The 115343-nt window shown below is 70.9% G+C and carries 100 protein-coding genes and 3 pseudogenes (1 of these 103 only partly in view); 59 read left to right on the top strand and 44 right to left on the bottom strand.

Translation table 11 applies throughout. The features are described from left to right. The 8 genes from AQI94_RS03725 to AQI94_RS03690 all read left to right on the top strand — a co-directional run. Positions 1-939, top strand: the 3' portion of a protein-coding gene (locus AQI94_RS03725) for a mandelate racemase/muconate lactonizing enzyme family protein (RefSeq protein WP_031056076.1). Its footprint begins 219 nt before the window's first position; 939 of the gene's 1158 nt are visible here — the last part of the coding sequence; the start codon falls outside the window, past its left edge; it ends in the stop codon at positions 937-939. Next, on the top strand, positions 936-1940 hold the full coding sequence (locus tag AQI94_RS03720; protein ID WP_031056081.1) for a zinc-dependent alcohol dehydrogenase: 1005 nt from the start codon (positions 936-938) through the stop codon (positions 1938-1940). The genes AQI94_RS03725 and AQI94_RS03720 overlap by 4 nt, the downstream gene beginning before the upstream one ends. Before the next feature lie 108 nt (positions 1941-2048). Beyond that, positions 2049-3020 (top strand): hypothetical protein, encoded by a 972-nt coding sequence (locus AQI94_RS03715; protein ID WP_031056084.1) that lies wholly within the window; start codon positions 2049-2051, stop codon positions 3018-3020. A 143-nt stretch (positions 3021-3163) separates the two neighbouring features. Then, complete coding sequence (gene chvE / locus AQI94_RS03710) at positions 3164-4270, top strand: multiple monosaccharide ABC transporter substrate-binding protein (protein ID WP_031056086.1); 1107 nt, start codon at positions 3164-3166, stop codon at positions 4268-4270. Between the two features lie 48 nt (positions 4271-4318). Then, the gene (gene mmsA / locus AQI94_RS03705; protein WP_031056089.1) at positions 4319-5869 is read left to right on the top strand and encodes a multiple monosaccharide ABC transporter ATP-binding protein; all 1551 of its coding nucleotides are present in this window, start codon (positions 4319-4321) and stop codon (positions 5867-5869) included. Continuing rightward, complete coding sequence (mmsB, locus tag AQI94_RS03700) at positions 5866-7110, top strand: multiple monosaccharide ABC transporter permease (RefSeq protein WP_031056092.1); 1245 nt, start codon at positions 5866-5868, stop codon at positions 7108-7110. The genes mmsA and mmsB overlap by 4 nt, the downstream gene beginning before the upstream one ends. Positions 7111-7170: 60 nt before the next feature. Beyond that, the gene (locus AQI94_RS03695; protein ID WP_031056096.1) at positions 7171-8229 is read left to right on the top strand and encodes an aldose epimerase family protein; all 1059 of its coding nucleotides are present in this window, start codon (positions 7171-7173) and stop codon (positions 8227-8229) included. A gap of 175 nt (positions 8230-8404) precedes the next feature. Beyond that, a complete protein-coding gene (locus AQI94_RS03690; RefSeq protein ID WP_062229581.1) occupies positions 8405-10117 on the top strand; it encodes a pyridoxal phosphate-dependent aminotransferase in 1713 nt (570 codons plus the stop codon). A gap of 16 nt (positions 10118-10133) precedes the next feature. Here the strand turns inward: AQI94_RS03690 and AQI94_RS03685 are convergent, their stop codons facing one another. The 9 genes from AQI94_RS03685 to AQI94_RS03650 form a co-directional block, all read right to left on the bottom strand. Further along, positions 10134-11090: an arabinan endo-1,5-alpha-L-arabinosidase gene (locus AQI94_RS03685; protein WP_031048827.1), complete on the bottom strand. Its 957-nt coding sequence runs from the start codon at positions 11088-11090 to the stop codon at positions 10134-10136. A 221-nt stretch (positions 11091-11311) separates the two neighbouring features. Further along, entirely contained in the window at positions 11312-11842 is a 531-nt protein-coding gene (locus tag AQI94_RS03680) for an SUKH-4 family immunity protein (RefSeq protein ID WP_031048825.1), read from the bottom strand. A 27-nt stretch (positions 11843-11869) separates the two neighbouring features. Next, entirely contained in the window at positions 11870-12424 is a 555-nt protein-coding gene (locus tag AQI94_RS03675) for a hypothetical protein (RefSeq protein WP_225890149.1), read from the bottom strand. Beyond that, positions 12417-13226, bottom strand: coding sequence for a hypothetical protein (locus AQI94_RS03670; protein WP_031048821.1), 810 nt, complete (start codon positions 13224-13226; stop codon positions 12417-12419). Before AQI94_RS03670 ends, AQI94_RS03675 begins: the two co-directional genes overlap by 8 nt. Further along, positions 13223-13918, bottom strand: a complete 696-nt coding sequence (locus AQI94_RS03665) for a WXG100-like domain-containing protein (RefSeq protein WP_031048819.1) — start codon at positions 13916-13918, stop codon at positions 13223-13225. The genes AQI94_RS03670 and AQI94_RS03665 overlap by 4 nt, the downstream gene beginning before the upstream one ends. Before the next feature lie 311 nt (positions 13919-14229). Further along, positions 14230-14691 carry a hypothetical protein gene (locus AQI94_RS03660; RefSeq protein WP_225890148.1) on the bottom strand — a complete coding sequence of 154 codons (462 nt, stop codon included), beginning with the start codon at positions 14689-14691 and terminating at the stop codon, positions 14230-14232. A gap of 81 nt (positions 14692-14772) precedes the next feature. Further along, positions 14773-15117 carry a DUF1330 domain-containing protein gene (locus tag AQI94_RS03655; RefSeq protein WP_031048813.1) on the bottom strand — a complete coding sequence of 115 codons (345 nt, stop codon included), beginning with the start codon at positions 15115-15117 and terminating at the stop codon, positions 14773-14775. Positions 15118-15203: 86 nt separating this feature from the next. Further along, positions 15204-15584, bottom strand: a complete 381-nt coding sequence (locus AQI94_RS42480; RefSeq protein WP_199814344.1) for a hypothetical protein — start codon at positions 15582-15584, stop codon at positions 15204-15206. Positions 15585-16123: 539 nt separating this feature from the next. Further along, on the bottom strand, positions 16124-16429 hold the full coding sequence (locus tag AQI94_RS03650) for a hypothetical protein (RefSeq protein ID WP_020116160.1): 306 nt from the start codon (positions 16427-16429) through the stop codon (positions 16124-16126). Positions 16430-16575: 146 nt separating this feature from the next. On the opposite strand from AQI94_RS03650, the gene AQI94_RS03645 reads away from it, so the two are divergent. Beyond that, positions 16576-17379 (top strand): intradiol ring-cleavage dioxygenase, encoded by an 804-nt coding sequence (locus tag AQI94_RS03645; RefSeq protein ID WP_225890147.1) that lies wholly within the window; start codon positions 16576-16578, stop codon positions 17377-17379. Positions 17380-17437: 58 nt separating this feature from the next. Here AQI94_RS03645 and AQI94_RS03640 read toward each other — a convergent pair whose 3' ends face one another. The 7 genes from AQI94_RS03640 to AQI94_RS03610 all read right to left on the bottom strand — a co-directional run bounded on the left by AQI94_RS03640 (position 17438) and on the right by AQI94_RS03610 (position 22985). Then, on the bottom strand, positions 17438-18088 hold the full coding sequence (locus AQI94_RS03640) for a DUF4360 domain-containing protein (protein ID WP_031048807.1): 651 nt from the start codon (positions 18086-18088) through the stop codon (positions 17438-17440). A 166-nt stretch (positions 18089-18254) separates the two neighbouring features. Continuing rightward, entirely contained in the window at positions 18255-18830 is a 576-nt protein-coding gene (locus AQI94_RS03635; protein ID WP_031048805.1) for a hypothetical protein, read from the bottom strand. Further along, entirely contained in the window at positions 18827-20221 is a 1395-nt protein-coding gene (locus tag AQI94_RS03630; RefSeq protein WP_031048804.1) for a hypothetical protein, read from the bottom strand. Before AQI94_RS03630 ends, AQI94_RS03635 begins: the two co-directional genes overlap by 4 nt. Further along, a complete protein-coding gene (locus AQI94_RS03625; RefSeq protein WP_031048803.1) occupies positions 20218-21027 on the bottom strand; it encodes an ABC transporter ATP-binding protein in 810 nt (269 codons plus the stop codon). Before AQI94_RS03625 ends, AQI94_RS03630 begins: the two co-directional genes overlap by 4 nt. Positions 21028-21059: 32 nt before the next feature. Continuing rightward, positions 21060-21878, bottom strand: coding sequence for a zf-HC2 domain-containing protein (locus AQI94_RS03620; protein ID WP_031048802.1), 819 nt, complete (start codon positions 21876-21878; stop codon positions 21060-21062). Then, positions 21875-22435, bottom strand: a complete 561-nt coding sequence (locus AQI94_RS03615) for an RNA polymerase sigma factor (RefSeq protein WP_079062530.1) — start codon at positions 22433-22435, stop codon at positions 21875-21877. The genes AQI94_RS03620 and AQI94_RS03615 overlap by 4 nt, the downstream gene beginning before the upstream one ends. Positions 22436-22526: 91 nt before the next feature. Then, positions 22527-22985 (bottom strand): RrF2 family transcriptional regulator, encoded by a 459-nt coding sequence (locus tag AQI94_RS03610; RefSeq protein ID WP_031061958.1) that lies wholly within the window; start codon positions 22983-22985, stop codon positions 22527-22529. 110 nt (positions 22986-23095) lie between these two features. On the opposite strand from AQI94_RS03610, the gene AQI94_RS03605 reads away from it, so the two are divergent. Next, positions 23096-26083, top strand: coding sequence for a glycoside hydrolase family 35 protein (locus AQI94_RS03605; RefSeq protein WP_062229579.1), 2988 nt, complete (start codon positions 23096-23098; stop codon positions 26081-26083). A 51-nt stretch (positions 26084-26134) separates the two neighbouring features. Next, positions 26135-27919, top strand: coding sequence for an endo alpha-1,4 polygalactosaminidase (locus tag AQI94_RS42475; RefSeq protein ID WP_062229578.1), 1785 nt, complete (start codon positions 26135-26137; stop codon positions 27917-27919). Between the two features lie 21 nt (positions 27920-27940). Here AQI94_RS42475 and arfA read toward each other — a convergent pair whose 3' ends face one another. From arfA to AQI94_RS03575, 5 genes are read right to left on the bottom strand one after another with little or no spacing between them, the layout of a single operon-like run. Next, positions 27941-29455, bottom strand: a complete 1515-nt coding sequence (gene arfA / locus AQI94_RS03595) for an arabinosylfuranosidase ArfA (protein ID WP_031044649.1) — start codon at positions 29453-29455, stop codon at positions 27941-27943. A gap of 21 nt (positions 29456-29476) precedes the next feature. Next, a complete protein-coding gene (locus AQI94_RS03590; RefSeq protein ID WP_031044653.1) occupies positions 29477-30442 on the bottom strand; it encodes an arabinan endo-1,5-alpha-L-arabinosidase in 966 nt (321 codons plus the stop codon). Positions 30443-30500: 58 nt separating this feature from the next. Beyond that, a complete protein-coding gene (locus AQI94_RS03585) occupies positions 30501-31361 on the bottom strand; it encodes a carbohydrate ABC transporter permease (RefSeq protein WP_031044658.1) in 861 nt (286 codons plus the stop codon). Continuing rightward, positions 31358-32308: a carbohydrate ABC transporter permease gene (locus tag AQI94_RS03580; RefSeq protein WP_031044660.1), complete on the bottom strand. Its 951-nt coding sequence runs from the start codon at positions 32306-32308 to the stop codon at positions 31358-31360. The genes AQI94_RS03585 and AQI94_RS03580 overlap by 4 nt, the downstream gene beginning before the upstream one ends. Continuing rightward, positions 32305-33654 carry an extracellular solute-binding protein gene (locus AQI94_RS03575; protein ID WP_031044663.1) on the bottom strand — a complete coding sequence of 450 codons (1350 nt, stop codon included), beginning with the start codon at positions 33652-33654 and terminating at the stop codon, positions 32305-32307. Before AQI94_RS03575 ends, AQI94_RS03580 begins: the two co-directional genes overlap by 4 nt. Before the next feature lie 179 nt (positions 33655-33833). Here AQI94_RS03575 and AQI94_RS03570 point away from each other — a divergent pair, with 179 nt between their 5' ends. Genes AQI94_RS03570 through AQI94_RS03560 form a run of 3 tightly spaced genes read left to right on the top strand, consistent with a single transcriptional unit; the run spans position 33834 to position 37052 of the window. Then, positions 33834-34427: a hypothetical protein gene (locus AQI94_RS03570; RefSeq protein ID WP_031044664.1), complete on the top strand. Its 594-nt coding sequence runs from the start codon at positions 33834-33836 to the stop codon at positions 34425-34427. Further along, positions 34424-35656, top strand: coding sequence for an MAB_1171c family putative transporter (locus AQI94_RS03565; RefSeq protein WP_051832176.1), 1233 nt, complete (start codon positions 34424-34426; stop codon positions 35654-35656). Before AQI94_RS03570 ends, AQI94_RS03565 begins: the two co-directional genes overlap by 4 nt. Then, a complete protein-coding gene (locus AQI94_RS03560; protein WP_031044669.1) occupies positions 35649-37052 on the top strand; it encodes an NAD(P)/FAD-dependent oxidoreductase in 1404 nt (467 codons plus the stop codon). Before AQI94_RS03565 ends, AQI94_RS03560 begins: the two co-directional genes overlap by 8 nt. Here AQI94_RS03560 and AQI94_RS03555 read toward each other — a convergent pair whose 3' ends face one another. The 4 genes from AQI94_RS03555 to AQI94_RS44965 form a co-directional block, all read right to left on the bottom strand. After that, entirely contained in the window at positions 37053-37901 is an 849-nt protein-coding gene (locus tag AQI94_RS03555; protein ID WP_031044672.1) for an SMP-30/gluconolactonase/LRE family protein, read from the bottom strand. It abuts the gene before it with no gap. Beyond that, positions 37898-38671 (bottom strand): IclR family transcriptional regulator, encoded by a 774-nt coding sequence (locus tag AQI94_RS03550; RefSeq protein WP_031044675.1) that lies wholly within the window; start codon positions 38669-38671, stop codon positions 37898-37900. The genes AQI94_RS03555 and AQI94_RS03550 overlap by 4 nt, the downstream gene beginning before the upstream one ends. A 155-nt stretch (positions 38672-38826) precedes the next feature. Then, entirely contained in the window at positions 38827-40050 is a 1224-nt protein-coding gene (locus tag AQI94_RS03545; protein ID WP_031044678.1) for a PucR family transcriptional regulator, read from the bottom strand. 3 nt (positions 40051-40053) lie between these two features. Next, positions 40054-40206: a hypothetical protein gene (locus AQI94_RS44965; protein WP_020116177.1), complete on the bottom strand. Its 153-nt coding sequence runs from the start codon at positions 40204-40206 to the stop codon at positions 40054-40056. A 204-nt stretch (positions 40207-40410) separates the two neighbouring features. Between AQI94_RS44965 and AQI94_RS03540 the strand changes: the two genes are divergently transcribed. From AQI94_RS03540 to AQI94_RS03490, 11 genes are all read left to right on the top strand, one after another. Continuing rightward, complete coding sequence (locus tag AQI94_RS03540; protein WP_031044681.1) at positions 40411-41400, top strand: DUF3068 domain-containing protein; 990 nt, start codon at positions 40411-40413, stop codon at positions 41398-41400. Positions 41401-41593: 193 nt separating this feature from the next. Further along, entirely contained in the window at positions 41594-42775 is a 1182-nt protein-coding gene (locus tag AQI94_RS03535) for a glycosyltransferase family 4 protein (protein WP_031044684.1), read from the top strand. Then, complete coding sequence (locus tag AQI94_RS03530) at positions 42772-43512, top strand: class I SAM-dependent methyltransferase (RefSeq protein WP_031044689.1); 741 nt, start codon at positions 42772-42774, stop codon at positions 43510-43512. The genes AQI94_RS03535 and AQI94_RS03530 overlap by 4 nt, the downstream gene beginning before the upstream one ends. Further along, on the top strand, positions 43509-47660 hold the full coding sequence (locus AQI94_RS03525; RefSeq protein WP_062229577.1) for a DUF3367 domain-containing protein: 4152 nt from the start codon (positions 43509-43511) through the stop codon (positions 47658-47660). The genes AQI94_RS03530 and AQI94_RS03525 overlap by 4 nt, the downstream gene beginning before the upstream one ends. Beyond that, on the top strand, positions 47657-49021 hold the full coding sequence (locus tag AQI94_RS03520) for a condensation protein (RefSeq protein WP_031053086.1): 1365 nt from the start codon (positions 47657-47659) through the stop codon (positions 49019-49021). Before AQI94_RS03525 ends, AQI94_RS03520 begins: the two co-directional genes overlap by 4 nt. Then, complete coding sequence (locus AQI94_RS03515; RefSeq protein WP_031053089.1) at positions 49018-49755, top strand: class I SAM-dependent methyltransferase; 738 nt, start codon at positions 49018-49020, stop codon at positions 49753-49755. Before AQI94_RS03520 ends, AQI94_RS03515 begins: the two co-directional genes overlap by 4 nt. A 21-nt stretch (positions 49756-49776) precedes the next feature. Next, a complete protein-coding gene (locus tag AQI94_RS03510) occupies positions 49777-50682 on the top strand; it encodes a hypothetical protein (protein ID WP_031053092.1) in 906 nt (301 codons plus the stop codon). Then, a complete protein-coding gene (locus AQI94_RS03505; RefSeq protein WP_031053096.1) occupies positions 50679-50918 on the top strand; it encodes a Trm112 family protein in 240 nt (79 codons plus the stop codon). The genes AQI94_RS03510 and AQI94_RS03505 overlap by 4 nt, the downstream gene beginning before the upstream one ends. Then, entirely contained in the window at positions 50915-51763 is an 849-nt protein-coding gene (locus tag AQI94_RS03500; RefSeq protein WP_062229576.1) for an FkbM family methyltransferase, read from the top strand. Before AQI94_RS03505 ends, AQI94_RS03500 begins: the two co-directional genes overlap by 4 nt. Before the next feature lie 72 nt (positions 51764-51835). Then, positions 51836-52432 carry a hypothetical protein gene (locus AQI94_RS03495; protein ID WP_031051413.1) on the top strand — a complete coding sequence of 199 codons (597 nt, stop codon included), beginning with the start codon at positions 51836-51838 and terminating at the stop codon, positions 52430-52432. Between the two features lie 154 nt (positions 52433-52586). After that, positions 52587-53459, top strand: a complete 873-nt coding sequence (locus AQI94_RS03490; RefSeq protein ID WP_031051416.1) for an ATP-grasp domain-containing protein — start codon at positions 52587-52589, stop codon at positions 53457-53459. A gap of 30 nt (positions 53460-53489) precedes the next feature. Here the strand turns inward: AQI94_RS03490 and AQI94_RS03485 are convergent, their stop codons facing one another. Then, positions 53490-54197 carry a FadR/GntR family transcriptional regulator gene (locus tag AQI94_RS03485; protein ID WP_031051418.1) on the bottom strand — a complete coding sequence of 236 codons (708 nt, stop codon included), beginning with the start codon at positions 54195-54197 and terminating at the stop codon, positions 53490-53492. Between the two features lie 210 nt (positions 54198-54407). Between AQI94_RS03485 and AQI94_RS03480 the strand changes: the two genes are divergently transcribed. From AQI94_RS03480 to AQI94_RS03465, 4 genes are all read left to right on the top strand, one after another. Beyond that, positions 54408-55778, top strand: a complete 1371-nt coding sequence (locus tag AQI94_RS03480) for an SLC13 family permease (RefSeq protein ID WP_031051420.1) — start codon at positions 54408-54410, stop codon at positions 55776-55778. A 36-nt stretch (positions 55779-55814) separates the two neighbouring features. Continuing rightward, positions 55815-57266 carry an acyl-CoA synthetase gene (locus tag AQI94_RS03475; protein WP_031051422.1) on the top strand — a complete coding sequence of 484 codons (1452 nt, stop codon included), beginning with the start codon at positions 55815-55817 and terminating at the stop codon, positions 57264-57266. Next, positions 57259-58632: a carboxyl transferase domain-containing protein gene (locus tag AQI94_RS03470; RefSeq protein WP_062229575.1), complete on the top strand. Its 1374-nt coding sequence runs from the start codon at positions 57259-57261 to the stop codon at positions 58630-58632. The genes AQI94_RS03475 and AQI94_RS03470 overlap by 8 nt, the downstream gene beginning before the upstream one ends. Positions 58633-58848: 216 nt before the next feature. Further along, positions 58849-59886 (top strand): rod shape-determining protein, encoded by a 1038-nt coding sequence (locus AQI94_RS03465; protein ID WP_031045692.1) that lies wholly within the window; start codon positions 58849-58851, stop codon positions 59884-59886. 20 nt (positions 59887-59906) lie between these two features. On the opposite strand, the gene AQI94_RS03460 is transcribed toward AQI94_RS03465, so the two are convergent. Further along, positions 59907-60536, bottom strand: coding sequence for a ScbR family autoregulator-binding transcription factor (locus AQI94_RS03460; protein ID WP_031045689.1), 630 nt, complete (start codon positions 60534-60536; stop codon positions 59907-59909). Between the two features lie 554 nt (positions 60537-61090). On the opposite strand from AQI94_RS03460, the gene AQI94_RS45460 reads away from it, so the two are divergent. Together AQI94_RS45460 and AQI94_RS03450 are read left to right on the top strand one after the other, a co-directional pair. Beyond that, positions 61091-61642, top strand: a complete 552-nt coding sequence (locus AQI94_RS45460; protein WP_225890146.1) for a hypothetical protein — start codon at positions 61091-61093, stop codon at positions 61640-61642. 151 nt (positions 61643-61793) lie between these two features. Beyond that, positions 61794-62294 carry a hypothetical protein gene (locus tag AQI94_RS03450; protein ID WP_031045687.1) on the top strand — a complete coding sequence of 167 codons (501 nt, stop codon included), beginning with the start codon at positions 61794-61796 and terminating at the stop codon, positions 62292-62294. A 21-nt stretch (positions 62295-62315) separates the two neighbouring features. Here AQI94_RS03450 and AQI94_RS03445 read toward each other — a convergent pair whose 3' ends face one another. Then, positions 62316-63230: a DUF4231 domain-containing protein gene (locus tag AQI94_RS03445; RefSeq protein WP_051832217.1), complete on the bottom strand. Its 915-nt coding sequence runs from the start codon at positions 63228-63230 to the stop codon at positions 62316-62318. Positions 63231-63434: 204 nt separating this feature from the next. On the opposite strand from AQI94_RS03445, the gene AQI94_RS44525 reads away from it, so the two are divergent. From AQI94_RS44525 to fxsT, 5 genes are all read left to right on the top strand, one after another. Next, the gene (locus tag AQI94_RS44525) at positions 63435-63587 is read left to right on the top strand and encodes a hypothetical protein (protein ID WP_158806257.1); all 153 of its coding nucleotides are present in this window, start codon (positions 63435-63437) and stop codon (positions 63585-63587) included. A 156-nt stretch (positions 63588-63743) separates the two neighbouring features. Further along, positions 63744-65933: a radical SAM/SPASM protein FxsBH, inactivated beta-hydroxylase extension form gene (gene fxsBH / locus AQI94_RS03440; protein ID WP_225890145.1), complete on the top strand. Its 2190-nt coding sequence runs from the start codon at positions 63744-63746 to the stop codon at positions 65931-65933. A 134-nt stretch (positions 65934-66067) separates the two neighbouring features. Beyond that, complete coding sequence (locus AQI94_RS03435) at positions 66068-66781, top strand: AAC(3) family N-acetyltransferase (protein WP_078902741.1); 714 nt, start codon at positions 66068-66070, stop codon at positions 66779-66781. Positions 66782-66867: 86 nt separating this feature from the next. Then, entirely contained in the window at positions 66868-68199 is a 1332-nt protein-coding gene (locus tag AQI94_RS03430) for a TIR-like protein FxsC (protein WP_225890144.1), read from the top strand. After that, on the top strand, positions 68196-72116 hold the full coding sequence (gene fxsT / locus AQI94_RS03425; RefSeq protein ID WP_031045676.1) for an FxSxx-COOH system tetratricopeptide repeat protein: 3921 nt from the start codon (positions 68196-68198) through the stop codon (positions 72114-72116). The genes AQI94_RS03430 and fxsT overlap by 4 nt, the downstream gene beginning before the upstream one ends. Positions 72117-72629: 513 nt before the next feature. Here the strand turns inward: fxsT and AQI94_RS03420 are convergent. Both AQI94_RS03420 and AQI94_RS03415 read right to left on the bottom strand, forming a co-directional pair. Further along, positions 72630-73508 (bottom strand): alpha/beta fold hydrolase, encoded by an 879-nt coding sequence (locus AQI94_RS03420; protein WP_031045673.1) that lies wholly within the window; start codon positions 73506-73508, stop codon positions 72630-72632. Positions 73509-73691: 183 nt separating this feature from the next. After that, entirely contained in the window at positions 73692-74630 is a 939-nt protein-coding gene (locus AQI94_RS03415; protein WP_031045669.1) for an anti-sigma factor RsbA family regulatory protein, read from the bottom strand. Between the two features lie 340 nt (positions 74631-74970). Here AQI94_RS03415 and AQI94_RS03410 point away from each other — a divergent pair, with 340 nt between their 5' ends. Continuing rightward, positions 74971-75642, top strand: coding sequence for an ANTAR domain-containing protein (locus AQI94_RS03410; RefSeq protein WP_031045666.1), 672 nt, complete (start codon positions 74971-74973; stop codon positions 75640-75642). Positions 75643-76102: 460 nt separating this feature from the next. After that, a complete protein-coding gene (locus AQI94_RS03405; protein ID WP_079062529.1) occupies positions 76103-76618 on the top strand; it encodes a hypothetical protein in 516 nt (171 codons plus the stop codon). 76 nt (positions 76619-76694) lie between these two features. On the opposite strand, the gene AQI94_RS03400 is transcribed toward AQI94_RS03405, so the two are convergent. The 3 genes from AQI94_RS03400 to AQI94_RS03390 all read right to left on the bottom strand — a co-directional run bounded on the left by AQI94_RS03400 (position 76695) and on the right by AQI94_RS03390 (position 79145). Continuing rightward, the gene (locus tag AQI94_RS03400; protein ID WP_062229574.1) at positions 76695-77390 is read right to left on the bottom strand and encodes a SecDF P1 head subdomain-containing protein; all 696 of its coding nucleotides are present in this window, start codon (positions 77388-77390) and stop codon (positions 76695-76697) included. Then, positions 77387-77908, bottom strand: coding sequence for a SigE family RNA polymerase sigma factor (locus tag AQI94_RS03395; protein WP_031047805.1), 522 nt, complete (start codon positions 77906-77908; stop codon positions 77387-77389). The genes AQI94_RS03400 and AQI94_RS03395 overlap by 4 nt, the downstream gene beginning before the upstream one ends. 130 nt (positions 77909-78038) lie before the next feature. Continuing rightward, positions 78039-79145, bottom strand: coding sequence for a fatty acid desaturase family protein (locus tag AQI94_RS03390; protein WP_051832352.1), 1107 nt, complete (start codon positions 79143-79145; stop codon positions 78039-78041). 410 nt (positions 79146-79555) lie between these two features. Between AQI94_RS03390 and AQI94_RS03385 the strand changes: the two genes are divergently transcribed. Continuing rightward, entirely contained in the window at positions 79556-79837 is a 282-nt protein-coding gene (locus tag AQI94_RS03385) for a hypothetical protein (protein ID WP_031047798.1), read from the top strand. 139 nt (positions 79838-79976) lie between these two features. Here the strand turns inward: AQI94_RS03385 and AQI94_RS03380 are convergent, their stop codons facing one another. Further along, positions 79977-80291 carry a hypothetical protein gene (locus tag AQI94_RS03380; protein ID WP_051832348.1) on the bottom strand — a complete coding sequence of 105 codons (315 nt, stop codon included), beginning with the start codon at positions 80289-80291 and terminating at the stop codon, positions 79977-79979. A 3-nt stretch (positions 80292-80294) separates the two neighbouring features. Between AQI94_RS03380 and AQI94_RS42470 the strand changes: the two are divergent. From AQI94_RS42470 to AQI94_RS03365, 3 genes and pseudogenes are all read left to right on the top strand, one after another. Continuing rightward, positions 80295-80654, top strand: a pseudogene (locus AQI94_RS42470) (MFS transporter); the annotation flags it as partial. A 272-nt stretch (positions 80655-80926) separates the two neighbouring features. Then, entirely contained in the window at positions 80927-81142 is a 216-nt protein-coding gene (locus AQI94_RS03370) for a type II toxin-antitoxin system VapB family antitoxin (RefSeq protein ID WP_031047790.1), read from the top strand. After that, a complete protein-coding gene (locus tag AQI94_RS03365; protein WP_031047772.1) occupies positions 81139-81552 on the top strand; it encodes a PIN domain nuclease in 414 nt (137 codons plus the stop codon). The genes AQI94_RS03370 and AQI94_RS03365 overlap by 4 nt, the downstream gene beginning before the upstream one ends. A 359-nt stretch (positions 81553-81911) precedes the next feature. Here AQI94_RS03365 and AQI94_RS03360 read toward each other — a convergent pair whose 3' ends face one another. Together AQI94_RS03360 and AQI94_RS03355 are read right to left on the bottom strand one after the other, a co-directional pair. Next, a complete protein-coding gene (locus tag AQI94_RS03360; RefSeq protein ID WP_037942782.1) occupies positions 81912-82934 on the bottom strand; it encodes an alcohol dehydrogenase catalytic domain-containing protein in 1023 nt (340 codons plus the stop codon). A 58-nt stretch (positions 82935-82992) separates the two neighbouring features. Then, complete coding sequence (locus AQI94_RS03355; RefSeq protein ID WP_031047767.1) at positions 82993-84429, bottom strand: carboxylesterase family protein; 1437 nt, start codon at positions 84427-84429, stop codon at positions 82993-82995. Positions 84430-84975: 546 nt separating this feature from the next. Between AQI94_RS03355 and AQI94_RS03350 the strand changes: the two genes are divergently transcribed. From AQI94_RS03350 to AQI94_RS42465, 4 genes and pseudogenes are all read left to right on the top strand, one after another. Then, positions 84976-85881 (top strand): NADP-dependent oxidoreductase, encoded by a 906-nt coding sequence (locus AQI94_RS03350; protein WP_031047760.1) that lies wholly within the window; start codon positions 84976-84978, stop codon positions 85879-85881. Positions 85882-85954: 73 nt separating this feature from the next. Beyond that, on the top strand, positions 85955-87016 hold the full coding sequence (locus AQI94_RS03345; protein ID WP_031047758.1) for an alkene reductase: 1062 nt from the start codon (positions 85955-85957) through the stop codon (positions 87014-87016). Positions 87017-87027: 11 nt separating this feature from the next. Then, the gene (locus AQI94_RS03340; RefSeq protein ID WP_031047756.1) at positions 87028-87507 is read left to right on the top strand and encodes a MarR family winged helix-turn-helix transcriptional regulator; all 480 of its coding nucleotides are present in this window, start codon (positions 87028-87030) and stop codon (positions 87505-87507) included. Positions 87508-87729: 222 nt separating this feature from the next. Continuing rightward, positions 87730-88134 (top strand): annotated as a pseudogene (locus AQI94_RS42465) (NAD(P)H-binding protein); the annotation flags it as partial. Between the two features lie 93 nt (positions 88135-88227). On the opposite strand, the pseudogene AQI94_RS03330 reads toward AQI94_RS42465, so the two are convergent. From AQI94_RS03330 to AQI94_RS03310, 5 genes and pseudogenes are all read right to left on the bottom strand, one after another. Continuing rightward, positions 88228-88936: pseudogene (locus tag AQI94_RS03330) on the bottom strand (aldo/keto reductase); the annotation flags it as partial. Positions 88937-89058: 122 nt separating this feature from the next. Next, positions 89059-90774 (bottom strand): chloramphenicol-biosynthetic FADH2-dependent halogenase CmlS, encoded by a 1716-nt coding sequence (gene cmlS / locus AQI94_RS03325; RefSeq protein ID WP_031047754.1) that lies wholly within the window; start codon positions 90772-90774, stop codon positions 89059-89061. Positions 90775-90895: 121 nt separating this feature from the next. Next, entirely contained in the window at positions 90896-92341 is a 1446-nt protein-coding gene (locus tag AQI94_RS03320; RefSeq protein ID WP_062229572.1) for an ANL family adenylate-forming protein, read from the bottom strand. Further along, on the bottom strand, positions 92342-93031 hold the full coding sequence (locus tag AQI94_RS03315) for an SDR family NAD(P)-dependent oxidoreductase (protein WP_225890143.1): 690 nt from the start codon (positions 93029-93031) through the stop codon (positions 92342-92344). 26 nt (positions 93032-93057) lie between these two features. Beyond that, positions 93058-93363 (bottom strand): hypothetical protein, encoded by a 306-nt coding sequence (locus AQI94_RS03310; RefSeq protein ID WP_031036638.1) that lies wholly within the window; start codon positions 93361-93363, stop codon positions 93058-93060. 269 nt (positions 93364-93632) lie between these two features. Here AQI94_RS03310 and AQI94_RS03305 point away from each other — a divergent pair, with 269 nt between their 5' ends. From AQI94_RS03305 to AQI94_RS03270, 8 genes are all read left to right on the top strand, one after another. Continuing rightward, positions 93633-94652, top strand: coding sequence for an AurF N-oxygenase family protein (locus AQI94_RS03305; RefSeq protein ID WP_031036636.1), 1020 nt, complete (start codon positions 93633-93635; stop codon positions 94650-94652). Next, positions 94649-95836 carry a hypothetical protein gene (locus AQI94_RS03300; RefSeq protein ID WP_031036633.1) on the top strand — a complete coding sequence of 396 codons (1188 nt, stop codon included), beginning with the start codon at positions 94649-94651 and terminating at the stop codon, positions 95834-95836. Before AQI94_RS03305 ends, AQI94_RS03300 begins: the two co-directional genes overlap by 4 nt. After that, the gene (locus AQI94_RS03295) at positions 95829-98699 is read left to right on the top strand and encodes an AMP-binding protein (RefSeq protein WP_225890142.1); all 2871 of its coding nucleotides are present in this window, start codon (positions 95829-95831) and stop codon (positions 98697-98699) included. Before AQI94_RS03300 ends, AQI94_RS03295 begins: the two co-directional genes overlap by 8 nt. Before the next feature lie 22 nt (positions 98700-98721). Then, a complete protein-coding gene (locus AQI94_RS03290) occupies positions 98722-100317 on the top strand; it encodes an MBL fold metallo-hydrolase (protein WP_031036627.1) in 1596 nt (531 codons plus the stop codon). 92 nt (positions 100318-100409) lie between these two features. After that, entirely contained in the window at positions 100410-102470 is a 2061-nt protein-coding gene (pabB, locus tag AQI94_RS03285; protein WP_031036625.1) for an aminodeoxychorismate synthase component I, read from the top strand. Further along, positions 102467-103411, top strand: coding sequence for a 4-amino-4-deoxyprephenate dehydrogenase CmlC (cmlC, locus tag AQI94_RS03280; protein WP_031036622.1), 945 nt, complete (start codon positions 102467-102469; stop codon positions 103409-103411). Before pabB ends, cmlC begins: the two co-directional genes overlap by 4 nt. Beyond that, positions 103408-103719, top strand: a complete 312-nt coding sequence (cmlD, locus tag AQI94_RS03275) for a chorismate mutase family protein (protein WP_031036619.1) — start codon at positions 103408-103410, stop codon at positions 103717-103719. The genes cmlC and cmlD overlap by 4 nt, the downstream gene beginning before the upstream one ends. 80 nt (positions 103720-103799) lie before the next feature. Continuing rightward, the gene (locus tag AQI94_RS03270) at positions 103800-104978 is read left to right on the top strand and encodes a 3-deoxy-7-phosphoheptulonate synthase (protein ID WP_037940955.1); all 1179 of its coding nucleotides are present in this window, start codon (positions 103800-103802) and stop codon (positions 104976-104978) included. 85 nt (positions 104979-105063) lie between these two features. Here the strand turns inward: AQI94_RS03270 and AQI94_RS03265 are convergent, their stop codons facing one another. Continuing rightward, positions 105064-106275 (bottom strand): Cmx/CmrA family chloramphenicol efflux MFS transporter, encoded by a 1212-nt coding sequence (locus tag AQI94_RS03265; protein ID WP_037940953.1) that lies wholly within the window; start codon positions 106273-106275, stop codon positions 105064-105066. Positions 106276-106649: 374 nt separating this feature from the next. Between AQI94_RS03265 and AQI94_RS03260 the strand changes: the two genes are divergently transcribed. After that, complete coding sequence (locus AQI94_RS03260; protein WP_031036610.1) at positions 106650-107969, top strand: cation:proton antiporter; 1320 nt, start codon at positions 106650-106652, stop codon at positions 107967-107969. Beyond that, positions 107966-108706: a 4'-phosphopantetheinyl transferase family protein gene (locus AQI94_RS03255; protein WP_051831878.1), complete on the top strand. Its 741-nt coding sequence runs from the start codon at positions 107966-107968 to the stop codon at positions 108704-108706. The genes AQI94_RS03260 and AQI94_RS03255 overlap by 4 nt, the downstream gene beginning before the upstream one ends. On the opposite strand, the gene AQI94_RS03250 is transcribed toward AQI94_RS03255, so the two are convergent. After that, positions 108703-109692 carry a ParB N-terminal domain-containing protein gene (locus AQI94_RS03250; RefSeq protein ID WP_031036604.1) on the bottom strand — a complete coding sequence of 330 codons (990 nt, stop codon included), beginning with the start codon at positions 109690-109692 and terminating at the stop codon, positions 108703-108705. The two genes, AQI94_RS03255 and AQI94_RS03250, sit on opposite strands and share 4 nt — an antisense overlap. Before the next feature lie 549 nt (positions 109693-110241). On the opposite strand from AQI94_RS03250, the gene AQI94_RS03245 reads away from it, so the two are divergent. Genes AQI94_RS03245 through AQI94_RS03235 form a run of 3 tightly spaced genes read left to right on the top strand, consistent with a single transcriptional unit; the run spans position 110242 to position 112516 of the window. Beyond that, a complete protein-coding gene (locus AQI94_RS03245) occupies positions 110242-110739 on the top strand; it encodes a transcriptional regulator (RefSeq protein WP_051831877.1) in 498 nt (165 codons plus the stop codon). Then, on the top strand, positions 110736-111299 hold the full coding sequence (locus AQI94_RS03240) for a hypothetical protein (RefSeq protein ID WP_225890141.1): 564 nt from the start codon (positions 110736-110738) through the stop codon (positions 111297-111299). The genes AQI94_RS03245 and AQI94_RS03240 overlap by 4 nt, the downstream gene beginning before the upstream one ends. Next, complete coding sequence (locus AQI94_RS03235; RefSeq protein WP_031036594.1) at positions 111293-112516, top strand: MAB_1171c family putative transporter; 1224 nt, start codon at positions 111293-111295, stop codon at positions 112514-112516. Before AQI94_RS03240 ends, AQI94_RS03235 begins: the two co-directional genes overlap by 7 nt. Positions 112517-113655: 1139 nt before the next feature. On the opposite strand, the gene AQI94_RS03230 is transcribed toward AQI94_RS03235, so the two are convergent. Next, positions 113656-115227, bottom strand: coding sequence for an amidohydrolase (locus AQI94_RS03230; protein ID WP_031036590.1), 1572 nt, complete (start codon positions 115225-115227; stop codon positions 113656-113658). Between the last annotated feature and the right edge of the window lie 116 nt (positions 115228-115343).

Raw genomic sequence — 115343 nt, 5'->3', positions numbered from 1 at the left:
GGCGACTACGGCCGGGCCGGCGAGATCGTCATGTCCGGTATCGCCGTCATCGAGATGGCCTGCTGGGACATCAAGGGCAAGGCCCTCGGCGTCCCCGTCTGGCAGCTGCTCGGCGGCAAGGTCACCGACAAGGTCAAGGCGTACGCCAACGGCTGGTACACCACCGAGCGCACACCCGAGGCGTACCACAAGGCCGCTCAGGGGGTCATGGAGCGCGGGTACAAGGCGCTGAAGATCGACCCCTTCGGCACCGGCCACTTCGAGCTGGACCACGAGCAGAGCCTGTACGCCGTCTCGCTCATCGAGGCCGTCCGCGACGCCATCGGCCCGGACGCCGAGCTGATGCTGGAGATGCACGGCCGCTTCTCCCCCGCCACCGCCGTGCGGCTCGCGAAGGACCTCGCGCCCTTCAAGCCCGCGTGGCTGGAGGAGCCCTGCCCGCCGGAGAACCTGAAGGCGCTGGAGAAGGTCGCCGCCAAGGTCGACATCCCGGTCGCCACCGGTGAGCGCATCCACGACCGGATCGAGTTCCGCGAGCTCTTCGAGAGCCAGGCCGTGGACATCATCCAGCCCGACGTCGGCCACATCGGCGGCATCTGGGAGACCCGCAAGCTGGCCGCGACCGCCGAGACGCACTACGTGCTGGTGGCCCCGCACAACGTGGGCGGCCCGGTGCTGACCGCCGCCTCGCTGCAGGTCGGCTTCACGTCCCCGAACTTCAAGATCCTGGAGCACTTCAACGACTTCGCGGACGCGGAGATCAAGAAGGTCGTCAAGGGGGCGCCCGAGGTCGTGGACGGCTACTTCCACCTCTCCGACGCGCCGGGTCTCGGTGTCGAGCTGGACGTGGACGCGGCGGCCGAGTTCCCGCAGCAGCAGGCTCGTTTCGATCTGTGGGCCGAGGGCTGGGAGCAGCGCAAGCCCAAGGGCACCAAGTGAGCACGCAGGTCGTCATCGAGGGGCCCGGCGAGCACCGTCTCGACGCGCACGCCCCTCGTGAGCCCGCGGCCGGCGAGGCGCTGGTGCGCGTGCACGCCGTCGGCATCTGCGGCAGCGACCGCGAGGTGTACCAGGGCAACCGGCCCGAGGGGTACGTCCGTTACCCGCTCACGCCGGGCCACGAGTGGTCCGGGACGGTGGAGGCGGTCGGGGCCGGGGTGCCCACGACGCTCGTCGGCCGCAAGGTCGTCGGCGAGGGCTTCCGCAACTGCCAGGTCTGCGACCGCTGCCACGCGGGCGAGACGACGCTGTGCACCTCCGGGTACGAGGAGACGGGGTTCACCCAGCCGGGCGCGATGGCCGGCACGCTCACGCTGCCCGCGCGCCTTCTCCATGCCCTGCCGGACGACGCGGACCTGACCGCCGCGGCCCTGCTGGAGCCGGCCGCCTGCATCGCGGCCGCCGCGATCAAGGCGAACGCCCTGCCCGGCGAGCGGGTGGCCGTGGTGGGGACCGGGACGCTCGGGATGTTCGCCGTTCAGTTCCTGAAGGCGAACTCCCCCGCCGAGCTGCTCGTGGTGGGGACCCGCCCCGACCGGGCGGAGCTTTCGAAAGCTTTCGGTGCCACGGACTTCCGCACCAGGTCCCAGGAGCTCCCCGACGACTTCGACGTCGTCATCGAGACCGCCGGGTCCGCGTCCGCCGCGACCACCGCCGCCTCCCTGCTCCGGCGCGGCGGGCGACTGGTCCTGACGGGCATCCCGGCGCCGGGCGCCGAGGGCCTGGACCCGACGGACCTGGTCGTACGGCAGCTGGAGGTGCACACCGTGTTCGGGGCACCGCCGGACGCCTGGGCGCACACCGTGCGGGTCTTCGGGGCCGGGTTGCTCGACCCGCTGCCGCTGGTCACGCACGAGCTGCCGCTCGACCGGTTCCCGGAGGCGATCGAGCTGGTCGGGTCCGGTGATCCGAAGGTGGGCAAGGTACTGCTCCGCCCCTAGACGTACGCCGGTACGGGGGGACCTGACCACTCCGTACCGGCGTACCCCAAGCCCCGCACGACTTAGGCCGCGAACCTTGTCCGAAATACCGAACCCGAAGGACACCTTGTGACGACCGACGCTTCCGCCACGGCGGCCCGACGGCCCGGAGAGCAGGCGCTCAACGCGCTCGGCCTGGGTGCGCCCGCCCTCGACCCCTCCGACGCATCCCCGCACACCTTCCCCGGCGGCGGCAAGTGGCGCACCGAGATCCCCTCGTGCGAGGGCCCCGAAGCGCTGGCCGTCGTCCTGAAGGAAGCCTCACGGCTCGATGTGCCGATCCACCGGATCAGCCAGGGCAGCGGTGTGTGGATGCTGACCGACGCCGAGATCACCGAGATGGTCGACGCGACGAACGAACGCGACATCGAGCTCTGCCTGTTCACCGGCCCGCGCGGCACCTGGGACATCGGCGGCTCCGTCCGCAGCGACTCGCGCGGCGGGGGCCTGAGAGCCCGCGGCCACGACGCGGTCGCCGGTTGTGTCGAAGACGCCGTCCGGGCAACGGAGTTGGGTGTCCAGTGCCTGCTCGTCGCCGACGAGGGCGTGCTGTGGACGCTGCACCGGGCGCGCGCCGCGGGCATCATCCCGGCCGACACCACCCTGAAGCTGAGCGCGCTCGTGGGTCCGGTCAACCCGGCCGCGTTCGCGGTCTACGAGAACCTGGGCGCCGACTCCCTCAACGTGCCCAGCGATCTGACGCTCGATCACCTCACCGAGATCCGGCGGGTGTCGGCCGCTCCGATGGACATGTACATCGAGGCGCCCGACGATCTCGGCGGTTATGTGCGGATGTACGAGGTCGCCGAGCTGATCCGGCGCGGCGCACCGCTCTACCTGAAGTTCGGCCTCTCCAAGGCCCCGGGGATCTACCCGTACGGGCACCACCTGCGCGACCTCACCCTGAACACGGCCCGGGAACGGGTACGGCGGGGACGGCTCGCCCTGGACCTGCTCGCACGGCACGGAGCGGACGGCGACATGGCGCCGCTCGGTTCGCGACTGCCCGGGGCGCTGAAGCGTTTCGAAACACCCTCATAACGTTTCGGACCGAGTCCCTTCACAAAAGCAGACGCAGCCACACACAATCCCACACGCCCCTTCCTCGGTCAGAGCCCGCACCTCACTGCCAGAGCGTCCCGCACCGCCCGACCGAACCCGTCCCGACATCAAGGATGATGATCATGCGCACTCGCCGAGCCGCACTCACCGCCATAGCCGGCGCCGCCTCCCTCGCCCTGACCCTCTCGGCCTGCGGCCAGGACAGCAAGGGCGGCAGCGAGGAGTCCACCGGCAGCGCCAAGGGAGGCACCATCGGCATCGCGATGCCGACCAAGTCCTCCGAGCGCTGGATCGCCGACGGCAACAACGTCGTCAAGAACCTCAAGGCCAAGGGCTACAAGACCAAGCTGGTCTACGGTGAGGACGACCCCGACCAGCAGGTCTCGCAGATCGAGAACCTGATCACCCAGGGCGTCAAGGGCCTGATCGTCGCAGCCATCGACAACAAGTCGCTGAACAACGTGCTCCAGCAGGCCAAGGACGCCAAGATCCCGGTCATCGCCTACGACCGTCTGATCCTCGGCACGCCGAACGTCGACTACTACGCGTCGTTCGACAACACCAAGGTCGGTGAGCTGCAGGCCAGCTACATCGTCGACAAGCTGGGTCTGAAGAGCGGCAAGGGCCCCTTCAACATCGAGCTGTTCGCCGGCTCCAACGACGACAACAACACCAAGTACTTCTTCAACGGCGCGATGAGCGTGCTCCAGCCGTACATCGACAGCAAGAAGCTCGTCGTCAAGTCCAAGCAGACCAAGATCACCCAGGTCACCACGCTGCGCTGGGACGGTGCCACCGCGCAGAAGCGCATGGAGGACATCCTCACCTCGACGTACGGCAGCGGCAAGGTCGACGCGGTCCTGTCGCCGTACGACGGCATCTCCATCGGCATCCTCGCCGCGCTGAAGTCGGACGGCTACGGGTCCGCCAGCAAGCCGCTGCCGGTCATCACCGGCCAGGACGCCGAACTCGCCTCGGTGAAGTCGATCATCGCGGGCCAGCAGACGCAGACCGTCTACAAGGACACCCGCAAGCTCGCCGAGGTCGCCGCGAACATGGTGGACAGCGTCCTGAACGGCAAGAAGCCCGAGGTCAACGACACCAAGACGTACGACAACGGCTCCAAGGTCGTCCCCGCCTACCTGCTCCAGCCGGTGAGCGTCGACAAGAGCAACTACACCAAGGAACTGGTCGACACGGGCTACTACAAGGCGAGCGAGCTCAACTAGTCGAGCCACCTCCCTGTCGGCCCATCCCCCTGATTGAAAGGCACGACCATGGCGGGACCCGTCCTGGAAATGCGCTCGATCGTCAAGACCTTTCCCGGCGTCAAAGCGCTGTCGGACGTCACACTGACCGTCCGTCAGGGCGAGGTCCATGCCATCTGCGGTGAGAACGGCGCCGGGAAGTCCACCTTGATGAAGGTGCTCTCCGGCGTCCATCCGCACGGCACGTACGAGGGCGACATCCTCTTCGAGGGAGAGATCGTCTCCTTCAAGGACATCCGCGCGAGCGAGCAGCACGGCATCGTGATCATCCATCAGGAACTGGCCCTGGTGCCGTTCCTGTCGATCGCGGAGAACATCTTCCTCGGCAACGAACACGCCTCCGGCGGGTTCATCAACTGGAACGAGACGCTGAAGCACGCCACCGAGCTGCTGCGCCGGGTGGGCCTGAGCGACCACCCCGAGACCCGGATCACCGACATCGGTGTGGGCAAGCAGCAGCTGGTGGAGATCGCCAAGGCGCTCTCGAAGAAGGTGAAGCTGCTCATCCTCGACGAGCCGACCGCGGCTCTGAACGACGAGGACAGCGGCAAACTCCTGGATCTCATCCTGGAGTTGAAGAAGCAGGGCATCACCTCGATCATCATCTCCCACAAGCTCAACGAGATCCGCCGGGTCGCCGACTCGGTGACGATCCTCCGCGACGGGAAGTCGATCGAGACCCTGGACGTGAAGGCCCCGGAGACCACCGAGGACCGGATCATCTCGGGCATGGTCGGCCGCGACCTCGACCACCGTTTCCCCGACCGCACGCCGTACGAGGGCGAGACGGACGCGGCTCCGGCGCTGGAGATCCGCAACTGGACCGTGCACCACCCGATCGACCAGACGCGCAAGGTGGTCGACGACGTGTCGATCCATGTGCGGCGCGGGGAGATCGTCGGCATCGCGGGCCTGATGGGCGCGGGCCGCACCGAGCTCGCGATGAGCGTGTTCGGGCGCACCTACGGCCGGCACGCGGGCGGCCAGGTCTTCAAGGACGGCAAGGAGATCCGTACGAAGTCCGTCGCGGAGGCGGTCGAGCACGGCATCGCGTACGTCACCGAGGACCGCAAGCACTACGGCCTCAACCTCATCGACAACATCAACCGCAACATCTCGCTGACCGCCCTGAACAAGGTCGCCAAGCGCGGTGTGGTCGACGAGCACGAGGAGCGCAAGGTCGCCGAGCGCTTCCGCAAGTCGATGAACATCAAGGCGCCGACCGTCTTCGAGACGGTCGGCAGGCTGTCCGGCGGCAACCAGCAGAAGGTCGTCCTCAGCAAGTGGATCTTCGCGGGTCCCGAGGTGCTGATCCTGGACGAGCCCACGCGCGGCATCGACGTGGGCGCCAAGTACGAGATCTACACGGTCATCGACCAGCTGGCCGCCGAGGGCAAGGCGGTCGTCTTCATCTCCTCCGAGCTGCCGGAGCTGCTCGGTATGTGCGACCGCATCTACACCATGGCCGCCGGACGGCTCACGGGTGAGGTTCCGCGGGCCGAGGCCACGCAGGAAGTGCTGATGCGCCAGATGACGAAGGACAAAGAGGTAACGCGATGAGCACCGATGTGACGAAGGTTCCGGCCGCGGTGCCGCCCGGCAAGGGCGGGGGGTCGTCCTCCGACGAGGGCCTGCTCCAGCTGATGGTCGGCGGACTGCGCCGCAACATGCGGCAGTACGGCATGCTGATCGCGCTCGGCCTGATCGTCGCGCTGTTCGCGGTCTGGACCGACGGGGACCTGCTGCTGCCGCGCAACGTCTCCAACCTGGTGCTCCAGAACAGCTACATCCTGATCCTCGCGATCGGCATGATGCTGGTGATCATCGCGGGGCACATCGACCTGTCGGTGGGCTCGCTGACCGCGTTCGTGGGCGCCTTCGCGGCCGTGCTGACCGTGCAGCACGACGTGGCCTGGCCCGTCGCGCTGGTGCTGACCCTGGTGGTGGGCGCGGTCGCGGGCTCGGTCCAGGGCTATCTGATCGCGTATCTCGGCATACCGTCGTTCATCGTCACCCTGGCGGGCATGCTGCTCTTCCGCGGTCTGACGGAGATCCTCCTGGAGGGCCAGACCCTCGGCCCGTTCCCGGACGGTCTGCAGAAGCTCGGCAACGGCTTCCTGCCCGAGGTCGGCCCGGACACCAACTACCACAACCTCACCCTGCTGCTGGGCTTCGCGCTGCTGGCCTTCGTGGTCTACCAGGAGGTCCGCGACCGCAAGCGCCAGCAGGAGTTCGCGCTGGACGTGCTGCCCAGGAACGCCTTCCTGCTCAAGCTCGTCGCGATCGCCGCCGCGATCCTCGCGGTCACGATGCTGCTCGCCAGCTACCAGGGCGCGCCCATCATCCTGCTCGTCCTCGGTGTGCTGGTCGTCGGCTACGGCTACGTCATGCGCAACGCGGTCTTCGGCCGGCACATCTACGCGATCGGCGGCAACCTGCCGGCCGCGAAGCTGTCCGGCGTCAAGGACAAGAAGGTCACCTTCCTCGTCTTCCTGAACATGGGCGTGCTCGCGGCCCTGGCGGGTCTGGTGGTCGCGGCCCGTCTGAACGCGGCCTCCCCGAAGGCGGGCCTGAACTTCGAACTCGAGGCGATCGCCTCGTCGTTCATCGGTGGCGCGTCCATGAGCGGCGGCGTCGGAACCGTCCTCGGCGCGATCATCGGTGGTCTCGTCCTCGGTGTGCTGAACAACGGCATGAACCTCCTCAGCGTCGGCACCGACTGGCAACAGGTCATCAAGGGCCTCGCCCTGCTGGCCGCGGTCGGGTTCGACGTGTGGAACAAGCGCAAGTCCGGTTCGTAAGTCGTCTCGGGCCCCGCCGGTACCACCGGCGGGGCCCGTCTGCTGCACAGGAGCCGGGAAATGGAACAGAACACAGGCGAGGTCTTCGGCACCCTCGCCGACGGCACCGAGGTCCACATCTGGTCGCTGGCCAACGGCGGCACGAGGATGAAGGTCCTGTCCTGGGGCGGCGTCGTGCAGTCCCTGGAGATCCCGGACCGGCACGGCCACCACGCCAACGTCTCGGCGGGCTTCGACACCATCGAGGACTACGTCGCCAGGACCCCGTACTTCGGCGCGCTGATCGGGCGGTACGGCAACCGCATCGCCGAGGGCCGGTTCACCCTGGACGGCAAGAGCCACCAGCTCTCCGTCAACGACGGGGTCAACAGCCTGCACGGCGGCACCCAGGGCTTCGACAAGCGGGTGTGGGACGTCGAGCCGTTCACCGAGGGCCCGGACGTCGGCCTGCACCTGTACCGCACGTCCGTCGACGGCGAGATGGGCTACCCGGGCACCCTCAAGGTGAAGGTGACGTACACCCTCACCCGGGACGGCGACTGGCGGATCGACTACCAGGCCACCACCGACAAGGCCACCGTGGTCAACCTGACCAACCACGTGTACTGGAACCTCGGCGGCGAGGGCACCGGCACCATCGAGGACCACGAGCTGCGCATCGCCGCCTCCCGCTACACGCCCACCGACCCGGGTCTGATCCCCACCGGTGAGCTGGCGGAGGTCGCGGGCACCCCCTTCGACTTCCGCGAGGGCAAGCGGGTCGGCCGGGACATCCGGGCCGGCCACGAGCAGCAGGTCCACGCCAAGGGCTACGACCACAACTGGGTCCTCGACAAGGGCATCACCGCCGAGCCCGAGCACGTGGCGACCCTGCGCGACCCGTCCTCGGGCCGCACCCTGAAGATCTCCACCGTCGAGCCGGGTCTGCAGTTCTACTCGGGCAACTTCCTCGACGGCACCCTCACCGGCACCGGCGGCCACACCTACCGCCAGGGCGACGCCCTGTGCCTGGAGACACAGCACTTCCCGGACTCGCCGAACCACCCGTCGTTCCCCTCGACGGTGCTGCGTCCGGGCCAGACACACCGGTCGACGACGATCCACTCGTTCGGCGCCTGACCTGGTCAGATGCCGAATTCGGGGTCGGGGTTCCCGAACTCACACTTCTTTCACACCCGTTGAACAGCGCCACGCAGGCATCCGTATGTAAGGGCGGCCCGTGCTCCCCCGCGCGGGCCACCCAATGACGACGGACCCGGTCGTCCCCGCCGGGTCCGCCCCATACGGAGGTTCGATGGCCGACAACGTCACCTCGTTGTTCCGCAGCACGGCTGCGCACAGCCCGTCCATGGCGGCGCTGGCGCGCGAGGGCGGCGACGGGACGGGGCCGGTGGACTTCTGTATCCCCTGCAATCCCTACTTTCCCACTCCGGCGATGATGGACACCATGGCCGCGCGGCTGAAGGACATCATCACCTACTACCCCAGCAGCGCCGACACGATCACCGCCGAGCTGTGCAACCTGCTCCAACTGCCGCCGCAGGCCGTGGCGATGGGCAACGGCTCGACCGAGCTGATCACCTGGATCGACCACCTGCTGGTCCGCGAGTCCCTCGCCGTCCCCGTCCCCACCTTCGGCCGCTGGACCGACCAGCCGATGGAGACCGGCAAGCGGGTCGACATGTTCCCGCTCCAGGAGTCCAGCGGGTTCGCCCTGGACCTCGCGCAGTACGCCGAGTTCATACGCACCCGGGGCACGCGGGTCGCGGTCATCTGCAACCCGAACAACCCTGACGGCGGCTTCCTCCACAAGCACGCGCTCGTGCAGTTCATGGACGCCATGGCCGACCTGGACCTCATCGTCATCGACGAGTCGTTCCTGGAGTTCGCCGACGCCGAGCAGGAGCCCTCGGTGGTCCAGGAGGCGATGGTCCGGCCGAACGTCATCGTCCTGCGCAGCCTCGGCAAGAACTTCGGCCTGCACGGCATCCGCTTCGGCTACATGGTCGCCAACCCCTCCCTCGCGGGCCGGGTCCGCTCGATGCTGCCGAAGTGGAACCTCAACGCCTTCGCCGAGTACGTGGTGTTCATGCTCAAGGAGCACGGCGCCGAGTACGCGCAGAGCCTGCACCAGGTCCGCCGGGACCGCCTCGACATGGCGAGCCAGCTCGCCGCGCTGCCCGGCCTGACCGTCTACCCCTCGCAGGGGAACTTCCTCTTCGTGCGCCTGCCCGTCGGCGCCGAGGGCACCGTGGTCCGGGACCGGATGCTCACCGAGCACCGCATCCTCGTCCGCGAGTGCGGCAACAAGATCGGCTCGTCAAGCCGCTTCCTGCGGCTCGTGGTGCGCCCCCAGGTGGATGTGCGTCGCCTGGTGTCCGGCCTGGAACAGGTGCTCTACGGGACCAGGAGGGGAGCCGCCGTGCCCGAGCTCGCTCAAGGGACCAGCTACAGCTCGGGTACGGCGGCAGTGGACCGCCTCGTCGGCCAGACCAACGGGGCGGGCATGCAGGATCTCGCGGCGATGGCCGTCGGCGGTGGGGGGATGGGCCCGGGTGTCGGCATGCCGATGCCGGTCGCCCAGCCGGTGGCGGTGGCCGCGGCGGCGCCGATGGGCGCGGTCGGTTCGATGGGCGGCGTGGGCTCCATGGGCGGCGTCGGTTCCATGGCGGCGGCTGCCTCGATGGGGGCCGCTGCCTCGATGGAGGCAGCCGGTTCCATGGGAGCGGGGATGCCGATGCCGGCCCAGATGCCGGCTCCGGCCCCGATGCAGGCGCCCGCCCCGATGCCGGCCCCTGTGCCCGTGCCCGCCGCCCCGCCGGCTCCGGCACCCTTCGGGCCGACTCCGCCCGGAGTGCCGGCCCGTGGTGGCCTCACCGCGGCGCAGGTGCGCGGGATGACCGCACCGGCGCCGGGGGCCCCGCAGGAGCTGTCCCAGGCGCCCGCCACCGGCTGGCCCAACGCTCAGAGCTGGCCGAACGCGGCGGGGATGGGCCAGGCCGGCTGAGCGGCGTCGGCGGCGTCTAGTAGGCGACGGGCCACCCGCTGCTCCAGTTCAGCAGGTTGATGCCGAGCTTGGGTGTGCCGTTGTCGTTGCCGTCGTAGTAGTGGTAGACGATCAGGTCGCCGTCGGAGTCGTTCATGATCGACTGTCCGCCGGGGCCGATGTACCGGCCGTGCGACTCAAGGACCGGCGTGCCGCCGTTGTTCGTCATCGAGACGCCGTTCTTGTCGACGTACGGCCCGGTGATGCTGGTGGCGCGGCCCACCTTGACCTTGTAGGTCGAACTGGTGCCGGCGCAGCAGGTGTCGTAGGACGCGAAGAGGTAGTAGTAACCGTTCCGCTTCACGATGTACGGCGCCTCGACGGCCTTGGTCCCGGTGGGGCGGGAGGCGATCGAGTAGCGGGTGGTGTTGGTGGAGAGCTGCTTGCCGGTGGACGGGTTGAGCTGGATCATCTTCAGGCCGGTCCACCAACTGCCGAAGGACAGCCACCACTTGCCGTCGCCGTCGACGAACAGGTTCGGGTCGATGGCGTTGTAGTCGCTGGCGGTGGTGGAGGTGTACACGGTGCCCTGGTCGCTCCAGGAGCCGGGCAGCCCGGTGCCCGAAGTCGCCAGGCCTATCGCCGACTTGTTGGAGCCGAAGGTCGAGACGGCGTAGTACATCAGGTACTTGCCGCCCTGGTAGGAGATGTCGGGCGCCCAGGCCTCGGTGGCGTACGAGGACCACCAGCCCGGCTTGGCGGAGAAGGCGTCGCCGCCGGCCGTGAACGCGATCCGGTCGGTGGAGGTGCGGTAGCCGAGGCCGCCGCCGGTGCCGTACAGCAGGTAACGGCCCGCCGAGGTACGGATCATCGTCGGGTCGTGGATGGTGGTGGCCCCGGTGACGGTCCCGGGGTTGGGGTACGCGGAGGCCGTGCCCGGGATCAGGGCGAGCAGGAAGGCCACGGGGACGGCCAGAAGTGAGGTGCGGCGCACGGTGACGCTCCTTTGACGGATGCCAGTGGGGGGATGTTCGATATGCCGATCACCGATCAGAGCTTCGGACGGGACCGTAGAATCGAACCCCTTGCGCGTCAATGCTCCGCGCACGCCTCAGTGGTGGTCAGTGGCCTGACGATGCGGATGTTCCTGGGACGGGGTTCCGCCACCCATGCCCATGCCCATGCCGCCGTCCGGGGCGTCGACGCGTGCCCGGCTCAGCCGACCTGCTCGAAGACCATCGACCACCAGCTGTCCGGCTGGGCGAAGGCGTAGGGGTCGCGGGCCTTGAGGTACTCGACGAGCTTGTCGGTGTACGGGGCGCGGTCCTGGGGTGCGGCCTGCTCCAGGTGCCTGGCACGCAGGGCGAAGCGGTACAGGAACTCGACGAGGTCGGCGAGGGTGCGGTTGACGATCTCGGCGCGCGGCTCCGCGTCGAAGGACATGAGGATGACGTAGCCGCGGTCCATGTCCAGGCAGTACCGCATCACCGGGTCGTCGGTGGGGCCGCCCAGGACGAGGATGTGGGTCTCCTCCCCGCCGGCGGCCACCGGCACCACGGTGAAGGGGTCGGGTCCCTCCTCGGCGGTGTCGAGGATGAACAGCACGTCGACGAAGACGGGCACACCGACCTCGCACAGCACCTCGGCGTCGGCCTCGGACAGTCCGCGCTCCTCGGCGACGGCACGGTCCAGCGTGACCACGCGGTCCGCGCCGAACAGCTCCGTCATCTCGTCATGGGTGGCCATGCGTCCTCTGCTTCCCTTCGTCCTGCCTCAGCCGGTCAGACCGGCTCGGCGCAGCAGCTTCAGCCAATCGTCGTACTCCAGCAACTCGTCGTCGATCAGAGCGAGCCGGGCGTACTCGTCGGGAGCGACCAACCGCTCCAGGAAGAACGCCCCCAGCCCGGGCGCGAGCTGCTCGAAGCGCTCCGCGTCGGGCCAGTCCGGGCCTTCTTCAACGGCTCCGAGAAGGTCGCCGCTCGCGCGGTCGACGAAGACAGGGGCCTCCTGGATCATCCCGACACAGTAGAGCTTCTCGGGGGACAGCGGCAGCGGGGAGTCGACCACCGGCTCGCAGTAGAACTGGTGCTCCTCGGCTTCCGCCAGGCTGAAGAGCTGCACGGACGGCCCGCAGCCCACGCCGTTCAGCACCCGGCAGAAGTCCAGGAACGCCCGCGGCACCCCTTCGGCCTCCGCGGCGGCGGCCGTCTCCTCGTCGATCGTCCCACCGAGCGTGAACCCGAGCAGGTCCGGGCTCTCCAACAGTGCCAACCGCAGGGCGTCCACCGTCGCGATCAGACGGGACGGCGCATGGCTCGCGCTAGTCATCTGGCCACCATTTGATGTCGATGTTGATCGGATTGCCGTCCGGTAGATCCTTGATCTGCGGGCGTATCTGGTTCCACCCGATGTCCTGGTTCGTGACCCGGTCAAGCATCCGCAGGTTACGCCACGCGTCCGGACCACCGGTCTGCAGCTCGTGGACGTGGTCGGGCGACATGTTACGGGCGGCCTCCGCGGCCTCCCTGGCAAAGTCGGGGTCGTCCTTGTTGTTCCTGAGGATCAGGGCGGTCAGCGCGCCCTTGTAGTCAGCTGTGATCTTCGAGTCACGGTAGTCCTTGGTCCTGCCCTTGAACTTGAAGAGCTTTCCGTCCTCCCCCAACCGCTGAAGGGCCCGTGCCTTCCGCTCGAAGGCCTGCTTGGGCATGCCGGGCTTCCACTCCAGCGTGACGGTGTGCGGGTCCTTCGTCGTGTCCGGCCGGTCCTTGCCGATCCCGCCCCCGTCACGGACCGCGTCCTGGTCGCGGGAGCGCTTGACGATGCTCTGGAGCATCGTCTCGATGTTCTTGTCGTTGCGCGCGTGGTTGTCGCCCATGGCCCGCACGCCCTTGGACACGTCCTGGAGGTGCTTGTGGAGCTGGTCCTCGGCCTCCTCGATGGCTCTGAGGATCTTCTCGGCCCCGGTCTCGACGGCCGCCGCGAGGGCGCCCTTGCCCCGGGTCCGGTTCAGTCCCGCGCGGCTGCGGCGCAGATGGGGGCGGGCGCCGGACTCGTGCTCGTCGGCCTGGGAGGTGATCCGGTCGGCGAGCCGGTCGTGGAGGTCCTTGTCGCTGCGGACGGTGTCGCTCACGCGGCGCCTCCCTTGCCGGTGAGGGTCCCGGTGGTCCCCGTCGCGGCGTCCAGCCCCTCGGAGAAGCCCTCGCTGCCGGCGTGCAGGGTCTTGCCGGGGCTGTAACCGTCCTGCAGTCCCACGGCGTTGGCGCCGAGCTGGAGAACGAGGTCGGTGGCCATGTTGCCGAGCGCGGAGTAGACCGGGCCCATGGCCACGGACATGAGCTCCTCCATGAGGAGCTGCTCGGCCTCCTTCAGCAGCCGCCGCACGATGAGACGGGTGGCCTGGGTGGCACCGAGCGCGCCGACCTCGGAGAGCCCGAGCGTGAACGGCGCGGCGGCCTGGGCGGCGATGATCTCGGCGGCGAGGATGCCGAGTTGGACGATGGCGGCGACCTTGGCTCCGGCCACGGCGATCGCGGCACCGTCCAGGGCCGTCGCCCCGAGGTCGGCGGCCTGACCGAGCCGTTCCAGGTGTACGTCGCTGACCTTGCCCCAGTGCTGCTGGAAAGCCGCGGTCGCGATGCCCTCGTTGCCCTCCAGGAACTCCTGGACGACGCTCGTCGTGGCGTCCTTGCCCTCCCGCATCTGCGAGGCGAAGGAACGCAGGCCGTCGGCCATGTCCCGGTAGTCGTCCTCGTCGACGTTGGGCCACTCGACGCCGATGAGATCCAGCACCCAGGCCGCCTCGTCGGGCAGCACGACCCCCATGCTCGTTCCCCCTTTGTCTTGGCAGGACCATTTCAGGTCACGCGTACGACGGCCGAACTTTACTACGGGGGGCGGGAATTACTGGAGGGGCGGGAGAGGACGGGGTGCGGCGGGCTGGGGTTCGGCGGCTGAATTCAGTGGTGGGGGGGAGGAGTCGAGCCGTAGTACTCGGGGCCGGTTGTTCGGCTGGCGCTGAACTCGGAGGCCAGGTCGGGCATGGCCCGTTCCCCCGGCCATCGCTGAACCCAACTCACCGGTCCGGAACCGCCCTTCGCCGGGAGGAACCGAACGGCCCTGGGCGGAGCGGGTGTTCAGCCGCGGCCGAAGGGCCCTGCCGGGCGGGAGCCGCCCAGTCCGGGCGCGCCGGGGTTCCGCCAGGGCCCAGAGGGCTGCTGAGGAGCCTGACGGGGCGTCGCCTCGGGCTGTGCCGTGCCCTGTCCTTGGCCCTGGTCGCCGCTCTCGTCCCCGGCGCTCCGCGCCTCCTGCCATGCGCCGAAGCGCTCACCCGCCTCACGGGCCTCGGCGTCGGTACGCCGCTCCCCCGCCCGGCGGACGCTGTCGGCGCCGGAGAACAGGGCGGCGGTGTACTCCGGGTCGGTGAAGGCCTGTTCGGCGGTGAGGTCACCGCGCAGCACCCCGGTCGCCATCTCCCGCAGCTTCGGATCGGGCCCGGTGCTCAGGGTGCGCAGCGCGCGGAGCAGGCTGCGGGCGCGCTCCTCGTCCTTGGCTACGCCCAGCAACTCCGCCTGGTCCACTTCCCGTCCGTCCGGCACGCGAGCCTCCCCCTTCCGTATGCCTCGGCCCAGTATCCAACAGCCCCGTGGGGCACGGGAGTCGGGGAGCGCGAGGGATCCTCACGGCGTGAGCGTGTCCCGCATCGCCTTCGCGGTGACCGCGGGGTCGTAGCCCCGGGGAACGCCCTCGACCAGGATGATGTCGCCCTGGATGTGCCGCGAGCGCAGCGGCGCGATCTCCTGGTAGGCGGCGGAGTCCCACCAAGCCCGCGCCTCGGCGATCCCGGGAAACCCGATCACCACGACGTGCCCGGGCCAGCCGCCCTCCTTCACCTCGTGCTGCGCGCCGTGCACGAGGAAGCTCCCGCCGTACGGCTCGAAGGTGGCGGTGATGCGCTCGATGTACTCGGCGATCTCCGGATGCGGCGCGGCGTCCCGCAGGTGGGCGATGGCGTAGGCGGTCATGTCGTCCTCCCGGTCGGTAGGGCTCCGTACGCGGATGAGCCTCGCACGCACGCCGGACCGGGGTCGATTACCCGAGGGGTAAGCGGTCAGCGGCACCGAGCGGGGTCTTCGGGGGCCTCCGGGTCCGAACGCCCCAGCAGTTCGGCCAGAGGCGTCCCGCTGCGCGCCGCCGCGGCCCGGCGCGCCCGTAGCTGAGCGCGGGTACGAGGGCGGAACTTGGGCTCCCTGCCACAGCCGCAGGGCTCACGCCCCTCGTAGCGCAGACCTGCGGCGAGCACGGCCGCCACCACGCTCCATGCCTTCACGTCCCGCCGCCGGGGTGCCGCGAAGTCCCGCCCGGCGCAGCTCATCGGCGTGGCGCAGCGGGGGCACCGATGCCCGCCGGGGCCGGGATGCCGCTTGAACGCGACACGGCAGGGCACGCACGCGTAGTGCAGCTTGTATGCCTTGTCGGCGTAGTGGCACATGAGCCGAAGGTACCGGTCGGCACGACGGCCCCCGAACCGCTTTCCGCGAGACGCGGCCCCCGCCGCACGGCAAGCAGCGACACGGACTCCTCGCGCGAGGCCATCCAGACGTCACACCACCCCCCACATACAACCGACCCCGGACAGCACGCGGCCCGCAGCCCCGCCGCACCCGCAGGCTCGACGCCGACCACGAGGCCCGCACCACCACATCAGCCGGGGGCTACCGCCGAACCGGTTCCAGCGCCACGCCACCCTCCACGCAGCCGGTGCCCGGCCCCCGGACAGCGCATGGCCCCGCAGCCCCGCCGCACCCGCAGGCTCGACGCCGACCGCAGGGCCCGCACCACCGCGTCAGCGAGAGACGGCCGCCGAACCGCTTCCCGCGAGACGCGGCCCTCACCGCACGGCAAGCAGCAACGCGAACCCTTCGCGCGAGACCGTCCACACGTCACACAGCCGCCCCCGGACAGCACGCGACCCCGCAGCCCCGCCGCACCCGCAGGTTCGACGCCGACCGCAGGGCCCGCACCACCGCGTCAGCCGGAGGCGACCGCCGGGCCGAAGTCCGCCTCCAGCCGCTCTCTCCACCCCGCCTCCGCCAGCCCCGCCCCCACCAGCACGTCCCGCCAGTCCTCCTTGGCCAGCTGGACGGCGTCGAGGAGCCGGTCCACCCGGCCCTGTCCGCACAGCAGCGTCGCGGCGGCGATCCGTTCCTTGTCCTCCTGGTCGCCCCGGTCGGTCAGGTGGTTGACCAGCTCGGTGAGGAGATCGCCCACCACCTCGCCCTCCCGGCCGGGGAAGTCCTCCGCGATGCGCCGTTCGACCCGCACGGTAAGCCCCATTTACCCTCCTTGTCGGCATACGCCCCGATACCGTACCGCGCCCACCGCCGACGACACCGCAACCTGTCTCGCACGGAACTTGACGACCCCTCACTTTGCCGAACTGACAGCCCATCAACAGAAACTCCTTCTACGGTGTCGTGTTCATGACAGACACCCCCATGAACGACACCCCCATGACCGAGGCCCCCGCGAGAGACGCCCTCGCCCGCCGCACCGTCCTGGTCGCCACGGGCGCCACCGCCGCCACCCTCGCCGTGGGCGCGGCCGTGTCCGGCACCCCCGCCTCGCGGACGGCCGACACCGCCGACACCGTCCCCGTGGCCGCCGCGGCGGTCTGCACCCTCACCCGGGAGATGACCGAAGGCCCCTACTACCTCGACGGCCAGTACGTCCGCTCCGACATCACCGAGGGCAAGACCGGCTTCCCGCTCGAACTCGCCCTCACCGTCGTCGACGACGACACCTGCGCCACCATCAGCAACGCCCTCGTGGAGATCTGGCACTGCGACGCGCTCGGCGAGTACTCCGGCTACGTCGGCAACAACGGCCACAACGAGCCCGACAGCGGCACCTTCCTGCGCGGCGGCGTCCTCACCGGCACCGGCGGCGTCGCCCGCATCACCACGGTCTACCCGGGCTGGTACCGGGGCCGCTGCGTGCACATCCACGTGAAGGTGCACGTCGGCGTCACCCTCACCTCGGACGGCTCCTTCACCGGCGGCACCGAACTCCACACCGGCCAGCTCTTCTTCGACGAGACGATCACCGCCAAGGTCGGCGCGCGCTCGCCGTACTCGGCCAACACGGTCACCCGCACCACCCTCGCCCAGGACGGGATCTACGACGACGGCGGCGCCGCGTCCGGTCTGCTGACCCTGACCGCCCTCGGCAGCAGCCCCTCGGCCGGCTACTCCGGCACCCTGACCCTCGGCGTCGAGAGGAGCTGAACCCGGCACCCGAACCGCCCGCCGCCCTCAGGGCGGCGGGCGGGACCTGCCCGGAACCTCACTTGCCGGGGCACTCCTTCCACGCCATGTGGTAGACGGTGCTGATGTCGCCGTCGGTCGAGTCCATCGTCATGAAGCTGACCTTGGACGGCGAGGAGGTGCCCACGTTCACGCGGACCTCCGTGTTGATGTTGAAGTTGCGCTGGACCCCGCAGGGCGCCCAGACCAGCTGGGCCCAGTCGGTGGTGTCGGTCGCCTGCCAGTTGTCGTTGTAGGCGCCGGGGAAGGTGTGGGTCTTGGCGGCCGTCTGCGGGGAGCCCTGGAAGTAGTACGAGGCCCGCTGGACGCCGCTCGCGCCGGCCTGGAGCGAGGCGAAGCCCCGGTAGTCCGCGCTGGCGATGGCGTACGTGAAGCCCGACGGGACGTGGACGAGCAGGTTGAGCTGGCAGTTCTTGCGGAACGCCGTGGGGTCGGAGTTGCCGCCGACCTGGGCGAGGTAGTCGCTGTAGGTGACCGTGAACGCGGTGTTGTCCTCGGAGACCGCGACGGCCGCCGTGCCCGCGGGACAGCCCGAGCCGTTCACCGTGGCGACCTTGATGACGATCTTGTCCGGGGGCGGGTCCTCGAACCCGCCGGACGGGTTGTGCGCGGGCATCGCCGCGGCGACGAGGGCGGCGACGGCGCCGCCCAGGAACAGTCCACTTGCCATGGGGGGTCTCTCCTCTGCGCTGTTGTTGAAGCGTGGAGAACCTGTGTGGTTTCTGTGAAGCACCGCGGCGATCGAATCGTAGGGAGCACCCTGTGACCCCGCCAGAGCGAACTCCAGCCATTTCAGGGATGGCTGAACTCACGTGTGAACAAAGCCAGTTGGGCGGCTACCGCCTCGGGCCGGCGACGGTGTACGCGGTGAGGCCGACGATCGTGAGGACCAGGGCTGTCCAGGTGCCCGCTGCCGTGCCGGGAGGCAGCAGCATCCACATCACCACGTGCATCGGCACACTCGTCGGGGGCGGGGCGAAGAACACCAACGAGAGCCAGGCGAACGGCAGCGTCCATGCGTACTGGCCGCCCGAGAGCGCCGCGCCGAGAGCGACCAGGCCCATCAGGCCCGCGCTGTCCCGCACGACGAACGCGGTGGTGGCCATGGACACACCCATGGTCTGCACTGCCAGCAGCGCGGCGGCGACGACCGCGCCGGCGAGCAGCACGTGCGCCGCTCTGCGGGGCATCCAGCGGATCGCGGCCGTCCGGTCCAGCGCGAGGTCCTGCCCGCCGAGCCCGACCGAGACGGCCGTCGCCCCCGTGGCGAGGACGAGCACGGGCAGCCGCGGATCACCGGGCCCCGCGTCCTGGTCCCGGGCGAGCGCCCACACCGTCACCGCGCCGATCAGCACCGCGGCGAGCGCCGCGGGCACCTGACGCGAACGCGCGTACAACGTCAGCCATCTCACCGGGCCGCACCGCCGGACAGGGCGTCGAACGGGTCGCCCTCGCAGGAGAGCGCGGCGGCCCGCATCGCCCTGATCCGGGAGAGCTGCCCGGCCCGTGGCAGCGCCTTGAGTTCCCGCCACACCGGGCGGGTCTCGGCCTCGATCTCGCCGCGCATACGTCCCGACGCGGCGCCGAGCGGCTTGAGGTCCCCGAGGACCCAGCCCAGCGCGACGGTCTGCGCGTATTCGTCTCCCCCGAAGCCGCTCCAGCCGACGGGGGTGCACCCCGGCACCATGCCCTTGGCGATCAGGGCCCAGGTCAGCTCCTCGCCCTTGGCGGTGGCGATGATGTCGTCGTCGAAGTCGAAGAGCACGGTCCCGCGTGACCACCGCGGCGTGGAGCCCTCCGGCAGTACGGCGGTGTTCTCCCGGACCGAGTCCGGTGCCTGATCACCGAGGGCACCGCGCAGCCGGCGCAGCGCCTCCTTGCCGGGGCCCGCGAGGTCCGCGAGCCGGGCCTGCTGCGTCCTCGTCACGCACACCGGGCCGTCGCACACCAGCTCCGCGGCGGCCTTGTCGACGACGTACATCCGGCGCGCGTCGGCCGGCAGGACGAGCAGGGCGATCACCGCACCCGCCAGGACGGGCGTCAGGGCGATCAGCCGGGCGCGCGGGGTCGCGGCGACGAGCAGGGCGAGGCCGGTCGCGGCCATACCGAGCAGCCAGATCGTCTGCCCGACGTGCACGGGGGCGGACAGCGTGACGAACGCCTCGCGCACATCGTCCAGCGTCGGTGACAGCAGCGAGATCCGGTTCGGCTCGCTGCTCGTCAGCCCGTCCGCCGTGCTGGTGTCCGTCCGGCCCAGGGACATGTGCATCAGGGCGGTGAACACGAAGGCGGCCATGGCAAGCGCCGGCGGGGTGAGCGGCGACGGCAGGGCCCGCGCGGCTCCCATGCCCAGCACCGCCCCCGCCACCAGGAAGAGCACCCCCACCAGCGAGACGGGCAGCCACCCGAGGTGCGTGTACCCGGTGTGGGCGAGCACCTGGACCCCGCCCACGAGGACGAGCGACGCGAAGGCGCAGGCCAGCGTGATCGCCGTCGCGCCCGCGAGCGTGGCCGCGCGGTGCCGGGCGGGCCGGGGGGTGCTCGTCAGCAGCTCGGACATCGTCGAGCGGTGGTCGCGCAGTCCCTGCAGCGCCCCGAGCCCGATGACGAGCGGCCAGAGGTAGAAGAGCAGGGAGCGGGTCCTCATGGCCAGCGGCGTCCACTGGGCCGTCCACGCCGTGGTGCCGTTCCACCAGTCGCCGTGGAGCAGGTACAGGAACATCAGCGACGGCACCAGGACCACGACGCCGGCCCACCGGGCGACCGAACGCCTCAACTCGATGCGCAGTACGCGGCCGTTCACCAAGTCCCCCTCGTCTGCTCGGGGTTGAGCAGCAGGGCCGAGTAGCCGCGCTCCAGTGGGCTGTCACCCTCGTGTTCCGGACCGCCCACCGAGGCCAGCTCGTCCGGGGGCCCCTTGAAGACCAGCCGCCCCTCGGCGAAGAGCAGCACGTCGGCGCAGGCGGCGGCGACGTCCTCCACCAGGTGGGTCGAGACGAGCACGCAGGTGTCCGTGCCCAACTCCTGCAGCAGTTCACGGAAGCGCATCCGCTGCGCCGGGTCGAGGCCGACCGTGGGCTCGTCGAGGAGCAGGATCGTCGGGTCGTTGACGATGGCCTGGGCGATGCCGACCCGCCGCACCATGCCGCCCGACAGGGCCTTCATCCTCTCGTCGGCGCGGTCCGCCAGCCCCACCCGCTCCACGGCACGCTGCACCGCCGCGGGGATGCTCGCCTTGGGCACCTCCTTCAGCCACGCCATGTACTCGACGAACTCGCGCACCGTGAAGCGCTTGTAGTAGCCGAACTCCTGCGGCAGATAGCCGATCCGGCGGCGCACCGCCCGGTGCTCGCCCATGCCGCCCACGGACTCGCCGAACAGTTCCAGGCTGCCCTCGGTGGGGCGCAGCACGGTGGCCAGCGTCCTGATGAGGGTGGTCTTGCCCGCCCCGTTGGGGCCGAGGAGTCCATGGACGCCGATGCCCAGCGAGAGGTCGAGACCGTCGACGGCCATCCGTTTCCTGCCGACCCTGACCTTCAGCCCGGTGGCCCGGATCTCCCAGGCGTGGGCCGTCGGTGCGATGTCGGCCGTGCTCACGGCAGACGTCATGGAGTGTTCCTCTCCTGTGTTCTTCCCGTGGGTCATCGATGAGCTCCCAGCAGGGTGTACGCGCCTCTGCGGGCGGTCACGACAGCGAGACCGAGTGCGAGGATCAGCCCCCACGCGGGCAGCCCGTCCGTCTGCAGGGCGAAGGTCGTACGGCTGGTGACCACGGTGGGCGCCACGACCACAGCGGCCCACACGGCGGCCAGCACGAAGGCGGCGCGGGTCACACCGATCACGCCGCCGAGCGCCAGGGTCGTCGCGGTGAAGGCCAGACAGGGCAGCAGCCACTGCACCACCATCACTCCCGTCGCCCAGCCGCCCACCAGCAGCGCGGGGACCACCACACCGAGCACCGACGCGGTGCGCCGCAGCACCAGGTGGAGCCCGCTCCTGGGCACCGAGGCCGTCAGTTCGTAGGCCGGGTCCAGGCCGCGCGACCAGGACGCCGCGACGCCGAGCACCGGCAGGACCGGCGCGAGCAGCAGCACCAGCGACACCTCGCCGGAGCCGGCGTAGACGCGGTCGAGCAGCAGGGTCAGCAGCGTGACGCCCACGGCCATGGCCAGCCACGGCACCATCGTGGGGGTCATCCATCTCGACAGCCGCGCCGACCAGCGCCGCCGGCGCGGCATCGTGGCGGTGACCGCGAGGCGGGGTTCGAGCCCCGACCACACGGTGTCGACGAGCCGCGCCACCTCGGGCGCCCCGGCGTCGACCGCGGCGGACAGCCCGTCACGGCACACCCGGCACGTCTCCAGATGCGCCTCCACGGCCCACACCTCGTCGGCGGAGAGGTCCGCGCCACCGCGTACGTATCCCTCGATGATTCGCTTCGACGCGTGTTCGGCACTCATGCCAGCGACCTCCGCATCTCGATACGGGCCCGGCGGGCACGGGTCTTGACCGTGCCCTCGGGCAGCCCGAGCAGGACCGCGGTCTCCCGGACGGACAGCCCGTCGAGCACCATGGCCTGCAGTACCTGTCTCAGCTCCGGTGCGAGGCGCCGCAGCGCGTCCCCGACGTCACCGCCGACGGTCTCGGCGAGCGCCAACTCCTCGGCGGCGGGCGCCCGGTCGGGCGGGGCGGCGGCCGGCGGCGGCTCCGCGTGGTGAGCCCTGCGCCGGAACGCGTCGACCAGACGGCGTGCCGCGATCGTCCACAGCCACCCGGTGGCCGTCCCCCCGACAGCGGTCCCGGCGAACGCGCCCGCCGCTCGCCACACCGCCAGGTAGGTCTCCTGCATGACCTCCGCGACGATCTGCTCGTCCCCGCACCGGCGGCGCAGCCTCACCACCATCCACGGCGACGTACGCCGGTACAGCTCCTCGAACGCGGCACGGTCGCCTTTGGCCACCAGCCGGACGAGACGCTCCTCGTCCAGCTCGTGCAGCGCTGCTCTGACTGATCTCACACCTGCTAGACGCCCGGCCCCGGCGACAGGTTTTCCCCTCGCCGTGATCCACGTCACACCGACAGGCGGAGCCCCCGGAGGGTTCTCTACCTCAGGGGTTCTCCCACGCGGCCGGCTCGGCCGCGAGCCGCTGTACCGGTTCGGGGAGTGCGTCGCCCGCGATGTCGGCGATGGTGACGCCCTCCAGGATCTTGCGGACGTTGGCCCGCAGGGCGATCCACAGCGGCAGCAAGGGCTGTGCGGAACCCGTGTACTCCAGTCCGGTGGGCCGCTCGCCGCGCACCGACACGATCGGCCCGTCGACCGCGCGGATGACGTCCGCGACCGTGATGGCCGAGGCCTCCCGCGCGAGGCGGTAACCGCCGCCCCCGCCACGCCTGCTGTCGACGATCCCACCGCGCCGCAGATCGCCGAGAATCCCCTCCAGGAACTTGTGCGGAATGTCCTGGACCGCGGCGATGGCCTCGGCCTTCACCGGCTCCGTGTCCTGCCGCACGGCAAGCTCCAGCACCGCCCGTACCGCGTAGTCCGCCCGCGCAGAGATCCTCATACGACAATTGTGCGGCGTTCGGCCGGGGACAATGGCCACGCCACAATAGGCACACCACCCACACCCACGGACGGACTGGCGCTAGCGCGGCACGACCAGGAGGCGCTCCCTTGGAGCTGAGCAGACGTACATTCAGCGCCCTCGCCGGCACCACGGCGCTCGGCTTCGCGCTGAGCGGCAGTGGTGGGGAGACCACCCGGGCCTACGCCTCCCACAGCGTGCCCACCGGGCCGGCGCCCGGCGCCCCCGCCGCCGACCGGGCGCGCCACAAGGTCGGCTACGACAAGCACTCGCTGTTGGTCGACGGCCGGCGACTGGTGCTGTGGTCCGGCGAGATGCACCCGTTCCGGCTGCCCAGCCCGTCGCTGTGGCGGGACATCCTGCAGAAGATGCGCGCCCACGGCTTCAACGCGGTGAGCGTGTACGTGGCCTGGAACTACCACTCCCCCGGCCCCGGCCAGTACGACTTCACCGGCGTCCGCGACCTCGACCTGTTCCTGCGCACGGCCACCGAGACCGGCCTGTACGTGATCCTGCGCCCGGGCCCCTACATCAACGCCGAGGTCGACGGCGGCGGCTTCCCGGGCTGGCTGGCGGCGACCGCGGGCCGGGCCCGCACCTCCGACCCGGCCTATCTGTCGTACGTCGACGAGTGGCTGACCGAGGTGAACGCGATCGCCGGCCGGCACCTGTTCACCAAGGGGCGGGGCACGGTCCTGCTCTACCAGATCGAGAACGAGTACGACGCCTTCGTCGACGAGCCCCTGGGCCGCGACTACATGTCCCACCTGTACAAGAAGGTGCGCGCGGACGGGATCGACGTCCCGCTGTTCCACAACGACAAGGGCAGGAACGGCTACTGGACCCCGGGGTCCTTCAACACCGGCGGCGAGGAGCGCGGTTGGCTCTACGGCTTCGACGCGTACCCGCTGCCCTCCGAAGTGCCGCCCGACTGGGGGGACTTCGGGGAGGGCGGGCTGAAGGGCGGGGCCACGGCGAGTCCCGGCACACCCGGTTTCGTCCCGGAGTTCGGCGGGGGCTGGTTCGACTCCTGGGGCGGGGCCACCTTCGACGGCAAGGGGTACGCCGAGGCGCGGCGGACCCGGGACGCGGCCTACGAGCGGCGCTTCCAGCTCACCAACCTCGCCAACGGCATCACCGTGCACAACGTCTACATGACCTTCGGCGGCACCTCGTGGGGCTGGCTGCCCGCGCCGCAGGTCTACACGTCGTACGACTACGGGGCGGCGATCGACGAGGCGCGCAGGCAGACGCCGAAGCTCGCCCCGGCGCACCAGCTCGGCCATCTCCTCAGGACCGTCCCGGACTTCGCCAAGCTGGACCGGGCCGACGCGGTGCGGGCCGCGGACGAGCGGCTGAACGTGTACCACCTGACCAACCCGGACACCGGCTCCCATGTGTACGTCGTGCGCAACGACACCGACGCGCCGGTCACGACGTCGATCCCGGACGCCGGGATCGACGTGGCGTTCACCGTCGCCGCCCATGACGCCCGACTGCTCACCGCGGGCCTCCAGCTGGGCGGTCGCACGCTCAAGTACGCCACCGCGCAGCCCATGATGTGCCAGAAGGTCGGCCGGATGGACGTGGCCGTGTTCACGGCCCCGCACGGCGAGATGGCCCAGGTCCTCCTTGAGTGCCCGGAAGAGCCCCTGGTCACCCGGGGCGACGCGGAACCCGCGTGGAACTACGACCTCGGCGTCCTCAGGGTCACCGTGCCGATGGGCGTCGGCGGCCCGGCCCGGGTGCGGATCGAGGCCGGCGGCAGCGACACCCCGCTGCTGCTGATCTTCACCGACGACCCCGGCTCGCTGCGGCTGTTCCCGGTGGACACCCCGACCGGACCGGTCCTCGTGTACGGGCCCTCGCTGGTGCGTGAGGTCACCCTGGACGGCGCCACCGCCCATCTCACCGGCGACACCGTCGAGGGCACGGGCATGGAGGTGTGGGGGCCGCGCGGCATGGCCCGGATCACCTGGAACGGACGCCCATTGCGCACCTCGGTCACCCCCATGGGCAGCCTGCGCGCCGACATGCCGCCCACGCCCGGACAGCTCCCGATCCCCGCCGTGGCCGAGGTGCGACTGCCCGCGCTGAGCGGCTGGCGGCGCCGTACCGAGAACTTCGAGTCCCTCCCCGACTACGACGACTCCGGCTGGACCACCGCCGACCGCACGAGCTCGTACAGCGTCACCCCGGTCCCGAAGGGGCAGCCGGTCCTGTTCGCCGACGACTACGGCTTCCACTACGGCGACGTCTGGTACCGGGGTCGCCTGACGGACGCGGACGAGCTGGAGTCGGTGTCCCTGTCCTACAGCACGGGCACCCAGGGGCTGCTGATGGCGTGGCTGGACGGCGAGCCGCTGGGCACGCACCGGATGCCGGTGCCGGACAGGAGCACCGCGCGCAAGGGCAGTTGGACGGCGACGGCCGCCTTCGACGTGCCGCCGCCCGCCGGACAGGCACCGCGCGTCCTGTCCGTCCTGGTCCGGCGGATGGCGCACGACATGGACGGCCGCTCCAACGACTCCCACAAGACGGCCCGGGGGTTGACGGCGGCCACCTTCAAGGGCGGTTCCCCGAAGGCGAGTTGGCGCATCCAGGGCGAGACGGCGTCCGACCCGGTGCGCGGACCGCTCAACAACGGCGGACTGTACGGGGAGCGCAAGGGCTGGCATCTGCCGGGATTCACCGAAGAGCACTGGGAGGACACGGAGTTGCCGCGCGCCGACCGGCGCCAGGGGGTCACCTGGTACCGCACGACGTTCCGGCTCGCCGTGGACGCCGGCATCGACGCCTCCGTCGGCCTCGCCCTCGACGACGACCCGAAGCGCGCCTACCGCGTGCAGATCTTCCTCAACGGCTGGAACATGGGCCAGTACGTCAACGACGTGGGCCCGCAGCACCATTTCGTCCTCCCCAACGGCATCCTGCGCACCCGCGGCACCAACACCCTGGCGCTGGCGGTGCTGTCCGACGGGACGACGGAGTCCGGCCCCGGGGACGTACGGCTGAGACTGCTCGGGACATCGGCCGGAGGTCTGCCGGTCACGCCGGTGGACTCCCCCGGCCGCTAGCCTGATGTCCTTGAACTTTCGACCACCCGTACACGGAAAGGGTGACCCGCGATGCCGCTGAGCCCCGGCGATCCGGAGTCCATCGGCGGCTACACGCTGGTCGACCGGCTGGGCAGCGGCGGCATGGGGGTCGTCTACCTCGGCCGCTCGGACTCCGGGCGGCAGGTCGCGGTCAAGCTCGTGCACCCCGCGTACGCGCTGGACGAGGAGTTCCGCACCCGTTTCCGGCAGGAGGTCGCGGCGGCCCGCCGGGTCAGCGGGGCGTTCACGGCCCCGGTGGTGGACGCGGACCCGGACGCCCCGCAGCCGTGGATGGCGACCCTGTACGTCCCGGGCCGCACCCTCGCGGACGTCGTGGCCCGGGACGGCCCGCTGAGCGGAACCGCGCTGCGGGTGCTCGCACTGGGCCTCGTCGAGGCGCTGCGGGACATCCACCGGGTCGGCATGGTGCACCGGGACCTCAAGCCGAGCAACGTCCTGATGGCCGAGGACGGCCCCCGGGTCATCGACTTCGGCATCTCGTACGCCGTCGACAACGAGGCGCTCACCATGACGGGCCGGCTGATCGGCACGCCGCCCTTCATGTCCCCGGAGCAGTTCGCCGCGCCGCGCGAGGTCACCGGGGCCTCGGACGTCTTCTCGCTCGGGTCCCTGCTGGTCTACGCGGCCACCGGCAGCCGCCCGTTCGACGGCAGCAGCCCGTATTTGACGGGCTATCAGGTGATGTACGAGCCGCCGGCCCTGGACGGGGTCGCACCACCACTGCGAGGCATCGCCGAACGCTGCCTGGACAAGGACCCGGCGGCCCGGCCGGAACTGGGTGAACTGCGCGAGCTGCTGCGGGCGTTGCCGGAGTCCGACGCCCCGGCCGCGGCCCCGGCGGCCGTACCGGACCCGCCGGGCCCCGCCGGCTCCGCGGCGACCCACCACCAGGTAGCCCGAGCGGGCGGCGAGGGCGGGCGCGCGGGCCGCGCGTCCCGGCGGCGCGTCCTCGTGGCTCTCGGCGCGGCCCTGGCCGTCGCCGGGCTGGGCATCGCGGCGGTGCGGGCCGGGTCGGCCATGGAGAGCGCGTCACCGTCACCGGGCGAGCAGGCCTCCGCCTCGCCCGCGCCGGCCGCCCCCGCGTCCGTGACCCTTCCGCCCGAGCACGTGCCCTGGGACTACCAGATCGGCGGCGCCTACCCGCCCGCTGCCGGTGTCCGCGTGGTGAGCCGCAGCCACGAGGACGCGCCCGTGCCGGGGCTCTACAACATCTGCCACATCAACGCCTTCCAGGCGGAGTCGGACGAGGAGAGCGACTGGGACGCCGACCTGCTGCTGCGCGACACCGGCGGGAAGGTCGTCCACGACACGGACTGGGACGAGGCCGTCCTGGACATCCGTACGGCCGCCAGGCGCGAGCGCGTCGCCGCCCGGCTGGACACCTGGATCGACGGCTGCGCGGCCAAGGGCTACCAGGCCCTGGAGCCCGACAACTACGACTCCTTCACCCGCTTCCCGTCGTACCTCAAGGCCGCCCAGGCCGAGGCCTTGATGAAGCTGGTGGTGGCGCACGCCCACGCGAAGGGGCTGGCGGTCGCGCAGAAGAACACCGCGGAGCTCGTCCCCGACCGCGCCTCGATCGGCCTGGACTTCGCCATCGCCGAGGAGTGCGCGGAGTACGACGAGTGCGGCACCTTCGCCGACGCCTTCGACGACCACGTCCTGGTGGTCGAGTACACGAAGAGAGGTCTCGCCACCGCGTGCGCCGGCTGGAGCAGGACGCTCAGCGTGGTGCGCCGGGACGAGGAGGTCGTGCCCGAGGGCGCCGACGGGTTCGTGCGCGAAACCTGCTGACGCCCTCGGGGACCGGCCGGTTCAGCCCAGCCGGATCATGTTCCAGGACAGCGGCTCCAGTACGGCGGTGAGGGTGCCGTCCGTCAGCGCGGTGCCCTCGGCCGCGTGCGGGGCGACCCGCTCGGGGGCGTCCAGGGTGTTGCGGGCGTCCGGGTCGGCGTCGGCGAGGACGCTGTGCTCGACGACGCTCGTCAGGTCCAGCCCGCTCAGGGCGACTTCGAGCGGCAGGGACTCGGTCCGGCTGCGGTTGACGGCGAAGACGGTGACCGAGCCGTCCTCGGCGCGCACGGCGGTGGCGTGCAGGAGGTCCGTCTCGCCGAACTTCTTCGTGTCGTACGTCGGCGAGTCGACCCGTACGTCCAGGACCTCGCCGCGGCCGTACTTCGAGGCCTGGGCGAACGGGAAGAACGTCGTCTGGCGCCAGGCCGGGCCGCCCGGCTCGGTCATGATCGGGGCGATCACGTTGACCAGCTGGGCGAGACAGGCGACGGTGACGCGGTCGGCGTGCCGCAGCAGGGCGATGAGGAGGGAGCCGAAGACGACCGCGTCCAGGACGCTGTAGTTGTCCTCCAGGAGGCGGGGGGCCTCGGCCCAGTCCCGCGCGCCGGAGTTCTCGATCTCGTGCCACTCCGAGATGTACCAGACGTTCCACTCGTCGAAGGAGAGGTTGATCTTCTTCTTGGACTTGAGCCTGGCGCCGATGTGGTCGGCGGTGGCGACCACGTTCTCGATGAAGGACTCCATGTCGACGGCCGAGGCCAGGAAGGAGTCGATGTCGCCGTTCTCGGGCTGGTAGTAGGCGTGCAGGGAGATGTGGTCGACGAGGTCGTACGTCTCGGCGAGGACCGTTGCCTCCCACTCGGCGAACGTGGGCATGGCCTGGCTGGAGGAGCCGCAGGCGACGAGTTCGACGCCGGGGTCGATCTGGCGCATCGCGCGGGCCGTCTCGGCGGCGATCCGGCCGTACTCCGTCGCCGTCTTGTGGCCGGTCTGCCAGGGGCCGTCCATCTCGTTGCCGAGACACCAGAGCTTGATGCCGAAGGGGTCCTTGTCGCCGTGGGCGACGCGGAGGTCGGAGAGGGCGGTGCCGGCCGGGTGGTTGGCGTACTCCTGGAGTTCGAGGGCCTCGGCGACCCCGCGGGTGCCGAGGTTGAGGGCCATCATCGGCTCGGCCTGGGGGCCGACCTTCTTCAGGAAGGCGATGTACTCGGAGAGGCCGAAGCGGTTGGTCTCGGTGGAGCGCCAGGCGAGGTCGAGGCGGCGGGGGCGGTCCTCCACCGGGCCGACGCTGTCCTCCCACTTGTAGCCCGAGACGAAGTTGCCGCCGGGGTAGCGGAGGGCGGTGACGCCGAGTTCGCGGACGAGGTCCAGGACGTCGGTGCGGATTCCGTCCTCGTCCGCGGAGGGGTGACCGGGCTCGAAGATGCCGGTGTAGACGCAGCGGCCGAGGTGCTCGACGAAGGAGCCGAACAGGCGGGGGTTCACTTCGCCGATCTTGAAGGCGGGGTCGAGGGTGAAGCGGGCGGTGGTGCTCATGGGGACCTTTCAGGAACGGAGTTACTTGACAACGGGCCAGTCGTGCACCCACCCGAGCCTGTTCAGGCCCAGCTTCGGTGTGCCGTTGTCCTCTGCGTCGTAGTAGTGGTAGGCCAGCCAGTCCTGGCCGCGGGTCCGGAAGACCGACTCGCCTCCCGTGCCGAGGTACCTCCCGTGTCCTGCCAGCAACAGGTCGCCGCCGCCCTCCAGCAGCGAGGTGCCCTTGCTGTCGGTGTACGGGCCGGTGATCGCCGTTGATCTGCCCACCCTGATCTTGTACGTGGAGTTCACCCCCGCACAACAGGCGTCGTACGACGCGAAGAGGTAGTAGTAGCGGCCGTGCCGCACCACGGACGGGCCCTCGACCGCGTACGGGGCGTCGGGGCGGGTGGCCAGGTGGTGGACGCCGGCGCCGGGGAGGGCCTTCCCGGTGACCGGGCTGAGTTCGACCATGCGGATGCCGGTCCAGTACGAGCCGAACGACATCCACAGCCTGCCGTCCGCCCGGACGATCGCCGGGTCGATGGCGTTCCAGGAGTCGGTGGTCCCGGAGGTGAAGACCTTGCCCTGGTCGGTCCAGGTCCCGGGCAGGCCGGACGGGGAGGTGGCCACGCCGATCGCGGAGTGGTTGGTGCCCCAGGACGACACGGCGTAGTACAGCCAGTACCGGCCGGCCCGGTAGGAGATGTCCGGCGCCCAGGGATCACCGGTGTCGTTGTACTCGAACCACCACGCGGGCGGCTCGGCGAAGGCGTTGCCCGCGTCGGACCAGTGCCTCAGGTCCTTCGAGAGACGGGCACCGATCACACCGCCGGTCGAGTAGGCCGCGTATCCGCCGGACTTGAGGGCGATGACGGCCGGGTCATGGATGATCTGCTGGCCGCTGATCGCAAGCGGGTCGGGATACCCGGTGTCCGCCTGAGCCGTGACCGGCAGCAGGGCGATGAGGGCAGCGGCCGCAACGACGACCACTCTGAGGCGCTTCACGGACGACTCCCTACGTGCCGTCGGTCACCGGTGAGGTCTGTGCTGTGCCACGAGGCGGTCACTGCCCCGCCAGACCCGTGTGGGCCACCCCCGCCACGATCTGGCGTTGGAAGAAGACGAACACGATGATCAGGGGGAGGCCTGCCATGAGGCCGCCGGCCATGAGTTGGGCCCACTGGATGCCGTAGGAGTTCATGACGGTCGCGATGCCGTTCGGCATGGTCATCAGGTCGGGGTTGTTGGTCACCATGTAGGGCCACAGGAAGTTGTTCCAGGAGGCGATGAAGGTGAAGATGCCGACCGCCGCCAGGGAGGGCCGGGCCAGCGGGACCACGATCGTGAAGAAGACCCGCCAGCGGCCCGCGCCGTCGATGAACGCGGCCTCCTCCAACTCGCGCGGGACGCCCTGGAAGAACTTGTAGAGGATGTAGACCATCGCGGCCGGCGCGCACTGGGGCAGGATCATGCCCCAGTACGTGTCGACCATCCCCATCTGCTGGACCGTGGTGAAGAGCGGGACGCCGAGGACGGCCGGGGAGATCATCAGGCCCGACATCACGATGCCCATCAGGACGCCCTTGCCGCGGAACTCGGTGCGGGCGAAGCCGTATCCGGCGAGGGCGCTGACCGTCAGCACGACGGAGGTGACGCAGACCGACACCACCAGGGAGTTGATGAACCAGTTGGTGATGTTGCCGGTCTCCCAGAGCGCCTTCCACGCCTGGGCCGTCCAGACCTTGGGCAGCCAGTGCGGCGGGATCTCGGCCGCCTCCGCCTCGGACTTGAGGGAGGTGAACAGCGCGGCCGCGATCGGCGCCACGAAGACGGCGGAGACGGCGACGCCGAGGAGGGTGAGGATGATCTGGCTGGGTGTCCAGGGCTTGCGGGTGCTCTTGCGGACCTGCACGGCGGTGGTCATCGGCCGCTCTCCTCACGGTTGCGCAGCAGCCACATCCGCGCCAGGGCGACGACTGCGATGATCACGAAGAAGATGATGGACATCGCGGAGGCGTAGCCCACGCGGTAGCTGGTGAAGCCCTGTTCGAGCGTGTACTGCACGAAGGAGCGGGTGCTGACCTCCGGCCCCGGCCCGAAGTCCATCATCACGACGGCCTGGTCGAAGAGCTGGAGCGAGGCGAGGATCTGGAGCGCGATCACCAGACCGGTGATGTTGCGCAGCATCGGCAGCGTGATGTGGACCATGCGGTGCCAGGCGTTCGCCCCGTCCAGCTTCGCGGCCTCGTAGAGGTGGTCGGGGATGCCCTGGAGGGCGGCGAGGTAGAGCAGGAAGCTGAAGCCGACGGTCCACCACAGGGTCTCGATGACGATGGCGAGCATCGCGTACGACTTGTCGGTGAGCCAGGGCGTGTCGAGCCCGAAGGTCTCGTTGATGAGGCCGATGCCCTGGGTGAACAGCCACTGGAACATGTTGGCGGCGACCGTCGAGGGCAGCAGGAACGGCACGAAGAAGCACAGCCGCCACAGCCACTTCCCGCGCTCGATGTGGTGGGCGAGCATCGCGAGCAGGAAGGCGAGAACCGTGATGCAGGGGACGACCAGCAGCGTGAAGTACGCGCTGTGGCCGAGCGCGTCCCACATCGCCGAGTCGTGCAGGGCCTCGCGGTAGTTGTCGAGACCGACGAAGTTCGCGGCGTCGCCGGAGATGTTGGCGTCCGTGAAGCTGAGGTAGACCCCCCGCAGCAGCGGCCAGATCACGAACAGCACGAAGAGCGCCAGGAACGGGGCGACGAACCAGCCCCCGTGCTGGAAGCCCTGCTTGCGGCGCACGGTCGCGACGGCGGTCGCGGTCCTGGCGCGGGCCGGTGCGGCGACGGCTCCGGTCGTCATGTGAGCGCTGGTCGTCATGCGACCGCACCTCCCTGCGCGGCGGTCCTGCCGTCCATCGGGTTCTTGGAGGCGAGGAGTCTGGTGAGGTGTCTCTTCATCGTCTGCGCCACCGACGCGGGCTTCGCGGAGCCCATCGTCGAGGAGACGACGACCGGGCCGAGGTCCTGGGCGAGCACACCGGTGGAGCCCGCGAACCACACCTTCGGCTCGGTGGCCTGGTGGTCCATGGCGCTCACGTACTCGTTCTGCGGGGTGAGCTTCTTGTACGCGGCCGTGGAGAGCGTCGGTGTGTACGCGGGGATGTGACCGCCGGCCGCCCACTGCAGGGCGTGCGTGACGACGTACGCGGCGAGTTCGTGGGCGCCCTCGTTGGTGGCGCCCCCGCGGCCCGCCTGGTGGGGCAGGACGAAGGCGTGCGACTCGGCGTGGGTGGCCTGCTTGCCGAAGACGGGCGGCAGCGGGGTCGCGCCGTAGTCCAGCTTCGCGCCGGAGAAGACCGGCACGGACCAGTTGCCCTCCCAGGTGAAGGGTGCGCCGTTGATGAACTGCTCGCCGGTGGGGGCGCCGGGGATGACGTACCCGTCGGTGACGTGGCGGCGGAGGAACTCCAGGACCTGGGTGGCCTTGTCGGGGTCGAAGAGGACCTCGGTGTTGTCGTCGTTGAACCACCGGCCGCCGAGCTGGGTGTAGAAGGCGACGAAGAACCACCACTGGAAGTTCTGGTCGTTGGTCCACAGGCCGATCGTCTGCAGGCCCTTCTTCTGGACCGCCCTGGCCTTCTTCAGGACGTCGAACCACTCGTCGGTGGAGGTGACCGGGATCATCCGGCCGTCGTCGCCGAGCAGGCCCGCCTTCTTCAGCACGTCCTTGCGGTAGAAGCAGAGCTGGACGTGGATGTCGAGCGGGAGGGCGTAGAGCTTGCCGTCGATGACGCCGCGCTTCCACAGCGCGGGGTTGTAGTCCTGTTCGCGTACGCCGTACTTGGCGAGCAGGCCGACGTCCCACGGGTCGAGCAGGCGGCCCGGTGAGAAGCCGGTGACCCGGCCCATGTGCATGACGCCGAGGTCGGGGGCGCGGTTGCCCGCGGCCGCCATGGCGAGCTTGGTGTAGAAGGGGTTGCCCCACTGGAGGGTGGAGTCCTTCACGTCGATGCCCGGATGGGCCTTCCGGAAGGCGTCCAGCATCGCGATCATGTTGGCGCCGTCGCCGCCGCTGAAGAGGTTCCAGTAGCGCACCCGGGTGTCCGCGCCGGAGGCGAGCGCGTCGGCGCCGGTGCCGAGGGCCGCGAAGCCGAAGCCGGCGGCGACGGTCAGTCCGCCGGCAGCGGAGAGAAGGTGCCGGCGGCTCAGGTCAGGTCGTCCCATTCCCTGCCCCATCCGTTCGATATCTCGAATTGCGCTCGTAACTTCGAACGGGACCGTAAGCAGGAAGCGCTTTCTCGTCAATGGGTCGCGCAGCAAAAAAGGATCGCGTGACGGGACCGGACGGGGCGCGTACTCTCGAACAGCCCGTCCTGTGGCGGCGGGAGAGTTCAGGGGGTGGGATGGACATAGCGGGTGCGCGCAGAAGTGCGGCCCGGATCGCCTCGGCGCTACGGCGCCCCCGTGCGACCCCGGCCATGCGCGATCTGGTCTCCGACCTCACCGACGCGGTCCGGGCCCGACTCCGTCCCCCGGCCGACGTGCCCGAGCTGTGCCGGATCCTGTGCCAGGAGATGAGCGGCCGCCGCGGCGGGCGGCCCGTCGACCTGCGTTTCGAACGGTTCCCCGACGAGATCGCGGTGACCGGACTGTGGGTGGAGTTCGAGGACTTCGACCTCGTCATCGTCGAGGAGCGGGCCGAGGAGATGCAGCAACTGGTCATCCTCGGCCATGAGTTGTGGCACCTGCACGCGGGCCACGCCCACCATCACGCGGCCGCCGCGGACGCGCTCGCCAACCGGCCGGGCTGGGACTCCGTCGCCCTGACCGTGGCCGCCCGCAACGGCTCCCGGGAGGCCGACGAGGCCGAGGCCGACGACTTCGGGCACCGGCTGGCGGCCGCCTTCCGGCCCTACGCGACCGGCCGGGGCAGCACCCCTCCCGGCCCCGTCCAGCGGTCCCTCGGCTACCGCCGGTCCGGAGGCAGGACACTGTGACGCCTCTCCACCTGGCCGAAGGCGCCGGTGGGTTCCTCACCGGGCTGTACATCTCCTTCTGGCTGCCCGCCCTGGTCCTGACCGCGGCCCTGGTGATCAAACTGCCCAGCATCCTCAAGCTGTGGCGGGACCCGCTGCTGCGGGCCGTGGGCGGCCTGCTGCTGTTCGCCTGCGCGGTCTTCGTCTTCGCGGCCCCCGGCACCATCGCCTGGACCAACCGCGTCACCGGCGTGCCCAACATCGCGGCGCCCTGGGTGTACTCCCTGCTCACCGCGCTGTCCGCGTCCTGGCTGCTGCTGGTCGTGCACTGGCGCAACGGCCACACCGACCGCCGGGAGCAGACGCGGCGCGCGACCCGCTGGGTGGTCTCGGTCTACGCGGGCGTGGTCGTCGCGCTGTGGGTGCTGTTCGCGCTCGCCGACGTGCCCGTGGAGCAGATCCGGGACCTGGACACCTACTACGCGAGCACGCCGTTCATGCGCGAGGAGATCCTGCTCTACCTCCTCGCGCACGCCGTGGCCTGCTCGATCACGACCCGGCTGGTGTGGAACTGGATCCGGACCGACGGCCTCGACGGCTGGCTGCGCTGGGGCCTGCGCTTCCTGGGCATCGGCTACGCGACGAACCTGCTCTTCGGCGCGGCCAAGCTGACCGCCGTGGTGGCCCGCTGGACCGGCCACGACCTGGACTGGCTGAACACCAACATCGCGCCCTCGGCCGCCTGCATCGCCGCCACCTTCGTCGCGATCGGCTTCATCGTCCCGCACGCCGGGCAGTACCTGCAGGACCGCTGGCTGGTGCGCCGCCGCTACCGGAGCCTGAAGCCGCTCGCCCGGCTGCTGCGGACCGTCGCCGGCGGCCGCGAACCGCTCGCCCTGCGGGCCACCGCCGAGATGCGGCTGATCCGCCGCGAGACCTACATCCGCGACGCGCTGCTGTACCTGTCCCGCTTCCTCGACGAGGACCTGCGCCGCCGGGCCTACGACGCCGCCCTCGCCCTCGGCCACGAGCGGGGCCGGGCGCAGGAGCTGGCGGCCGCGGTGACGATCGTGGACGCGGTCGAGACCCGCGGGCGCGCTCCGGACGGCGACGACCGGAGCGAGGCCGACACCACGTACCTGCTCCAGGAGATCCAGGCCGTCTCCGAGGCCCTGGGCCGCCCCGACGAGATCTCGGCGGTCCGTGTCCGTGCGGCCGTCCCGGCAGAGAGCGTCTCCACGCATGACTGAACCTCCCTCCCCCGCCAGAGTCGCCGTCGTCCTCGGGGGATCCCACACCGGCATGCTCGCGGCGCGGGCCCTGGCCGGTCCCGCCGACCGGGTCGTCGTCGTGGAGCGCGACGAGCTGCCCACGGCGCCCGCGCCCCGCAGGGGGCTCCCGCAGGCCCGGCACGCCCACATGCTCTGGTCGGGCGGCGTCCTGGCGATGGAGCGGCTGCTGCCGGGCATCACCCGCGCGCTGCTGGACGCCGGGGCGCGCCGGGCCCCGGTCACCACGGACATGGTCGTCCTCTCGCCGCGCGGCTGGTTCCGCCGCTGGCCCGAGTCGCACCACGTGATCCTGGCGAGCCGCGACCTGCTGGACGCCACCGTCCGGGCCCGCGTCCTCGCCGACGACCGGATCGAGCTGCTCGCGGGCACGGAGGTCCTGGGGCTCACGGGTGACGCGCGGGCGGTCACCGGGGTCCGGGTGCGGGAACGGGACGGCCGGGAGCGGACCCTCGCGGCCGGCCTGGTCGTGGACGCCACCGGCCGCGGCTCGAAGGCGCCCCGCTGGCTCACCGGCCTCGGGCTGCCGGCGCCGGAGCGGCGCGAGATCGACTCCGGCCTCGCGTACGCCAGTCGGCTCTACCTCGCGCCCGAGCAGGCCCGCGAGGGCTTCCCGGTGATCAACGTGCAGTCCGACCCGCGGGACGGCGGCCCCGGCCGGGCGGGTTTCCTGCTGCCCATCGAGGACGGCCGCTGGATCGTCACCCTCAACGGCACCCGGGGCGGCGAACCGGGCTCCGCAGCGGACGCCTTCCTCCCGTTCGCCCGCGAGAAGCTGCGGCACCCGCTCATCGGCGACCTCATCGCCCGCGCCGAGCCGCTGTCCGACGTCGCGGTCACCCGTGCGACCGTCAACCGCCGTCACTTCTACGAGCGGATGCCGGCCTGGCCGGAGGGCTTCACGGTCCTCGGCGACGCGGTCGCGGCGTACAACCCGCTCTACGGGCACGGGCTGGCCGTGGGAGCGCAGAGTGCTGTGCTGCTACGGGAGTTGACTGAGCGTCACGGGTTCGGCTCGCCCGGTCTCGCGCGCCGTGTGCAGCGGGCGGTGGCGCGGCCCGTCGGGGCGGCCTGGGATCTGGCCGGCGGACAGGACGTCTTCTACCCGGGGGCGACGCGGGAGGGGCCGACCTCGCGGGACCGGCTCGTGGCCGCGTACGTGTCGCGGCTCATGCACACGGCCACCGGGAACGGACGCGTCGCCCGCCGGGTGACGGACGTGACCTCGCTGGAGCGGCGGGCGGAGGTGCTGCTGGGGCCGTCCGTCCTGCTGGCGGCGCTGGTCGGGCCGCTCAAGCCGCCGCTCACCGCGCCGCCGCTGACCGCCGAGGAGCTGAAGAGGGCGGGGCTCCAGTAGTCAGCCGGTGAACGCCGGCTGCCTCAGGCCCTTGCCCGCTCCGGGCACCACCAGCAGCGAACCCGCCACCGGATGCGGGGCCGTGAGCCCCACGCGGGCCGTGGTGATGTAGAGGTCGGTCAGGTCGGGGCCGCCGAACGCGCACGCGGTGACGCGCGGGGCCGGGAGGGTGATCACCCGGTCCAGCTCGCCGTCAGGGGTGTACCGGCGGACCGCTCCCCCGTCCCACAGCGCGACCCAGACGCATCCGTCGGCATCGACGGTGAGGCCGTCGGGGAAGCCGGCGCCGTCCTCGACGGCGACGAAGGTGCGGCGGCCGGAGAGCTCCCCGTCCTCGTGGTCGAAGACGTCGATCCGCCGGGTGGGCGAGTCGACGTAGTACATGAGCCGGCCGTCCGGGCTCCAGCCGGTGCCGTTGCTGACGGCCACGTCGTCGAGGACGGTGCGGTGGGTGCCGTCACCCGTGATCCGGGACAGGGTGCCGCCGCCCGGTGCCTCGTCGTAGCGCATGGTGCCGGCCCACAGCGAACCGTCGGGGGCGACGGCGGCGTCGTTGGCCCGGCGGCCCGGGACGGGCTCGTGGTGGAGCCAGCGCAAGGAGCCGTCGGGGTCGAGGAGGGCGACGCCGTCGCGCAGGTTGAGGACGAGTCCGCCGCCTACGCGCGGCTTGACGGCACCGATGTGCTGGTCGAGCACGCGGACCGTGCGCTGCCCCGAGGCGGGGTCGTAGCTGTGGAGCCGGGCACCCAGGATGTCGATCCACAGCAGCCGCTCGCCGTCCCAGGTGGGCCCCTCGCCGAGGGTGGCCTCGGCGCGTACGGCGACGTCGAAGGTCGAGTGGCGGGTCATCCCACGCTCCGGTGGCCCAGGCGCTCGGACAGTTCGGCGGCGCCCTTGGCGGCCAGCTGCTCCAGCTCGCCGCGGCGGTCGTCGCTCCAGCGGATCATCGGCACGGAGATGGAGAGCGCGGCGACGACCTGGCCGGTGCGGTCGCGGACCGGGGCGGCGACGCAGGAGACGTCCGGGTTGGACTCCCGGTTCTCGACCGCGACCCCGCGCTGCCGGATCTCGTCGAGGGCCTCGCGCAGGGCCGCGGGGTCGGTGATGCTGTTGGGCGTCATGCCGACGAGCGGAGTGTCCTGCGGGATGCGGGAGGCGAGCTGCGGCTCGGGGAGGGAGGCGAGGAGCATCTTGCCGACGGAGGTGCAGTGCGCGGGCAGCCGCCGGCCGGCGGCCGACACCATCCGCACCGCGTGCGTCGAGTCGACCTTGGCGATGTAGATGACGTCGGTGCCCTCCAGGATCGCCACGTGCACGGTCTCGTCACAGGTCTCGGCGACGGACCGGGCGACCTGCTGGCCCTCGGCGGCGAGGTCGAGCTGCTCGGCGTACCGGCTGCCGAGCTGGTAGGGCCGCACCCCGAGCCGGTAGCGTCCCGGCTGGCCGGGAACCTGGACGATGTACGACCGGGCGGCGAGAGTGGTCACCAGCTCGTGCACGGTGGTGCGCGGCAGCTGGAGCTTGCGCACGATGTCGGGGGCGGAGAGAGTCCCGTCTCCGTCGAGGAAGAGCTCGAGAATGTCGAGAGCCCGGGTCACGGCAGGTACAAGGCGTCCCACAACCGGCCCCCTCTCTTTGCGTCTAAGGCGTCTGCGTTCGAAATTTCAACAGACGATCGGCATGACGAACACAGGCTAGCGACATGCTCTTTCCTCGGGCAATGGGCAAGGGGTGCCCAGACCCACTCCGTGTGCGGCACGTCACACTGGGTCGCTCACGCCAACTCCCCCCGCAACCGCCGAGCCCGCAGCACCAGCTCCAGTTCGAAGCGGCGGTCCGGGTCGTCGATCTCGTCGCCCCACAGTTCGCGGATCTGGCGGAGGCGGTAGCGGACGGTCTGGGGGTGGACGCCGAGGCGGGCCGCGACCTCGGGGGCCCCGCCGCGGGTCTCCAGCCAGGCCAGGAGGGTCTCCGCGAGGCGGCGGCCGTGGGTGGGGCCGCAGTGGCGCAGGGGGGCGAGGCAGCGCAGGGCGAGGTCGTCGATCAGTTCCTCGGGCTGGAGCAGGACCAGGGCCTCGGTGTGTTCGGTGCAGTGCAGCACCTCCCCGGCGGGGAGCAGGTCGCGTTCCATGAGGCGTACGGCGGCCTCGGCCCAGCGGAGGGACTTGGCCGCGTCGGCGAGGGGGACCGGAGGGCCGATCGCGCCGGCCCAGCCGGTCAGGGCCCGGTGCAGGAGTTCGTGGCGGCCCGCCGCGTCCGGTTCGGGGACGACCATGCGGGGCTGTTCGTAGTCCATGTCGAGCAGGACTCCCTGGCCCACCGCCGGGGGCACCGCCTCGCGGGCCGGGCGGAGCAGGACGCCGACCGCCACCTTCTTCGGGAGGGGCCAGCCGATGCGGGCCGCGCGTTCCGTCAGCGCGTCCGCCGGATCGCCCCGGTGGCGTTCGGCCAGCAGTAACTCCATCAGGCGGCGCTGGAGGCGCAGCCGCTCACCGGCCTGGCGGGCCGCGGCCTCGGCGTATCCGCGGACCGACTGGTCGACCAGGCCGTCCAGGTACTCGTAGCCCGCGTCCACCAGCTCGTACATCGCGGGCGGCGGGATCTCGACGCGCTGGCCGATCTCGGCGAACCGGCGCCAGGCCAGGCGTACGCCCATGCGGTAGATCGCCTGGAGCGAGTCCAGGCTGCGGCCGTTGAGGCCCTCGCCGCGGCCGAACTCCTGGAAGACGCCCGGGGGTACCGTCGGGCGGCCCTCCGCCGTCTCCAGGTGCTGGACGAAGACCTCGATGGCACGGCGGATGCCGACCAGGGCCATCGGTTCACCGGAGTCGTCCAGGACGACCGGCAGATGGGGGTACTCGCGGCGGATCTCGCGCAGGATCTCCTCCGCGAGAGCCGGCGCCTCGGACATGGCGATGGCCGCGAAGCGGCGGACCTGGAGGCGGGGGACGTCATGCCAGGCCGAGCGGGCGTTCAGGGCTGCCGGTCGGGCGGACACGGGTCAACTCCCCTGGTCCGTCTGCTCGTAGGTGATCAGGGGTGTGTTGGGCTGCTCGGGTGTCGCCTCCAGCAGCGCGACGATGCCGAGCGCGGCACCGAGCGCGAGCAGGGCGGCGACCACGACGGTCAGTGCGGCGGCGAGCAGTCTGGACATCGCAGGGGCAGCCTCTCTTGAGCGGCTCGATCCGGCGTACGTCCCCACCCGGGACCCGGCCCGGTACCCACCCTGCCTGTCGACCCAGTGTCGACAGGACATTGACAATCCGTCAAGACATTGACACCCCGTGCCAAGACGCCTACGGTCTCCGGCCCATAGAGCGGCCCGAACTCCGTCAACAACTGCCCCAGGAGTGTCCGGATGCGCCGTACAGCCTCTCCAATCTCCCTGATTCTGCTGGGACTCGGCACGTTTTTGCTGGTACTGGCGCCGTTGCTCGCGTGGTACGTGGCCCCACGGGCGGCCGTGAATCCGATCAACATCGACCAGACCGCGGTCTACCGCGGGACGGGCAGCGTCTTCGACACCGAGGAGCTGGAGACGGTCCCCGGGCAGCGGATCACCGTCACCCAGCGGGTGCGCGGCGACGTCGAGGACAGTGAGCGCAGCGGCCGGGCGGCGGTGTGGGACGTGACCACCACCGTCGACACCGACAAGTCGCTGCCGGCCGCCGACCCGCACGACGCGCTGGAGTTCGTCCCGCACCGCTGGGTCATGGACCGCAGGACCACCAAGCCGGTGCACTGCTGCGGCGAGAAGCCGTACATCGAGGGCGAGGCCTATCTGAAGTTCCCCTTCGACGTGCAGCGACGCTCCTACCAGTGGTGGGACAACTCCCTTGGTTCGACGGTGACGTTGCGTTACCAGGGTACGAAGAAGGTTCAGGGGTACACGGGTTACCGGTTCACCGGCACGGTCGCCCCGGCGAAGGTCGGGACACGGCTCGTGCCGGGCACGATCGTGGACGAGCCCGGCCGGCCGCAGGTGCTGGCCGAGGAGTGGTACTCCAACCACGGCATCGAGCTGGTCGTCGACCAGCGCACCGGCCGGGTGGTCTACGCACAGGTGGGCCCGAAGCGCACCCTGCGGGCGCCGGGGGCGAAGAAGGACGCCGTCGTGCTGCTCGACAGCAGAAGGATCGCGTTCACCACCGCGACCCAGAAGGACGCGGTGCGGCTGGCGAAGCGGGACAGCGGCCAGTTGCGAGCGGTGGGCGAGACGCTGCCGATCGGGGCGGCTGTGGCTGGATTCGTGCTGGCTGCCGTGGGGGGCGTTTTGGTGGTACGGGGACGCAGGCGCCCCGAGTCCACCGATATGAGCGGTACGCCCCAGCCCGTCCTCACGATGTGACTGGACGTCAGCTCTAATAAGCCCGGAAATTGTCACGTACGTGAGTAGCCACGGCGTACGGGTGGGCGAAAACTGTGCCACCCCACCCGAGCACAGCCCGTCCACACCACCCGCCTGGGAAGCGCTCAGTCCCCCCACAACCAGCCCGAAAGACACCGCTGAGTTCCGCACCCTGAGACGAGTTGGAGCACCCATGCCCCAGCACGTGCCCCACCCGCTGCGCACGCCTCCCCAGGCGTCGCAGTGGCAACCCTCATCGCACGGCCCGCACCACTCTTCGGCGCTCCCCCCACCCCCGCGCCGAATCGTTTTTCTCGCCCATCGTGACCTCGACAATCCGGCCGCCGGCGGCTCCGAGCTCCTCGTCGACCGGCTCGCCGACGGACTGACCCGGCTCGGCCACCAGGTGACCCTGCTGTGCGGCGGCCCGGCCTCCTACCGGGACTACCGCGTCGTGTCGGCGGGCAGCGAGTTCGGCCACTACCTGCGTGCCCGTACGGCCTTCGCCCGCCAGGTCGGCGAGACCGACCTGCTGGTCGAGGTCTGCAACGGCATGCCGTACCTCGCGCCTCTGTGGCACCGGGGCCCCACCCTGTGCCTGGTCAACCATGTGCACACCGACCTGTGGAAGATGCGGTTCGGCGGCCCCCTGGCCCCGGCCGCCCGGATCGGCCGAAGACTCGAACACTGGGCGCTGGCCGGTGCGGCGGCCCGGCACCGGAGTCTGCTGGTCGCCGTGTCCCCGTCGACCGCCCACGCCCTGCGCGCGATCGGGGTCGAGCGGGACCGCATCCGGGTCGTGCACAACGGGGTCGAGGAACCGGAACCCCTGGTTCGCCGCTCGCCGGAACCCCTCTTCGTCGCCGTGGGCCGCCTGGTCGAGTACAAGCGGATCGATCTGCTGCTCAGACTCTGGGAGCGGGTGCGGCCGGTGACCGGTGGCCGGCTCGTGATCGTCGGGGACGGCCCCGAGCGCTCCCGACTGGAGCAACTCGCCGGTCCCGGCGTGGAGTTCACCGGCCATGTCTCCGAGGCCGAGAAGCACCGGCTGCTGTGCGAGGCATGGCTGCTGCTCCATCCCTCGGCCGTGGAGGGATGGGGTCTTGTGGTGACCGAGGCCGCGACCCGCAAGACGCCGACCATCGCCTTCGACGTACCCGGGCTGCGGGATTCCGTCGCGGACGGGGAGACGGGTGTCCTCGCGCGGGGCGAGTCCTCGTTCGCCGCCGCCTGGTGCACGCTCGCCCTGTCGGGACACCGCCGTGAGCTGATGGGCAAGGCGGCACAGGACCGGGCGGCCCGGTACCGCTGGCACCGGACGGTCAGACAGTTCCGGGCCGTGGCCGCCGAGGCGGTGAGGGGCTGGGGGCCGTGACGCGGCCCCGGGCGAAGGATCCCTCCCTTCGGCGTTCCCTCGCTCTCTTCCGGGCCTTCATGCGGGAGCAGGACGACCCCGAGTCCTGCTACGCGCTGCTCGCCCGCGACGCCGTCGACCAGGTCGAGGCCTACGACGGTCCGGTCGCCGGCCGTACGGTCGTTGACGTCGGCGGGGGCAGCGGGTACTTCACCGAGGAGTTCCGCAGACGCGGCGCCGACGCGTTCCTCTTCGAGCCCGATCCCACCGAACTGGGGGAGAAACCGCCCGACTCCACGGTGATCGCCGACGGCTACCTGCTCCCCCTGCGGGACGCCGCCGCCGACGTCACCTTCTCCTCCAACGTGCTGGAGCACGTGGCCGATCCGGAGATCTTCCTCAGCGAGCTCGTACGGGTCACCCGGCCCGGTGGGCTGATCTACGTCTCGTTCACCAACTGGCTGTCCCCGTGGGGCGGTCACGAGTGGGCGCCCTGGCACTACCTGGGTGCCGAGCGGGCCCGCGCCCGCTACCGGCGCCGTACCGGAAAGGCCGCCAAGCACACCCTCGGCGAGAACCTGTTCGCCGTGCACATCGGCCCGACCCTGCGGCAGGTGCGCGCCCGTGACGACGTCACGGTCGTCTCGGCGCGCTCCCGCTACTGGCCCTTCCTCGCGGAGACCGTCGTACGGGCTCCCGGCCTCCGCGAGATCGCCACCTGGAACCTCCTCCTCATCCTCCGGCGGTGTCCACCATGACGACGTCCACGGTCCAGGCCCCTCCTCCGGCAGCCGTGCCGAGCACCGCGATCATGTCGGGCCCCCCGGAGGGCCCGCGGTCACGGAGCTGGCTGCTGGGGTTCTGGGCCGTGGTCTTCGTGCTGTTCCTGGTGGTGCACCCGGGCCGGCAGACCTTCGACACCAAGCTGGGCGTCACCTCCGACCCCGGACGGTTCCTCGCCGACCTCGGGCAGCTGTGGCACGACCAGGGCTCCTTCGGCGGCATCCAAGACCAGTACGTCGGCTATCTGTGGCCCATGCTGCCGTTCTACTGGCTGGGCCACGCGCTCCAGTTGCCGGTGTGGCTGGTGGAGCGGCTGTGGCTGTCGCTGATCGTGTCGGTCGCCTTCTGGGGCGCGCTGCGGCTGGCGGAGCGGCTGCGCGTGGGCAACGGGGCGTCGCGGCTGCTCGCCGCCGTCGCGTACGCGCTGTGGCCGACCTTCACCATCGTGATCGGCTCGACCTCCGCCGCCGCGCTGCCCGGCGCCTTCCTGCCCTGGGTGCTGCTGCCGCTGACGAACGAGCGCCACAGCGCCCGGATCGCCGCCCTGCGCTCGGCGCTGGTCATCCCGTTCATGGGCGGGGTGAACGCGGCCTCCACCCTGGCCTGTCTGCTCCCCGTCGGGCTGTATCTGCTGTCCCGCCCGCCCGGACCACGGCAGCGCAGACTGATCGCCTGGTGGGTGCCCGGGGTGATCCTGGCGACGGCCTGGTGGGTGATCCCGCTGCTGCTGCTCGGCCTCTACGGCGAGAACTTCCTGCCGTACGTCGAGAGCGCCCACACCACGACCGAGACGATGTCGGCGACGGAGGCCCTGCGCGGGGCCGGGAACTGGGTCGCCTATCTGCACCTGGGGGAGGCGTGGCTGCCGGCCGGCTGGACCGTGGCCTCCTCGGTGATCGTGATCCTCTGCTCGGCGCTCGCGGCCGGGCTCGGTCTCGCGGGCCTCGCGCGGCGGGACATGCCGGAGCGGCGGTGGCTGGTGCTGACCGTGCTGACCGCCGTGCTGGTACTGCTCGCGGGGTACGGCGGCGCGTTCGGCGCCCCCTTCCACGGGCTGGTGCAGGACTGGCTGAACGGCGGTCTCGCCCCCTTCCGCAACATCTACAAGTTCCAGCCGGGCCTCGCGCTCGCCCTGGTCCTGGGCCTGGCCCACCTGGTGGGCGTGGCCTCCGAACCGCGCGGGGCGAGGGAGATCAGGGGCCGCCGGTACGCCCCGCTGGTCGCGGCCGTCCTGGTCCTGCCCGGACTGATGTGGCCGTACCTCAACGGCTCGATCCTGAACCCCGGTTCCTTCCAGGAGCTCCCCAGGTACTGGCACGCCACGGCCGACTGGCTGGAGAAGTACTCCCCCGACTCGCGCGCCCTGGTCGTCCCCGCGACCGCGCACGGCATCTACACCTGGGGTTCCCCCATCGACCAGCCCCTCGACGTCCTCGCCGAGTCCCGCTGGGCGCAGCGCGACTACGTCCCCTTCGGCACCCCCGGCAACCGGCGCGCGACCGACGCGGTCGAGCAGGCGCTGATGACCGGCGGGGAGATCCCGGGGCTGGCGGACTACCTGAGCCGGGCCGGGGTCTACTACGTCGTCGTCCGCAACGACCTGGACCCCGACCAGATCGGTGCCGTGTCGTCCTCGGTCGTCAAGCGGGCCCTCGAACAGTCCGGCTACGAGCGGGTCACGGGCCTCGGGCCGCTCATGACGGGCGGGACGATCGCGCACGACACCCCGCTCCAGGTCGAGGGGCTGTACCCGAGGCAGAAGGCGGTGGAGATCTACCGTCCGTCGAGCGAGGACGTGCCCCGGCCCGGACAGGCCGGCCTGCTGCCGGTCGCCGACACCGCCCAGGTGTCCGGCGGTCCCGAGTCGCTGCTGCCGCTCGCGAGCGAACTGCGGGGCAGAGCAACGGTGCTGACCGGGGACAACCACCCCGGGCTGGGCACCCCGCCGCTCCAGATCGTGGGCGACGGACTGCGGCGCGCGGACACCCGCTTCGGGCTCGTCAACGCCAACACCTCGTACACGTACACCGAGGACGAGCGCAACGCCTCCGGGGCCGCCCAGGACGCCGGGGAGAAACCGCACCAGATCCTGCCGACTAAGGGCCTCGACCACCAGACGGTCGCCGAACTGCGCGGCGCCCGCTCGGTGACGGCGTCCTCCTACGGCAACTGGCTGTTCCATCTCCCGCAGTTCGACCCGGTGGGTGCCTTCGACGGCAACCCGGACACCGCGTGGGCGGAGGGCGTGGCGGGCTCCCCCGACGGGCAGTGGCTGCGCATCGGCCTCTCCGATCCCGCGTACGACATGCCCTCGTCGTTCAAGGTCACGCCGTTGCCGCAGGAGAGCGTGCGCTCGGCGCCGACCAAGGTGCGGGTGGAGACGGAGCGGGGGTCGCGGACCAGCTTCCTGCGGGCCGACGGCTCGACCCAGAGCGTCAAGGCGCCGCCCGGGGCGACGGGTTGGATGAAGCTCACCATCGTCGACTCGGTCGCGCGGCGCACCGGTCTCGCCGGGGCCGGATTCTCCGAGATCGCCCTGCCGCACGTGCAGGTGACCCGACTGCTGCGGGTGCCGACCGACGCCGACGCCACGGACTCGGCGGCCGAGGTGATCTCCCTGCACCGGGTCCCCGACCCGGCCGGGATCTCCCCGACCGGCACCGAGGCCGGCCTGCACCGCCGCTTCACCACGGAGGCCGCGGGAACGTACTCGGTGAAGGCGAGCGCGGTGCCGGTGACCGGGGAGGAACTCGACAGGCTGCTGTACGAGGTCGCCCCCGACCAGCGCAACCGCATCACGGCGACCGCCGACTCCACGGCCGGCCTCGGCACGGGCCTGTCCGCCCGCAACCTCACCGACGGCGACCTCACGACGGCCTGGATCGCGGGCGACCGCCCCACGATCCACCTGAGCTGGAGCGGCAAGCAGCCCGTCTCGGAGCTGGTGCTGGCACCCGCGGGCGGCCTCTCCACCCGTCCCACCGAGGTGGACATCACCTCGCCCGACGGAGCGACGGTCGCCGGCGTCGACGAGAACGGCGCCGTGCGCTTCCCCGCGATCACCACCGACCGCCTCGACATCACGATCACCAAGACGGCCCCGCTGGTCCTGCACAACCCGGTCGCCGACGAGGACCTCCAGCTCCCGGTGGGCCTCACCGAGGCCTACCTCCCGGCCCTCGACCAGTACCGGACCCCGCAGCCGAAGGCCACCCGGACGTTCTCCCTGCCGTGCGGCAAGGGCCCGGTGCTGGCGATCGACGGAAAGCTGTACCGGACGGGCGTCTCGGGCCTGATCCGCGATCTGACCGACCGGCGGGAGCTGAAGGTGACGCTCTGTCAGTCGAACCGCTCCGAAGCAGAGGTGTCCCTGCCGTCCGGCGAGCACGTCGTCGAGGGCGGGGACGCCGGGCCGCTCGCCCTGACCGACCTCACCCTGACCCGCGGCACGGTCGCCGAACCGACCTCCCTCACCAGGGAGTTGCGGATACGGGACTGGCTCGGCGACAAGCGCGAGGTGACCGTCGGATCGGGTGCCGCCTCGTACCTCACCACGTACGAGAACTACAACGACGGCTGGAGGGCCACGCTGAACGGCAAGTCGCTCTCCCCGCTGCGGCTCGACGGCTGGCAGCAGGGCTGGCGCGTCCCCGCGGGGGCCGGCGGCACGGTGAAGCTGTCGTACCAGCCCGCGACGACGTACGACGGCGCGCTGATCGGCAGCGGGGTCGCGCTGGCGGCACTGGTGGGCCTGGTGCTGTGGCGCAGGCGCTCCCCGAACCCCGATGAACCGCAGCCGGTGCCTCCGGCGCCGGGCGTGTGGCTCGGGGTGGTGGCGCTCACGCTGGTGGGTGTGGTGATCGCCGGATGGTTCGCCCTGCTGGTCCCGGCGCTGGCGCTGCTGGCGTCCCGACGGCACGGTCTGCTGGTGCCGATCGCCTTCGTGGCCCTGGCGGGGGCGGGCATCGCCGCGGCGGTGGGGGCGGGTGAACCGGTGGGCGCCTCGCACGGGGCCTTCGGCCACGTGGCCCAACTCCTGGCGCTGATCGGCTTGTTCGCCGCGCTGGTGAGCGTGCGTGAGTCCGAGCCCGAGGTGAGCAAGGGGAGGACGGAACCGGAATGACCCCATCGACGCGCATCCCGTTCCCGGTGGTCGACGAGGTCTCCCGCCACTGCCTCCAGGAGGAGGAACCGGAGACGGTCCACATCGAGGTCCACCTGCCGGGGCGGCTGGACCGGGCCCGGCTCCGGAAGGCGTTCCTGGAGGCCCTGCACCGGCACCCGCGGATCCTGATGCGGGAGGCCCCGGGAGGCTGGCACCGCCGCCGCTACGAGTGGGAACTGACGGCGGAACCGGATGTGGAGGTGGTGGGCTTTCCGGCGCCGGGGAGGAACGCGCTGCGGGACGCGAGGACAAGGGCCCTGGTCGAGGCACCCCCGCTCTCATTGTCGCCACCGATCCGACTGGAGGTGGTCGAGGGCGCGGGGCCAGCAGAGGGCAGCGAGGCTACAGACATGGTCGGCGCACACCCACCTGCCTGGGGGCGCGGGGAACTGCGCGACCAGCCCCCACCGGCCCGCACCCAGAACACAACCGTCCTCTTCCTCACCATCAACCACACAGCCCTGGACGGCCCCGCCTGCCTCCGCATCCTGGCCACAGCCGCGGAAATCTACGGCGGCAAGGACAACTCCCCCACCGCACCTCCCACCCGCGCACCGGACCCCCCACAGACCCCTGAGACACCCTCCAACTGGACCCGCCCGGCCCGCGTAGCGCAAGGCACACCCGAGAACACCCCCGGCAACGGCCTCCTCGTCACCGAACTCCCCCTCCCCCACCGCCCCAAGGGCTCCCCCTACACCGTCAACGACCAGCTCATGGCCGCCACCGCCCTGACGATCGCCCACTGGAACCGGGAACACGGACAGACCCCCCGCCCCCTGCGCATCACCATGCCCGTGGACGACCGCCCCAGGGACGCGACCATGCCCATAGGCAACGGCACCCGACTGGTCGAAGTCCCCTTCTCACCCGAGGAGTTGCCGCACGACCCGACCGACATGCCCGAGTTCCTGCGCCGCACCGCGCAGCGGACCCGTGCGCTGAAATCCCTCCCTCGACCCCAACTCGGCCACGGCGCAAGCCTCCTCACGGCACCGGTGACCCCGGTCGCCTGGCGCGCCGCCCTCACCCGCGGCCTGCGCAGAGCGGCGGCCCCCTGGACCTCCACCACCCTCCTCAGCAACATCGGCCGCGTCCCGTACCCGCTGGACTTCGGCGAGGAGGCCGGCCGCGCGCACGCCGTGTGGTTCTCGGCGCCCGCGAGGATGCCCCGCGGTCTCACCGTCACGACCGCCTCGACCGCGGGCCGCCTGCACCTGGCCCTGCGTTGGTCGCGGTCCCTGCTCGGGCACGGCGACGGCGCCCATCTGCGGGACCTGTTCGAGCACTACCTGCACACCACGGAGGTGGCCCCGTGAACACCACCGCGCCCCCTCGCCGCGGCGGCCTCAGGGACTTCTACGAGGACCCGGCCGTCCCGGTGGCCTCCGGCACGCCCCGCTCCCTGCGCCAGGCCCGCATGCTGGCCGCGGCCCTCGGCGCGGCCGGAACGGTCCCGCGTACCGTCCTGGACATCGGCTGCGGCGACGGCACCGCGGCCGCCACCGCCGCCCCGCTCCTCACCGGTCACCGCGTCGTCGGCGTCGACTGGTCCCAGGACGCCCTCCAGCGCGCCCGCTCCCGGCTGCCGTACGCCGTACGCGGCGAACTGAGCGGCGAGGGGCTGCCGTTCAAGGACGCCTCCGTCGACGCCGTGCTGTTCAGCGAGGTCGTCGAGCATCTCGTCGACCCCGACGCCGCCCTGGACGAGATCCGGCGCATCCTGCGGCCGGGTGGCCATCTCATGCTGTCCACACCGAACCTGGCCGCCTGGTACAACCGCGGACTGCTGCTGGCCGGCGTCCAGCCGGTGTTCTCGGAGGTGAGCCTGCGGGCGATCCACGGACGGCCGGGGCGGGAGGTCGTGGGTCATCTGCGGCTGTACACGGCCCGCGCGCTGCGGGAGTTCGTCGCGGCGGCCGGCTTCGAGGTCGTACGGCTCGCGGGGGCGCCCTTCCACGGTGTGCCGCGTCCGCTGCGCGCCCTGGACCGGCTGGCGTGTGCCAGGCCCTCGCTCGCGTCCATCCTGCTGCTGCACGCGCGCAAGACCTAGGGGGTGACCATGTGGTGGGGAGTGGCGGCGGCCCTGTTGGCGAACACCCTGTACAGCGTCGGATTCGTCCTGGAGAAGCGGGCGCTGACCGCCCTGCCGGAGGTGTCGATCCGGCAACCGGCGCGGCTGCTCAAGCTGGTGCTCAGAAGTCCGCTGTGGATCGGCGGCTCGCTCTCGCTGGCGGCCGGGTTCGCGGCGCAGCTCGCGGTCTACCGGACGCTGCCGATCGCGGCCGCGCAGGGCATCTTCGTCTCCGGTCTGGTGCTGCTGGTGCTGCTGTCGGCGCGGCTGCTGGGCGAAGAGACGACCGGGCGGGAGCGGTACGCGCTGGGTGCCATCCTCGCCGCGCTCCTCATGGTCGTGCTGTCCCTGAAGGAGGGCTCGGACCGGGTCAGCCGGGACGCCCCGTACCAGCTGATCCTGCTGGTGTGCGTGCCCTCGCTGGCGGCGGGCGTGTGGCTGTACGCGTCCGCCGAGCGGCGCACCAGACACCGGCACCGCATGCCGACGACCGGCGTCGAGTACGGCGTGGCGGTGGGTCTGCTGTACGGGGTCAGCTCGCTCGCGATCAAGGGAGTGTCGAGCTGTCTGACGTCAAGTGGGCTCGGTGGCGCGGTGGTTGAGCTCTTGCGCTCCCCGTATCCGTATCTCCTGTTGTTCACCGGAGCGTTCGGCCTGGTGATGTCGCAGGCGGCACTGCAACGCTGCCGGGCCTCGCTGATCGTGCCGGTGTGCACCACGGTGACCTGCCTGTACACCGCGGTGCTCGGCACGCTCTCGTTCGGTGAGTCGCTGCCCCACGACCCGCTGCGCCTCGCGCTGCGCCTCGCGGGCACCGTGCTGGCCGTCGCCGTGCTGCTCAGCATGCCCAAGCACGATCCGGCGCCCCAACCCCCCATCGGTGCCAAGGAGTTGACGCCCCCATGAACCCCGACGACCCGCTGCTGCAGATCCTGGCCTGCCCGCTCGACAAGGGCCCGCTGCACCTCGTACCGCCGGACGAGGCCCTCTACAACCCCCGGCTGCACCGCCGTTACCCGATCGTCGACGGCATCCCGCAGCTGCTGCCGTCCTCCGGCGAGCAAGTGACCGACGACCAGCACGAGGACCTGCTGCGCCGCTGTACCGGGGGTTCCCCCCAGACCCCCGGGATGACCCCATGACCGGACCGGCGCGCACCTGGGCGGCGCGGGTGGCCCCCCATCTGCCCACCCGCCTCGTCGCGGCGGCCGCCCGGGCCGTGTACCCGCGCTTCGAACCGGAGCTGGCACGGCTGGCCGAGCTGTGCCCGGCGGACTGCCGCACGGCCGTGGACGTGGGCGGCTGGTACGGGCCGTGGACACGCCGGCTGGCCGGCCGCGCCCGGCAGGTGGTGACCGTCGAGCCGGTCCCCCACCTGGCCCGGCTGCTGACCTCGGCGGCCCCCGCGAACGTCCGGGTCGTCCAGGCCGCCGCCGCGGACCACCCGGGCACCGCCCGGCTGTGGCTGCCGCCCGGCGACGAGGGCGACCGCGGGGTGTCCTCCCTGGTCCGGCGCGACATCCACGGCCGCGCGCTGGACGTCCGCTGCGTCACACTGGACGAACTGGGCCTGAAGGACGTCGGGTTCATCAAGATCGACGTGGACGGGAGCGAGCTCGCGGTGCTGCGCGGGGCGACGGGAATCCTCGCGCGCGACCGGCCCGCCCTCTTCGTCGAACTGGAGTCCCGGATCCAGCCGATCGCCCCGGTGGTGACCTATCTCTCCCTCCTCGGCTACGACGGCTGGGTGCTGCCCCGCGCCACCTGGGTCCCGTTGTCCGGCTTCCCCCTGGAGGCCCACCAGGAGACGGCCTCGTACGTCGTCAGCCAGGGTCTGCTCCGCCGGGTCCTGCCCTTCCTGCGCCGTCCGCGGTACATCAACTCGGTGCTCTTCCTCCCCGACGGCCGCCGCCCCGGTGTCGCCCGTGCGGAGCCGGAGGGCGCGTCGGTGTCGAGGGGAAGAGCGCGCGGAGGCCCGAAGGGGTGAGCACGGTCTTCCCCTCGACACCGACTGAGGCGCCCGGAGGCGGAGCACCATGGAAAGCGACGGTGGGGGACGATGGGGACCATGCCCTCCGGAAAGCCCCCGGCTAGCCCCTTCACCGTCCACGACTTCCAGCTGGTCCTGCTGCGCCGCATGGCCGACCACAACCCCGACCTGGTGGAGGGCGCCCGACACACCCTGGGCGCCTCGATCGCGGACATGCGCGAGGCCAACAAACGCTGGCAGGCGATGGTCCGCTCCCCGCGGGCCCGCGCCGCCGCGTCCCGGTACCGCTCGGTCCTCGGCGCCCCCGGGACCGTGCTGACCCGCACGGTGGGCGACCTGGAGTGCGAGGCCTGGCTCTGGCCCGTCCCGCTCTGGCCCGACCTGCGCTTCGAGGTCCTCCTGGCCCCGACCGGCGCGGTCTGGAACGAGTGGCTGATCCGCGCCCCGGGCGCCAGTGGCCCCGGCCTGCGCACCCTCGCCGACCTCACCCCCTGGTCCTGCACGGTCGACGAGGCGGCCCGGGCCTTCCCCCCGGCCCGCCCCCTGGAGGGCACCGCCCCGACCCGCTGGGGCCTGGCCCTCACGGCCCCGGACGAGGCGGGCGTACGACGGGAGGTGGTGGCCGAGTTCACCTGGGGGCTGCTGCAGAGACTGACCGTGCGCTGACGACCCGGCGCCGCGTCGCGGACCACGGCTCTGACGGCCCCGCTCTGGACACCGTCGGACAGCTCAGGCCGCCCCCGCCCAGGTAAAGCGGTTGCCGCGGTTGCGTCCGCCGTGGTTAGCCTGCCGGTCGAGCCGTATGGGAAAGGAACCCGCCGTGCCCCGAATCGCCCTCGTCACCTACGACCCCCGGCCCGAGCCCAGCAAGGACGCCGACCTGCCCGTGCTGGCGGCGGCGCTGCGGGAGGCCGGGGCCGACGCGCAGACGGTGTTCTGGGACGACGGGGACGTCGACTGGGCCGGGTACGACCTGGTCCTCATCCGGTCCACCTGGGACTACAGCTGGCGGGCGGCCGAGTTCGTGGCCTGGGCGGAGCGGTGCGCCAAGGTGACGCGGCTGGCCAATCCGGCGGAGGTCGTGCGCTGGAACACCGACAAGCGCTACCTCGGGGAACTCGCGGAGGCGGGCGTCCCGGTGGTGCCGACCCGCTATCTCGCGCCCGGCGACCCGGCCGACCTGCCCGACGACCAGGAGTACGTCGTCAAACCCACGTCCGGGGCGGGCGCGCGCTACGCGGCGCGGTACACGCCGGGGCAGCACGAGAGCGCGGTACGGCAGCTGGAGCGCATGCACGCGGAGGGGCTGACCGCGATGGTGCAGCCGTACATGCGGGGCATCGACGCGGCCGGCGAGCGGGCGCTGCAGTTCTTCGGGGGCCGGCTGCTGCACGCCAGCCGCAAGCGGGCCGTCCTCGCTCCCGGTACGGCCTTCGACGCGGCGAAGGTCGCCCACCCCGGCCTGGAGCCCTGGACGCCGACCGAGGCCGAACACGCCGTCGCCGAGCGCGCCCTGGCCGCCGTACCGGACGCGCCGGAGCTGCTGTACGCGCGCGTGGACCTCGTCGACGGGGAGGACGGGCAGCCGCGGGTCATGGAACTGGAGCTGGTCGAGCCGAACCTCTTCCTGTTCCTGCACCCGGGCTCGCTGCGGCCGGTGGTGGAGGCGGTGCTGGCGGCCGCCGGGCGGTAGGTCGCCGGCTTCGGGGCCCGCGCGGGCCCGCTACACGTCGTCCTCCGGATCCCAGTCCAGCAGCCGCACCTTCGCCACGGTACGGACATGGCGGCGCATCGCCGTGGCCGCCTGGCCCGGGCGCTGGAGGGCGATCGCGTCGAGGATCGCCCGGTGCTGGGCGAGGGAGCGCTCGGGGCGGTGCGGCTGGCGCAGGGACTCGGTGCGGCTCTCGGCGATCTGGTCGGCGATGGAGCGCATGAACTCCGCGAGCAGGCCGCTGTGCGCGGCCGCGGTGACCGCCGCGTGGAACAGGCGGTCGCCCTCGACGCCATGGCCGCCGTCCTCGATCTCGCCGGCCATCCTGGCGAGGGCCGTGCGCATCGCGACCAGGTCCTCGTCGGTGCGGCGCTCGGCGGCCAGTTCGGCGAGCTTGGTCTCCAGGGCCTCGCGGGCGTCGAGGACGTCGGGCAGGCGCCGGCGCCGCTCGACCATCTTCTCGACGGGCTCGACGTCGAGGCTGTCGCGCACGAGATACGTCCCGCCGCCGTGCCGTGCCTCGACCAGGCCCTGGACCTCCAGCACGACGATGGCCTGCTTCACGGAGGCCCGGCTGACGCCGAGGCGGGTGGCCAGGTCACGTTCGGGCGGGATCCGGTCGCCGGCCCGGAGCCCGGCCTCGGCGACGTACTGGCGCAGCCGGTCCAGCACCTGCTCGTAGAGGCGTGGCTTGGTCATGGGGCGCAGGGCGTCGGTCACGGGTCCCCCTCTCGTTCGTCGGGAGAGTAACACCCCCATAGGCGGTCAATTGGCAAAGTGGCTGAGCCAATTCTGCGCGCACTCTTGACGTTCCGCACGCCCAGCACCACGCTAACCAGCCATCCCCCCCATTGGCTGAGTGGCTGAGCCAATCAGCCAGTAAGCCACTCATCCACCCAACCGCTCCGGGGCCCAACGACGGGAGCCCGTATGTCCCCCGAACTCATCTCGATCCTCGTCCTGGTCGTGGTGTTCGTCATCGCCACCACCCGTTCCGTCAACATGGGCGCCCTCGCCTTCGCCGCCGCCTTCGCTGTGGGCGAGCTGGTCGCCGACCTCGACGCGGACGGCATCTTCGCCGGCTTCCCCGGCGACCTGTTCGTCGTCCTGGTCGGCGTGACGTACCTGTTCGCCATCGCGCGGGCCAACGGCACCACGGACTGGCTGGTCCACGCGTCCATCCGGCTCGTGCGCGGCCGGGTGGCGCTGATCCCGTGGGTGATGTTCGCGCTCACCGGCGCGCTGACGGCGATCGGCGCGGTCAGCCCGGCCGCGGTCGCGATCGTCGCGCCGATCGCGCTGAGCTTCGCGGCGCGGTACGGGATCAGCCCGTTGCTGATGGGCGCGATGGTGGTGCACGGCGCCCAGGGCGGCGGCTTCTCGCCGATCAGCATCTACGGCACGATCGTCAACGGCATCGTCGAGCGCGAACACCTGCCGGGCAACGCCGTGTTCCTCTTCCTGGCCTCGCTCATCGTCAACCTCGTCATCGCGGGCGTGATGTTCGTGCTGTTCGGCGGGCTGAAGCTGTGGGCGCAGGGGGCGGTGCCGTTGGACGAGGCGCATGGCGCCACCGGCACCCCGGACCGGCATGACGCACCGGCCGACGGCACCGGCACCGGCACCGGCACGGCTCCCTCCTCCGGCACCGCCCGCTCCGGCACCGCGGTGGCCGCCCGTCCCGAGACCCCCGACACCACCCGCCTCACCCCCGCCCGGGTCGCGACGCTCACCGCCCTGGTCGCCCTGGTCGTCGCCGTCCTCGTCTTCGACCTCGACGCCGGGCTCACCTCGATCACCCTCGCGGTGATCCTGAGCGCCGCCTGGCCGCAGGACAGCCGAACGGCGGTCGGGCAGATCGCCTGGACCACGGTGCTGCTGATCTGCGGTGTCCTCACCTACGTCGGCGTGCTGGACCAGATGGGCACCATCAAGTGGGCCGGTGAGGGCGTCGGCGGCATCGGTGTCCCGCTGCTGGCCGCCGTACTGCTGTGCTATATCGGCGCGATCGTCTCCGCGTTCGCCTCCTCCGTGGGGATCATGGGCGCGCTGATCCCGCTCGCCGTGCCGTTCCTCGCGCAGGGCGAGATCGGCGCGGTCGGGATGGTGGCGGCGCTGGCGGTGTCGGCGACGGTGGTGGACGTGAGTCCGTTCTCCACGAACGGGGCGCTGGTGCTGGCCGCGGCGCCGGACGTGGACCGCGAGCGTTTCTTCCGGCAGTTGATGATCTACGGGGGCATCGTGGTCGCGGTGGTGCCCGCGGTGGTGTGGCTGGTGATGGTCGTGCCGGGGTTCGGGTAGGACCGACAGGCGACAACAGATTAGGAGTGGTGAAGCGTGACCTCTCTCTTCCCGGCCCTCAGGGGCGCCACGGCGGACCGTCCCGCCCTGCGGTTCGGTGACCGCTCACTCACCTACGCGCAACTCGCCGCCGCGACCGGCGCCCTGGCGGCCCGTCTCGCACGGTACGACCGCGTGGCCGTGTGGGCGACGCCGGAACTGGAGACCGCGGTGGCCGTGGTGGCGGCCCTGGAGGCCGGTGTCGCCGCGGTGCCGCTCAACCCGAAGTCCGGCGAGAAGGAGCTCGGGCACATCCTGCAGGACAGCGCGCCGGGCCTGCTGCTCACCGCGCCCGGTACCGAACTCCCCTCCGCGGTAGCCGCTTTGGAGCGTATCGACATCGACATCGATGTGCAGGGCACCGGCGGCCCCTCCCCTGCGAGCCCGGCGCGGGACGGCGACCCCGCTCTGGTCGTCTACACCTCCGGCACGACGGGCCCCCCGAAGGGCGCGGTGATCCCCCGCCGGGCGGTCGCCACCACCCTGGACGCCCTCGCGGACGCCTGGCAGTGGACGTCGGAGGACGTCCTCGTGCACGGCCTGCCCCTCTTCCATGTGCACGGCCTGGTGCTGGGCATCCTCGGCCCGCTCCGCCGTGGCGGCTCGGTCCGTCACCTGGGCCGTTTCAGCACGGACGGTGTGGCCCGGGAGCTGAACGACGGCGCGACCATGCTCTTCGGCGTCCCCACGATGTACCACCGCATCGCCGAAACCCTGTCCGGAGAACCGGAGTTGGTGAAGTCCCTGGCCGGGGCCCGGCTCCTCGTCTCCGGTTCGGCGGCACTGCCCGTGCACGACCACGAGCGCATCGCGGCCGCGACCGGCCGGCGGGTGGTGGAGCGCTACGGCATGACGGAGACCCTCATGAACACCAGTGTGCGCGCGGACGGCGAGCCGCGCGCCGGGACCGTGGGCGTACCGCTGCCGGGCGTGGAGCTGCGGCTGGTGGAGGAGGACGGGTCGCCGATCACGTCGTACGACGGCGAGACGGTGGGCGAGATCCAGGTGCGCGGCCCGAACCTGTTCACCGAGTACCTCAACCGGCCGGACGCGACGGCGGCCGCGTTCACGGCGGACGGCTGGTTCCGTACCGGGGACATGGCGGTGCGGGACGGGGACGGGTACGTCCGGATCGTCGGCCGGAAGGCGACCGACCTGATCAAGAGCGGCGGTTACAAGATCGGGGCTGGCGAGATCGAGAACGCGCTGCTGGAGCACCCGGGGGTGCGGGAGGCGGCGGTGACCGGGGAGCCGGACCCGGACCTGGGCGAGCGGATCGTGGCGTGGGTCGTCCCGGCGGACCCCCAGTCGCCCCCGTCGCTGGAGGATCTGGCGGACCACGTGGCGCGCCGCCTGGCCCCGCACAAGCGCCCCAGGGTCGTCCACCACCTCGCCGCCCTCCCCCGCAACGACATGGGGAAGATCATGAAGCGGGCACTGCATGACTGAGCGCCAATCCGCACGCGAGATGGTCGCGCTGCTCGCCGACGACTTCCGCGAAATCCCGTACCCCGAACGGCAGTCGAAGCCGGACGGACCGCTCGCCTGGCAGGGTTACGACGCCTCGTGCGCCCGCGCCGCCGAGCGCACCGGCGAGCGGGAGTCGGTCGTCTGCGGCACCGCGCGGGTCGAGGGCACCCGGGCCGTCCTGATCGCCTTCGAGTTCGGCTTTCTCGGCGGCTCGCTGGGCGAACGCACCGGGGACCGTCTGGAGGCGGCGTACACGTATGCCCGCGAACACCGGCTGCCGGTCGTCCCGTTGGTGGCCACCGGGGGCAGCCGTATGCAGGAGGGCATGCTCGCCCTGACCCAACTGCAGCGTGTGGCGCGTCAGTCGGCGCTCACCAGGGCGGCGGGCCTGCCCCAGATCGCCGTGCTGCGCGATCCCACCACGGGCGGCGGCTGGGCCACCCTGGGCGCGGGCGCCGACGTGGTCCTCGCCCTCGCGGGCGCCCAGGTCGGCTTCGCGGGCTCCCGGGTGCGGCCCGCGGACGCGGACCCGGCGGCCTACACGGCCGAGGCGCAGGTGGCGGCGGGTGCGGCGGACGCGGTCGTACGGCCGCGGGAGCTGCGGGAGACGCTGGGGAGGTGGCTGCGGTTGCTGGCGAGGCCGTCGGGCGGGTCCGGCGACCTGCCCACGGACGGCCGTACCCCCGACGCGGCGCCCGCCCCCGTCCCGGCCCCGCTCGGCGCGACCGACCTGCCCGCCACCGGGTGGGACGCGGTCCGCCGCGCCCGTTCGCCCGAGCGGCCGCGCGCACGGGCCTACCTGGACGCCTACTTCACCCACCGCGCGGCCGTCTCCGGCGACCGCTGCGGAGGCACCGACCCGGGCATGCTGTGCGGCTTCGGCGAGCACGGGGGCCGTACCGTCGCGTACGCCGCCCAGACCGGCACGGCGACCCGCCCCGCCGGCTATCGCACCGCCACCCGGCTGATCCGTCTCGCGGACCGCCTCGGCATCCCGGTGCTCACGCTGGTGGACACCCCGGGCGCGGCCAATGACGCGGAGGCCGAGCGCCAGGGCGTGGGCGCGGCGATCGCCGACCTGTTCACCGCGGTCGCCTCCGCGCGCACCCCGATCACCTCCCTCCTCATCGGCGAGGGCGGCTCCGGCGGGGCGTTGGCCCTGGCGGCGCCCGGGCGCACGTACGCCACACCGGACAGCTACTTCTCCGTGATCGCGCCGGAACTGGCGGCGGCGATCCTGAAGCGGGCGCCGCGGGAGGTCGAGCCGACGGCGGACCAGCTGCGGATCCGGCCGCAGGACCTGGTGGAGCTCGGGGTGATCACGCCCACCGGGGAATCGGGGTGATCACGCCTCCCGGGGAAGGGGACCGCCCACGGGACCCCCTGACCCTGACTCACCCGACCTTACGGGGAGCTTATTTAGGGCATAAGCCACAAAACCCCCATTCAGCGGCACCCCGCCCGGCCCCCTAAGAAAGGCGCGCCCTCCCCCACCCCCGCACGATGCCACTAAGCCCGCCACCCGGCGCGGCCCACGGTCTGTGCTCTCGGGAGGACCTCCATGACCGCCAGTCTGGAGCAGCTGCGCCGCTGCCACTTCGCCGTCGACCTGGGCGCGGCGAGGACGCGGGTGTACGTGAAGGGGGCCGGGCTCGTCGTCGACCAGCCGTCGGCCGCCGCCGTGAACACCCGTACCGGCGCGCTGATCGCGGTCGGCGAGTTCGCCGAGAAGATGACGGGGCGCACCCCCGACTACATCCGTGTCGTGCGGCCCGTCTCCGGCGGCACCGTCGTCGACATCGAGATGGCCCAGCGCATGCTGCGCCATCTGCTCGGCGACAAGATCCGTCGCAACCTGCGCCGCAAGCCCCGGCTGCGGGCCGCCGCCTGCACTCCGCACGACGCCGACCCACTGGCCCAGCGCGCGGCGATCGAGACCCTCGTGGGACTCGGGGCGCGGCGCGTGGAGCTCGTGGACACCCTCATCGCGGCCGCCGTCGGCTGCGGACTGCCCGTCGAGCGCGCCGAGGCCACCATGATCATGGTGTGCGGGGCCGCCGCCACCCAGGTCGCCGTGCTCTCCCTCGGGTCGATCGTGACCGCCGAGCGCATCCCGGTCGGCGGCGAGGCCGTCGATCACGCGATCGTCCAGCACCTGCGTCACGAGCACGAGCTGATGCTGCCCAGTCAGTCCGTACGGCCGCTCCAGCTCGCCCTCTCCGGCAACGGCCTCACCTCGCAGGGTCCCGCCTCCACCGAGATCCACGGACGGGACGTCGCCACCGGACTGGCCCGTTCCGTGCAGGTCGACACCGCCGCCGTACGGGACGCGATCGAGACCCCGCTGACCGCCGTGCTCGACGGCATCGGCCGGGTGCTGCGCAACTGCCCGCCCGACCTCGTGGCCGACCTCGCCGACCGCGGGATCATGATGGTCGGCGGTTCCGCGCTGCTCCCCGGGCTCGACCAGATGCTGCGGCACGCCACCGGGATGCCGGTGCACATCGCGGAACGGCCCGACGTCTGCGCCGTACAGGGACTGGGGTACATGCTGGAGGGCCGGATCGAGCCGCTGTCCCTGGACCCGCTGGCCACCTGAGGGGCGCCCCCGGGGCCCGCTCAGACCATCTCGGGCACCCGGGCCGTGCCCTCGGGGTGGAAGCGTTCCAGCCGGCGCGGCGGCACGATGCTCGGCAGCAGCATCTCCCACATGAGGGTGGTCTCCTCGGTCAGATCGGCCCGCCCGCTGAGGACCTGGGAGCTGAGCTGCAGTCCGGTCCAGGAGCCGACGACCAGCCGGGCCACCCGTTTGGGGTCAAGGTCCGCCTTGACGTCCCCGCGCCGCTGGGCCTGGACGAGGCACTCCCGGAAGAGCTCGATCCACCGGGTGTACGGCTCACTGACGATGCCCGACTTGGAGCTCTGGTCGATGACCAGGCGGATGCCGGCCCGCACCCGGACGTCCGCCACCAGCCGCCGGGCCATCGAGTGCACGATGTCGATGACGGTCTGCACCCCGGGTCTGCCCGTCTCCGTGACCGACTCCAGGGCGGAGAACTGCTCGTCGACGAGGGCCTGGGCGAGCTCCTCCTTCGAGCCGAAGTGGAAGTACAGCGCGCCCTTGGTCACCCCGGCCTCCTTGACGATGTCCCCGAGCGACGTCCCGTGGTAGCCCTCGGCGTCGAAGACGCGGGCCGCCCCGTCGAGGATGGCCGACCGGGTGACCTCCGCGTGTTCCTGCTGGACCATGCGACCCACCCCTGCCTGTGTCACGACGAGCTGTGTGGATCAGTGTGCCTTCCCGATCCACAAAGAAACCTACCGACTGGCACTTTCCCGACGGGCCGGGCAAACTCCGCGGCCATCGGGGTGAGTTCAGATGGCGGACAGGATCCGGGTGGGGGTCGTGGGCGCGCATGCCGAGCGGGGATGGGGTCGCAACATCCATCTCCCGGCACCGCGGGCGCTAAACGACTTTCAGGTCACGGCGGTCACCGGCACGACCTCCGCGTCGGCGCGGGCGGCGGCCGCGGCGTGGGGCGCGCAGAAGTCGTACACCGACGCCCGCACCCTGCCGCCGGCCCCGGACGTCCCACCGGTCCGTCCCGGGAGGGGAGGAGCTGGACCACGAGGGTGACCAGGTCAGTCGGCCACGCGGGCGGCGGTCGTACGGCACGCGGTGGGGCTGCAGAGCCGGCACCACCGCGAACGACGGCTGCTGCGGGAGGTGCCGGCGCAGGCACTGATCGATGTGCTGTCGGCGTCCCCGCTGTACTCGCTCGCCACGCCTCGCCACGCCCGAGGTGTGGTCGACGCGGCACGCGGCCCTGTTCGACACGGCCAAGGGCGTCAACCACCTCGCCGTGGTGGGCGGGCACTCGCTGGACATGTCCCAGTACGCCGTGGGGGACTTCACCGAGATCTCGGCGGCCCTGGCGACCCGGATCGACCGGGATCACCATGGAGGAGACCAGCGAGCCGACCGAGGTGACCTCGCCGGACCAGATCGCGCGGGGCGGCCTGTTGGAGTCGGGCGCCGCGGATCGAGGTGCACGGGCGGGCTGGCTGGTCCTGGTCTCGCCGGACGACTCCCTGGTGGCACCCGCCCGACCCTGACCCATGCGCCGGCCGACGGCTCCCCCGCCCGGCAGCTCACCGTCCCCGCCGCACACCGCCCACTGCTGGGCACCCCCTCCCCTGTCAGCCATGCCGCCCAGGTGTACACGGACCCGGCCCGCGCGATCCGCACGGGCGACGACTTCGGCCCGGACTTCACGACCGCCGTCCGGGTGCACCGGCTGCTGGACACGGCCAAGTCGTCTGCGCGGAGCGGCAGTCGAGTGCGGCTGGGCTGAGCGGACCTCGCCCGACGAGCGGGGCGTGAGCGGGTGCGCCCCTGTGTGCTCCCCGCCGACGGCGTTACGGTTGTAGTCACCGACGGCTGTGGGAGGCTCTCTCGTGACGAGCGGAACCGCGACGACCCGACAGGCCGGCACCTCTCCCACCGTGACCAGACCGGCTCTCACCACCGTCACCCGGATCGGGGTGACGGGGCACCGTTCCATCCCGGGCCAGGTGCTGCCGGTCGTGCGGGCCGGGATGCGCGGACACCTCGGCGGCGGCGCCCTGGAGGCCCTCACCTGTCTCGCGGCCGGTGCCGACCAGCTGTTCGCGGACATCGCCCTGAACAGCGGTGTCCCGGTGACGGCGGTGATCCCGGGCATGGACTACGAGGCCCACCTCGACGACGACGCGGCACGCGCGGGGTACCGCAGGATCCTGCGTGCCTGCGCGCACCGCGTCCAGCTGCCGCCCGAGCCGACGCACGAGGAGGCGTACTTCGCGGCGGGCCGCTGGATCGTCGACCACTGCGACCGCCTGATCGCGGTGTGGGACGGCCGCCCCGCGCGGGGCCTCGGGGGCACCGGCGACGTGGTGGCCTACGCGCGCAGGACCGGGGTTCCGGTGACCGTGCTGTGGGAGCCGGACGTACGCCGTCAGCCATGACCCGCGATCTCTGATGGACCGTCAATTGCCGAATCGTCCCAGCCAGTCCGAGTGCTGCGGCGACACCAGCCGTTCCGCCTCCGCCACCGCGAGGGCCCACCGGTCCTCGGTCACGGTCGTGCTCATCTCGACCCTCAGGGTCTCCAGATCCTGCTCGACCAGCGAGTGCGCGTAGGTCAGCGGCCGGTGCCTGCGCACCTCCTGCCAGGCCACGCCGGCCGCGGCGGCCGCGCTGAGCACGCCGGTCAGGTCCCAGCCGCCGAGCAGCCCGGCCGCCCTGAGCACGGCGGCGAGCAGGGCCAGCAGGGTCAGTACGGCGGTCACGGACGACCACTGCACGGAGGCGCGGTGGGCCTGCGCGGCACGCCGTCGGTACCAGGCGTGCTGCTCCAGTAATCGCTCCCGCAGGTAGACGTCCCGCCGCACCGAGAAGGCCTTCGCCCGCACCTGCCGCATCACCGGCGTGATCTGCCCCTCGCCGCGGGCGTGGGCGTCGTTCCTGGAGTCCTCCCAGCCCACCTTGCGCATCTCCCTGAGCCGTTCCTCGACCCGCTCCGCGAACAGCGCGTCCGCGTTGGCCACTTGGGAGTGAAAGACACCCCCGTGCACCATGTACTGCCACGCCAGGGACTTCAGCATCTCGGCGACGGCCCGATGGGCCTGCCAGCGCGCGCGGGCACGCCGGCGCGTGGTGTGCAGACCGATGGCGATGGTCAGGGCGTACAGCAGCGCGGCCAGGAGTGCCGGGACATGGCTGTCCAGGCGTTCCGCCAGCATGGCCGCGGTCGTGGCCGCCAGCAGGACGACCAACTGGGCGCGGACGGCACGGAACGATTCACTCTGATGGGCGATCGCGAGTTGATCGTTAACGCGGAAGAGTGGGGGGAGGTCGTCGTCCTTCCACGTGACCCCCGGCCCCGGAATACCGACCCTCATGGTCCACCCCCGACAGCAAGCTCCCCCGGACATTCGAGTATGGGCGCGCACGAGCCCCCCAGCCATGCTCAGGAACCCTTCGGCTGCGGTATCGTCCGCCTAAAACCGGGTTGTCTCTGTCTCATGGTTCGTTTTCCGACACCGGGCCTCTGGCCTCCTTGGGCCGGGGACACGCCGGTCCCCACGGAAGGAGACATCAGACAGATGAAGGCTCAGACGGTCACGGAACACACGACGGCCGCCGGCTCCGCCCCGCACGGACAGCACACCCCGCTCGGTGCGATCGGTTCCCCTGCCACGACCAAGGCCGCCGACCGGGTCACGGGAGACCAGGCAGGGTTCAACTCCTCTCTGTAGGGCGGACAGTCCGGCCGCGACCGCGCACACCGTCCACGATGGGGCGCGCGGTCGATCCGCTGGGCGTTCGATCTGATGCCACAACACACCTGTGCGGTAACCCAATTGGCCGATTCGGGGCGTGCGGTAGTGACGGCGCGCGCTAGCGTGTGCTAAGTGACCGTCTCTCTGGGGGAACACCCACTCCAGCAACTCGTCCTGAAGATTCACAGTCGATGTGATCTGGCGTGCGACCACTGCTATGTGTACGAGCACGCGGACAAGAGCTGGAAGACCCGCCCGGTCGTGATCGGGCAGGACACGGTCAGTCGGACCGCGGCGCGGTTCGCCACGTACGCACGCGAGCACGACCTGGCCGACGTCACCGTGATCCTGCACGGCGGTGAGCCCCTGCTGGCCGGCCCCGCCCGACTGCGCGCCATCTGCGACGAGTTCAGCCAGGCCTTCGCCGGCGTCAGCAGGCTCAAGCTCAAGATCCACACCAACGCTGTACAGCTGAGCCGCCGCCACCTGGACGTCTTCCGGGAGTACGACGTCGCCGTGAGCGTCTCACTGGACGGCGATCAAGCCGCAAATGACCGGCACCGGCTCGACCGCAGATACCGGAGCAGCTACCACCGGGTGCTGCGCGCGATCGACCTGCTGCGCACCGAGGAGTACCGCCACCTCTTCGGCGGGCTGCTCTGCACGGTGGACGTGGCGAACGACCCCATCGCCGTGCACGACGCGCTGACCGCGCTCTCGCCGCCCCGGATCGACTACCTGCTGCCCCACTCCACCTGGGACACCCCGCCGCCGCGAGGTTCCTCCGGTTCGGCGACCGCGTACGCCGAGTGGTTGCTGGCCGTGTTCGACCGCTGGACGGAGCAGGGCCGCACCGTGCGGGTGCGGACCTTCGACTCGGTGCTCAGCACCCTGCGGGGCGGACCCAGCCTGACCGAGGCCATGGGACTGGCGCCCTCCGACCTGGCCGTCGTGGAGACGGACGGTTCCTTCGAGCAGGTGGACTCGCTCAAGACGGCCTACGACGGGGCGCCCGCCACGGGCTACCACGTCGATGAACACACCTTCGAGCAAGTGGCCCGGCATCCCGGAGTGCAGGCCCGGCAACGGGGCCTGCTGGGGCTTTCCAGAACCTGCCAGGAATGCCCGGTCGTCCAGTCCTGCGGCGGCGGTCTCTACGCCCACCGGTACAGCAGCGAACGGGAGTTCGATAACCCCTCGGTGTTCTGCGAGGACCTGCGTGCCCTCGTCGACGGGATCGCCGAGCGGATCACCGACCGCTCCCTCTCGCCCGCCGTCCTCGACCCCGAGGCCCTGCGGTTCGCCCGGCAGGAGCTGGATCGGACCCTCCTCGCCTACGCCAACCAGCGGCTGGCCGGGCACCCCGACTGGGACGAGACCTGGCCCGCCCTCCTCCGGCTGGACGCGGACCGGAGCACCGCGGAGCATCTCAACCGGGTGCTGTCCCACCCCTACCTGCGCGCCGCTCTGCGGAGCGCCGAGGCTGCCCGCATCACCGCGGCCCGCTTCGCCCGCGTCGCCGTGGCGGCGGCCGTGCACGCGCATGCCCCGCTCCGGCTCGCCTGGGAGCAGTGGGACCGGGAGATGCACCTGCCGACCCTGGGCACCCTGACCCTGCCGGCGCCGGGACGGGTGGAGGCCGTCGTGAGCGCGCGGGGACTCGACGTGCACACCGCCGACGGGACCCGCCTTGCCGTCCGCGATCAACTCACCGATTTCTGGCGCCCGTTGTCGGTGCTGAAGGTGGCGGCCGCCGAGCCGCTGCTCATCGACGACGCGGATCCCCGCCGTGCCGTCTACCCCGCTCCCGTCACCGACCCGCTGACCCCGGACGAACTCGCCGCGTTCCGCGAGCGGCTGCGTGCCGCGTACGAGCTGCGGGCGGAGCGGGGGCCCGCGGCGGAGGACGACCGGAACGCCCTGCGGGTGGACGCCGTCACCCCGCTCGTCGCCGGGGCCGGAGTCCGGCTCGCCACCGACGGCCTGGGCGGACTCGGGGTGGCCGTCGACTTCGAACCGGACCTGTTCGTACGCGAGTTGCCCCGGCTGGGACGCCGGGCCCGGCTGGCCGCCCTGCGCGCGACAACCGATCTGCATGTGCTCGGCAACCAGGCCGGCCGGCTGCTCACCGAGGTCGTCGACGCGCTCGGCGACGTGGCGTACTGGGGCCGCGGGACCCCCGAGGGCGTGAGGGCGCTGGCCCGGGCCGGCCGCACCCTGGCCGCTCTGGCCGAACTGCCCGACCGCGACCTCACCGAGAGCGGCGAGGTGCTGGCGGCCGAACTGCGGGCGGAGTGGGATGCGATCGCGGGACGGCCGTGACGGGCACGGCCTTCGCGGCGGAAGCTCCGGGCGCCGCCCGGCGTGACACCCGCAGGGCCGCCGACCCAGGCGCACAGGAGCACCAACTGGTGGGCCTGCTGGCCGAGTTGCCCATCCGGTCGGAGCGCCCCCTCATGGTGCACGCCTCCCTGAGCGGCACCGGCCTATCCCCCACCCGGGTCCGTGACGCGCTGCTCGAAACGCTCGGCCCCCATGGCACGCTCGTCGTGCCCGCCTTCACCCCTGAGAACTCGGACAGCTCCCGCGCCCACCAGGCCCTGGTCGCGCACCTCAGCGCGCAGGAGGCCGAGCAGTTCCGCGCGTCGATGCCGCCCTTCGCACCGGACTCCACCCCCTGCCCGTCGATGGGGGCGCTGGCCGAGTGTGTGCGGACCACGCCGGGAGCCGTGCGCAGTGCCCACCCGCAGACCTCGCTGGCCGCGATCGGCCCGCGGGCGGGCGAACTGCTCGCCGGACACGACCCGCACTGTCACCTCGGCGAGCGCTCACCGCTCGCCCGGCTGTACGCCGCGGACGCCCAGGTCCTGCTGTTGCGCATGGGATTCGAGGTGTGCAGCGCCTTCCACCTCGCCGAGTACCGCATGACCCCGCCACCACCCCCGAGGCTGTACCGCTGCGTGGTGGGCCACCGGGGCAACTGGGTCACCTACGAGGATCTGACCCTGTACGACGGTGACTTCGCGGAGGCCGGCGCACGGCTTCCGGATGCACTCCTCCTGCGACGGGAGTGGGCCGGAAGACCCGTCACACTGTTCGGGATGCGGGCCGCCGTCGACGACGTACGCGATCAACTGTCCAGATCTCGTCTCCGGAATGACGTGAAATAAGCGATCCGTAAGGCCTCACGGTCGGGCACATTGTTCTTCCGGTTCCAGGTGGCTCCGGCTACGGGGTCACCGACGCGCAGGGGGGCGTGTTGGACACACCTGACGGGGAGTGGGGGCAGGCCTCGGCCGAGGGGCAGCCCTATTTCTTCCTCAGCTACGCCCACACCCCGCCGTGGGGATCGGGCGGCGGCGACCCCGACCACTGGGTGCACCAGCTCTACCGGGACCTGTGCAACCACATCATGGCGCTCACCGACCTGCCCGCCGGCTCCGAAGTCGGCTTCATAGACCGGGAGATGGGATCCGGGGTCGGCTGGCCGCGCAAGCTCAGCGAGAACCTGGCCCGCTGCCGGGTCTTCATACCGCTGCTGTCCCCGCGGTACTTCACCAGCGAGATGTGCGGCCGGGAACTGTTCGCGTTCAACGAGCGCATCCTGCACGCCAGGGCCGTCGGCGGACGCGAGGTGTCCGCCATTGTCCCGGCCCTGTGGACGCGCGTCGACTTCCACCAACTGCCGGACTCCATACGCCACATACACCTGGACCGCACGACCTTCGGCGACCGTTACGCGACCAACGGCTTCTACGGGCTCATCAAGCTCAGCAGACTGCGCGACGAGTACGAGGAGACCGTCCTCACCCTCGCCCAGCGCATCGTCCAGGTGGCCGAGGAGTCGCCGCTGCCCCCCGGCCGGCTGCGCGACTACGAGACCACCCCGAGCGCGTTCCGGCCGCGCGGCGAGGAACCGCGGCACATCCATCTGACGGTGGCCGCGCCCACCCTCGACAGTGTTCCCGAGGACCGGGACCGGCGCCCGTACGGCGAGGACCCGCTGGACTGGAACCCGTACCACTCCGAGTCGACCCGCCCGCTGCCCGCACTGGCGGAGGAGCTGATCCGCTCCCTGGACTACCGGCCGACGGTCTCCTCCTTCGACGACGAGGACACCGAAGGGCCCCTCACGGCCGACGCCGGCGAGGAGGGCGGCAAGACCGGCCGCCCGCGCATCCTGCTGGTGGACCGGTGGACGCTGACGGACGAGGAACAGCGGCGCCGGCTCAAGGCGTTCGACTCCCAGGCCGAGCCGTGGGTGAGCGTCGTCGTCCCCTGGAACCGGGCCGACCTGCAGTGCCACGGGGACGAGGGCCAGCGCCTGACCAAAGAGTTCGAGCGGACCCTGCCCCTGCTGCTGGAGCGCGGCCGACGCACCGACTGCCGTACCGCGGTCAACGGCGTCCCCACGCTCAAGGCGTTCACCGACGTGCTGCCCGCCGTCGTGGCGCACACCACCCGGCAGTACCTGAAACACGCGGAGGCCCATCCGCCGCCGGGTCCGCACGTGCCCAGGCCCCGTCTGCTGGGCCCCATCCAGCCGCCGTACCCCGAAGGCGGATCCGACCACGGAGGAGAAGCATGACGGGCCCGCGCGACGGACGTGTCATCACTTTCTATTCGTACAAAGGCGGCACGGGGCGCACCATGGCGCTGGCCAACACCGCCTGGATCCTGGCCGCCAACGGCAAGCGGGTCCTCGCCGTCGACTGGGACCTGGAGGCACCGGGCCTGCACCGCTTCTTCCACCCGTTCCTCGACCCCAAGGCGCTGTCCGCGACGCCGGGCGTCATCAACATCATCCAGGACTTCGCCTGGGCCGCGACCACCAACACCCAGCGCCCCGACGACTGGCACCTGTCCCACGCCCAGGTCGAGCAGCACGCGGTGTCCATCCGTCCCGAGCGCTTCGACCTGCACTTCCCCGAGGGCGGCTCCCTGGACTTCCTGTCCGCCGGCCGCCAGGACCGGGCCTACTCGACGGCTGTCACCTCCTTCGAGTGGGACAACTTCTACGAGCGTCTCGGCGGCGGCACCTTCCTCAGGGCACTGCGGGCCAGCATGAAGGCGACGTACGACTACGTCCTGATCGACAGCCGCACCGGTCTGTCGGACAGCGCCGACATCTGCACCATGGAGATGCCCGACGTCCTGGTGGACTGCTTCACCCTGAGCGACCAGGCGCTGGAGGGCGCGGCGGTGGTCGCCCGCAGTGTCGAGGAGGGGTACCGGCCGCGGCGGATACGGGTCCTGCCGGTGCCGATGCGCATCGACGAGGGCGAGAAGGAGAAGGTCGACGCCGGCCGCGCGCTGGCCCGGATGCGGTTCGAGGGACTGCCCAAGGGGGCGGACGGCCGGCCGCTGAGCCAGGAGGAGCTGAGCGCCTACTGGGGCAACGTCGAGATCCCCTACCGCCCCTACTACGCCTACGAGGAGACGCTCGCCACCGTCGGGGACGAGAGCGGCATCGCCAACTCGCTGCTGTCCGCCTTCGAGCGGCTCACCGCCGTGATCTCCGACCGCGAGGTCACCTCACTGCCGCAGATCCCCGAACCGGTCCGGCTGCGCTGCCGGGACGCCTACCTCAGGCGCCGGCCGCTGACCAGCGTGGCCGACGTCGTGGTGGCGTACGCGGCGGAGAAGCGGATGTGGGCCGACTGGGTGGAGTACCTCCTCAATCGGGCGGGCTGCGACGTCACCCTGCACGAGATATCCACCGGGCCGGTCGAGCCGGCGGAGACCACCGCCCACACCGTGGTGCTGCTGTCGAAGACCTTCCAGGAGTCCCGGTACGCCGACTCCGTGTGGCGCGCCCTCGGCGAGCGGACCCCGGACGCCGTACGCGGCTCGGTGGTGCCGCTGCGCGTCGAGGAGGTCCCGCTCCCGGAGCCGTGCGCCGACCTGCACCGGCTCGACGAGACGGAGTGCGTGGCCGCACTCCAGCGGGCACTGGAACTGCCGTTGCAGCAGGCGGAGAGCAGCCCCTCGGCGCCCCGCTTCCCCGGCATCACCCCCGGCATCTGGAACGCGCCCCAGCGCAACACCACCTTCACCGGCCGGACCTCGATCATGGACCGCATCCGCACCCAGCTCGGCGACCTGTCCGGGCCGCCGCAGCCCCAGGCGCTGTTCGGCCTGGGCGGCGTGGGCAAGACACAGCTCGCCATCGAGTACGTGCACCGGTTCATGGCCGACTACGACCTGGTCTGGTGGATATCCGCCGAGCACATCGACGACGTGGTCGCCTCGCTCGCCGAACTCGCGCCGCTGATAGGCGCGGTGGGCACCGAGGAGGACATGACGAAGGCCAGCCAGGAAGCCGTGCAGCGGCTGTCCCGGGGGCTGCCCACCAAGCGCTGGATCCTGGTCTTCGACAACGCCGGCAATCCCGCGGAGCTCACCCGCTACTTCCCCACCGGGGACGGCGGCCACATCCTCGTCACCTCCCGCAACCAGACCTGGTCCCAGCACGGGGCGTCCCAGCAGATCGACGTCTTCGAACGCCAGGAGAGCATCGAGCACCTGACCCGGCGTCGCGAGGGCGGGCTGTCGGCCGAGGACGCCGACCGGGTGGCGGAGGCCGTCGGCGACCTGCCGCTCGCGGTCGAACAGGCGGCGGCCTGGCTGGCCGAGACCGCCACCCCCATCGAGGACTACCTGCGGCAGCTGGCCCGTCAGACCACCGAGGTCCTGGACCTCAACCAGCCGCCCGACTATCCGCGCACGGTCGCGGCGACCTGGAACGTCTCCATCGAGCAGTTGGAGAAACGATCACCCGCGGCGGTACGGCTGCTGCAGCTGTGCGCCTTCCTCGCGCCCGAGCCGATCTCCCAGCAGCTGCTCTACAGCAAGGAGATGATCGCGGCCCTCAAGCCGTACGACCCCTCGCTGCAGGAGAGTCTGCTGCTCGGCCGGGTCATCCGGGAGATCGGCCGGTTCGCGCTCGCCAAGGTCGACCAGAAGACCAACAGCCTCCAGGTGCACCGGCTCGTGCAGGCGGTGATCCGCTCCCAGATGCCGGAGGACAGGCAGCGGGAGGCCCGGCATGTCGTGCACACCGTCCTGGCGGGCGCCCGGCCCGACGGCGACGAGCCCATAGACGACCCGACGACCTGGCCCCGGTTCGCCGTCATCTGGCCGCACCTGGCGGCCTCCGACGCCCGCAACTGCCGTGAGGCCGACACCCGTCGGCTGCTCATCGACCGGGTCCGCTACCAGTGGAAGCGCGGTGACTTCCTGGCCGCCCGGCGCCTGGCGGAGGACCTGCTCCAGCACTGGAAGCCGATGCTCGGCGAGGACGACGTCTACTACCTCTACCTGCGCTTCCACCTCGCCAACGTGCTGCGCTCACAAGGGCGTTACGTGGAGGCCCGGGAGATCGGCGAGGACCTGCTGGAACGCCAGCGCCGCGAACTGGGCGAGCAGCACCCGCACACATACGCCACCATGTCCGGACTCTCCAGCGACCTGGCCGCCCTCGGGGAGTACACCAAGGCCGTCGGGCTGGCCAAGGAGGCGCACACCGGCTTCAGCGAGATCTTCCACGAGTCGCACTCGCGCACCCTCAGCGCGGCCAACAACCTCGCCCTCGCCCTGCGGATGGTGGGCAACTACGGCGAGGCACGCGGCATCGACCAGGACACGCTCGACCGGCGCATGGCCATCCTCGGTCCCGACCACCCGTACACGCTGGCCTCGGCCGAGTGCCTCGGCCGTGACCTCAGGGAGGTAGGGCGGTACGCGGAGTCGGTGTCGATCCTGTCCCGGACGTACGCGGCCCACAAACGGATCCTCACCAGAGAGTTCCCCGGCACCCTGCGCTGCGCCAAGTCGCTTGCGGTGTCGCTGCGCCGCAACGGCCAGCTGGAGGACGCCCGCCGGCTCACCGAGGCGACCCGCAAGCAGTACAAGGACCAGTACACGGCCCCGACACCCGACTCGCTGGCCTGCGACCTGAACCTGGCGGCGGACCTGTTCGCGGCGGACGAACGGGACCGGGGGCGCGAGGTGGCCAGGGAGGTGCTCGCCGAGTACATGAAGGTGCCGGGCGAGGCCCACCCGTACACCCAGGCGGCCCTGAACAACCTGGGGATCTTCCACTGGGGCTGCGGGGACCTGGACGAGGCGGAGGCGGTGTTCCTGAAGGTGCTCCCCCGGATGGCGGAGGTGCTGGGAGCGCACCATCCGCACGCCGTGTTCTGCAGCGTGAACTACGCCAACGTCCTCTACGACCAGGGCCGTTACGAGGAGGCGCGGGAACGCGACGAGGCGGCGCTGCCGGTGCTGCGCGAGGCGCTCGGCGGCCACCACCCCGAGACGCTCGCGGTGGTCACCAACCTGGGGCTCACCCTGCGGGCCCTGGGCCGCGACGGCGAGGCCCGCGCCCTGCGGGACGAGGCGATGGCGGAGCTGCGCCTGCTGCTCGGGGAGGACAACGGCATCACCCTGCTGGCGAGCCGCGAACGACGGATCTACCGGGACCTGGAGCCGCTGTCGGTGTGACCCGGGAGGGTGCGGCACGCCCGCGTGGCACGGCCCCCGCGCGAGCGTGCCGCACCCAAACGCCTCACACGGCACCCTCACGTCCGCGGGCCCGCACAGCCAGACACCCGGCAGGCAATACACCCGCACGGCGATACACCCTCGCGTCCACGCACCCGCCCTGTCAGCACGGCCGCAGGCTCAGACACCCGGCAACGCGAATACACCCGCACATCCGCCCACCGAAGCCCCCGCCCGTCAGCACCCTCACACTGTCAGACGCTCCGCACGGCGATACACCCTCGCGTCCACGCAGCCGCCCTGTCAGCACGCCCGCGGGCCCAGAGAACCGGGCATCGCGCATACACCCGCACATCCGCCCACCCACCCGCCGACGCACCGTCACGAACAGACGCCCTGCGTCTCAACAAGCCGACGCGCCCCGCACGGGCAGACAACCGGCAAGGCACACCACCCGCACCCACCCCTCAGCGTCCCCGCACACCCAGACGCCCCACCCGGCCGCCCCCACCGTCAATGCGCCATCACGTCGGCAAGCAGCCAGTCCAGTACCGCCGGCAGCGCCCGCAGTGCGGCGAAATGGGCCGAGGTGGGTTCCAGGACGGCCGTGGCACGCGGGATGCGGTCGGCGAGCCAGGAGGCGTGCGAGGCCGGCGAGAAGGCGTCGTCCTTGCCGTGCCACAGCAGCACCGGCACCTTGATCCGCGCCGGGTCGAAGCCCCAGGACGCGGTGAGGGCGATGGCGTCGTCGATCCAGCCGTACGGTGAAGTCCGCAGCGCCTCACGGTAGTTGCGCAGCAGCATCGAGCGGATGGTGTTGTCCGAGACGATCAGCCGGTCGTCGGCGGTGAGGTCCTCGCGCAGTTCCTCCAGCAGACGCGCTGGATCGCTGCGGATGGCGGCGGAGCGCGGGATGATCCCGGCGGCGAACCGCTCGGGGTCGGTGGCGGCCGTGCTCAGGGCGGCGACGTTGGACGGCGCCATCCCGGCGTACCAGTCCAGGCCCTCGGCGTCGCGCGGGGCCCAACCGACCATCGCGGCCGCCCTGGTGACCCGGCCGGGCAGCAGCGCGGCGCAGGCGAGGGCGTGCGGGGCGCCCGCGGACCGGCCGGCCACCGCGAACCGGTCCAGTTCCAGGGCGTCGGCGACATCGGCGACGTCCTGGGCCACGTCGGCCACCCGGCGGCGCGGCATACGGTCCGAACCGCCGTACCCCGGACGGTCGTAGCTGATGAGACGCGCGCCGCGCTGGTGGAGGAACATCGAACGGGGTTTGGGCCCCACCCGGCTGCCCGGCATGCCGTGCAGGAGGAACACGGGACGTCCGTGCGGGTCCCCCGAGACCTCCACCCGTAATCGTCGTCCGTCCGCCGTGCGCACATGATCGGGCACCGCCGCGCTCCCCCCACCCGAGGCCTTGACCGGGCCAACGCTGCCCGAACCCTGCCCACACGGGCGTACGGCGAAACGAACACGCAGGTCAAGCGGGGGCCGGGGCCGCTGCGACCGGCGCAGTTCGGCCATCCCGCACAGGTCCCGCCGTGACCGGTGGCCGTGACATGCGGGCCTCGGTGGTCAGAGGGCGAACCAGCAGCGGACGGTCGTGCCGTCCGGCCCGGTGTGCACGCGCACGAGGTCGGCGACGAGGTTGACGACGAGCAGGCCGCGGCCGCCGAACTGGTCCCGCGAGGGTGGCCGGCGGCCGGCCAGCAGATCGGTGAGGTGTCCCTGGTCGCGGACCTCGCACACCACATGCCCGTCTTCGGCCCACACCCTGAGCAGGCCCGAACCGCCGCCGTGCACCACGCTGTTGGTGGTCAGCTCGGCGACGGCCAGCGCCAGGTCGTCGAGCCGGGGCCGCACGAGCCCGAACCGCTCGGCCGCGTCGGACGCGAAGTGCCGGATCTCGCCGAGCACATCGGCGACGAAGGCGTGGGCGGCCACGTCCGGGGCCGGGGGCAGCGGGGCGTTGTAGCGGGCGTGCACGGCCTCGAAGTCGTACCGTCCGCTCTCCTCCTCCCGCCCGGAGCCGGCGTCGACGACGACGGGGTGGGTGGCGTGGGCGTCGGCGACGACCTGCGGGTCGAGGCGGCGGGTGTCGTAGGGGCACAGGATGGTGACCTCGCGGCCCTGGAAGGCGGCGTTGATCAGCGCCTCGTGCTGGACGCACGCGGGGTACTCGACGGCCGAGCGGCCGGCCCAGATCGGTTCCCCGACGATCCGCACCCGGGTGCCGGGCGGCTGGGCGTCGGCGAAGGCGCGCAGCACCCCGGGGATGATCCGGCCGGGGTTGCGCCCGGCCTCCCGCATGTCGAGGAACCGTACGGCCTGCTCGGCGCCGATCTCCGCCTTCAGCAGCCGCAGGTTCTCGGTGGGCACGGCCACGGCGACCGGTTCCCCGGCGGCGAGCGCCTTGTGCACGAACGGCACCACTGCGGCCAGGTACTCGCGCTCGTCGCGGTAGAAGAGCGCGGGATGCGCGAACGGATCCGCCGCCTCGGTCGGCGCGTTCACCGCGGCGTCGCCACGTACCCGTACGCCGGAAAGCGGCGCCGTGGCGCCCGGTACCGGACCGTCATACCCACTCCCCACTGCCGACCCGCCTCTCTCCCCTCCACTGCTCCGATACGTCTCTCCGCCCGAAACGTCTCCTGTCAAGACCTGGATGAGACCGCTTTTACCCCCTGAGTACGCCCGTCACGCCCCGCCGGACCGGGTGTACTCCCCCGACGGGCCGGGCAGGCGATTCCCAGCGCCGCGGGTTCCCGCACGGCCACACCCCTGGGCAGAGCGGGAATCCGGCGGCGATCGGTGACTCAACGTCGTGACGACTGTGGGGAGCAGCGAGGCGGACATGAGGTCAGCGACACACACATCGCGCGCGGAGCGGCTGAAGACCTTGGCCATCGACAGCAGCGTGGCCGGGGGCAGGGCCGTGCTCGTCCCCCGCGGCGATCTGATGCACGGCTGTGCGGACACCCTGACCAGGGCCCTGGCCCGGCTGCCGGAGGACATCGACCGGGTCGAGCTGGACATGACCGGCGTCTGTTTCATGGACACGACGGGACTGCACTTCCTGGAAGTCCTCGACACCTACGGCCGCGGCCGTCGCGTACGGGTGACGGCGACCGGCTGGGCCGAACAGCCGCGCCAGGTCCTGGAGATGGCCGGTCTCGACCCCGACGATCCGCTGCACGGCCCCGGAACGCGCCGGGAGCCCGTGCCCACCACGGTGATTCTGGAGCGCACCCGGCAACTGGACCGGCTGCGCACGGAGGTCGAGCAGCTCCGGCAGGCGATCGCCACCCGCCCGGTCATCGACCAGGCGCGCGGGGTCCTGATGGCCACCCACGCCTGCTCGCCGGACCAGGCGTGGGACGTCCTGCGGGAGGCCTCCCAGCTCTCCAACACCAAGCTGCGCAAGGTCGCCGAGGTGGTCACGGCCGGTGCCGAGGGCGGTGGTCCGCATCCGTCGCCCGAACTCCGCCGGGCGCTGCGGACCGCGATCGACCGCTGTCTGAACTGAGCCGCGGCCGTGGGCCGTTGTGCCGTTGTCCCGTCAGTACGGCAGCAGTCGTCCCGACGGTGTCCTGCGGTCGATCTCGGGCTGCCGGGTGTCACGGGAGGACGAGGGCCGGCGGCTGACGCGAACACGGATCTGACGGTTCATGGCGCCCTCCCAGGGCCTGGATTCCTGTTCCCCGACACGAACCAGCCTCGCCCTTGAGACCCGCCCGCACATCGTGCCCACGGAGGCACCTGCCCTGCCTCCCCGGGACGACCGCACCGCCTCCCGCTACGCCCGGGGGAGGAGAACTACCCCCGAGAAGGCCCGATCAAGCCTTGTCGGACAGGACACGAAGGAACACACGCCCGCGCACGAGGCGCACACTGGAGAAACGCGGCGGCCGGACGCCGGTCCTCCGCACCCGCGAGGGCCTGCCCGGGGCCCGGTCGCCACGGACCCACGGACGCCAGGAGGGGCCATGCGCACAGGCACAGCTCCGGACGCGCCCGCGCCCCGAGCCGCCCGGTGGCTCGCGGCCCTACGGCCACTGCTGCGCTCCCTGGTACGCCGCCGCCCGGCCCCCGTCGGCCCGTCCCGGCCGGACCAGTTGAGGGCGCTCGTCGCCGTGCTGGACGAGGCGGTGGCCGCGCAGCGGCCGGCCGACGAGGCGGTCGCCGCGTGCGGCGAGCCCGGCCCGGTGTCCCGCGGGACGGCCCGGGACTGCGGGCAGCAGAGCATCGCCCTGCACCGGCTGCGCGCCCGGCTCCAGGACCTGGGCACCACCGACCCGGAACTGTTGGCGGCGCAGGCCCGCGCGGCCCGGCTGCTCGCCTACGACCTGTGGATGCTGCGCGCCTCGATGAACCTGGCCTTCACCGTCCGCCCCGGCGACCGCACCGAGGCGGCCCGGCTGCGCCTGAACGGCCTGGGCCGCCCCGCGGACGACCTGCGCCGGCTGCGCGACACCTTGCGCGCGGAGCTCCCCGAGACGTAGCTCGTCCCTTCGTCTCTGCCTCGGCGGCGGATCGAACGTCCCGCGGCCCTCGGACGGCAGCCGTGCCTCGGTCCGGTCACCTGCCGGGGTCCAGGCGGCGGGCGAGGTCGTGGGCGGTGGCGCTGGTGAGGTCCCCGACGTAGGAACCGACGATCTCGATACGGCCGCCGGTGATCGAGGAGGCCACGTAGGGGGTGCTCCACAGTTTGCCGTCGACGACGATGGCGAATTCGTTGCGCGGGGGCGGAGCCGACGCGAGGGAACCGGTGAGGGCGGCGAAACGGGCCCGGTCGGCGGAGTTGAAGGTCACCTCGACCTGCCAGGTGCCGTCGAGGGTGCTCCTGGCGGCCTTGGCGGAGGCGACCCGGACGTCGACCATGCCCCTGGTCCGGTCGGCCTGGACGCAGAACCCCGGGTGGGTCGCGCTCGCCCGCACGCTGTACCCGCTGCTGCCGGGGGCACAGGCGTGCTGCGTGGACGAGGTGACCGGCAGGAGGGACATCAGGGCCGCCTTCCCGGTGCTGTCCCCCGCCGCGGGCTGCACCACGTGCGCGCGCGGGCTGGTCCCGTCCGGGACGGCCACCCAGGCGGCGGCGACCGCGGCGGCGACGGCGATGCCGGCCCCGGCGCGGACGAGCCGCTGCCGCCGCCGGGCGATCCGCAACGCGCCGTCGGCGAGTCCGGCCAGCCGGACACCGGCGGCGTCGGCTCCGCTCCCCCGGACCTCGGCGTGCAGGGCCTCGCGCAGCGGGTGTTCGGTCGAGTCGTTCATGCGACGACGCCCCTTCCGGAGGCAGTGGACAGGGTGCTGCGCAACGAGGTGAGCGCCTTGTGGGTCTGGCTGCGGACGGTCCCCTGGGCGACGCCCAGAATCGCGGCGATCTCGGCGTCCGGCCGGTCCTCGAAGTAGCGCAGCACGATCACCGCACGCTGGCGCTTGGGCAGCCTCCGCAGCGCGGCCATGATGTCCTGCCGCTGCACCACGGTGTCGGCCCAGTCGGCGGCCTGCGCGGACGGCTGGTCCGGCAGGGTGTCGGTGACCGTCTCCCGTCCCCAGCTGAGCAGCCGGAAACGGTCCACCTGGGCGTGGTAGAGCGCCCGGCGCACATAGATCTCGGGCTGCTCCCGGTCCCGCAGCTTCGACCAGCGCCGGGCGGTGGCGGCCAGCGCGGTCTGGAGCAGGTCCCGGCCCTGCTCCCAGTCCCCGGTCAGCAGGTAGGCCGTATGCAGCAGCGATCTCGACCGCGCCGCCACGAACTCGCGGAACTGGCGTTCCTCGTCGGCGTTCAATGCGCCCTCCCTCGTTCCCCCGTATAGACGGGCGGGGAAGGGGGTTCGACTGCCCTGCCGGCCGGACTTTCTCGCGACCGGTGACGAGTGACTACGAGGCGGAGATGAGGCGGGGTCCGCTCGGGCTCGGTCAGTACTCCAGCTCGGGGCGCAGTCGCAGCGGGCCGCCGACCGCGTGGAGGTGCCGCAGCACCTGGGCGTAGGAGTCGAGGAGACCCGTCTCGTGGTACGCGATGGAGTGCCGGGCGCAGTAGGTGCGCACGAGTTCCTGGGCGTGGCGCAGGCTGGGCCGCGGCATGGAGGGGAACAGGTGGTGCTCGATCTGGTAGTTGAGGCCGCCGAGCGCGAGGTCGGTGAGCCGGTGACCACGGATGTTGCGTGACGTCAGTACCTGCCGACGCAGGAAGTCGACCTTGTCGTCCTTGCCGAACAGGGCCATGCCCTTGTGGTTCGGGGCGAACGAGCACCCCATGTACAGGCCGAACAGCCCTTGGTGCACGAGGAGGAAGACCACGGCCTGCACGGGGGTCAGGACCAGGAACAGTGCCGCGAGATAGCCGACGAGATGCGCTGTCAGCAGGCCGGCCTCGGCCACCTTGGTCGTCCGCGAGGTCGCCGTGCCGGTGCGGTCGAGCAGGGCCTGTACGCCGGCGACGTGCAGGGCGAGTCCTTCCAGCAGCAGCATCGGGAAGAACAGCCAGGCCTGGTGACGGCCCAGCCAGGCGTACGCCCCGCTGCGGACACGGGCCTGGTCCTCGGTGAAGGCGATCGCGCCGTCGGCGATGTCGGGGTCGCGGTCGACGTGGTTCGGGTGGGAGTGGTGGCGGTTGTGCTTGGTGATCCACCAGCCGTAGCTGAGGCCGATCAGCAGGTCGGCGTGGACGCGGCCGAGCAGGTTGTTGACGCGCTTGGAACCGGCGATCTGCTGGTGTCCCGCGTCGTGCCCGATGAAGCCCGTCTGGGTGAACATCACGGCGAGGAAGGCGGCTGTCAGCAGCTGCCACCAGGACGGGCCGATCAGGGCGAACGCGGTCCAGCCGGCGGCCAGCAGGAGGAGGTTCGCACCGACCTTGACGGAGTAGTAGCCGGGCCGGCGCTTCAGCAGCCCGCTCCGCTTCACCTCACGGCAGAGCGCCGCGTAGTCGCTGCCCCGGGTGTCCGGAGCCGGGGCGGTCGGCCCGGCGGACGGGGCGACCGGGTCGGGGCCCCGGTCGATGATGTCGGCGCTCAGGGCCATGGGACGTCTCCTTCGAGATGGCGAGTAGGTCGGGTGCGCGTGATCGCGCGGTCCCGGGCTGTTGGTCGCCAGCCGTCGAAGAAAACCCTGGAAACGACGGAACGCCCGCCGGCAGAACTCCGCGGGCGCTTCCACGTTCGCAAACTCCAACTACAACCACCCACTGGAACGACCGGCGCGCGAGGAACGTTCCCTCCGGGTCCTGCACGGGCTCGACGGCGCTCCCTGCGGCCGCTGGGAGTCCCGGTCCGGTCCCCGCGAGGTCGGGAGGGGAGTACGGTTGCGGCACCGAGCGCACCCCCTCCCGTATCCGGTCGCGCCCAGCGCAGCGGATCTCCCGGCCATCGGAGCGTCCTCCGGGCGTTCCGGCATCTGGCATACGCCCGAACCGACCAAAAGGATCCGGACGCATGTATTCACAGGACTCGATCTCCGGCCACCGCCGCGGCCGCCGCGAACCGACCCCGGAGGTGCTCGCGGGACTCGCCTGCCTCATCTGCGGCACCGACTACCGCAACGCGCCCGACGCGGAGGCGGTGGTGGTCACCCACCGCGACGACAAGCAGCTGCTCGCCTGCCGCGGCACGTGCGCGCGCATGGCCGGCGCGTCGGTCGACGGCCTGGACGAGACGCCCCTCCCCCTGGCCGAGCGCGTGCGCGCGCACGGGAGTTCCCCCACGCGGGACGCCTGACACGACGACACGAACGAGACGATGAGAGGGCGTCGGGGACGACACCGGCGTTGGCCATGTGCAGCAGCACCAGGTCCGAGGCAGCCGGCCCCCAGCGGGGTCGGTCGGTGGATCCGTCGCCGTGTCGGGCAGGTGCGGCTCAGCCGCGTGGTCCCGCGCCGTGCAGGAGTGTGTCGATGACGAGTGCGACCAGCGCGTCCGGGTCCTGCGCGGCTGGATCCTGGTCGGCGCCCGGCCTGTCGAGGGCTTCGCCGAGGAGGGCGTAATACACCTGCCGCGTCCAGTCCAGGTCCGCGTCCGGGGCGAGGAGTCTCTCCTTCTGCGCTCGCGCGAGGAGTTCGACGGTGTAGGTGTCGATCTCTTCCCAGATGGCGGCTGCGGCGCTGCTATGGGGCGTGGCGTGACTGAGGGTGAAGCGCCAGGTGTTCTTGACCCGCAGGACGTTCGCGGTCACCCGGTGGCCCTCGGCCCGTGGATGTGGGCCGCGTTCACCGGCTGGGCTCTGTGAGGCCTGGGCCTGTCCGGCCGCGTCCCGCAGCTGTTCAGCGCGGCCGGGCACGCCGACCCCTCCGCCGCCGGAGCCAATGTCTCCCGCGTCGCCGGACTCGGCTACATCGGCATGCCCGCCGGCCCCGCAGTGATCGGCCGGCTGTCCCACCTCGTCACGCTCAACCACGCCTTCGTCCTGCCGACCCTGCTGTGCGCGACCACCGCCGTGGGCGCCGACGTCCTGCGCACCGGCCCCGACCGCACACACCGGTCCGGTCCGGCGTCCGACCACACCCGCCGGACCGAGACCGCGACCTGCCGCCACTGACCGCTTGTGCGGCACGGTCCCTGACAACCGTGCCGCACAAGCTCTCCTCCCCCGGGTCACCGGGGCCGGGGTGGAAACCCCGCCTCGACGACCGCGAGGAGAACGTCCGCGCGGCGCAAGCGGTCGGCATGAACGGCCACGTCTTCGACAGCCGGGCCGAACTCGCGCCCGTCGTCGACGCGTGGGCCAAGTCAGACCACCCAGGGACGCCCGTCGATATACAATCGATCATGTATATTGATATATTCCGCAGTGTGCATGAGGAGGCCGTCTTGAGCCGCACCGTGATCGACCTCGACGACGAGGCACTGGAAGAAGCCGCCAAGGAACTCGGCACCACCACCAAGCGCGACACCATCAACACCGCCCTGCGAGAGGTCACCGCCCGCTACCGGCGCCTGCGCGCGCTCGAAGACGCCCGGCAACTGGTGACCGACGGAGCCCTGGACATCGACATTCTCCTGAACAAGAACCAGTACCGGCCGTGACCGTCGCCGACTACCTCATCGACACCTCCGCCCTCGCCCGCGTCCTGCTCCGTCAGACCACAACCGAGTGGGACGACAGGATCGGCGCCGGCCTCGTCGCGATCTGCGACATCACGGAACTCGAGGTCCTCCACTCCGCCCGCTCAACCGCGGACCGCGCGCGGCTGAAGGATGCACTCGACGCCCACTACGCGTGGTGCCCCATGCCTGACGGCATCTACCGCCGCTCCCGCATCGTCCAGGAACAACTGACCACCAAAGGGGAACACCGCGGTGCGGGCCCCGTCGATCTCCTGGTGGCCGCCGCCGCGGAAGAAGCAGGCCTCACCCTGCTCCACTTCGACCGCGACTTCGAAACCATTGCTCGCACGACGGGGCAGCCGGTCCGCATGATCGATCTCAGGCAGTAGAGTCCGCGCGGCTGCACGGACGGGCGTCAATTCCCCCACTGCCGAACGGCCCTCTTCCCGCGCCCTCGCACCCGCCCCGCGCACTGAGCCGCCTCGCCTGCACCCCGTCCGGGGCTTGCCGGTGGGTCGCGCCACCGAGCGCAACGCCGGGGTCGCACGTCTGGAGTACCGGCAGGCCACGGGTCCACCGCTGTTGGTCACTGGCAGGACCGGTCGCGCTCGCCGCCATCCGTTGTCGATCGAGCACCCCATACGTGCACCTGTCCCGGAGGGCGACGGCTTCGTCCACGATCGCGGGGTCGGTGGCGTCGGGCGGGACGAAGTCGGCCCGTACGAGTCGTTTCCCGGTTGCCCGGGTCTCAGTCGTCCAGGACGACGACGTGCTTGCCCGGCATGGTGCCGGACTCGACGTCGGCCTGGGCGTCACGGACCTGTTCCAGGCCGTGGTAGACCTTCGCGACCGGGACGCTGAGGCGTCCTGCGGCGATGGCCTGGAGCTGGTGGGCGAAGACGTCGGCCGGGAGGTCGGCCGCCTGACCGCCGTAGGACGTCAGCCGCACCCCGCCCGGGATCATGAACGGGCTGAAATCGGGGATCGTCCACTGACCCGCCAGGGCTCCGGTGAAGCAGACCGTGCCGTGCCGGCGAACGGTGCGGAGGGTGTCGGCGAGGACCGAGCAGCCCACCAGCTCCAGTACGGCGTCGACACCCTCCGGCATCAGCTCGCGCACCTGGTCGGCGATCGTGCCGCTGTCGACGAGGGGATGGTCTACGCCTGCGGCCCGCAATTCCCCGGCCCGACCGGGGCTGCGGGTGGTGGACAGCACGGTGGCTCCGAGGTCCTTCGCCAGCGTGGCCGCGCTCAGCCCGACCGTGGAGGTGCCGCCGCGGATCAGCAGCGTCTGCCCGGCCTTGAGGTCCAGGCCGGTGGTCAGCGATCCGTAGGCGGTCTGGAACATCTCCGGCAGCGCACCGACGACCTCCCACGGCAGACCGGACTCGAACGGGATGACCTGTCCGGCCGGGACGCTCACGTACTGGGCGTACGTGCCGTCGTAGGAGCGGCCCATGCCGCCCATCATCGTGGCCACCTGCTGTCCCGGCCGCAGCCCGCTGTCCTCGTCGGCCTCGTCGACCACGCCGACGCCCTCGATGCCGGGCACCCGCGGGTAGCCGACCTCCGCGTCCGACTCGCCCTTGCGGGTGGTGACCTCGGACTCGTTGACGCCGAACGCCTTCACCCTGATCCGCACCCAGCCGGGCTCGCGTGCGGGCACCGGCACATCCTGGATCTCCAGTGCGTCGAGGCCGCCGGGCCGGGTGACGACGACGGCCCGCATCGTCGCCTGTGCGGCGTCGTCGGCTGCTGTCGGTTGGCTCATGCCGGATTCCTCACTCTGTTCGCCCCGTGGTGCGCGGTGGGGTATCGCCCGATGCCCGTCAGGGGCGGTCGATGCCCTCCCACAGATCGAGGGCCTGCTGGTAGTGGGTGGTGGCCTCGAAGGGAGGGTTGCCGACGCTTTCCGAGGTGGGCCGGCTCGTGACGGCGGGCCACAGCCGGGGCTGCTCGCCGGCGGCGAAGTCGAGCACGATGTCGCGGATACGCTGGTCACGCTCGGCCTGTTCCGCGCTGCGGCCCGGCCGCTCCTGGCCGACCAGCGCGTACATCTCGGTGCCGTGCACGGCGGGCGCGCCCTCGGCGGGCCCGATCAGAAGGAGATGGGCGTTGCCGCCCGCCGCGGTGTGCGCCAGGGCGCCGCGGGCTGCGGGGAGCCCGAAGATGTAGTCCGACAGGAGTGCGGCGCGGACTTCGGCAGGGGTGCGGCCGCCCTGGTCGTAGGCGTCGACGATCTTCTTGGCGCGGGAGCGGGGAATGCGCCACCCGGCGACCTCGTCGACGATGCGGTCGACGGTGTGCGGGTCGAACCGGTCGAGGTCGTTCGCCACCCACCAGCCCATGTCGTCACTGGCCATGCTCAGCAGCACGTCGACATCACGGTGTGCGCCCGAGGCGAGTTCGTCCATGGGGTGGGCGTGCAGCACCGCGCCGGGCTGTCCGGTGTCCAGGACGACGCCGAGGCTCTTGCTGTCCATCCCGCCACGGACTCCGAGGTCCGTCGGGGTGACCTTGTGCAGGGCGGCCACCAGGGAGGCCGTATCAAGGTCGAGCAGCTTCTCCGGGTTGTCCGCGACGCCGAGCTCGGTGACGAACCGGTGGGCGAGTTCCTCGGCCCACCAGACCGGCTGGAGACGCGAGGGCCCGGCGGAGAAGCCGGCCAATCGCCGGTACAGGCCGCCTGCGGAGGCGGCGCCGAGCAGCCCGAAGGTGGCATAGGCGCCGCCGCTGTGGCCGTAGACGGTGACGTTCTCGGGGTCGCCACCGAAGTGGGCGATGTTCCGCTTGATCCAGGTCAGTGCGGCGATGACATCCTGTAGGCAGAGGTTACTGGCCTCGGCGAGCCGCCCGCCGTACTGCGACAGCGAGAGCGCGCCCAGCGCGCCGAGCCGGTAGTTGACCGACACACCCACCACGCGCCCCGAGGCGGCGAGGCCGGAGGTGTTCGAGGTGATCTGCGTGTTCGCGCCGTACTCGAATCCGCCGCCGTGGATGTACACGGCCACCGGAAGCGCCGTCCCGGCCGGCTGCTCGGGAGCCCACACGTTCAGGTTCAGACAGTCCTCGCCCATCCCGCTGTCCGCTTCCAGCCAGTCGCCGCTGTCGGGCTGGGGAGAGACGACGCCCTTGCGGTCAGAGGGACGGTACGGATCGAAATCCGCGACCACGGGGCGGCGGTACCGCTCGGCGGTGGCGTAAGGGATTCCCCACCAGGACCGCACCCGGGGTGCGGTCGGGGCCTTGGGAGCGGTGGCGGTCAAGGCAGGTCCTTCCGGCGCGATTCAGGTGTTCGCGCGGTGCTTCGGCGGCTGGTTGCTCGCGGTGACGCCTCCCATCGTTTCCCGGGATCCGACAAAACGCCCGGCGGATGGCGGTCACCCGGTGGTCACCAGACGACACTTCGGCAACAAGATCTCGGTGCAGGCCATGAGCTTCTCCTGCACGGCCGACAGCCGGATCGTCGGCCAACGGGCCCGGTCTGACCTCCCGCAAGAGGTCGGTGTCTTCTTCTTGATCCGACGTCAGCGCGCGAACAGCGCCCGCTGCGGTGAGAGCTGCACTCCCTGCCGCCGGACCCTCCAACCTGGCGGCCTGTGGGGTCGTCGCGCGAGGGACGCGGAGCTGGAGGCTGCCCGCGTGGCCCACCGCGAGCCGACCCGGACCCGAACCCGAAGGAAGCCGCCGATGCGACCGCGGCCGACCTTGCGCAGCCTGAGCGAAAGCAAATACTTGGCTAGCCACATGTTTGCTGCTATGTTCATTATGTGTCCAGCCACCTAAATGGGTGGGGCACGGAAGGAGTCGTCATGAGAGCCATCCTGTTCGACCGTTTCGGAGGCCCGGAAGTGCTGCACGAGGCGGACATCGAGGTCCCGCAGCCCGGCTCCGGGCAGATCCGTGTCCGCGTCGAGGCGGCCGGGCTGAACGCGCTGGACGGCAAGATCCGCTCCGGAGCGATGCAGGCCGCGTTCCCCACACCACTCCCCGCCGTCCCCGGTGCCGAGTTCGCCGGCGTGGTGGACGCCCTGGGTGAGGGCGTGCGGGACGTACAGGTCGGCGACGAGGTGCTGGGCTGGTCGGACACCGGCTCGTACGCCGAGTACGCGCTGGCCACCACCGTGGCCCCCAAGCCCGCCGGCCTCGACTGGCAGCACGCGGCCGCGCTGCCGGTGGCGGGCGAGACGGCCGAGCGGGTCCTGGACCTGCTCGGCGTCGCCGCCGGGGAGACCGTACTGATGCACGGCGCGGCCGGAGCGGTCGGCACCCTGGCGGTCCAGCTCGCCACGGCCCGCGGAGCGCGTGTCATCGCCACCGCAGGCCCCGCCAACCAGGACTACCTCGCCTCGCTCGGCGCCACCGCGACCCTCTACGGCGAGGGCCTGGTCGAGCGGGTCCGGGCGCTCGCCCCCGACGGCGTGGACGCGGTGTTCGACCTGGCCGGGAAGGGAGCCCTGGAGGACTCCATCGCCCTGCGCGGCGGCACCGAGCGCATCGTCACCATCGCCGACTTCCGCGCGCACCAGCTCGGCATCACCTTCTCCAGCGGTGGCCAGGAACGCTCGGCCGCCCGCCTGGCCGCGCTGGCGCAGGACGCCGCGACCGGCAAGGTCGTCACCACCGTCACCGCCTACCCCCTCGACCGGGCCGCCACGGCCCAGCAGGTCAGCGACGCCGGGCATGGCCGGGGCAAGCTCGTCCTCACCCTCGGCTGATCACGCCCGCCTTTCCCCTTGTTCTGCCTTGTTCTGCTCATCACCTGGCCGTCACCGCACCGGAGGACCCCTCATGCTGAACGCCCTGTGGACACCGACCACCGTCGGCGACATCTCCCTCCCGCACCGCCTGGTCATGGCCCCCATGACCCGTGACCGCTCCACCCCCGAAGGCGTACCGACCGAGCTGAACGCCGAGTACTACGCCCAGCGGGCCTCGCACGCGCTCATCATCACCGAGGGGACCCAGCCCAACGCCGACGGCCAGGGCTACCTCCTGACCCCCGGCATCCACAATGACGAGCAGATCGCCGGGTGGCGCAAGGTCACCGATGCCGTGCACGCGGCCGACGGCCGGATCGTCATTCAGCTGATGCACACCGGACGCATCTCCCACCCCGACAACACCCCTCACGGCCGTCAGCCGGTCGCCCCTTCGGCGGTCCAGCCGCAGGGCGCGATGTTCACCGCGTCCGGGCCCCAGGAGATGCCGACGCCCCGTGCGCTGTCGACGCAGGAGGTCGTGGCGACCGTCGACGACTTCCGCCGCGCCGCAGCGGCCGCCGTCGCGGCAGGCGCCGACGGCGTGGAGATCCACGGCGCCAACGGCTACCTCGTGCACCAGTTCCTGTCCGACAACACCAACCAGCGCACCGACCAGTACGGCGGCTCCGTCGACAACCGCATCCGCTTCGCCGTCGAGGTCGCCGCCGCCGTGGCCGACGAGATCGGCGCCGCCCGCACCGGCCTGCGCATCTCCCCCGGCAACCCCTACAACGACATCGCCGAGTCCGACACCGCCGAGCTGTATCCGGCGCTCCTGCGCGCCCTGAGCCCGCTCGGCCTCGCCTACCTCCACGTGCTGCACGCCGGCGACGAGGAGCTGCTGGGCACCCTGCGCGCGCTGTGGCCGAGCACGCTGATCCTCAACCGGGGCGGCACCGACCTGCCCACCCGCGCCAAGGACATCGAACACGGCACGGCCGACCTCGTCTCCGTCGGCGCCCTCGCGCTCGCCAACCCGGACCTGGTCGAGCGGCTACGCTCTGACGCGCCGCTGAACACCCCCGACCCGGCGACCTTCTACGGCGGCGGAGTGGCCGGCTACACCGACTACCCCACCCACACCGTCTGAGGAACCGCACCATGCCCGCCTCCACCCACCGCACCCCCTCTACGGCCGGCGAGGGTCCGATGAGCTACGCGATCTTCCAGCTCGCCCGCGCCCACCGCGCCCGCGCCGCCGCCATGCTCCGCGAGATGGACCTGCATCCCGGCCAGGAACTGCTGCTCATGCAACTCCTCGACCGGGACGGCCAGACCCAGTCCGAACTGCTCGAAAGCGTCGGCCTGGACCACTCCACCGTCTCCAAGTCCCTGCGCCGCATGCAGGACGCCGGACTGCTCGTGCGCGAGCCGGCCGCACACGACCGGCGCGTCATGGTCGTCCACCTCACCGACAAGGGCCGTGCCATGCGCGAGCCCCTGGCAGCCATGTGGCGGGCCCTGGAGGAGACCTCCGCGGTGAACTTGTCGGCGCAGCAGGCAGAGTCCTTCGTCGGCATCGCCTACGCCATCGCCGACGCGCTCAACTGCCGTGATGTCGCGGCGGGAGAGTCCGAGTAACCCCCCTCGGCCTGTGCCTGTACGTCGGTGAGAACCGGGGTGAACGGGTATCGGTGTGAGGGCCGCCAAGCGCGAGCTGTCCCGGTGGAGGCGGACCGGTGGAGGCGGACCGGAACTCATTCGGGGGCCGGGGCGACACACCACAGGCCGGCCCCCCGAGCGACCCGGCCAACAGCGCCAGCCTCCCCCGACCACGGCTACCCCACCCACCCAAGTCCCCCCATGACCACCGCCCTCCCCGTCCTCGTCGTCGGCGCGACCGGTTCCCTCGGGGGCAAGGTCGTCGACGAACTGCTGGGGCGCGGCAAGAACGTCCGCGCCCTGGTCCGGCCCACCACCGACGCGAGCAGGCTCGAAAGGCGAGGTGTCGAGATCGCCCGCGGCGACATGCTCGACCTCGACTCACTCGTCGCCGCCATGAACGGCGCCGACGCCGTCATCACCACCGCTGCCGGCTACACCCGCGGCGGCAGGAACGCGCACGACATCGACACCGTCGGCAACGCCAACCTCGCCGAGGCCGCCCACCGCACCGGCATCCGGCGATTCGTCCTGACCAGCATCCTCACCAGCGACCGGACGCCCCACGTCCCGCACTTCTGGCACAAGAAACTCGCCGAGGACAAGCTCGAACAGCTCGGCGTCCCGTTTCTCGCACTGCGCCCGGGAGCCTTCCGGCAAGACCACCGTCCCGCTGACCTTCGTCCACACCTGCGGGAGGTTCTCCGCAGTGAAGCGGGGATTGTCCGCCCGGAGGTCCAAGGCGTCGAAACACCCGGCCGAGCGGACGGTGCCGGTGAGGAAGCCGTGGCCGAGCGGCGAGTAGGCCACGAATCCGATGCCCAGTTCCCGCAGGACCGGCAGTACGGTCTCCTCCGGGTCGCGGGTCCACAGGGAATACTCGGACTGGACCGCGGTGATCGGGTGGACGGCGTGTGCGCGGCGGATCGTGGCGGGTCCCGCCTCGGAGAGACCGATGTGGCGAATCTTGCCCTCGGCGACCATGTCGGCAAGGGCGCCGACGGTGTCCTCGATAGGGGTATCGGGGTCGACGCGGTGCTGGTAGCAGAGGTCGATGTGGTCGGTCCCGAGCCGCCGCAGCGAACCCTCCACGGCGGTACGGACGTTCGCCGGGCTGCTGTCGAGCCGTCCCGTCCCGCCGCCCGCGTGGGAGACCAAGCCGAACTTCGTGGCGAGCACCACCTGGTTGCGACGGCCGCCGATCGCCCGGCCGACGAGCCGCTCGTTGGTGTAGGGCCCCGTAGATCTCGGCGGTGTCGAGGAAAGTCGCACCAAGGTCGAGGGCGCGGTGCAGGGCACGGACGGAGCCCACTTCGTCCGAGCCGGAGCCCGTGTAGCCGAAGGACATGCCCATGGCCCCCAGGCCGATCCGGGAGACCTCCAGGTCCCGCAATTTCGTGTGCCTCATCGGACCGCTTCCTTGGGACGCGAGGGTGGGTGTGGGTGCCGCCGGGGCACCGTCCCGTCCGCTCCGGTGGAAGAGGGCGGAGGCGGAGGGGACAGTGCTGCCCGGCGGCAGCGCGGTGGCGGTCAGACCTCGTACTCGACGCCGACGCCTCCGAAGTGGAGCCGGCCCTGGACGAGGACCTTGTGGCCCTGCTCGTCGTAGCCGGTGAGGAGTCCCGCCTCCATCAGCCGGAGGACGATCTGGGTGCTCAGCTCCTGCCTGCCGACAGCGCCGAGGCGCTTGACCAGCGTCTTGTAGCCGAACTCCTCCTCGGCGAGGTCCTGGAAGATCTGCCGGGTGTCGTCGTCCATCGGGTACTGGGCCATGTCGAGCCCGTCCTCGTTGGCCAGGATCTCCCGCTGCTCCAGCCGGAAGCCGATCGGCTCGACGCGGTAGTGCGGCTTGAGCACGGCCTTGCCGCCGGTCCACTGGAAGCGGCTGATGCTGTTGAGCCGCTTGGTGAGGTCGCTGATCCAGCGGATCCGCGCCGCGTTCAGCTCGGCCTCGCTGAATTCGTCGCTGAGCTCGGGACGCTGGTGGCGGCCGATGGAGATCATCGTGGACGCGCGGTCGCGGAAGGAGGCCACGGTCCCGCCGGAGTCCTCGGGGCCGTTGCCCACCAGGCTCTCGAACCATTTCTTCCGGTTCAGACGGTCGTCGTCGGACTCGGTGATACGGCGCTTGCGCCAGAACTCGGAGTCAGGCTCGGTGAACGAGGCAAAGGTGTAGAAGGAGGCGAGGAACTGGTGGTACTGCTCGTAGGCCTCGCGGTAGGTGCGGTTGTACCAGGCGTGCACCGCGTCCTTCTCGCCGCCGTGGCGGGTGATGCGGTCGATGGCTGCGGCGGCTGAGACGGCCGACTGCGAGGCCAGGTGCACGCCTTGCGAGAACAGTGGGTCAGTGAAGCAGGCGGCGTCGCCGCAGAGAAAGAAGCGGTCGGCGGAGAACAGTTCGGTGTCGTAGGACCAGTCCTGAACGATCCGCACCTCGTCGGCCTGTTCCGCGCCGTTGAGGATGTCCACGGCCTTGACGCATTTCGCGAGGGTGGTCGAGTAGAAGGCGTCGGCGCCCTGGTCGCGTACCTCGGCGGCCTTCGAGCGGTCGACGACCAGTCCGACGCTGTACAGGTCCTCCTTGACAGGGATCATCCAGACCCAGCCGTCCTCGAAGGTGATCGAGTACGTGGTGCCCTTCAGGTCCCCCTGGAAGGGGTCCTTCAGCCGGAAGTACGACCAGACCGCGAAGTTGCGGTAGAACTCGTCGTACTGGCGCACGCCGAGCTTGCGGGCGACGGGGCCGCCGGAGCCGCCCGCGTCGATGACGAAGTCGCTCGTGACGGTGATGCTTTCGCCTCCCTGGCGCACCGTCAGGGACACGCGCTCCGGATCGGACAGGTCCACGTCGGTGACGGGGGTTTCCTCGTGGACTGTTATCCCGCGGGTCCGGGCCTCGTCGAGGAGGAGCTGGTCGAATTCTTCGCGCTTCACCTGGACGGCGTGGTCGAAGACCCAGGGCGTGACCTTGGGAGCCGCGAAGGAGAAGGTCCAGGGGGCCTGGTCCTGGCCCCAGAGGAAGGTCGCTGACGGCTTCTTGACGTAGTTCTGCGCGTCGATCTTCTCCTGGAGACCGAGGCGGTTGAGGATCGACATCGTGCCGGGCAGGAGGGACTCACCGACGCGGTAGCGGGGGAAGGCGGACCGCTCGTAGATCGTGACGTCGTGGCCGAGCTTGTGCAGGGTGAGGCCCGCGACACTACCGGCCGGCCCTCCGCCGATGATCGCGACCTTCGCTTGTGCCATCACGTACTCCTTGGGACGAGGACGGGCTGATGTGACTGCGCGCCGGTGCGGCACGCGGAGAGCTGGGGGTGGGGCGCGGTCGTATGGGATCGGCGCACGGGTGCGGGCGCGAGGAGGACGTTCACTCCTCGTCCGCGCCCGGCCGGGACCGCAGCTTCTTCAGGCGGTCCGACATCGCGATCGTGTCGACCACGTTGATCTTCGAAGGGACCTTGAACGGTTCGACCCGGCCGGCGAGGAACTCCGTCACATGCTTTCGCAGGGCCGCGCGGGTGAGCTCGCCGCTGGGCTTGATGTCCACGCACACCGCCTGGCCGGTGATCGCGTTGGGCCTCCCGTACACGACGCAGTCCTCGACGAGGGGACTGCCCATGAGGACCGACTCGAGTTCCAGCGGGAGGAGTTTCTCGCCTCCGACGTTGATGACCTCCTTGGCCCGGCCCTTGATCCGGAGGTAGCCGTCGGCTGCCTCCTCGACCAGGTCGCCGGTCCTGAACCAGCGGTCCTCGGTCAGCGAGTCGTCGTCGTAGTTCAGATAGCCGAGGAACTGAGTCCGGCTTCTGAGCTGGAGTTCGCCGTCGACGATCCGGTACTCCACACCGGCGTCGGAGATCTTGAAGTACGTGCTGCTCGACGATTCGCTCGTGGTGGTGGCGATGCCGGTCTCGCTGGTGCCGAAGGTCTGGAGCAGCCGCACCCCCGGGAAGGTCCGGTGGACCCGGTCGAGCAGTTCGTCGGACATCGGCTCAGTGCCGTACGTGATCAGGCGCAGGCTGCTGAGGTCGTACGTGCGGTGGTAGCCGCCGACCATGATCAGGTTGAGGTAGGTCGGGCTCGTGGGGAGGACGAGGATCCGGTGGCGCTCGATCAGCGCGCAGATCTCGTCCGGGGTGCGGTGGCGGGGAAGGACCGCGGTGCCCCCGACGAGGAGGGTGCTGAGCAGGGAGTTGATGCCTCCGATGTGATCGAACATCAGCACCATGAGGATGTTGAGGGCGTTCGGCCGACGGCGCGGTCGCTTCTGGAGCTTCTCGCCGACGAGGACATCGAGACTGTGCAGGATGACCTTCGGTGCGCCGGTGCTGCCGCTGCTCAGCAGCACGAGTCCGGCAGCGCCCGGGTCGCCGAGCCTGGCGTGCACCGTGCCGGCGCCCTCAGCGGCGTCGGGGGCGGCGGCCTGGGCCGGACCGGCGCCGCCGGACTGGCCGGTGGAGGCGGCCGTCGGCTGCGCGAGGTCCCGGATCTCGACACCGGCCTCGGTCGTCCCGACCAGGTGACTCGGCCGGCAGTGCTCGGTGAGGGTGTCGAGCGTCGTGTCGGTGAGCGTGACCACCGGCACGACGACGTTCCTGTCCAGGAAGAGCGCGAACAGGGTGGCCACCGAGTCCGTCGAGTAGTCGCCATGGACGACCACGGTCTCCCGGGGCTTCACTCCGTGGAGTGCCAGCCGTTCCCGCGTGTCACGGATCCGCTTCAGGAGCTCCGCGTACGTGACGGCGGTCCCGCGGTCGAAGAGCGCCGTACGCGTACCGAAGTCCTCGAACCTCCGCACCAGTTCGTCGCGCATTCAGTGCACACCCCCAAGAAAGAGAGTCTCGCCCGTGATGAACTCTGATTGCCGACCGATCAGGAACTCCACCGGTCCGACGATGTCGGCCGTCGTGCACTGGCGGGATATCGCCTGGCGCGCGATCAGAGTGTCGATCTTGGGCCGGGGTACGGTCCTCGTCAGCATGGTGTGAACGGGCGGAAGCCCGATCCCGTTCACCCTGATTCCGAACGTGGACAACTCCTTGCTCATCACGCGGACGAGTTGTTCGACCGCGCTCTTGCTGGCCGAGTAAGCGAGTTGTCCTTCTATGGCCCAGGGCACCGCGACCGTCGAGACATTCAGGATCGCGGAGGTCTGTTCCGTCGACTTCCGCAGCAGTTTGACCGCTTCTCTACAACAGTTCAGCACGGCGAAGAAATTGATGTCGAATATCTTGCGGGAAACCTCGTCGGGGGTCGTCAAGAAGTGGTTCATCGACGAGGTTCCCGCATTGTTGACCAGTGCGTCCAGCTTTCCGTACTCCTGCCGGACACTCCGGAACATTCTTTTCGTCTGACCGAGGTCCGCGAGATCCGCCTCGTGGTGCCGGTAGCGGGGGTGATCGATGGTCGATGGCCTTCTGCTGCACCCGACGACGTCATGCCCGACCTCCAGGAAGTGCTCCGCCAGGGCCTTTCCGATGCCGGTCCGGGTGCCGGTGATCATGAGGATCATGAGAGCGACGGCCTGTGCTAACCACGCACGCCGACGAGTTCCAGTTCTTCCTCGATGAATCCGACCAGCCTGCGGACGCTGCTGAACGGACTCACCCGGCGGGACACGGCCTTCTCGGACGTGAGCGAGACCTCCGCGCCGAACTCGTCCTCGATGTTCTCCTCGACCAGCGAGAGAAAGGCCACCAGGTACATCGATTCGAAGACACCGGAATCGCCATACAGACACAAGTCGAGCACACGATCGGTGGGAATCTTCTCCTCGCGCGTCAGATTGATCTCGTCGAGCGCCGCCACAACGACGCTTTGGATTCGCTCCGTCACCTTCAGGCCTCCCGTCCAGCACAAAAGTCAAGAACAGCTGACATCGACGGCCCAGTGATGCTCCGGACGTGGCCGACGCCTGGATTTTTATGTCATACGTGCCCAGCTCACGCAAGGCGTTCAGGCTGTGCAACTGTCCCGTTCCTTCAGTTGCACAGGGTGGTTATCTGCACGCTCTTGCGAGCGGCGATCGATGTCCACAAAATTCGAGAACGCCGGACCCGGGAAAGGGCCGAGTTCGCAAAGCGGAGCGAAGGAAGGGGTGGGCCATGCGTGACCACACGGACAAGAAATCCGGCGCGGCCGGGCACGATGACAGGTACGTCCAGGTCGGCGGACTACCGGCATTCGACCCGGGCGACCCCGCCGAGAACGCGGTCATCAACCGGCTCGTCGGGAACTGGCACCGGCGGGCGGCCGTGAAGCGCGAGGAGCCTGACGTCTACGCCCTTTTCGATCCCGGTCGCCCGGACTTCCGCGAGGACATGGTCCCTTTCCGGTCGCACCCGATCTGGGATCGCCTCTCCGACGAGACCCACTCCCGTCTGCTGAGCTGGGGCTGGGTGGCGTACAACCGGAACACGGTCCTGGTCGAGCAGCGGATCGCCAACCCGGCCTTCGAACTGGTCATCGGCGGCGCGTACCCCGGTCTCGGCGGCCAGCAGCTGGAGCTCGCCGTCGCGCAGGCCATGGTGGACGAGCAGTACCACACGCTCATGCACATCAACGGCAGCGCGGTGACGCGGCGGATGCGTCGGAGCGACTTTTCCGACCGAGTGCTGCCGGACTCGCACATCACCACGATCCACCAGGCACATCTGGACCGGTGTGAGGAAGCGTGGCAGCGCAACCTCACCACGCTGGGTTTCGCGACGGTCGCCGAGATCTCCATCAACGCGTACCTCGACCTCCTCGCCGACGACCAGCAGATCCAGGTCGTCAACTCCACCACGGTGAAGCTGCACAACCGCGACGAGTACTGCCATGCCTCGATCTCCGGCGAGATGATGAAGCAGGTGTACGAGGCGCTCCCGGCCGATCGGCGCCGTTTTCTCCTGGAGAAGGTCGTGGCGGGTCTGGAGGCCTTCGTCGCCCCCGACTTCACGACCTGGGAGACGATCGTCGCGTTCGAAGGCGTACCGGACTGGGAGAAGGCCGCCGCCGAGGTACGCGAGGCGCAGGGCGGCACCCACCTCGTCCAGGACCATTCGGGGATCCACACCCTCCTGACGGAGATGGACGTGCTCGACCAGGTCGAGTTCGCCTGGGGCACGACGGTGGCCCGGTGACCGGCCCTCATGAGACTGCGGCGCGCACCGGCCTGCGCCCCGCCGCCATCGCAGTGCGCGACATCTACAGCTTCCTCGCCGATCTCGGTATGGACTGCGACGTCAACCCCTGCACGGCCTTCGTCGGCGCCGTCGAGCCCGGGCGGGTCGAGGACCGCGACGGGTGGCGGGAGTTCGTGGGCCGGCTCGGGCTGCCCCGGGCCCTGGCGCACCTGGTCGACGTGGCGGAGGAGGACGTGGTCGTCACCCTCGCCCCGCAGCCGGAACTGGTCGAGGGCGGCGCGGACACGCTGGCGGATCTGGTCACCGCCTACCACAACAGCCACCCGCTGCGGCTCGACGAGGCAGTGCACCTCGCGTGCTGGCCGCACACGAACGGCGAGTACGTCGTCCTCGTCAAGTTCAGTCATCTGATCGTCGATCTGACCGATGTGGTCAGCCTGCTCCGGCACATCAGGGCCTATCTGTGCGGCGAGACCCCGGCGGGCCGGATCGGCGCCCGTTACCGCCACCACGAGCGGGCCCTGGAGCAGTACGCCGCCCTGCCGGCCGCCGACCCCGCGGAGGTCACCCGGGCTCTCGGCGACCTGCCCGCACCGGGCCGCAAGGGGATCCCGACGATCTCCGCGTCGGCGGAGGACTGGCTCCCGCTCCGCGAGGGTGTCACCTTCGATGAACTGCTCAGCGCCGTCACCGCCGCCCTGCTCCCCGCCCTCGGCGGCGGCCTGGTCCTTCAGTACCCCTTCTCCCGCTGGGAGTTCGCGACGAAGGGCGGCTACTTCGTCGAGATCAAGCCGCTCGTCCTGCGGGCCGCGTCCGCCGCCGAGTACACCCCCGAGTACTTCGCGGACACCCGCCAGGCCCAGGAGTCGCTGGGCCGGTTCACGATGTCCGACCTCGATGCTTTCGCACGGGCGTTCACCAGCGGCCGGATGCCCCGCGTCGTCGTCTCCGACACCACGTTCATGCGTCCGGAACCGGACCGATGGCGCTGGGTCCCGGTACGCAGCGCGCGGGTCTTCGAGGATATCAAGTTCCTCGCCGACCGGTCGTGGCCGGGCCCGCCGCTGTTGCGGATGCAGTACAAGCGCGGCTTCCTCTCCCCCGGAACCGGGGCCGAAGTCCTCGACCGACTCAAGCAGCGAATTGGAGCAAGTGGTGGAACTCTCGGACCTGTTGACTGACCTCTTCCGGCGCCATCGCGGACGGACCGCGCTGCGGACCGCGGGGCGTACCTGGACGTACGAGGAGCTCGACCGGGTCACGCGCGCCCTCGCCGGCCGGATCGACCGCGAGTGCCCCGCGGGCCGCCGCGTCCTGGTCACCGGGGAGCACACGGCGGAAGCCGTGGTCTGGGCCCTCGCGGCGATGCGTAGCCACGCCGTTCACACCCCGATGAGCCCCGGCCTGCCTGCCGACCGGTTCGAGGAGTTCGCCGGTGTCGCGGACGCGGCACTCCTCCTCTGCTTCGACCGCCAGGCGCTGGAGCGAGCCGAGAAGGCCGGCGTCCGCGCCCTGTACGCCGGTGACGTGGGCCGCCCCAACGAGCCTGCGCCTGCGCCTGCGCCTGCGCCTGCGCCTGCGCCTGCGGGGAGCGTGCCTGAGGAGCCGGCCCGTTCCCGCATCGCCTACTCCATCTTCACCTCGGGTTCGACCGGCACCCCCAAGCTCGTCGACGTCGGGCACGGCGGTCTCCTCAACCTGTGCCGCTCCTTGCGGCGCCTGCTCGACATCACGCCGGACGACGAGGTCCTCCACTTCGCGTCGCTCTCGTTCGACGCCTCCACCAGTGAGATCCTCGGCACCCTGTACGCCGGGGCGACCCTCGTCGTCCCGGTCTGGGACCAGGCTTCGTGGCTGGGGTCCGTCTCACGGCACCTCGCCGCCCACGGCTGTGACCTGGCCATGCTTTCGCCGTCCGTCTACGCCCGGCTCGACGAGGCGGCGCGCCGCCGCATCCGCAAGGTGGAGTTCTGCGGCGAGGCCCTGAGCGAGAGCCAGTACCGCAAAGCGGCCCGGTACAGCCGCGTGTTCAACGCGTACGGCCCGACGGAGGCCACCGTCTGTTTCTCCCTCGCCGAGCTGACGGAGTTCACCCCGACCATCGGCACCCCTCTCGACGGCTTCCGCGCCTTCGTCCGCGACCCCGAGACCGGCGAGCACGCCACGACGGGCACCGGCGAACTGGTCATCGTGGGCGACGGCGTGGCACTCGGCTACGCCGGCGGGAGCCCGGCCGAGAGCAAGGCGTTCGCCACGGTCGACGGCTCCCCCGCCTACGCCACCGGGGACGTCGTGACCCTCTCCGACGACGGTCACCTCGCGTACGTCGGACGGACGGACGAGCAGATCAAACGCCTCGGCCACCGGGTGAACCTCGCCCACGTCGAGTCCACGCTCGCCCACCACCTGGACCGGGCCGTGGCGCTCGTACGGCAGGGCGACACGATCCTGCTGGTCACGACCGTCGACGGTGACACCACCGAGGAGTCGTTGATGGGCCGGATCAGGGACCTGGTGCCCGTCTGGGAGGCGCCCGACCGGGTGGTGCTGGTCGACGCGCTCCCCCTGACCTCCGCCGGGAAGGTGGACCGGAACGTCGTGCGGGAGCAGCTCACGCCCACGGTCGACACACTGGACGGGGACGCGGCGGAGCTGCGGCAGGTGCTCGACGTCGTGACCGCCGTCCTGGGGCAGGAGATCGGCCCGGACACGTCGATCTTCGACGCCGGCGGCAGTTCCCTCGCCATGATCCAGGTACAGGTCAAACTCTCCGAGACGTATGGCGAGGAGGCCGTCGAGGCCGCGTTCGCCGCGATGGAATACGACTTCGCTCCGTCCGCCTTTCTGCGCCACGTGCGCGGAGAGGCCGTCGCCCCGGCCGAGTCCGCGGTCGAGACACTGCTGCGCCGGGTGGAGTCCGAGCTGGACGCCCTGCGAGCCGAGCTTCCGGTACTACTCCACGACACCCAACACGAGCCGGTGCCGTGGGCCGAGGCCGGCGACCGGGTCGTGCTCCTCACCGGCGCGTCGGGTTTCATCGGAGGACACGTTCTGGACCGGCTGCTCCGCGCCGGTCGCCCCGTCCTGGTCGTCAGCACCGGCGATCCCGACCGGGTGCTGACCGAGCACCGCACCCGGTTCGGGCGGGAGGCCGCCGACTACGCCCAGGTGCAGGCGATCTCCTACGAAGAACTGGAACGGTGGGTCGAACGGCGGCGCGGACCCGTCCTCGACGCGGTGGTGCACTGCGGCTACCAGGTCAACCACCTCCTGCCGCTGGAAAGCCACATGAGCGGCAGCGTACGCAACACGGCGCTGGTCGTCCGCGGCGCGGCGGCTCTGGGAGCCCGCTCCTTCGTCTTCCTCTCGGCCGCCTCGGCCGGGGCGGACTTCCTCCCCCTGTCGGCCGAGACCCTCATGACCGTGGGTGACCCCTACTCGCGGTCGAAACTGATCAGCGAGGAGTACGTGAACACCCTCGCCGTCCTTGGATGTGCGGTCTCCCACTACCGGCCCGGTCTGGTCTACGGGCACCGGCCCGAGGACCACGGCTACCTCAAGGATGACTGGTTCACCGCTCTGATCGAGACCGCGCGCCGGGTGCACGCGATGCCCCGGCTCAGCGGCTACGTGCCGGTCTGCGACGTCGGCCCCCTGGCCGAGACCGTTCTCGGGGACCTGGCCGCGAGCCCGGGCCCGGCCCGCGGCCGATCCCGGGGTTCGGACTCCCGGTCGGCGGTCGTGGTCCACCGCACGTACGCGCTCGACGAGCTGCTGCACCACACCGGGCTCACGGAGTCGGACGTCCTGCCGCCCGCCGAATGGTTCGAACGAGTGCGGGACGGCGGAGACGTCCCCGCGCCGCTGCTGGCCGCCATGCAGGCCGCACTGAGCGGTCCGGGCTGGCCTTCCTCCTGCCGGGAGGTCGACCACGACATCCTCGGCCGGCTGCTCGGCACACCGCCGGACGCCCGGACCGGGGACGGGACGGGGACCGTCACGGAGGCCCAGAAGGGCGCCACCCACGTGTCGTCGTCGCGCTAACAGGAACGGAGCCGTTGCCCCCATGCGCTATTCGTTACGTCAGGACATCGCGGTCGAGCCGGTCATCGCCGGCTGGTACGGCTGGTCGTACCTGTTGCCGCCGCAGTGCCTTGCCCGCTTCGTCCGCAACCGGTTCACCCGCATCGTCGAGAGTTACCTCGACGACCCGCAGGTCCACGCGGCGGCCGTCCGGCAGCGTCGGATGCACGGCGGCCCCTGGATCCACGCCCACGAGCACCGCGACGCCATCGAGGCCTGGTACCGGGACACGGCTCCCCGACGGGCCCGGTTGGACGAACTCTTCGAGGCGATCCGGCGGTTGGAGGAGGACATCCTGCCGCGCCACCACGGCGGGTGCCTCGACCCCGTCTACCAGGAGCTGCCGCAAGCCCTGGCCGGACGGGTGGAGGTGTTCTACGGCAGGGACAACCGCACGGCCGACTACCGCTTCATCGAACCTCTGATGTACGCGTCGGAGTACTACGACGAGTCGTGGCAGCAGGTGCGTTTCCGTCCCGTCACGCAGGACGCGCGCGAGTTCGCCCTCACGACGCCGATGCTGGAGTACGGCCCGGAACAGCTGCTGGTCGACGTTCCCCTGAACTCCCCCCTGCTCGACATGGTCTTCCGCGGCGGCCTGAGCGGAGCCGAACTCGACGACCTGGCGGCGGAATTCGGGCTGCGAGGCGAGCGGGCTGCCCGGTTCGCCTCGTACTTCGAGCCCACCCCGCCGCCCGCCGCGGAATCCGCCGCTCCGCCGGCCGGCGACGACGTCCTCGAATACGTGGGCCATGCCTGCGTCTTCGCCCGCCACCGAGGCACGACCTTCCTGGTGGACCCGGTGCTGAGCTACGGCGGCTACCCCGGCGGGGCGGAGAACCGGTTCACCTTCGCCGATCTGCCGGAGCGCATCGACCACCTGCTCATCACGCACAACCACCAGGACCACATGCTGTTCGAGACCCTCCTGCGGATCCGGCACCGGGTCGGCAGGGTCCTGGTCCCCAAGTCCACCAACGCCAGTCTGGTGGACCCAGGACTCGGCGGCATCCTGCGCCGACTGGGCTTCACCGACGTCGTCGAGGTCGACGACCTGGAGACGCTGCACTGCGGCTCCGCCGAGGTCGTCGCCCTGCCCTTCCTGGGGGAACACGGCGATCTGCGGATCCGCAGCAAGACCGGCTGGCTGCTCCGGTTCGGGGAGCGTTCGATGCTGTTCGCCGCCGACTCCACCAACATCTCGCCGACGATGTACACGAAGGTGGCCGAGGTGATCGGGTCGGTCGACACCGTCTTCATCGGCATGGAGAGCATGGGCGCCGCCGCGAGCTGGATCTATGGTCCGCTCTACGGCGAGCCGTTGGACCGCAGGACCGACCAGAGCCGGCGGCTCAACGGCTCCAACTTCCCTCAGGCGAGGGAGATCGTCGACGCTCTGGAGCCCGAAGAGGTCTACGTGTACGCGATGGGCCTCGAACCCTGGATGGGCGTCGTGATGGCCATCGACTACGACGAGAGCCATCCGGCCATCGTCGACAGTGACCTGTTGGTGCGGCACGTCCGGGACAAGGGCGGCACCGCCGAACGGCTGCACCTCCGCCGGACGCTGCGCCTCTGAGCGACGCCCCCCACGGTCGCGGCGCCCGGGGCACCGCTTCCCGTCCTCCAGCCCTCCCACTTCGCGAGCCCTTCGAGACAAGGTGCCCCATCATGCGCACGCTGCTGATCGACAACTACGACTCCTTCTCCTACAACCTGTTCCAGTACATCGGTGAGGCAACCGGTCAGCCCCCCGTCGTCGTGCCCAACGACGCCGACTGGTCGCAGCTGCCCGTCGAGGACTTCGACGCGATCGTCGTGTCACCGGGGCCCGGCAGCCCGGACCGGGCGAGGGATTTCGGGATCAGTCGGCAGGCGATCACCGAGAGCGGTCTGCCCGTCCTCGGCGTCTGCCTCGGCCATCAGGGCATCGCCCAGCTCTTCGGCGGAACCGTCGGCCTCGCCCCGGAACCGATGCACGGCCGGGTCTCCGAGGTGCGGCACACCGGCGAGGACGTCTTCAGAGGTCTCCCCTCGCCGTTCACCGCCGTGCGCTACCACTCCCTCGCCGCCACCGATCTCCCCGACGAGCTGGAGTCCCTGGCCTGGAGCGACGACGGCGTCGTCATGGGGCTGCGACACCGCGAGAAGCCCCTGTGGGGGGTCCAGTTCCATCCGGAGTCGATCGGCAGCGACTTCGGCCGGGAGATCATGGCCAACTTCCGCGACCTCGCCCTCGCCCACCACCGGGCCCGGCGGCACGCCACGGCCTCCCCGTACGAGGTCCGCGTGCGCCGCGTCGACGTGCTGCCGGACCCCGAGGAGGTACGCCAGGCCTGCCTGTCTGTCGACGGCGCCACGTTCTGGCTGGACAGCAGCGCCGTCCTCGAAGGTGCCTCGCGCTTCTCCTTCCTCGGCGACGACCGCGGCCCCCTCGCCGAGTACGTCACCTATCGGGTCGCCGACGGTGTCGTCTCCGTCCGCGGATCCGACGGCAGGACGACGCAGACGCCGCAGCCCTTCTTCACGTACCTGGAGGAGCAGCTCGACCGCCGGCGCGTACCCGCCGTCCCCGACCTGCCCTTCGAGTTCAACCTCGGCTACGTCGGCTATCTCGGTTACGAGTTGAAGGCCGAGACGAGTGGCGAGCCCGCGCACCGGTCGCCGCACCCCGACGCCGCGTTTCTCTTCGCCGACCGCTTGATCGCGCTCGACCATCAGGACAGCTGCTGCTACTTGCTTGCTCTCGACCGCCGCGGTCAGGACGACGGGGCACGCGCCTGGCTGCGGGAGACGGCCGAGACCCTCACCGGTCTGGCCGTCCGCGCCCCGGCGGAGCAAACCCCGGGCATGGTCTTCGGCGCTCCCGAGGCGGCAGCCGGCTTCGGCCCCGTGGCCCGGGCACGCCACGACAAGGACGCGTACCTCAAACGCATCGACGAGTGCCTCAAGGAGATCCGCAACGGCGAGTCGTACGAGATCTGCCTGACGAACATGGTCACGGCGCCGACGGAGGCAACTGCCCTGCCGCTCTACTCCGCACTGCGCGCGATCAGCCCCGTCCCCTACGGCGCCCTGCTCGAGTTCCCTGAGCTGTCGGTGCTCAGCGCCTCGCCCGAGCGGTTCCTCACGATCGAAGCAGACGGCGGTGTCGAGTCCAAGCCCATCAAGGGGACCCGTCCTCGGGGAGGCACGGCGGAGGAGGACGAGCGGCTCCGGGCCGACCTGGCCAGTCGCGAGAAGGACCGGGCCGAGAACCTGATGATCGTCGACCTGGTCCGCAACGATCTCAACAGCGTCTGCGCGATCGGCTCCGTCCACGTGCCCCGGCTCTTCGAGGTGGAGACCTACGCGCCCGTGCACCAGCTGGTGTCGACGATCCGGGGGCGGCTGCGGCCCGGCACGAGCACCGCGGCCTGTGTGCGTGCGGCCTTCCCCGGCGGCTCCATGACCGGTGCGCCCAAGAAACGCACGATGGAGATCATCGACCGGCTGGAGGAAGGCCCCCGAGGCGTCTACTCCGGCGCGCTCGGCTGGTTCTCCCTCAGCGGTGCCGCCGACCTCAGCATCGTCATCCGCACCATCGTGCTGGCTGCCGGCCAGGCGGAGTTCGGCGTCGGCGGGGCGATCGTGTCCCTCTCCGACCAGGAGGAGGAGTTCACGGAGACCGTGGTGAAGGCACGTGCCATGGTCTCCGCCCTCGACGGCACCGCCGTGGCGGGCGCGCGATGAACGGCTTCGCCCGGAGCGTCGTCGTCGGCGGGAGCGGAGCGGTGGGAGGCATGTTCACCGGCCTGCTGCGGGAGGCGGGCAGCCGAACCCTTGTCGTCGACGTCGCACCGCCTCCGAAGGAGCGGGACGTCTGCCTGGTGGCCGACATCACAGCACCGGGGCCCGAGCTGGCGGCTGCCCTGGGCCGCGCGGATCTCGTCCTGCTCGCCGTCCATGAGGCGGTGGCCCTCAAGGCTGTGGCTCCCGTGACTCGGCTCATGCGACCGGGCGCGCTGCTCGCCGACACCCTCTCCGTCAGGACGGGCATGGCCGCGCAACTCGCGGCCCACGCCCCCGGTGTCGAGCACGTGGGTCTCAACCCGATGTTCGCCCCGGCCGCCGGCATGGCCGGTCGGCCCGTTGCCGCCGTGGTCACGAGGGACGGATGCGGCGTCGCCGCCCTGCTTCGGCTCATCGAACGTGCCGGTGGAAGACCCGTACGGCTCTCGGCGGAGGAACACGACCGCACGACCGCGGCCACCCAGGCCCTGACACACGCGGTGATCGTCTCCTTCGGGCTCGCCCTCGACCAACTGGGCGTGGACCTTCGCACGCTCACGGCGACGGCACCGCCACCCCATCAGGTTCTGCTCGCCCTACTGGCCCGCGTACTCGGCGGCCGCCCCGAGGTGTACGGCGAGATCCAGTGGTCCAATCCCCGGGCCGCGTCCGCGCGTCGGGCGCTCGCTGACGCGCTGCGCTCCTTTGCCTCACTCGTCGGCGACGACCACGACCTCGGCGACGAAGACGACGCCGGACACCAGGGAGCCACAGGCCTGGACGGCGTCTTCGAGGAGCTGAGTCGGCTCATGGGACCCGAGCTCGCGGCGCACCAGGACCACTGCCGGGAGCTGTTCCGCACCATCCACCGCACCGACGACGAAGGCGAGACGGACCGATGACCCAGCAGGACGAGCTGCACCGACTGCGTTCGGAACTGGACACTCTCGACGGGACGCTCCTGGACACACTGCGCCGCCGCATCGACTGCGGCGTCCGAATCGCACGGTACAAATCCCGGCACGGTGTCCCGATGATGCAGCCCGGACGGGTCAACCTGGTCAAGGAGAGGGCTGCCCGCTATGCGGCCACCCACGGCCTCGACGAGACGTTCCTGGTGAACCTCTACGACGCGATCATCACGGAGATGTGCCGCGTCGAGGACCTGGTGATGAGTCGGGCGAACCAGCCCTCCGGGGACCTGCGTTGAAACCCTCCCTCCGGACCACCCCGCACGACACCCACTACAGCCCTGCCGGCACGTTTCCGTGGAGGGCGGAGGAGACCACGATGCACGCGACCACGACGCTCGCGTCCCTGACCGGGCGGGCGGCGGCGCAACAGCCCTACTGGCCGGACCCGGAAGCCCTCGACGAAGTGGAACGGGAGCTGGCACGGCTCCCCGTGCTCACCACCGAGAACGAGGTCATCGACCTGATGAACGGGATGGACCTGGTCGCCCGCGGGTCGGCGCTCCTCATCCAGGGCGGTGACTGCGCCGAACGCTTCCACGAGGCCGTTCCCGACCTGGTCCGCCAGAAGGTGGACAACCTCCAGGGCATCGCCGCGATCATGCGTGCCGGCAGCGGGCTGCCCGCAGTGGCCGTCGGCCGTATCGCCGGCCAGTACGGAAAGCCACGCTCCTCGCCTTTCGAGACGGAGGACTCGGGCTCGCGACGGAATTTGCCCAGCTACTGCGGCGACGCCGTGAACAAGCCCGAGTTCGAACCGTCGGCCCGGAACCCGGACCCCCGCCGGCTGCTCACCGCGTACACGTGCTCGCGGTTCGTCCTCGACGAGATCCGGCACTCCTGGTCTGGGCGGCCTGTCCTGGAACGGGTCTACACCTCACACGAGTTGCTTCTCCTGCCCTACGAACGGCCGCTGGTACGAAGGGGTGTGCACGGTACGTACAGTGGTTCGGCCCACTTCGGATGGATCGGCGAGCGGACGCGCCGGGACGATGGCGCCCACGTCGCCCTCGCCCAGGCCGTGCACAACCCGATCGGCGTCAAGCTGGGGCCGTCGGTGTCGCCGGAGGATGCGGTCACCCTGAGCCGGTTGTTGAACCCGGAGGGCGTTGCGGGACGGCTGACGTTCATCGTGCGCTTCGGCGCGAAGGACGTGGACAGGCTCCTGCCGCCGGTGGTCGAAGCGGTCACCCGCCACGGCGCGCCGGTCGTCTGGCTCTGCGACCCCATGCACGGCAACGGGCTGAAGCTGTCCGGCCAGAAGACCCGGTTGATCGAGCCGATGCGTGCCGAGATTGCGGTCTTCACCCGAGCGTTGCGGGCGCACGGGCAGTGGCCGGCGGGCCTCCACCTGGAGCTGACCCCGGACCCGGTCACCGAGTGCGTGTCAGAGCGGGACGAGCCGCCGCGGTTCACGAACTACCGGTCCACGTGCGACCCGCGTCTGAACCCCGAGCAGTCGGCGGAGATGGTCTCCCATTTCCTCTCCCTGCTCTGATGCATCTCCCGTAGTCCCCCCACGGATACGGCCGGTGGCCCATCCTCACAAGGAGGACGGGCCACCGGAACACGGGGGGCGGCGGTCAGGAACGGGCCTCCAGAGGACGCTCGGCCGGACGGTTCTGGGCGCCGCCGGGGTCACCCTTGCCACCGGTGATGCCGATGGCCCGGGCAGCCCCCGCCAGGACCAAGGCGATGGCGACGAGCACGGCACTCACCACCAGTGGCGAGCGGTAACCGAAGTCGGCGCCCAGGGCGAGGCCGCCCAGGGCGGGTCCGGCAGCGGCGCCGACGTTCATCGCGGCGGTGGCGAAGCCGCCGGCCAGCGTGGGGGCGGCCGAGGCCGTGTAGAGGGCCTGCGCGATCAACGTGGAACCCACGCAGAACGACAATGTCCCCTGGACGAAGGCGAGGATCAGCGCCACGGCGGGGTTCGCGGCCGTGAGGGCGAAGAGCAGCCAGCCCACCAGAAGCGCCGCACCACCGACCGCCAGCACCTGGCCGGGACGGCTGTCCGCGAGTCGGCCGCCCACGTTGACCCCGACGAAGGCCCCGATTCCGAACAGCGCCAGAGTGGCAGGCACCCACCCGGAGCTCAGGTCCGTCACGTTGGTGATGACAGGTGTGAGGTACGTGAACGAGCAGAACGTCGCTCCGTTGACCAGCGCCCCAAGCACGAGTGTCATGATCACCCGGGGCGTCCGGAACGCCCGCAGCTCGTGGCGGACGCTGGGCGCCGCAGGGTCTACGGGCGTCGCCGGTACAGACCGGAGCACCGCGAAGACCGCCGGGGTGCAGACGATCGCGACACCCCAGAAGGTCGAGCGCCAGCCCCAGACCTCGCCCAGTACGGCGCCGAGGGGAACACCGGCGATCAGGGCGAGGGTGACACCGCTCAGGAGCACCGATGTCGCACGGCCCTTGGCCTGCGGTCCTGCCATGCTCGCCGCGGTCGCGAGGCCGACAGCGAGGAAGCCCGCGTTGGCCAGTGCGGCGATCACTCGCGTGACGAAGAGGACCTCGAAGCTGTGGGTGAGGGCGCCTACGACGTGGGCCAGGAGGAAGGTGATGAGGAAGGTGAGCAGGGCTCGGCGTCGCGGCCATCGCAGGCTCAGCATCGCGACCAGCGGTGCGCCGACGATCATGCCGACGGCGAAGGCCGAGGTGAGCGAACCGACGGCGGGGAGGGACACACCGAAGTCGGTGGCCATGTCCTCCACCAGCCCGGACAGCATGAACTCCGACGTTCCCTGGGCGAATACGGCCAGCCCGAGAACGTAGATGGCAAATGGCATGAAGATGCTCCAACTACATCGCAGAAAGAGGGGACGCGACGCATGGACGGGCGGTCATGCGGTCGCATGGGAGACGCCCCGGAGAGAGTTCCGGGCGTGATCCCGCGATGCGGTTGATCCGTGGCGGATGCACGACGTCCTGCTCGGCGACGGGGCCGGAGAAAGCAGGGTCGTCAGAGGTTTACGCGATCAGCCACCGGATCACCGGTGGCCCGCTTCTTTCCGCCTCAGGACTCGACATGCCTCTCAACATAGCAACGCCCAGATCACCGTGTCTAACGGATTCGACAGCTCCTGCCACCCGCCCCCTCCGCTGTCTCCGACCGGTACGGCGGATCGTCTCGCACCCATCGCCCTGTACGGAAAGAGTGTTCATGACGACCCATCAAACAGCCATGATCATGGTCGGTCTGGCGTTGATCCTCTTGCTCGCGCATGTGCTCGGGCGCCTCGCCCAGCGGTGCGGCCAGCCGGCCGTCCTCGGGGAGATCCTCGCCGGCATCCTGCTCGGCCCGACGCTGTTCCACGGCGCTCTTTCAGACGCCGTCCTCCCCTCGGACGTCCGGCCGATGCTCAGCACGCTTGGCAACCTGGGCGTCGCGCTGTTCATGTTCCTCGTCGGGCTCGAGCTCGACAGCCGGCTGCTGCGCGGGAACAAACGTGCTGCGCTGGGAGTGTCCGTGGGCTCGATCGTCTGCTCGTTCGGACTCGGCGTGGTGCTGGCGATGTGGCTGTGGAACGGTCACGCGGTCGGCGACCAACTCGGCTTCGTGCTGTTCATAGGCGCGGCCATGTCCATCACGGCCTTCCCGGTCCTGGCCCGCATCCTCACCGACCGCGGCATCCAGCACACGAGGGTCGGTGCGCTGGCCATGGCAAGCGCGGCCGTCGGGGACGTCGTCGCTTGGCTGTTGCTGGCGGCCGTCCTCACCTTCACGGGGAGCCAGAGTTCGTGGCAGGTGTTGCTGGTCCTGCCGTACGCGGTGGTCATGATCGCGGTGGTACGGCCGCTCCTCGGCAGGTTCCTGGCCACCCGCGAGCCGCACGGAGCGGATGACGGGGAGCCTGGGCCGGGTACCGCACCCCTATGTGTGCTGACGGTGGTGCTACTGGTTTCCGGCGCACTGAGCGAATGGTTCGGGCTGCACTTCATCTTCGGGGCATTCCTCGCCGGCGCGATCGTGCCGCGCGACGGCACGGAGCGGCTGCGCGCGGCGGTCGTCGACCGGTTCGAGACGATCACCTGGATGTTGCTACCCGCGTACTTCACGGTGGCCGGGCTGAAGGTCGACCTGAGCACGGTGGACGGGGACGGACTCGGCGAGCTGGGTCTGATCCTCCTCGTCGCGATCGGCGGCAAGTTCGGCGGCGGTTACCTCGGAGCGCGGGTCGCGGGCCGACCCGGGCGGTCGGCGACGACACTGGGCATCCTCATGAACACCCGCGGTCTCACCGAACTCATCATCCTCGGCGTGGGACTACGACTGGAGTTGCTCGACACGGATCTGTACTCACTCATGGTGGTCATGGCCCTCGTCACCACCGCCATGACCGCGCCCCTGCTGCGCTGGGCCTACCCACGTCAGATGGTCGACGCGGATCTGCGAGAACTGGCCGCGGAATGGCAGGCGGCGGCATGTCGCACCGAGCCCGCCCGGCCTGTGGACGGGAAGCCGACGGAGGCAAAGCGATGATGCCCACGCTCCTGACCGGGCTGGTACCGGAAGCGGCCCTGACCGCCGAGGAGTTCGGCGACGTACCGGACGCCTGGATCTTTCCGGAGGAGGAGGCCGTGCTGAGTCGAGCGGAGGACCGCCGACGCCGGGAGTTCGCCACCGTGCGGCACTGCGCGCGGGTCGCCCTGACCCGCCTCGGACGGCCGGCCGGACCGATGGTCCCGGGCGAGAGAGGTGCCCCGACCTGGCCGGAGGGCGTGGTGGGTTCGATGACGCACTGCGATGGCTATCGTGCTGCCGCGGTGTCCCGGAGGATCGACGTCGCCGCCCTGGGAATCGACGCCGAGCCCCACGCGCCACTGCCGCCGGGTCTTCTCCGTCGGATCGCGTCACCGGCCGAGCGCAGCCACCTGACGGCACTGCGCCACACTCGTCCCACGCTCCACTGGGACCGGCTGTTCTTCAGTGCGAAGGAGTCCGTGTACAAGGCATGGTTCCCCCTGACCGGGACCTGGCTGGACTTCCGCGAGGCGGAGCTGATCCTGGACCCGTATCGGCAGACCTTCCGCGCTCGTCTCCTGCGGACCGGACACGACGACGAAGGGCGACCGCTCCACATCCTTCACGGGCGGTGGCGGGTCGGCCGCCGGCTCGTCGTCACCGCCGTCGCCCACAGGGTCACGGCCTCCGACCAGGGAGGCATGACCTACGTCCAGCGGGAGGCTGGCTCCAACACCGCGTACGGGCGGCGCTAACCGGTCAGGGAGTCCTCGCAACGCAGTTCCTGAGCCATTCCCTTGAGGTCGTCGGCGCAGGCGGACAGGATGTCGGCCACCGCGCTCCGTCCGTGCAGGGGGATGGTGGGGGCGAGGCGCTTCCATTCCTCGGTCGTCCGGAGCTGTGTGTGCAGTCGGTGCAGGACAAGCCGTCCGCTCTCACTGAGCCGCAGCGAGGGGTCGTTGCGGAGACCGTCGAAGAGGGTGATGCGGCGAGCGAGATCGGGCGCGGCTCCACTACCCGGACGGTCTTCGTCCGGTGCGATCGCCATGGCGGCGGTGGGAGCGGCTGGGCCCGCTGGACCGTCGGACCCGCGACTGTCCGGAACCGCCGGCCGCCCCTGGGCCAGCCGGTAGCGCACGTCACGGACGGTCCCCACGGAGATCCCGGCCCGCTTGGCGATCTCCCGCAGCGAGGCTGCCGGGTTCTCTCTGATCACCTCGGCGGCTACCCGGCGTCCCTCCGCCGTGGTGGACGGACGGACCCGGCCGTCACGGCCGACACGCGCGTCCGGGCGCGCGCCCGGGTCAGCGATGTCCCTGCGCAGCGCACCCACGCCGGTGGCATTCCAGCCGGTCCTCTCGGCGATGCTGCGGTCGGACCAGTGGGGGTGCGTGCGTAGTATCCGTAACGCGGCCCGCTTCCGCTCGTCGCTCGAGAGCGGAAGGCCGTGCCGTGTGTTGGACTCCACGGCGAGCAGGAAGGCCGCGTGCTCGTCTCCCTCGAACCAGTGTGCGCGGATGGTGTGCCGGTTGCGCAGCTCCGTGGCCCTTACCCGGTGCATGCCGTCGACTACGCGCAGGGTCGCCCGGTGCACCAGGATCGGCGGAAACTCCACCTCGCTCTCCGCGAGTGCCCGTACGTGTGCCTGGTCGAGCGCGAAACGTGGCGAGTCAGCCGGCAGCAGGGTGCGTACGTCGATTTCGAAGGTCGACGCCTGTCGTTCATCCGATACTGCGGACATCAATGCCTCCAGGAATGCACGTCATCCATGACAGGAATGGTGGGTGGGTCCGCCGCCCCGAGCACGACGGAGCGGCGCGCCAACGCACAGCGGCGGCGCGGAGACAGGAATCACCGCACCGGGGCGCGCAGGGATCACAAGTGGGGGTCGGGGGCATGGAAGCAGGGCCGAGAAAGCGGCTGCGGGTCAGCGCGCGATGCAGGGATGCAGAGGTGTCAACTGCCGTGCCGACGAAGGCCGGTTCTCGTCATGGCCGTGGCGTCCGGAGGGGACGCCGGCCTCAGACGAGTGGCACTCGACTGGTTCACCCACTGGTCCTGCGTGTCACGCGGCTGCACCATGCGATCGCGATCCTTTCGAAGGATGAGCGACGCCCCGTCGGGCGCTGAACGTAGCCGGAATATGACGCTAGGTCAGCGTACGATGAATCGTCAACATGTCCGCTGACGCGGACACCCCTGTCCGCCTCCACACGTGTCCGAGATCAATCTTGTCCGCTCCAGCGAACAGGGATACACATGGCCTGTGTCTTCGGGAGGAAGAGGTCGCATGGGTGGGGAACCGGCACACCACGACGGGGTGCGTCCGCTACTGCGGAAGTTCGATCAACGGCTCAACGAACTGATCCACGCCCTCTACCCCGATGAACAACAGCGGCCGGGATACGCCCGCCTCGCCCGGGAGATCAGCGCCGCGACCGGTGGCTCCATCTCCGGGACGTACTTGTGGGAACTCGCCACGGGCAAGAAGCGGAACATTACCCTCGAACAACTCGACGTCCTTGCCCAGTTCTTCGGGGTACCTCCCGAGTACTTCCTCAACGAGGAGGTGTCGCAGCGAGTCAAGGCTCAGCTGGCGCTCGCCACCGCCCTGAGAGATGCCAAGGTACGCAGTCTGGCGATGCGGGCCTCGGGGCTCTCGCCCGCGAGTCTCGACTCCCTACTGACCATCGTGAACGAGACGAGGAAGGTTCAGAACCTCCCCGAGGGCGGCCACCAGGGATCGGGCACGGACGCCGGGGCCGACGGAGAAACGACGGCCACGTGACGCGGGCCACCTTCGAACCCGATACCAAGGAGCGGCAGTTGCTGCGCCCCCTCACCTTGCATCGGCGGTGTCGGAAGCTCGCCGAACAGATCCGGCTCCCCCAGCCGTTCTCGATCGCGAGCTTCCGCGACCACGTCGCGGCGCAGCGTGGAAGACCGCTGTACCTCCATGCGTTACCGCTCGAAGCCGCAACGGTCGGCGCCTGCGGCCTTTGGCTCGCCACGACCGCCGATGACCACATCTTCTACGAACAGCACACTTCCGCGCTCCATCAGGAACACATCGTGCTCCACGAGTTCGGTCACATGCTCTTCGACCACCATCCGGTGGCGGGGGAAGTGGGCGACGGTGACGCCCTGGGCGCGGTCCTGCCGGATCTCGATCCGCGCATGATAGGACGCATCCTCGGGCGCACCAACTACTCCACCCGCCAAGAGCGCGAAGCCGAGCTGCTCGCGAGTCTCCTGCGCACCGGGGCGGACCAGCCGCCGCGACAGGAACGACACGGCCCGCTCGCCAGTCTGAGTGCGGCCCTCGGGGTCGAGGAATCCGCGTGCTGACCTCGCACCTGACCGCGTTCGGCACGTGGCTCACGTACCCCAGCTGCGTCTGCCTCTGCCTCGCCGTGCTCCTTCGCGCGGCGCCGTCTCTACGCACCGCGGACCAGCGCGGGCTGTGGATGGCCGTGACCACCGCGGGCGTGGCGATGGCGCTGGACCTTCCCGACGTCACCAGGCTCGCCACGGATCTCGCTGGCACCAGCCACGCTGTCGACCTCGTGAAGAACCTGACCGGAGTGGTCTCGGCAGGCGCTGTCCTGTTCTTCGTCTCCGCCCCCATGGGGAGTCGCCGGCTCCACGCCAGCCTCTGCGGCGCCATCGGCACGATCCTGGTCGTCCTGACGATCCTCGACCTCTCTGCCCCGGCACATCCCTCCCACTCGGTGATCGTCGCCGGGGGCCCCTCGCCATCCTTCTTCTACTGGCTGACACTCATCTCCACCCACGTGGTGGCCAACTCCGTGTGCGTGCTCGTCTGCTGCTGGTACGGCCCGCGCACGGACGACCGCCCCCTCGCCACCGCTCTCTGGCTGTTCGCCTCAGGCACCGCGCTCGCCACGCTCTTCTGGATCGGTCGGTTGCTCCGCCTCGTGCTGGACGTGTCGTGGGCTCTGCCATACCTCCCGCTCCTGATCAACCTGCACGCCCTCTTGCGCGCGTCAGCCATCCTCGTACCCACCATCGTCACGCTCGCCCGCACCCTGGCAAACGCCCGCACCGTGTGGCGCCTCTGGCCCCTATGGCACGAACTGGTGGCCGCCGTCCCTCATGTCGTCCTGACCAGGCGCCGCACGAGACTCCTCGAACTCCTCTGGCCACCGGTACCACACAGACTGCTCGCCTACCGCAAGCTCATCGAGATCCGGGACGCCATGCTGGAACTCGATCATTACGTTCCACCCGAGCTCCCTCTACTCGCCCGCGACCATGTCGGAACCCTGGACCTCACACCCGTCCAGGCCGACGCGGTGGTCCTGGCGTGTGTGATGAAGGAGGCCCACCAGGCAAGGCTCGCGGGCAGCCCCCGGTGCGAATTCCCCGCAGAATCGTTTGACCATGAGAAGCCTCCGCTGCTCCCCACCCGCCAGGAGTACGCGTCAACCCTTTCGGCCGAGAAGACCCACCTGATCGGGCTGGCCCGGGCCTACACCTCGGCACCCGTCCGCTCGTTCGTCGCCTCTCCGCACAGCCACGCGCCGGGGCACCGGGAAGGCTGAGGCGTTCACCTGACGCGAAGCGCCCCGGAGAAGGACCTTCCTCTGGTCAGAACGATTCTGCTACGGCCGCCGCCCGAAGTTCGAGCAGCTCCGCCTCGCCCGCAGCCACGTACCCGCCCCGTGCACCCGCCCCGGACCCGGCGCCTCGCACGACGTCTTCCGCCAGGCCGACACCGGGTCACCTCGGAGCCGACAGCGGCACCGCAGGACGTGATCCTCTATACGGTCCTGGCTGCCGCCCAGGCTCTATCCGTCGAACGCACCGAGCTTGCCGAGGGGCAGTCGGCCCGCGGGCAGAGTCCCTCCTGGGCCGTTTCCAGTACGGGCAGTTTCCCGCGCCCCACGAGGGCGGCAATTCCACGCCGCGCTGCGGACGTCCCCGGCCGCATCGGCGCCATCCACCACCCACAGCAGCGCGCCCGCGGGCCACTTTCCTCATACCTTGGGCCTCAATGCGGCCTCAACCCCGCCCTCGACCTCTCGTGCAGGCCGCCGTTACAGCCCCCGCGCACCAAGGTCCGCCCCGTTCTCGCAGGTCAGGGCAGCATCAACCACAGTCGCCGCAGACACCGTTGAACTTGTGAGCAGCGGATTCAATCCGTTGAAGCAGAGTTGACGACCCGACAGGACAAAATGAACGTTTCCGCAGGTCAGAGGCCTACGCAAGTGGGGCGGGTGGGACTCGAACCCACGGCCGACGGATTATGAGTCCTTCGAGGATCTTGGCGGCCCTTGTCGATCCATGCCAATCTTGGAAGTTTTCCCAGGTCAGGCGCGGTTTGGTGCCTCAGCCTTTCTCGGCCCTTGTCAGCATTTTCCGATCCTTGTGTCCAACCTGCGTCCAGAACGCGTCCCAGATGGGCACGCGCACCCGGTTCACGGCCCCTCTCCCCCGCTGAGGAAAGGGTCTCGAAACTACGCGCAGCGGATTTCCTTTCCAACCCGCAGCAACTCAAGGGCGGGTGGATCGCGCCCCAAGTACGCGAGCTGTCCGCGCGTTCGCTCGCGTGACCGACGGCATGCGCAGCACTGGCCTACGCGCTGCATTCAGTGCCGGTGGGCAGGAGGACCATCGTCAGATTGACGGCTCCCCGTCAGATTGACGGGCTCCCCGCCGGGTCCTGTGAGTTTCCGTGAAGTCAGGCGCCGCGGTGCGCGATGTGCCCTCCGGTGATGGTGAGTTGGACCGGCGCGTGAGCCACTTCGTCGGCGGGGGCCGTGACGGGGTCGATGGCGAGTGCGGTGAGGTCGGCCCGGAAACCGACGGCGATCCGTCCGGCCACGTCGGCCTCCCCGGCGGCGAGGGCGGCATGGGTGGTGCAACCTTCCAGGGCCTGGAGACCGGTCAGCCCTGTGCGTGCGGCGGCCGCTCCCCGCGGGGACCGTGCGGTGGCCAGGACCGCACGGGCGTCGTGGTGGGCGATGGGCCAGTCTGAGCCCAGTGCGACGACCGCGCCCGCGTCCCGCAGGTCGCGCAGTCGCCAGGCCCGCGCGGCACGGGGCCCGCCCAGCCGCCGGGACCACTCGTCGCGATGGTCGGCCCGGGTGTAGTCGCTGTGCGGGGGCTGCATGGAGGCGATGACACCGAGCTGGGCGAACCGGGTGACCATCTCGGAGGGCACCGACTCGATGTGCTCCACACGGTGCGCGAGGCGCGCGTCCGGCCCGAGCGACTCGACGGTGTCAAGGACGTGCCGCACCGCCGCGTCCCCGATGGCGTGGGTCGCAGTACGCACACCTGCCCGGTGCAGAAACCGTACGGCCTCGCTGTACGCGCCCGGGTCGGGCCAGAACGCCTCGGTGCCCTGACCGTGACAGTCCGGATGTTCCAGCCAGGCGGTGCCGCCCTCGACGGTGCCGTCCATGAAGAACTTCACGCCGCCCACGCGCCAGTGCCGTCCGCCGCGGCCCTGGAGGGCGACGAGTGCCTCCAGCGCCTCCTCGTCCACACCCGGCATGCACCAGGGCGCGAACCTGAGCCGCAGCGGCAGCACGGTCTCCTCGGCCACCGCGCCGACGAGTTCGAGGTCACCGGCGTCCATGACGTGGGCCCCGGTGAGGCCGGTGGCGGCCATCTCGGAGAGCAACTCGACCAGCCGGGCCCGCCGTTGGGCGTACGACGGGCGCGGCAGAACGGCGTCGACCAGATCCATCGCCGCGTGTTCGACCAGATGTCCGGTGAGCCGACCGTCGGCGTCGGTCGCGAGGTAGGAACGCTGGGCGAAGGTGCGGGGCCCGGTGACGCCCGCCGCCTTCAGGACCGTACCGGTGACGAGGGCGGAGTGGCCGTCGTACAGGCGCAGGAAAGCCGGGGATCCCCCCAGGATGTCTTCGATCAGGGCACGGTCGACGGGCCGGCCCCCGAAGACGTTGTGGTCCAGGCCGTAGCCGACGACCCAGCCGTCGATCCGCTCGGCCGAGACGAGCGCCGCGCGCAGCCCGTCGAGGTCGCGGACCTGCGCCAGGTCGACTCCGGTGGTCAGGTGCAGGCCCCACACGGGGTGACTGTGGCTGTCCACCAGCCCCGGCACCAGACACGCCCCGGCCAGGTCCACGACCTCGGTTGCTGGACCGCGCCAGTCGCGTACGACGTCCTGCTCGCCGACCGCGACGATCGTTCCTTCGCGTACGGCGACCGCTGAGGCGTGCGGGCGCTCGGGGTCGAGGGTGCGTACAGAGCCGCCGGTGACGATGAGGTCGGCGGTGGGCATGCGGGCTCCTTCGGGTCGTACAGCAGCGGTGACGGACAGGGTTTGGTCCTGTCCGTCGTCCACGGAACTCATGAGGTCGATGCGAGGGCTGTCCGATCGGCGGGGAGTGCACGCCG

Source organism: Streptomyces pseudovenezuelae (assembly GCF_001513955.1).
Taxonomy (GTDB): Bacteria; Actinomycetota; Actinomycetes; order Streptomycetales; family Streptomycetaceae; genus Streptomyces; species Streptomyces pseudovenezuelae.
The sequence above is the reverse complement of the archived record's forward strand: the minus strand, read 5'-3'. Positions and strand labels throughout refer to the sequence as shown.

What these genes read in the sequence shown, in the direction of transcription:
- AQI94_RS03245 (WP_051831877.1), top strand. Translation starts at nt 110,242, where the DNA reads ATGGGTGGGGAACCGGCACACCACGACGGGGTGCGTCCGCTACTGCGG.
- mmsB (WP_031056092.1), top strand. Translation starts at nt 5,866, where the DNA reads ATGAGCACCGATGTGACGAAGGTTCCGGCCGCGGTGCCGCCCGGCAAG.
- AQI94_RS03505 (WP_031053096.1), top strand. Translation starts at nt 50,679, where the DNA reads ATGAACCCCGACGACCCGCTGCTGCAGATCCTGGCCTGCCCGCTCGAC.
- AQI94_RS03260 (WP_031036610.1), top strand. Translation starts at nt 106,650, where the DNA reads ATGACGACCCATCAAACAGCCATGATCATGGTCGGTCTGGCGTTGATC.
- cmlS (WP_031047754.1), bottom strand. Translation starts at nt 90,774, where the DNA reads ATGGCACAAGCGAAGGTCGCGATCATCGGCGGAGGGCCGGCCGGTAGT.
- mmsA (WP_031056089.1), top strand. Translation starts at nt 4,319, where the DNA reads ATGGCGGGACCCGTCCTGGAAATGCGCTCGATCGTCAAGACCTTTCCC.
- AQI94_RS03435 (WP_078902741.1), top strand. Translation starts at nt 66,068, where the DNA reads ATGGTGCACGCCTCCCTGAGCGGCACCGGCCTATCCCCCACCCGGGTC.
- AQI94_RS03620 (WP_031048802.1), bottom strand. Translation starts at nt 21,878, where the DNA reads ATGAGTGCCGAACACGCGTCGAAGCGAATCATCGAGGGATACGTACGC.
- AQI94_RS03265 (WP_037940953.1), bottom strand. Translation starts at nt 106,275, where the DNA reads ATGCCATTTGCCATCTACGTTCTCGGGCTGGCCGTATTCGCCCAGGGA.
- AQI94_RS03535 (WP_031044684.1), top strand. Translation starts at nt 41,594, where the DNA reads ATGCCCCAGCACGTGCCCCACCCGCTGCGCACGCCTCCCCAGGCGTCG.
- AQI94_RS03560 (WP_031044669.1), top strand. Translation starts at nt 35,649, where the DNA reads ATGACTGAACCTCCCTCCCCCGCCAGAGTCGCCGTCGTCCTCGGGGGA.
- AQI94_RS03465 (WP_031045692.1), top strand. Translation starts at nt 58,849, where the DNA reads ATGACCGCCAGTCTGGAGCAGCTGCGCCGCTGCCACTTCGCCGTCGAC.
- AQI94_RS03460 (WP_031045689.1), bottom strand. Translation starts at nt 60,536, where the DNA reads ATGGTCCAGCAGGAACACGCGGAGGTCACCCGGTCGGCCATCCTCGAC.
- fxsT (WP_031045676.1), top strand. Translation starts at nt 68,196, where the DNA reads ATGACGGGCCCGCGCGACGGACGTGTCATCACTTTCTATTCGTACAAA.
- AQI94_RS03385 (WP_031047798.1), top strand. Translation starts at nt 79,556, where the DNA reads ATGTATTCACAGGACTCGATCTCCGGCCACCGCCGCGGCCGCCGCGAA.
- AQI94_RS03470 (WP_062229575.1), top strand. Translation starts at nt 57,259, where the DNA reads ATGACTGAGCGCCAATCCGCACGCGAGATGGTCGCGCTGCTCGCCGAC.
- AQI94_RS44965 (WP_020116177.1), bottom strand. Translation starts at nt 40,206, where the DNA reads ATGTCCAGACTGCTCGCCGCCGCACTGACCGTCGTGGTCGCCGCCCTG.
- AQI94_RS03665 (WP_031048819.1), bottom strand. Translation starts at nt 13,918, where the DNA reads ATGGGGGTCGTGCTGCCCGACGAGGCGGCCTGGGTGCTGGATCTCATC.
- AQI94_RS03610 (WP_031061958.1), bottom strand. Translation starts at nt 22,985, where the DNA reads ATGAGGATCTCTGCGCGGGCGGACTACGCGGTACGGGCGGTGCTGGAG.
- AQI94_RS03320 (WP_062229572.1), bottom strand. Translation starts at nt 92,341, where the DNA reads ATGCGCGACGAACTGGTGCGGAGGTTCGAGGACTTCGGTACGCGTACG.
- AQI94_RS03540 (WP_031044681.1), top strand. Translation starts at nt 40,411, where the DNA reads ATGCGCCGTACAGCCTCTCCAATCTCCCTGATTCTGCTGGGACTCGGC.
- AQI94_RS03625 (WP_031048803.1), bottom strand. Translation starts at nt 21,027, where the DNA reads ATGACGTCTGCCGTGAGCACGGCCGACATCGCACCGACGGCCCACGCC.
- AQI94_RS03405 (WP_079062529.1), top strand. Translation starts at nt 76,103, where the DNA reads ATGCGCACAGGCACAGCTCCGGACGCGCCCGCGCCCCGAGCCGCCCGG.
- AQI94_RS03520 (WP_031053086.1), top strand. Translation starts at nt 47,657, where the DNA reads ATGACCCCATCGACGCGCATCCCGTTCCCGGTGGTCGACGAGGTCTCC.
- AQI94_RS03480 (WP_031051420.1), top strand. Translation starts at nt 54,408, where the DNA reads ATGTCCCCCGAACTCATCTCGATCCTCGTCCTGGTCGTGGTGTTCGTC.
- AQI94_RS03315 (WP_225890143.1), bottom strand. Translation starts at nt 93,031, where the DNA reads ATGATCACCGGCACCCGGACCGGCATCGGAAAGGCCCTGGCGGAGCAC.
- AQI94_RS03445 (WP_051832217.1), bottom strand. Translation starts at nt 63,230, where the DNA reads ATGAGGGTCGGTATTCCGGGGCCGGGGGTCACGTGGAAGGACGACGAC.
- AQI94_RS03650 (WP_020116160.1), bottom strand. Translation starts at nt 16,429, where the DNA reads ATGGGGCTTACCGTGCGGGTCGAACGGCGCATCGCGGAGGACTTCCCC.
- AQI94_RS03270 (WP_037940955.1), top strand. Translation starts at nt 103,800, where the DNA reads ATGCACGCGACCACGACGCTCGCGTCCCTGACCGGGCGGGCGGCGGCG.
- AQI94_RS03695 (WP_031056096.1), top strand. Translation starts at nt 7,171, where the DNA reads ATGGAACAGAACACAGGCGAGGTCTTCGGCACCCTCGCCGACGGCACC.
- AQI94_RS03250 (WP_031036604.1), bottom strand. Translation starts at nt 109,692, where the DNA reads ATGTCCGCAGTATCGGATGAACGACAGGCGTCGACCTTCGAAATCGAC.
- AQI94_RS03575 (WP_031044663.1), bottom strand. Translation starts at nt 33,654, where the DNA reads ATGGGACGACCTGACCTGAGCCGCCGGCACCTTCTCTCCGCTGCCGGC.
- AQI94_RS03400 (WP_062229574.1), bottom strand. Translation starts at nt 77,390, where the DNA reads ATGAACGACTCGACCGAACACCCGCTGCGCGAGGCCCTGCACGCCGAG.
- AQI94_RS03230 (WP_031036590.1), bottom strand. Translation starts at nt 115,227, where the DNA reads ATGCCCACCGCCGACCTCATCGTCACCGGCGGCTCTGTACGCACCCTC.
- AQI94_RS42475 (WP_062229578.1), top strand. Translation starts at nt 26,135, where the DNA reads ATGCCGCTGAGCCCCGGCGATCCGGAGTCCATCGGCGGCTACACGCTG.
- AQI94_RS03495 (WP_031051413.1), top strand. Translation starts at nt 51,836, where the DNA reads ATGGGGACCATGCCCTCCGGAAAGCCCCCGGCTAGCCCCTTCACCGTC.
- arfA (WP_031044649.1), bottom strand. Translation starts at nt 29,455, where the DNA reads ATGAGCACCACCGCCCGCTTCACCCTCGACCCCGCCTTCAAGATCGGC.
- AQI94_RS03350 (WP_031047760.1), top strand. Translation starts at nt 84,976, where the DNA reads ATGAGAGCCATCCTGTTCGACCGTTTCGGAGGCCCGGAAGTGCTGCAC.
- cmlC (WP_031036622.1), top strand. Translation starts at nt 102,467, where the DNA reads ATGAACGGCTTCGCCCGGAGCGTCGTCGTCGGCGGGAGCGGAGCGGTG.
- AQI94_RS03675 (WP_225890149.1), bottom strand. Translation starts at nt 12,424, where the DNA reads ATGACTAGCGCGAGCCATGCGCCGTCCCGTCTGATCGCGACGGTGGAC.
- AQI94_RS03640 (WP_031048807.1), bottom strand. Translation starts at nt 18,088, where the DNA reads ATGGCAAGTGGACTGTTCCTGGGCGGCGCCGTCGCCGCCCTCGTCGCC.
- AQI94_RS03305 (WP_031036636.1), top strand. Translation starts at nt 93,633, where the DNA reads ATGCGTGACCACACGGACAAGAAATCCGGCGCGGCCGGGCACGATGAC.
- AQI94_RS03390 (WP_051832352.1), bottom strand. Translation starts at nt 79,145, where the DNA reads ATGGCCCTGAGCGCCGACATCATCGACCGGGGCCCCGACCCGGTCGCC.
- chvE (WP_031056086.1), top strand. Translation starts at nt 3,164, where the DNA reads ATGCGCACTCGCCGAGCCGCACTCACCGCCATAGCCGGCGCCGCCTCC.
- AQI94_RS03680 (WP_031048825.1), bottom strand. Translation starts at nt 11,842, where the DNA reads ATGGCCACCCATGACGAGATGACGGAGCTGTTCGGCGCGGACCGCGTG.
- AQI94_RS42480 (WP_199814344.1), bottom strand. Translation starts at nt 15,584, where the DNA reads ATGTGCCACTACGCCGACAAGGCATACAAGCTGCACTACGCGTGCGTG.
- AQI94_RS03360 (WP_037942782.1), bottom strand. Translation starts at nt 82,934, where the DNA reads ATGAGCCAACCGACAGCAGCCGACGACGCCGCACAGGCGACGATGCGG.
- AQI94_RS03500 (WP_062229576.1), top strand. Translation starts at nt 50,915, where the DNA reads ATGACCGGACCGGCGCGCACCTGGGCGGCGCGGGTGGCCCCCCATCTG.
- AQI94_RS03525 (WP_062229577.1), top strand. Translation starts at nt 43,509, where the DNA reads ATGACGACGTCCACGGTCCAGGCCCCTCCTCCGGCAGCCGTGCCGAGC.
- AQI94_RS03690 (WP_062229581.1), top strand. Translation starts at nt 8,405, where the DNA reads ATGGCCGACAACGTCACCTCGTTGTTCCGCAGCACGGCTGCGCACAGC.
- AQI94_RS03345 (WP_031047758.1), top strand. Translation starts at nt 85,955, where the DNA reads ATGCTGAACGCCCTGTGGACACCGACCACCGTCGGCGACATCTCCCTC.
- AQI94_RS03655 (WP_031048813.1), bottom strand. Translation starts at nt 15,117, where the DNA reads ATGACCGCCTACGCCATCGCCCACCTGCGGGACGCCGCGCCGCATCCG.
- AQI94_RS03255 (WP_051831878.1), top strand. Translation starts at nt 107,966, where the DNA reads ATGATGCCCACGCTCCTGACCGGGCTGGTACCGGAAGCGGCCCTGACC.
- AQI94_RS03645 (WP_225890147.1), top strand. Translation starts at nt 16,576, where the DNA reads ATGACAGACACCCCCATGAACGACACCCCCATGACCGAGGCCCCCGCG.
- pabB (WP_031036625.1), top strand. Translation starts at nt 100,410, where the DNA reads ATGCGCACGCTGCTGATCGACAACTACGACTCCTTCTCCTACAACCTG.
- AQI94_RS03410 (WP_031045666.1), top strand. Translation starts at nt 74,971, where the DNA reads ATGAGGTCAGCGACACACACATCGCGCGCGGAGCGGCTGAAGACCTTG.
- AQI94_RS03580 (WP_031044660.1), bottom strand. Translation starts at nt 32,308, where the DNA reads ATGACGACCAGCGCTCACATGACGACCGGAGCCGTCGCCGCACCGGCC.
- cmlD (WP_031036619.1), top strand. Translation starts at nt 103,408, where the DNA reads ATGACCCAGCAGGACGAGCTGCACCGACTGCGTTCGGAACTGGACACT.
- AQI94_RS03340 (WP_031047756.1), top strand. Translation starts at nt 87,028, where the DNA reads ATGCCCGCCTCCACCCACCGCACCCCCTCTACGGCCGGCGAGGGTCCG.
- AQI94_RS03570 (WP_031044664.1), top strand. Translation starts at nt 33,834, where the DNA reads ATGGACATAGCGGGTGCGCGCAGAAGTGCGGCCCGGATCGCCTCGGCG.
- AQI94_RS03555 (WP_031044672.1), bottom strand. Translation starts at nt 37,901, where the DNA reads ATGACCCGCCACTCGACCTTCGACGTCGCCGTACGCGCCGAGGCCACC.
- AQI94_RS03290 (WP_031036627.1), top strand. Translation starts at nt 98,722, where the DNA reads ATGCGCTATTCGTTACGTCAGGACATCGCGGTCGAGCCGGTCATCGCC.
- AQI94_RS44525 (WP_158806257.1), top strand. Translation starts at nt 63,435, where the DNA reads ATGAAGGCTCAGACGGTCACGGAACACACGACGGCCGCCGGCTCCGCC.
- AQI94_RS03585 (WP_031044658.1), bottom strand. Translation starts at nt 31,361, where the DNA reads ATGACCACCGCCGTGCAGGTCCGCAAGAGCACCCGCAAGCCCTGGACA.